This window comes from Streptomyces atratus (genome assembly GCF_014648655.1).
GTDB lineage: Bacteria > Actinomycetota > Actinomycetes > Streptomycetales > Streptomycetaceae > Streptomyces > Streptomyces atratus.
On the sequence record NZ_BMRN01000001.1, the window covers coordinates 343,183 to 426,081 of the forward strand.

At 70.4% G+C, this 82,899-nt stretch carries 74 protein-coding genes and 1 pseudogene (1 of these 75 only partly in view); 29 read left to right on the forward strand and 46 right to left on the reverse strand.

What is annotated here, in order from left to right; translation table 11 throughout:
- Together IEZ15_RS01475 and IEZ15_RS01480 are read left to right on the forward strand one after the other, a co-directional pair.
- A protein-coding gene (locus IEZ15_RS01475) for a zinc-dependent metalloprotease (protein WP_189273527.1) crosses the window boundary here: on the forward strand, positions 1 to 587 show its end. It extends 865 nt beyond the left edge of the window; the window shows 587 of its 1,452 coding nt (coding positions 866-1,452); the start codon falls outside the window, past its left edge; its stop codon occupies positions 585 to 587.
- Positions 584 to 1,132: an NUDIX hydrolase gene (locus tag IEZ15_RS01480; protein ID WP_114246529.1), complete on the forward strand. Its 549-nt coding sequence runs from the start codon at positions 584 to 586 to the stop codon at positions 1,130 to 1,132. Before IEZ15_RS01475 ends, IEZ15_RS01480 begins: the two co-directional genes overlap by 4 nt.
- Positions 1,133 to 1,213: 81 nt before the next feature.
- Here the strand turns inward: IEZ15_RS01480 and IEZ15_RS01485 are convergent, their stop codons facing one another.
- The 4 genes from IEZ15_RS01485 to IEZ15_RS01500 all read right to left on the reverse strand — a co-directional run bounded on the left by IEZ15_RS01485 (position 1,214) and on the right by IEZ15_RS01500 (position 5,041).
- Complete coding sequence (locus tag IEZ15_RS01485) at positions 1,214 to 1,969, reverse strand: AIM24 family protein (protein ID WP_189273530.1); 756 nt, start codon at positions 1,967 to 1,969, stop codon at positions 1,214 to 1,216.
- A 20-nt stretch (positions 1,970 to 1,989) separates the two neighbouring features.
- Entirely contained in the window at positions 1,990 to 2,670 is a 681-nt protein-coding gene (locus IEZ15_RS01490) for an AIM24 family protein (RefSeq protein WP_189273532.1), read from the reverse strand.
- Between the two features lie 11 nt (positions 2,671 to 2,681).
- A complete protein-coding gene (locus IEZ15_RS01495; protein ID WP_114246526.1) occupies positions 2,682 to 4,310 on the reverse strand; it encodes a TerD family protein in 1,629 nt (542 codons plus the stop codon).
- A 107-nt stretch (positions 4,311 to 4,417) separates the two neighbouring features.
- Positions 4,418 to 5,041: a M48 metallopeptidase family protein gene (locus IEZ15_RS01500; RefSeq protein WP_114246525.1), complete on the reverse strand. Its 624-nt coding sequence runs from the start codon at positions 5,039 to 5,041 to the stop codon at positions 4,418 to 4,420.
- A gap of 219 nt (positions 5,042 to 5,260) precedes the next feature.
- Here IEZ15_RS01500 and IEZ15_RS01505 point away from each other — a divergent pair, with 219 nt between their 5' ends.
- Together IEZ15_RS01505 and IEZ15_RS01510 are read left to right on the forward strand one after the other, a co-directional pair.
- Positions 5,261 to 6,406: a ThiF family adenylyltransferase gene (locus tag IEZ15_RS01505; protein WP_189273534.1), complete on the forward strand. Its 1,146-nt coding sequence runs from the start codon at positions 5,261 to 5,263 to the stop codon at positions 6,404 to 6,406.
- Positions 6,407 to 6,447: 41 nt separating this feature from the next.
- Entirely contained in the window at positions 6,448 to 7,833 is a 1,386-nt protein-coding gene (locus tag IEZ15_RS01510) for an ABC1 kinase family protein (RefSeq protein WP_189273537.1), read from the forward strand.
- A 98-nt stretch (positions 7,834 to 7,931) separates the two neighbouring features.
- Here the strand turns inward: IEZ15_RS01510 and IEZ15_RS01515 are convergent, their stop codons facing one another.
- The 5 genes from IEZ15_RS01515 to IEZ15_RS01535 form a co-directional block, all read right to left on the reverse strand.
- A complete protein-coding gene (locus IEZ15_RS01515; protein ID WP_189273538.1) occupies positions 7,932 to 8,147 on the reverse strand; it encodes a hypothetical protein in 216 nt (71 codons plus the stop codon).
- A 179-nt stretch (positions 8,148 to 8,326) separates the two neighbouring features.
- Positions 8,327 to 8,650, reverse strand: coding sequence for a putative WhiB-interacting protein (locus IEZ15_RS01520; protein WP_093897531.1), 324 nt, complete (start codon positions 8,648 to 8,650; stop codon positions 8,327 to 8,329).
- A gap of 32 nt (positions 8,651 to 8,682) precedes the next feature.
- Complete coding sequence (locus tag IEZ15_RS01525) at positions 8,683 to 9,051, reverse strand: WhiB family transcriptional regulator (protein ID WP_114246521.1); 369 nt, start codon at positions 9,049 to 9,051, stop codon at positions 8,683 to 8,685.
- 172 nt (positions 9,052 to 9,223) lie between these two features.
- Entirely contained in the window at positions 9,224 to 9,553 is a 330-nt protein-coding gene (locus tag IEZ15_RS01530; protein ID WP_114246520.1) for a hypothetical protein, read from the reverse strand.
- A gap of 165 nt (positions 9,554 to 9,718) precedes the next feature.
- Positions 9,719 to 11,971: an ATP-dependent DNA helicase UvrD2 gene (locus IEZ15_RS01535; protein ID WP_229845680.1), complete on the reverse strand. Its 2,253-nt coding sequence runs from the start codon at positions 11,969 to 11,971 to the stop codon at positions 9,719 to 9,721.
- 158 nt (positions 11,972 to 12,129) lie between these two features.
- On the opposite strand from IEZ15_RS01535, the gene IEZ15_RS01540 reads away from it, so the two are divergent.
- The gene (locus IEZ15_RS01540) at positions 12,130 to 12,384 is read left to right on the forward strand and encodes a mycoredoxin (protein WP_093897475.1); all 255 of its coding nucleotides are present in this window, start codon (positions 12,130 to 12,132) and stop codon (positions 12,382 to 12,384) included.
- 99 nt (positions 12,385 to 12,483) lie between these two features.
- Here the strand turns inward: IEZ15_RS01540 and nudC are convergent, their stop codons facing one another.
- The 5 genes from nudC to IEZ15_RS01570 all read right to left on the reverse strand — a co-directional run bounded on the left by nudC (position 12,484) and on the right by IEZ15_RS01570 (position 23,158).
- Positions 12,484 to 13,431 carry an NAD(+) diphosphatase gene (gene nudC, locus IEZ15_RS01545; protein ID WP_114246518.1) on the reverse strand — a complete coding sequence of 316 codons (948 nt, stop codon included), beginning with the start codon at positions 13,429 to 13,431 and terminating at the stop codon, positions 12,484 to 12,486.
- 44 nt (positions 13,432 to 13,475) lie between these two features.
- Positions 13,476 to 14,870 (reverse strand): dipeptidase, encoded by a 1,395-nt coding sequence (locus tag IEZ15_RS01550; protein ID WP_189273542.1) that lies wholly within the window; start codon positions 14,868 to 14,870, stop codon positions 13,476 to 13,478.
- A 243-nt stretch (positions 14,871 to 15,113) separates the two neighbouring features.
- Positions 15,114 to 18,626 carry an ATP-dependent helicase gene (locus IEZ15_RS01555; RefSeq protein ID WP_189273545.1) on the reverse strand — a complete coding sequence of 1,171 codons (3,513 nt, stop codon included), beginning with the start codon at positions 18,624 to 18,626 and terminating at the stop codon, positions 15,114 to 15,116.
- 390 nt (positions 18,627 to 19,016) lie between these two features.
- The gene (locus IEZ15_RS01565; protein ID WP_189273548.1) at positions 19,017 to 22,523 is read right to left on the reverse strand and encodes an ATP-dependent helicase; all 3,507 of its coding nucleotides are present in this window, start codon (positions 22,521 to 22,523) and stop codon (positions 19,017 to 19,019) included.
- Positions 22,524 to 22,738: 215 nt separating this feature from the next.
- Positions 22,739 to 23,158 (reverse strand): MGMT family protein, encoded by a 420-nt coding sequence (locus IEZ15_RS01570; RefSeq protein ID WP_189273550.1) that lies wholly within the window; start codon positions 23,156 to 23,158, stop codon positions 22,739 to 22,741.
- 221 nt (positions 23,159 to 23,379) lie between these two features.
- Here IEZ15_RS01570 and IEZ15_RS01575 point away from each other — a divergent pair, with 221 nt between their 5' ends.
- The 3 genes from IEZ15_RS01575 to IEZ15_RS01585 all read left to right on the forward strand — a co-directional run bounded on the left by IEZ15_RS01575 (position 23,380) and on the right by IEZ15_RS01585 (position 29,621).
- The gene (locus IEZ15_RS01575; RefSeq protein ID WP_114246512.1) at positions 23,380 to 26,160 is read left to right on the forward strand and encodes a lysylphosphatidylglycerol synthase domain-containing protein; all 2,781 of its coding nucleotides are present in this window, start codon (positions 23,380 to 23,382) and stop codon (positions 26,158 to 26,160) included.
- Between the two features lie 140 nt (positions 26,161 to 26,300).
- Positions 26,301 to 27,902 (forward strand): alpha/beta hydrolase, encoded by a 1,602-nt coding sequence (locus tag IEZ15_RS01580; protein WP_189273552.1) that lies wholly within the window; start codon positions 26,301 to 26,303, stop codon positions 27,900 to 27,902.
- Positions 27,903 to 28,043: 141 nt separating this feature from the next.
- On the forward strand, positions 28,044 to 29,621 hold the full coding sequence (locus tag IEZ15_RS01585) for an alpha/beta hydrolase (RefSeq protein WP_189273554.1): 1,578 nt from the start codon (positions 28,044 to 28,046) through the stop codon (positions 29,619 to 29,621).
- 68 nt (positions 29,622 to 29,689) lie between these two features.
- On the opposite strand, the gene moeZ is transcribed toward IEZ15_RS01585, so the two are convergent.
- From moeZ to IEZ15_RS01640, 12 genes are all read right to left on the reverse strand, one after another.
- Positions 29,690 to 30,868: an adenylyltransferase/sulfurtransferase MoeZ gene (moeZ, locus tag IEZ15_RS01590; RefSeq protein WP_114246509.1), complete on the reverse strand. Its 1,179-nt coding sequence runs from the start codon at positions 30,866 to 30,868 to the stop codon at positions 29,690 to 29,692.
- A gap of 85 nt (positions 30,869 to 30,953) precedes the next feature.
- Positions 30,954 to 31,778: a spherulation-specific family 4 protein gene (locus IEZ15_RS01595; RefSeq protein WP_189273556.1), complete on the reverse strand. Its 825-nt coding sequence runs from the start codon at positions 31,776 to 31,778 to the stop codon at positions 30,954 to 30,956.
- The gene (locus tag IEZ15_RS01600; protein WP_114246507.1) at positions 31,766 to 32,731 is read right to left on the reverse strand and encodes an NAD-dependent epimerase/dehydratase family protein; all 966 of its coding nucleotides are present in this window, start codon (positions 32,729 to 32,731) and stop codon (positions 31,766 to 31,768) included. The genes IEZ15_RS01595 and IEZ15_RS01600 overlap by 13 nt, the downstream gene beginning before the upstream one ends.
- 181 nt (positions 32,732 to 32,912) lie before the next feature.
- Positions 32,913 to 34,289, reverse strand: a complete 1,377-nt coding sequence (locus IEZ15_RS01605) for a hypothetical protein (protein WP_229845681.1) — start codon at positions 34,287 to 34,289, stop codon at positions 32,913 to 32,915.
- Between the two features lie 85 nt (positions 34,290 to 34,374).
- Positions 34,375 to 36,222, reverse strand: a complete 1,848-nt coding sequence (locus IEZ15_RS01610; RefSeq protein ID WP_189273950.1) for a DUF3492 domain-containing protein — start codon at positions 36,220 to 36,222, stop codon at positions 34,375 to 34,377.
- 190 nt (positions 36,223 to 36,412) lie between these two features.
- Positions 36,413 to 38,032: a dipeptide ABC transporter ATP-binding protein gene (locus tag IEZ15_RS01615; protein ID WP_189273558.1), complete on the reverse strand. Its 1,620-nt coding sequence runs from the start codon at positions 38,030 to 38,032 to the stop codon at positions 36,413 to 36,415.
- The gene (locus tag IEZ15_RS01620) at positions 38,029 to 39,018 is read right to left on the reverse strand and encodes an ABC transporter permease (RefSeq protein ID WP_114246504.1); all 990 of its coding nucleotides are present in this window, start codon (positions 39,016 to 39,018) and stop codon (positions 38,029 to 38,031) included. Before IEZ15_RS01620 ends, IEZ15_RS01615 begins: the two co-directional genes overlap by 4 nt.
- A complete protein-coding gene (locus tag IEZ15_RS01625) occupies positions 39,015 to 39,998 on the reverse strand; it encodes an ABC transporter permease (RefSeq protein ID WP_189273560.1) in 984 nt (327 codons plus the stop codon). The genes IEZ15_RS01620 and IEZ15_RS01625 overlap by 4 nt, the downstream gene beginning before the upstream one ends.
- A 2-nt stretch (positions 39,999 to 40,000) precedes the next feature.
- On the reverse strand, positions 40,001 to 41,725 hold the full coding sequence (locus IEZ15_RS01630; protein ID WP_189273562.1) for an ABC transporter substrate-binding protein: 1,725 nt from the start codon (positions 41,723 to 41,725) through the stop codon (positions 40,001 to 40,003).
- Positions 41,726 to 41,953: 228 nt separating this feature from the next.
- Positions 41,954 to 42,049: an Ms4533A family Cys-rich leader peptide gene (locus IEZ15_RS46965; RefSeq protein ID WP_322110005.1), complete on the reverse strand. Its 96-nt coding sequence runs from the start codon at positions 42,047 to 42,049 to the stop codon at positions 41,954 to 41,956.
- A gap of 166 nt (positions 42,050 to 42,215) precedes the next feature.
- Positions 42,216 to 43,472, reverse strand: coding sequence for a DUF3152 domain-containing protein (locus tag IEZ15_RS01635; protein ID WP_189273564.1), 1,257 nt, complete (start codon positions 43,470 to 43,472; stop codon positions 42,216 to 42,218).
- Positions 43,473 to 43,480: 8 nt separating this feature from the next.
- Positions 43,481 to 44,443, reverse strand: a complete 963-nt coding sequence (locus IEZ15_RS01640; RefSeq protein WP_114246500.1) for an alpha/beta fold hydrolase — start codon at positions 44,441 to 44,443, stop codon at positions 43,481 to 43,483.
- Between the two features lie 109 nt (positions 44,444 to 44,552).
- On the opposite strand from IEZ15_RS01640, the gene IEZ15_RS01645 reads away from it, so the two are divergent.
- The 4 genes from IEZ15_RS01645 (at position 44,553) to IEZ15_RS01660 (ending at position 46,434) form a co-directional block, all read left to right on the forward strand.
- On the forward strand, positions 44,553 to 44,768 hold the full coding sequence (locus tag IEZ15_RS01645) for a hypothetical protein (RefSeq protein WP_189273566.1): 216 nt from the start codon (positions 44,553 to 44,555) through the stop codon (positions 44,766 to 44,768).
- A 168-nt stretch (positions 44,769 to 44,936) separates the two neighbouring features.
- Positions 44,937 to 45,578 (forward strand): TetR/AcrR family transcriptional regulator, encoded by a 642-nt coding sequence (locus IEZ15_RS01650; protein WP_030915445.1) that lies wholly within the window; start codon positions 44,937 to 44,939, stop codon positions 45,576 to 45,578.
- Positions 45,579 to 45,720: 142 nt separating this feature from the next.
- Complete coding sequence (locus tag IEZ15_RS01655) at positions 45,721 to 45,948, forward strand: DUF3107 domain-containing protein (protein WP_189273568.1); 228 nt, start codon at positions 45,721 to 45,723, stop codon at positions 45,946 to 45,948.
- 216 nt (positions 45,949 to 46,164) lie between these two features.
- Positions 46,165 to 46,434 carry a hypothetical protein gene (locus IEZ15_RS01660; protein ID WP_189273570.1) on the forward strand — a complete coding sequence of 90 codons (270 nt, stop codon included), beginning with the start codon at positions 46,165 to 46,167 and terminating at the stop codon, positions 46,432 to 46,434.
- Positions 46,435 to 46,484: 50 nt separating this feature from the next.
- Here the strand turns inward: IEZ15_RS01660 and IEZ15_RS01665 are convergent, their stop codons facing one another.
- Positions 46,485 to 47,219, reverse strand: coding sequence for a ferritin-like fold-containing protein (locus tag IEZ15_RS01665; RefSeq protein ID WP_114249287.1), 735 nt, complete (start codon positions 47,217 to 47,219; stop codon positions 46,485 to 46,487).
- Positions 47,220 to 47,693: 474 nt separating this feature from the next.
- Here IEZ15_RS01665 and IEZ15_RS01670 point away from each other — a divergent pair, with 474 nt between their 5' ends.
- Complete coding sequence (locus IEZ15_RS01670) at positions 47,694 to 49,547, forward strand: DEAD/DEAH box helicase (protein ID WP_189273573.1); 1,854 nt, start codon at positions 47,694 to 47,696, stop codon at positions 49,545 to 49,547.
- A 131-nt stretch (positions 49,548 to 49,678) separates the two neighbouring features.
- Positions 49,679 to 50,527, forward strand: a complete 849-nt coding sequence (locus IEZ15_RS01675; protein ID WP_114246496.1) for an alpha/beta fold hydrolase — start codon at positions 49,679 to 49,681, stop codon at positions 50,525 to 50,527.
- A gap of 17 nt (positions 50,528 to 50,544) precedes the next feature.
- Here IEZ15_RS01675 and IEZ15_RS01680 read toward each other — a convergent pair whose 3' ends face one another.
- The gene (locus tag IEZ15_RS01680) at positions 50,545 to 51,432 is read right to left on the reverse strand and encodes an NYN domain-containing protein (RefSeq protein ID WP_093897496.1); all 888 of its coding nucleotides are present in this window, start codon (positions 51,430 to 51,432) and stop codon (positions 50,545 to 50,547) included.
- Positions 51,433 to 51,653: 221 nt separating this feature from the next.
- On the opposite strand from IEZ15_RS01680, the gene IEZ15_RS01685 reads away from it, so the two are divergent.
- Entirely contained in the window at positions 51,654 to 51,806 is a 153-nt protein-coding gene (locus IEZ15_RS01685; RefSeq protein WP_189273575.1) for a DUF8834 family protein, read from the forward strand.
- Between the two features lie 77 nt (positions 51,807 to 51,883).
- On the opposite strand, the gene IEZ15_RS01690 is transcribed toward IEZ15_RS01685, so the two are convergent.
- The 3 genes from IEZ15_RS01690 to IEZ15_RS01700 all read right to left on the reverse strand — a co-directional run bounded on the left by IEZ15_RS01690 (position 51,884) and on the right by IEZ15_RS01700 (position 54,325).
- Positions 51,884 to 52,489, reverse strand: coding sequence for a MarC family protein (locus IEZ15_RS01690; protein ID WP_093897497.1), 606 nt, complete (start codon positions 52,487 to 52,489; stop codon positions 51,884 to 51,886).
- A 180-nt stretch (positions 52,490 to 52,669) separates the two neighbouring features.
- On the reverse strand, positions 52,670 to 53,536 hold the full coding sequence (locus IEZ15_RS01695; protein WP_189273577.1) for a PHP domain-containing protein: 867 nt from the start codon (positions 53,534 to 53,536) through the stop codon (positions 52,670 to 52,672).
- Positions 53,537 to 53,686: 150 nt separating this feature from the next.
- A complete protein-coding gene (locus IEZ15_RS01700; protein WP_114246494.1) occupies positions 53,687 to 54,325 on the reverse strand; it encodes a DUF6758 family protein in 639 nt (212 codons plus the stop codon).
- A 158-nt stretch (positions 54,326 to 54,483) separates the two neighbouring features.
- Between IEZ15_RS01700 and IEZ15_RS01705 the strand changes: the two genes are divergently transcribed.
- Positions 54,484 to 55,716: an MFS transporter gene (locus IEZ15_RS01705; protein WP_189273578.1), complete on the forward strand. Its 1,233-nt coding sequence runs from the start codon at positions 54,484 to 54,486 to the stop codon at positions 55,714 to 55,716.
- A 103-nt stretch (positions 55,717 to 55,819) separates the two neighbouring features.
- Here the strand turns inward: IEZ15_RS01705 and IEZ15_RS01710 are convergent, their stop codons facing one another.
- Positions 55,820 to 56,455, reverse strand: coding sequence for a suppressor of fused domain protein (locus IEZ15_RS01710; RefSeq protein WP_189273579.1), 636 nt, complete (start codon positions 56,453 to 56,455; stop codon positions 55,820 to 55,822).
- 409 nt (positions 56,456 to 56,864) lie between these two features.
- Between IEZ15_RS01710 and IEZ15_RS01715 the strand changes: the two genes are divergently transcribed.
- Complete coding sequence (locus IEZ15_RS01715) at positions 56,865 to 57,980, forward strand: magnesium and cobalt transport protein CorA (RefSeq protein WP_114246491.1); 1,116 nt, start codon at positions 56,865 to 56,867, stop codon at positions 57,978 to 57,980.
- A gap of 12 nt (positions 57,981 to 57,992) precedes the next feature.
- The gene (locus IEZ15_RS01720; RefSeq protein ID WP_189273580.1) at positions 57,993 to 58,514 is read left to right on the forward strand and encodes a hypothetical protein; all 522 of its coding nucleotides are present in this window, start codon (positions 57,993 to 57,995) and stop codon (positions 58,512 to 58,514) included.
- 94 nt (positions 58,515 to 58,608) lie between these two features.
- Here IEZ15_RS01720 and IEZ15_RS01725 read toward each other — a convergent pair whose 3' ends face one another.
- Positions 58,609 to 59,376 (reverse strand): hypothetical protein, encoded by a 768-nt coding sequence (locus tag IEZ15_RS01725; protein WP_189273581.1) that lies wholly within the window; start codon positions 59,374 to 59,376, stop codon positions 58,609 to 58,611.
- A 203-nt stretch (positions 59,377 to 59,579) separates the two neighbouring features.
- Between IEZ15_RS01725 and IEZ15_RS01730 the strand changes: the two genes are divergently transcribed.
- The 3 genes from IEZ15_RS01730 to IEZ15_RS01740 are packed head-to-tail and all read left to right on the forward strand — an operon-like array spanning position 59,580 to position 62,579.
- On the forward strand, positions 59,580 to 60,854 hold the full coding sequence (locus IEZ15_RS01730; RefSeq protein ID WP_114246488.1) for a magnesium transporter MgtE N-terminal domain-containing protein: 1,275 nt from the start codon (positions 59,580 to 59,582) through the stop codon (positions 60,852 to 60,854).
- A complete protein-coding gene (locus IEZ15_RS01735; protein WP_114246487.1) occupies positions 60,844 to 61,401 on the forward strand; it encodes a DUF1003 domain-containing protein in 558 nt (185 codons plus the stop codon). The genes IEZ15_RS01730 and IEZ15_RS01735 overlap by 11 nt, the downstream gene beginning before the upstream one ends.
- Before the next feature lie 44 nt (positions 61,402 to 61,445).
- On the forward strand, positions 61,446 to 62,579 hold the full coding sequence (locus IEZ15_RS01740; protein WP_114246486.1) for an Mrp/NBP35 family ATP-binding protein: 1,134 nt from the start codon (positions 61,446 to 61,448) through the stop codon (positions 62,577 to 62,579).
- A 152-nt stretch (positions 62,580 to 62,731) separates the two neighbouring features.
- Here IEZ15_RS01740 and IEZ15_RS01745 read toward each other — a convergent pair whose 3' ends face one another.
- The 5 genes from IEZ15_RS01745 to sigE form a co-directional block, all read right to left on the reverse strand.
- Positions 62,732 to 63,391 (reverse strand): hypothetical protein, encoded by a 660-nt coding sequence (locus IEZ15_RS01745; protein WP_114246485.1) that lies wholly within the window; start codon positions 63,389 to 63,391, stop codon positions 62,732 to 62,734.
- Between the two features lie 118 nt (positions 63,392 to 63,509).
- The gene (locus IEZ15_RS01750) at positions 63,510 to 63,995 is read right to left on the reverse strand and encodes a sec-independent translocase (RefSeq protein ID WP_189273582.1); all 486 of its coding nucleotides are present in this window, start codon (positions 63,993 to 63,995) and stop codon (positions 63,510 to 63,512) included.
- Between the two features lie 99 nt (positions 63,996 to 64,094).
- Complete coding sequence (locus tag IEZ15_RS01755; RefSeq protein WP_189273583.1) at positions 64,095 to 65,756, reverse strand: S1C family serine protease; 1,662 nt, start codon at positions 65,754 to 65,756, stop codon at positions 64,095 to 64,097.
- A 110-nt stretch (positions 65,757 to 65,866) separates the two neighbouring features.
- Complete coding sequence (locus IEZ15_RS01760) at positions 65,867 to 66,877, reverse strand: zf-HC2 domain-containing protein (RefSeq protein ID WP_114246483.1); 1,011 nt, start codon at positions 66,875 to 66,877, stop codon at positions 65,867 to 65,869.
- Positions 66,874 to 67,635, reverse strand: coding sequence for an RNA polymerase sigma factor SigE (sigE, locus tag IEZ15_RS01765; protein WP_229845706.1), 762 nt, complete (start codon positions 67,633 to 67,635; stop codon positions 66,874 to 66,876). The genes IEZ15_RS01760 and sigE overlap by 4 nt, the downstream gene beginning before the upstream one ends.
- A 182-nt stretch (positions 67,636 to 67,817) precedes the next feature.
- Here sigE and IEZ15_RS01770 point away from each other — a divergent pair, with 182 nt between their 5' ends.
- A complete protein-coding gene (locus IEZ15_RS01770; RefSeq protein WP_114246482.1) occupies positions 67,818 to 68,483 on the forward strand; it encodes an O-methyltransferase in 666 nt (221 codons plus the stop codon).
- A gap of 175 nt (positions 68,484 to 68,658) precedes the next feature.
- On the opposite strand, the gene IEZ15_RS01775 is transcribed toward IEZ15_RS01770, so the two are convergent.
- Complete coding sequence (locus IEZ15_RS01775) at positions 68,659 to 68,826, reverse strand: DUF3117 domain-containing protein (protein ID WP_003966491.1); 168 nt, start codon at positions 68,824 to 68,826, stop codon at positions 68,659 to 68,661.
- A gap of 313 nt (positions 68,827 to 69,139) precedes the next feature.
- Here IEZ15_RS01775 and chcB point away from each other — a divergent pair, with 313 nt between their 5' ends.
- Positions 69,140 to 69,952, forward strand: coding sequence for a 2-cyclohexenylcarbonyl CoA isomerase (gene chcB, locus IEZ15_RS01780; protein ID WP_189273584.1), 813 nt, complete (start codon positions 69,140 to 69,142; stop codon positions 69,950 to 69,952).
- Positions 69,953 to 69,966: 14 nt separating this feature from the next.
- Here chcB and IEZ15_RS01785 read toward each other — a convergent pair whose 3' ends face one another.
- Entirely contained in the window at positions 69,967 to 70,554 is a 588-nt protein-coding gene (locus IEZ15_RS01785) for a DNA-3-methyladenine glycosylase I (protein WP_189273585.1), read from the reverse strand.
- Positions 70,551 to 71,018 (reverse strand): hypothetical protein, encoded by a 468-nt coding sequence (locus IEZ15_RS01790; protein WP_229845682.1) that lies wholly within the window; start codon positions 71,016 to 71,018, stop codon positions 70,551 to 70,553. The genes IEZ15_RS01785 and IEZ15_RS01790 overlap by 4 nt, the downstream gene beginning before the upstream one ends.
- Positions 71,019 to 71,122: 104 nt before the next feature.
- On the opposite strand from IEZ15_RS01790, the gene folP reads away from it, so the two are divergent.
- Positions 71,123 to 71,995: a dihydropteroate synthase gene (folP, locus tag IEZ15_RS01795; protein ID WP_114246480.1), complete on the forward strand. Its 873-nt coding sequence runs from the start codon at positions 71,123 to 71,125 to the stop codon at positions 71,993 to 71,995.
- A gap of 130 nt (positions 71,996 to 72,125) precedes the next feature.
- On the opposite strand, the gene IEZ15_RS01800 is transcribed toward folP, so the two are convergent.
- Positions 72,126 to 72,875 (reverse strand): LOG family protein, encoded by a 750-nt coding sequence (locus IEZ15_RS01800; RefSeq protein ID WP_114246479.1) that lies wholly within the window; start codon positions 72,873 to 72,875, stop codon positions 72,126 to 72,128.
- Positions 72,876 to 72,962: 87 nt separating this feature from the next.
- Positions 72,963 to 74,042: a succinyl-diaminopimelate desuccinylase gene (dapE, locus tag IEZ15_RS01805; RefSeq protein ID WP_114246478.1), complete on the reverse strand. Its 1,080-nt coding sequence runs from the start codon at positions 74,040 to 74,042 to the stop codon at positions 72,963 to 72,965.
- A gap of 61 nt (positions 74,043 to 74,103) precedes the next feature.
- On the opposite strand from dapE, the gene IEZ15_RS01810 reads away from it, so the two are divergent.
- Positions 74,104 to 75,051: a VldE C-terminal domain-containing protein gene (locus IEZ15_RS01810; RefSeq protein ID WP_189273952.1), complete on the forward strand. Its 948-nt coding sequence runs from the start codon at positions 74,104 to 74,106 to the stop codon at positions 75,049 to 75,051.
- A 288-nt stretch (positions 75,052 to 75,339) separates the two neighbouring features.
- Positions 75,340 to 75,723, forward strand: a complete 384-nt coding sequence (locus tag IEZ15_RS01815; protein WP_189273586.1) for an ATP-binding protein — start codon at positions 75,340 to 75,342, stop codon at positions 75,721 to 75,723.
- Between the two features lie 75 nt (positions 75,724 to 75,798).
- On the opposite strand, the gene IEZ15_RS01820 is transcribed toward IEZ15_RS01815, so the two are convergent.
- Both IEZ15_RS01820 and fdxA read right to left on the reverse strand, forming a co-directional pair.
- On the reverse strand, positions 75,799 to 76,896 hold the full coding sequence (locus IEZ15_RS01820) for a bifunctional succinyldiaminopimelate transaminase/glutamate-prephenate aminotransferase (RefSeq protein ID WP_189273587.1): 1,098 nt from the start codon (positions 76,894 to 76,896) through the stop codon (positions 75,799 to 75,801).
- 124 nt (positions 76,897 to 77,020) lie between these two features.
- A complete protein-coding gene (gene fdxA / locus IEZ15_RS01825) occupies positions 77,021 to 77,341 on the reverse strand; it encodes a ferredoxin (RefSeq protein WP_018956287.1) in 321 nt (106 codons plus the stop codon).
- 117 nt (positions 77,342 to 77,458) lie between these two features.
- On the opposite strand from fdxA, the gene IEZ15_RS01830 reads away from it, so the two are divergent.
- Complete coding sequence (locus IEZ15_RS01830; RefSeq protein WP_189273588.1) at positions 77,459 to 78,460, forward strand: GNAT family N-acetyltransferase; 1,002 nt, start codon at positions 77,459 to 77,461, stop codon at positions 78,458 to 78,460.
- A gap of 18 nt (positions 78,461 to 78,478) precedes the next feature.
- Positions 78,479 to 79,336: a transglutaminase family protein gene (locus tag IEZ15_RS01835; protein WP_189273590.1), complete on the forward strand. Its 858-nt coding sequence runs from the start codon at positions 78,479 to 78,481 to the stop codon at positions 79,334 to 79,336.
- Positions 79,337 to 79,898: 562 nt separating this feature from the next.
- Here the strand turns inward: IEZ15_RS01835 and IEZ15_RS01840 are convergent.
- On the reverse strand, positions 79,899 to 81,914 hold the full coding sequence (locus tag IEZ15_RS01840) for an elongation factor G (RefSeq protein WP_189273592.1): 2,016 nt from the start codon (positions 81,912 to 81,914) through the stop codon (positions 79,899 to 79,901).
- Positions 81,915 to 82,578: 664 nt separating this feature from the next.
- Between IEZ15_RS01840 and IEZ15_RS44320 the strand changes: the two are divergent.
- Positions 82,579 to 82,899: pseudogene (locus IEZ15_RS44320) on the forward strand (hypothetical protein); the annotation flags it as partial.

Here is an 82,899-nt window from a genome sequence, read left to right on the forward strand (position 1 = left end):
ACACCAGCAAGCTGGAGGATGTGGTCGGCCAGTTCGACCCGTCGCAGCCCGAGCAGTTGCAGGACGCCCTTCAGCAGGGCATGTTCCAGCCGGAGGACACGCCGGAGCAGAAGGCCGCTCTGGCCAGGCTGGAGACGGCGCTCGCACTGGTCGAAGGCTGGGTGGACGCGGTGGTGCACGAGGCGGCTGAGTCCCGTCTGACCTCGGCGGACGCACTGCGCGAGACCATGCGCAGGCGCCGCGCCTCCGGCGGGCCTGCCGAACAGACGTTTGCCACGCTCATCGGCCTTCAGCTGCGTCCGCGGCGGCTGCGTGACGCCTCGCGTTTGTGGGCGTCGCTCACGGACGCCCGCGGTCTCGACGGGCGCGACGCCCTGTGGGAGCACCCCGACATGCTGCCGACCGCCCAGGACCTGGACGATCCGGACGGCTTTGTGCACCACGAGCAGCTGGACTTCTCCGAGCTGGACAGGATGCTCGGAGAGGCCGCGAAGGGTCCGCAGAAGCCCGAGGGCGATGCGGGCGGCGCGGGCTCCGAGGGAGCCGACGACCGGAAGAGCGACGGCAAGGGCGAAACCGACCAGTGAGCCTGTACGACGACGCCGTTCTCGTACTGAAGGGGTACGAGAACCGGGTGGACCCGGCCCAGGAGGAACTGCGCCAGGTCTATCTGGACCATCTGGCCCGTCATCCCGACGGCCTGTGGAAGGCCTGTGAAACCGGACATCTGACAGCCAGCGCACTGGTGATCGATCCGGAGCGCGGCCGAGTCCTGCTCACCCTGCACCGCAAGCTGAAGATGTGGCTGCAGATGGGCGGCCACTGCGAGCCGCAGGACACCACGCTGGCCACCGCGGCGCTGCGTGAGGCCACCGAGGAGTCCGGCATCAGCGGCCTGACTCTGCTCGCGGGCGGACCTGTGACGCTGGACCGCCACCGGATCCCCGCACCCTGTCACTGGCATCTGGATGTGCAGTACGCGGCGCTGGCGCCGCCGGACGCGACGGAACAGATCAGCGATGAATCGCTGGACCTGCGCTGGTTCCCGTACGACGAGGTCGCGTCGGTGGCCGACACATCGGTCGTACGGCTGATGACGCGCGTCCGCGCAGCGCTGGAGCAGCGCCGGTAGGGGCGACATGCGGCACGGGTGAGGGGCGGTCTCCAGGGAGACCGCCCCTCACCCGTGTTGTCCGTGCCGGTGCACTGCGGCTCAGTTCCAGGAGTTGTTCTGGTTCTGGCCGTGGGCGCCTTGCTGGCCCATTCCGTACTGGGCCCGGACGCCCTGGCCGATCTCCTGGTTCTGCGGGGGCAGCACCTCGCTCGGCTGGACCAGGGCGAAGCCCTGGCCGAGGAAGCTGAGCTCCCAGCCCTCGCCGGTGGTGCCACGCCGCCGCCAGACGCCCGAGGAGTGCGTCTGGGCCTGCATCTGCACGCGCAGGGAGCTGGACCAGGCGACGATCGCGTCGGCATCGGCATTGACGTACTTGTCCGGCGTGACCTGCATCATCAGCGGCTGGCCCGAGGTCATCAGAGCCACCTTGCCGGTGCCGGAGATGTTGAGCTGGTACTTGCCGGTGCCCGAAATGCCGTACTGGCTGTCCACCGCGATGACCTCGGTGTGCAGCGAGGAGTCGAGCGCCAGAACGTAGGCGCTGTCCACCGTCATGCCGTCATGGTCGACGTCCACGACATGGATGTACTGCGCGAGGTTGGCGAGGTAGACGGTGCCCTGCCCGGAGCAGCGCATCAGGTCGAGTCCCTCGCCGGTGCTCGCGCGGGCGCGGCGCTGCCCGTGCGAGCGGTACTCGCCGTCGAACTCCATCAGTCCCTGGTAGGCGACCATGGCACCCTTGCGGGCGAGGACGTCGTCCTGGCCGGTCAGCGAGACCCGCAGGAGCTGCGGGTTCTGGACGGTGTACCTGTCCTGGGACTGCTGTTCCGTGTAGCTGAAAAGCGGACTCTGCATGGTTGTGTTCTCCCTCCCCCTCAGTTCCGGACCCGCAGGCGGTCGGTACTGTCCTCGCTCGGCTGTACGACGACGATGCCCTGGCCGGAGAATGCCATCTGGTACGCCTCGCCACTGCCCCGCCCGATGAGCGAGGATGCCTTGAAGCTGCGCTTGCCCTTCACCTTGAGGTTCGGGGACCACGCCACGAGGGCGTCCGGGTCGACGTAGGTCTCGTCCTCGCCGCGTCCGCAGTCGACGACGATCGGTGTGCCGCGCGAGGTGATGGCGACCCAGCCGGTGCCCGAGATGCAGACGTTCCACAGGCCCTGGCCGGCGAACTTGGCGAGGCCCTTGACCCGCTCCACTCCCCAGGTGAGATGGCCGTCGAAGGCGAGGACGTTGGTGCCGTTGACCGAGAGGGAGTCGTTGTTGAGGTTGATGACGACCACATCGGCGCCGTAGTCGGCGAGGTAGAGCAGTCCGTCGCCGGAGCACTTCATGATCGGTGCGCCCTCGCCGGTGATCCACTGGGAGGCGATCTGGCGGACGGCGGGCGGGTTGGGTTCGTACTGGATGAAGCCCTCGTACGCGACCATCGAGCCGGTACGTGCGTAGAGGTCCTGGCCGGTGGCCATGGCGACCTTGAGCATCGTACGGCCGTGGTTCTCCATACGGGCCGTGACGGGGGTCGGGGCGTAGCCCGCGAGTTGCTGGTTCATGACGGGCTCCCTCAGACCTCGTAGGGCTGGACGACGATGAAGTTTCCGGGAGCGCCCCGGAACTGAAGGTTCACGGTCTCTCCGCTGTGTCCGGGGTACGCGTTGCGGCGCAGCCGGACCTGGCTGGAGATGATCACCTGGGACGCGGACGACCAGGCCACGACGGCATTGCAGTCGGCGAAGGTGGTCGGGGTGACGGGCAGGACGACGGGGACGCCGTGGGTCTTGACGACGACCGTGCCGGTGCCCTGGAACTGCATGGTGAACAGGGCACCGCCGGGGATGCCGTGGCCCTCGATCCTGCGGACCTCGTACTGCAGCGACTCGTCGAAGGCGAGAACGTTCTCCGCCGAGACGCAGATGCCGTCGCCCTGCAGCTCGATGGCGTGCAGATGGGAACCGTCCTCAGCGAGGAAGACCTGTCCGCGGCCGGTGCAGCGCATCAGCTGCATTTCCTGGCCGGTGGAATTGCCGACGATACGGCCCGCGAAACCGGCACCCTTGTAGCCGAAGTCGACCTTGCCCTGGTACATCACCATGCTGCCCTGGCGGGCGAGCACGGGCGTACCGCCCATGGTGAGGTCGACCCGCATGAGCTGCTGGTTCTGCGGGGTCCAACGCTGCCCGGTGGCCGTCTCCTTGTACGGCTGGAGCGCGGCCTGAAGACCTGCCCCGGCCTGCGGCACGCCTTGCGGTACGCCCTGGGGCATACCCGGCGGCTGCATTCCGGGAGGTTGCTGGCCGTACGGAGCGGGGGCCTGCTGCCCGTACGGGGCGGCGGGCTGCTGGCCGGGGATCTGCCCGAACTGCGGCTGCTGGGGCGGCTGTCCCGGCTGCCCGTACGGAGCCGGAGCGGGGGCGGGTGGCGGCACCGTGCCACCGTGCGCTGCCATCGGGGCTGCCATCGTCGGCGCGGCATGCATCTGCTGCTGCAGCGTGGGGGCCGGGGCCTGAGCGGCCGGGGCGCCGAAGGACGGGGCCGGCTGCGGGGCTTGGGGTGCCTGCGGCGCTGCCGGGGCACCGAAGGACGGGACGGGCGCCGGTGCGGCTGCCTGGGCAGGCGGGGCGAACGACGGGGCGGCTGCCTGCGGCTGAGGTGCGACGGGCTCCTCCTCGGCGACCTCGCCGCCGAAGTTCTTCAGCAGCGCGTCGAGACCACCGTCGAAACCCTGGCCGACGGCGGCGAACCGCCAGACGTCCTTCAGGTAGAAGTCGCCCAGCATCACCGCACGCTCGGTGGTGAACTCCGAACCGTTGAAGGCGTACCTGACGACTTCCTCGCCACCCGCGACGATCCGGATGTACCCGGGGCCGACCTGGGACATCTGCCCGGCACCGTCGACCGTCGCCGTGAACGACAGCTTGTGGATGTTCGCCGGAATGCGGTCCAGAGTGACGCGGAACGACTCGGTGTCACCGGCCTGGGCGCCGAGGAGCTGAATGGACTCCTCGGGCGATTTAGGCTGATTGAAGAAGATGAAATACCGGTCGTCGGAAAGCTGCTCATTGGCATCGAGGCCGAAGCAGCTGATGTCAAAGGTCAGTCCGGGGCCGGCGATCTGCACACCTACGTACAGGTCCGTCCCCGGCGTGAGATCGCTGATCTTGGCCTTGTGGCCGCGCTGGAATTCCCTGGCCATGCGTAACGACCGTCCCCCATCCCGAATGTGAATGCGTCGCGCCAGGCTAACCGCAAACTCCGACATTGAGCTAAGTCGGTACACACCCGGTACAGAATCACCGAACGTCACTCGCCGCGCGCAGCAGGCAGATGCGGCAGCCGGTCGGCCGCCACCACCCCTTCGAGGTAGCCGCGAGCCCGCTCGGTCCGCGGGTACGCCTCCAGCAGCCGCCAGAATCGCGGACCATGACCGGGGACCAGCAGATGCGCGAGCTCATGGACGAGCACGTAGTCGACAACGTACTCAGGCATGCCCTGCAGCCGGTGCGACAGTCGGATGCTGCCCTCCGCCGGGGTGCAGGAACCCCATCGGGTGTTCTGATTGGTCACCCACCGCACCGACGCGGGTCTGGCCCGGTCCTGGAAATACTGGGCGGACAACCGTTCGGCCCGCTCAGCGAGTTCGCTGTCGCCGAGGATGCGTTTGCTCTCCTGGGCCGCGAGTTTGTCGAGCATCACATTCACCCAGCGCTGCTCCTCGGCCTCCGACATCCGCGCGGGGATGAGCACGATGGTGCGGTCTCCCTCCCTGTACGCGGAGACCGTTCTGCTGCGGCGATTGCTCCTGCGGACCTCGACCGCGCTCGTTGCCGAGGCGCGGGGCGGACGGTCCGCAGCGCTGCGCGGATGGGTTCCGGCGCTGCGCGCGGGGGTCTCCCCGGCGAAACCGGGTGACGGGTCGGCGGGCACGCCATGACGTTACCCGGTGCCAGTGGGGGAAGTCCCGCCTCCGGACGGTTCGCGCTCGATCCGCTCCACGGCATGCACCATTTGAACGACTAATACCCCATGCCTGTGGATAACTTTCTGCACACTTCGACGCCGGCCTGCATTCTGACAACGGATCTCGCGGAGATCCGGGCCACAGCCCACGCACAGAGATCATGGAACACAGACCGGGGGAACACCGTGTATCCGATGTTGAAGCCCGCACTGCGCCGCGCATGGCGCGGCCGGGGCACCGTGCAATTCGGGGTGACCCCCGCTCATGCGGTGAAGCTCAGTCCGATGGATATCGCAACGGGCTGTTTTCTGGAACTGCTCGACGGTACGCGCGGCCTGCCACTGCTGCGCGAGGAAGCCCGTGCGTTGGATCTGTCGGACCTTCAAGTGGACACATTGGTTAGCCGATTGACGGATGCGGGCCTGATCGACGATGTGCGGGCCGTCGGCTCGGAGGCCGATGCGTTACGGAACCGACCCGGCGCCCTGGAGCGGCACCGCCCCGACCTGGCGTCGCTCTCCGTCGTCCATCCCGAGCCGGGCGGCGGGATGCGGCGACTGGCGGCCCGCCGGGCGATGCGGGTCCAGGTGCGGGGTGCCGGCCGGGTCGGTGCCGCGGTCGCGGCGGTGCTGTCCGGATCCGGCGTGGGCCGGGTGGAGGTTCTGGACGGCGGGTGCACCGAGCCGTGGGACGTCTCACCCGGCGGGCTTCCACCGGCTGCCGTCGGGGAGCGCAGGGACACCGCCGCCCGGCAGTTGGTGCGCAGGTCCGCCGCAGGTTCGGCTCCCCGGGCATCGGAGACGGCGGGTTCCTCGGCGGGTGGTGAGCCGGGACTGTCACTGATCGTGGTCGCCCCTCGCGACGGCCTAGGTGTGTACGCCCCCGACCCGCGTCCGGCCGAACCGTGGATCGCTTCGGGGACTCCCCATCTCTATGCCGGAGTGATGGAGGCGACGGGAGTCGTCGGTCCCCTGGTCCTGCCCGGGGGTACGGCGTGCGCGGGATGTCTGGCGCTGGAGCGTGCGGACCGGGATGAGCAGTGGCCCAGGATGCTGTCTCAGTGGCAGTCCGGGCGGCGCACCGCCGTGCAGGCCTGTGACCTGGGGCTGGCGACTGCGGTGGCCGGTCTGGCGGCCGCCCACGCACTGTCCTTTCTGGACGGGGAGCTGCCCGCCAGTACGGGGACCCGCTGGGAGGCCGCGCTGCCGCTGTTGGACTGGCGGTCCGAGCGGATCGGAGCGCACCTCGGCTGTTCCTGCGGAGCGGCTGGGCACACTGAGGGGGAGCGCGTCTCCGGGGTCGAAGCGGCGCACGACACAATGGCCGGGTAACCGCCGCACGCGGTACGGCAGTCTGGGATTTGGAGGGGCTCATGTCTGATCTTCCCCGGAAAGCGGTCACCCGTACCGCCAAGTTGGCCGCCCTGCCACTGGGGTTGGCCGGCCGCGCGACGTGGGGTCTGGGCAAGCGGATCGGCGGCAAGTCGGCGGAGTTGGTCGCCCGGGAGGTGCAGCAGCGCACTGCGGATCAGCTCTTCAAGGTCCTGGGCGAGTTGAAGGGCGGGGCGATGAAGCTGGGGCAGGCCCTGTCCGTCTTCGAGTCGGCGCTGCCCGAGGAGGTCGCCGGACCGTACAGGGCGGCGCTCACCAAACTGCAGGAAGCCGCACCTCCCATGCCCAGCGGCACCGTGCACGCGGTGCTGGAGGAGCGGCTCGGCGAGGACTGGCGGGAGCTGTTCCTCGAATTCGAGGACAAGCCATCGGCCGCCGCATCGATCGGTCAGGTGCACCGGGCGGTGTGGCACGACGGGCGGGAAGTCGCGGTGAAGGTGCAGTATCCGGGCGCCGGAGAGGCGCTGCTCTCGGATCTGACCCAACTCAGCAGGTTCGCCCGGTTGCTCGGTCCGTTGATCCCCGGAATGGACATCAAGCCGCTCATCACGGAGCTGCGCAACCGGGTCTCGGAGGAGCTGGACTACGAGCAGGAAGCACGGTCGCAGCGGGGCCACGCCGAGGAGTTCGCGGCCGACCCTGATGTGGTGATCCCCGGTGTGGTCCACCAGTCCGACCAGGTGCTGGTGACGGAGTGGTTGGACGGCGTTCCGATGGCCGACGTGATCGCGGAGGGCACGCAGGAGCAGCGGGACCGGGCAGGCCAGTTGCTGGCGCGCTTTCTCTTCTCGGGCCCCGCGCGCACCGGGCTGCTGCACGCGGACCCCCATCCGGGCAACTTCCGGCTGCTGCCCCCGGAGGGCGAGGCCGGACAATGGCGGCTAGGAGTGCTGGACTTCGGCACGGTTGACCGGCTGCCGGGTGGTTTGCCGCAGCCGATCGGGGACTCCCTGCGGCTGACGCTGTCGGGTGATGCGGATGCGGTGTACGAACTGTTGCGCGAGGAAGGGTTCGTCAAGGATTCGATCGACCTCGACCCGGTTGCGGTGCTCGACTATCTCCTCCCGATCATCGAACCGGCACAGGTGGAGGAGTTCACCTTCACCCGGAGCTGGATGCGCAATCAGGCGGCCCGGATTGCGGATCCCCGCTCCCCCGCTCATCAGCTCGGCAAGCAGCTGAATCTGCCGCCCGCCTATCTGCTGATACACCGGGTGACGCTGAGCACGATCGGGGTGCTGTGCCAGCTGGGTGCGGCAGTACGACTGCGTGACGAACTGGAGTCCTGGGTGCCGGGTTTCCTGACGGAGGATGAGCAGGAGTCCGTGGTACAGGAGTTGGCGGGCGAAGCGCCCGCCGGCGCCTAGGGCAGTCTTCGAGCCTCCGGGACCGGGCCCGAGTTGCACTTACGCCCCGGAGCGTCGCGCCCTCGGGCCATCGTGCCCTGGCGGCACCACCGGGGGCGTCACCACCAGGCAGAGTCGAGACGGCTCTCGATCGCCCTGATATGAGTGCGGGCGCACTCTTCGCAGAAGTACTGGTGTCTGCCGCTCTCCACGGAGCAGATCCAGGTCGGCGGTGCGCTCTCGCCGTCGGCGGAGGTACCGCACAGGGCACAGACGACCACGTCGGCGTCCCTGTGCGCGGGTTGCTGATTCCGGTGATGAGTCTCCTCGTCCACCTCGTGACGATAACTCCGTCGCTGCCGCGCCGCGCGGCACCACACAGCACGACCGCACAGCACGACCGCGGGGCCGGCCCGTTCGGACCGGCCCCGCGGAAGGGGTACTGGCTATGGGTACTGATTGCTGCTGGGCAGAGCGGCTGCCCGGCAGCGGGTGCTGCTGGTGTTCGGCCTGACTAGTGCATGACCGCCATGGCCAGCGCACGGCGGGCGCGCATCGAGGCGCGCTCGGCCCGGCGCTGCATCCGGCGCGCGGCGACCAGGCGCACGGCCTGGCGTTGCGCGTCGGCTTCCCTCAGGCGGTCGTGCATATGAGCACGAGCCAGGGCTTCTGGGATGAGTTGCATCTCGCGGGTCCTGTTCTGACGCGAGTCGTTCGCGCCGATGATCGTGACGTTCGGTGTTGCGGAGCCGACAGGCTCATTCGTGGGGACGGACATTGGTGCCTGATTTCGGGGATCGTGGGTGTGGGGGCGGTCGATGGTTCCGATGCGCTTCATGGGCTTGGGGGCCGTGACCCCCAGTCCGGCGGTCACGCCGCGACCGGGTTCTTGCGCGGACGACCACGCGGCCGCTTGCGAGCAACGACAACGCCCTGGATGAAGAGCTCGCCACCCCAGACGCCCCACGGCTCGCGACGCTCCTTGGCGCCGGCGAGGCAGGCCTCGACGAGCGGGCAGGTGCGGCAGAGGGACTTGGCGTACTCGACGTCGGCCGGCGACTCGGCGAAGAAGACCTCCGGGTCGTAGGAACGGCAGGGGACGGGCACGCCGAGGTTCTCGATGGCGTCGTCGAGCGCGGTGAGCGCAGTGAGGGGGATCAAGGTGGAGTCCTCCGTGAGGCCGGGCGGCAGGATCGTTTCGGAAGGCGGTACGGACGGGGCGTGCGCTTCGAGTTGCACGGTGGGTGGTGTCCTCGTCTGGTCGTTCCGGCCTGTTGGCCGGGGGCGGCTGGTACCGGGTGTTGCTTGTCCCGAGGCTCCTTCGCGCTGTCTCGTCCGTTTGGACAAAACAAAAGGGCCGCGGATCCCGAGTGGGGTTCCGCGGCCCTGAAGGCGCCGGCCTGATTCTGAATCAGGCTGGATCACTCCAGGGTTCAGGCCCACGGAAGGCCCACATCGTGTGGTGCATCGTCTGCTTGGCGCCGGATTCCGCTCCTGCACCGACGGCCGCAAAGGCATAGGCCTGGGCCTGTCCCTTCGCTACTGCTGCTGCCGGTGCCTGGGTCGGTCGCTCATTGCGCTCCCGCACGGGGAGGTTCGACAGGGACAGCGGGCTGACGCCGGAAATGACGGACAGACCGGTGCCACGCAGCGAGAACTCCGAAGAGCGGGCGAGGCCGAGCGAGCAGGCGGAGACGACCGAGAGATCGGTCATTTTGTTGGTCTCAATGATGCTGATCACTTCAATCGCCTCCTCTCGGCGTCTCGGGGGGACCGGCGGGCCGGTCCTGCGTATTCGGATAAGTACAGCACAGGACCAGGGCTTCAGAGAAGCCGCTGTTCCCGTGGTTAAGAACCTATGGTGATGACTGGGGCGGGCGCAAACTATTTTTTCGACGAGTTTTTCTCACACCTCGTCAACGGCGCCCCCGAGCCCTTCTTCCACCGTCTCACCTGCGCAAATGGCAAGGACCGCGGTCCCGAACCGGTCCAGCTTCCGCGCGCCGACCCCGGAGATCCCGGCCAGTTCGCCCGCGCTGCCCGGCACCGCCTCGGCGATCGCCATCAGCGTCTTGTCCGTGAACACGCAGTACGCGGGCTGGCTGATCTCCTTCGCCCGGACCGCCCGCCAGTCGCGCAGCCGCTCGTACAGTGCCTCATCCATGTCTGAGGGGCAGTCGTCGCAGCGCATCAGCTTCATCTCGCCCGCATCGGTGAGGGTCTTGCCGCAGACCCGGCATCGGGCGGGGCCGCGGCGGCCGCGTTTGACGACCGGCCCGGGGCCCCGTTCGATCCCGCCGCCGCCGACCGCGCCGCGCATACCGAGGGCCACTGAGCCGGGGCGCAGTCCGTTCAGGAACCGGCTCGGGCGCCGTCCGGCGCGGCCGCCGGGCGAGCGGGACAGCGACCATGACAACGAGAGATGGAAGCGCGCCCGGGTGACGCCGACGTACAACAGCCGACGCTCCTCCTCGATCTGCTCGTCGGTCTTGGCATAGGTGATCGGCATCATGCCCTCGTTGAGCCCGACCAGGAACACGGCGTCCCACTCCAGGCCCTTCGCCGAGTGCAGCGAGGCGAGTGTGACTCCCTGGACGGTGGGGGCGTGCTGGGCGGCTGCGCGCTCGTCGAGTTCCGCCACCAGATCGGAGAGCGTCGCCCCCGGCTTGGCCTGTTCGAAATCCTCGGCGAGCCGGACCAGTGCGGCCAGGGACTCCCAGCGGTCGCGCACAGCACCCGAGCCTGCGGGCGGCTCAGTGGTCCACCCCTTGGTGGAGAGCACCGCACGCACCTCCGCCGGCAGCCCCTCCGCGTCGTCGAGCAGGGAGTCGTTGCCCCCCGCACGGGCCGCGCCGCGCAGGGCGATGCCCGCCTCCCGTACCTCCGCGCGTTCGAAGAAGCGCTCCGCGCCCCGCAGCTGGTACGGCACGCCCGCGTCGGCCAGGGCCTGCTCGTAGATCTCGGACTGGGAGTTGACCCGGTAGAGCACGGCGATCTCGCCGGCCGGGACGCCCGCGGCGATCAGATCGCGGATGCGGCGAGCGGTGCCTTCGGCCTCCGCGGGCTCGTCCGCGTACTCCGTATGGGCGGGATCGGGGCCGGACTCGCGCTGCGAGACCAGTTCGAGCCGGTGCTCGGCGGCGCGGCCGCGGGCCTGGCCGAGCAGCCCGTTGGCCAGATGGACGACCTGGGGGGTGGAGCGGTAGTCCCGGACCAGCTTGACCACCGTCGCATTGGGATGTCGGGTGCGGAAGTTCAGGAGGTGGTCGGGGGTGGCTCCGGTGAAGGAGTAGATCGTCTGGCTGGCGTCACCGACGACGCACAGGGTGTCCCTGTCCCCGAGCCAGAGGTCGAGCAGCCGCTGCTGGAGCGGGCTGACGTCCTGGTACTCGTCGACGACGAAGTGCTGGTACTGGCGGCGGACGTGGTCGGCGATGTCGTGGCGGTCCTGAAGGATGGCGACGGTGAGAAGCAGCACATCCTCGAAGTCGATCACCGAGCGGTCGCGCTTCAACTGCTCGTACATCGCATAGATCTGGGAGATCTCGGCCGGATCGCGCGGGGCGTCCCGCTGGGTCTTGGCGACCACGGCCGGATAGTCGGCGGGCACGGTCTGGGTGACCTTGGACCACTCGATCTCGCTGGTGACGTCGCGCAGCTCGTTGCGGTCGAGCCGGATGCGGCAGCGGGCCGCAGCCTCGGCGACCAGCTGGACCTTGCGCTCCAGCAGCCGGGGCAGGTCCCCGCCGACCGCTTTCGGCCAGAAGTACTGGAGTTGGCGCAGGGCGGCGGAGTGGAACGTCCGCGCCTGCACCCCGCCCGCGCCGAGCTGGCGCAGCCGTCCCCGCATCTCGCCCGCGGCCCGGTTGGTGAACGTGACGGCAAGCACACTTGTCGGCTGGAGTATCCCCGCGCGCACCCCGTAGGCGATGCGATGCGTGATCGCACGCGTCTTGCCCGTACCGGCTCCGGCCAGCACACACACCGGGCCGTGCAAGGCCATGGCGACCTCGCGCTGCTCGGGGTCCAGGCCGTCGAGCACGGCGTCGGCCGACTCGGGAACCTGTGGGAAAAGGGAGGAATGCGTTGCTGCTGTCACCCCGCCATGCTGCCAGGTCGCAAGAGGCGGGCGCGGAGGTTGTCCACAGGGGGGCCGCATCTGTCGTACTAATGCGGGGGCAGCGGCGGGAATGGTGGTCGGCTCACGTACGTTCCCTTTCCGTGCGGCGACGCACTTTCCAGCTTCTCCGCGTGCCGGATGAGACGGATGAGACAGACGAGTCTGACAAGACTGACGAGACAGAGGAGCGCGAAGACATGTCGGGCACTGTGACGATGTACAGCACCACGTGGTGCGGCTACTGCCGTCGGCTCAAGAGCCAGATGGACCGCGAAGGCATCGCGTACAACGAGATCAACATCGAGCAGGACCCGGACTCCGCGGCCTTCGTCGAGAAGGCCAACGGGGGCAATCAGACCGTTCCCACCGTCCTGGTGGTCGGCTCCACGGGTGTCGAGGCCGTCATGACGAACCCGTCCCTGGCCCAGGTGAAGCAGGCGCTCGCCGCCTGATCCCGCCGCTCCCGCAGCACAGTCGCGCCCCCTCCGGTCGAGCACCGGAGGGGGCGTTCCTGTACACGTCCGGGAGCGCCGCGGCCCGTACGCCGTGCGTCAGCCGATGGTTCCCGGCCTCGGGAGCGGCTTGCCGTACCAGAGTTCGATCAGACGGGCCGCGATCGAGATGCCGAACGGGGGCATGATCTCGCCCGACTCGAAGGCCGCCGTCAGATCCTCGCGGGAGAACCAGCGGGCCTCCTCGATCTCCTCGCCGTCCACGTCGATCTCCGACGAGGTCGCCCGTGCCATGAAGCCCAGCATCAGGCTGGACGGGAACGGCCAGGGCTGGCTGGCGATGTACTCGACCTCGCCGACCGTGACGCCCACCTCCTCGAACACCTCGCGGGCCACGGACTGCTCGATCGACTCCCCCGGCTCGACGAAACCCGCGAGCGTCGAGAAGCGGCCCTCGGGCCAGTGCACCTGGCGGCCCAGCAGGGCGCGGTCCCGGTCGTCCGTCACCAGCATGATGACCGCGGGGTCGGTGCGCGGGTAGTGCTCGGCGCCGCAGGCCGGGCAGCGGCGGATGTGGCCGGCTGCCGCGATGACCGTGCGCTCGCCGCAACGCGAGCAGAAGCGGTGCAGGCGCTGCCAGTTCTCCAGAGCCACCGCGTGCACCATCAGGCCCGCGTCGCGGGGGCCGAGCAGCAGTCCGGCCTCGCGCAGGCCGGCCGGGCGGGCCGGCTGGTCCATGCGGCCGGGCAGGGAGTCCTTCTGGAGCGCGAAGTAGCTGACGCCGTCCTCGTCGGTGCCGAGAAAGTAGCGGTGGGTCTCGGTGACCGGGGCCTCGAAGGCCGGGGTCATGACGATCTCCGTACCGCCGTCGGCCGTGTCGTCGATCAGCACCTGCCCGCCGGAGACGACGAACACACGGGTGGTCGGGTGGCTCCACGCGGCGGACAGCCAGGCCTCGTCGAGGCGGTGGTGCGCCGCGCGGTCGATGCCACTGGGCGCCGTGAGACCGATGGGCCGGTCTGCGGTGGCGTTGTCGAAGGTGCTCACAGGTGCTTCCTACTCCCCCGGGATGGATCGGGTGTTCAGAGGATTCAGCGGAGTGCGGCGGCCAGCTCGCCCCAGAGGTGGGCGGCTGTCTCCACGCCCTTGAGCAGGAGGTCGAGTTCGACCTTCTCGTTGGGGGCGTGCCAGCCGTCGGACGGTACGGAGATGCCCAGGAAGAGGACGGGTGCGCCGAGCACGTCCTGCAGGTCGGCGGCGGGTCCCGAGCCTCCTTCGCGGGTGAAGAGGATCTTCTGGCCGAAGGCCCGTCCCATGGCGCGGGCCACGGCCTGCAGAGCGGGGTGGTCCAGCGGGGTCAGACAGGGGCGGGTGGCGGGGGCGAAGGTGATCCGGTGACGGACACCGGCCGGGACCTGTGCCTCGGCCCAGTCCCTGACCACCTGCTGGATGTGGTCGGGGTCCTGGCCCGCGACCAGCCGGAAGCTGATCTTCACCAGGGCGGAGGACGGAATGATCGTCTTGCTTCCGGCGCCCTGGTAGCCGCCGCCGATGCCGTTGACCTCGGCGGTGGGGCGGGCCCAGATGCGTTCCAGCGTGGAGTGGCCGGCCTCGCCCGACGCCGCTCGTGACTTGGCCGTACGCAGCCAGGTGGCCTCGTCGAAGGGCAGCTCGGCGAAGAGCGCGCGCTCGATGTCGGTGAGTTCCGTCACCCCGTCGTAGAAACCGGGGATCGCAACCCGTCCGTCCGCGTCGTGCAGTGCGGCGACGAGCCGGGCCACGGCGGTCGCCGGGTTGGGGACCGCGCCGCCGAACGAGCCGGAGTGGATGTCCTGCTCGGGGCCGTACAGCTCGATCTCGCACTCGGCGAGGCCTCGCATACCGGTGCAGACCGTGGGGGTCGTCTCGTCCCACATGCCGGTGTCGGAGACGATCACGGCGTCTGCGGTGAGCCGGGCGGCCTGCTCCTCGACCAGGGTGCGGAAGTTCGGTGAACCGGACTCCTCCTCGCCCTCGATCAGCAACTTGAGGTTGACGGCCGGGGTGGTGCGGCCGGTGGTGGCGAGGTGGGCCCGGACGCCGAGGGTGTGGAAGAACACCTGCCCCTTGTCGTCGGCGGCGCCCCGCCCGTACATACGGCCGTCGCGGATCACCGGCTCGAACGGGTCGGTGTCCCAGCCGTCCTCGCGGGCGGCGGGCTGCACGTCGTGGTGCCCGTAGACGAGGACGGTCGGGGCGTCCGGGTCGTCGGACGGCCACTCGGCGAAGACTGCGGGAGCGCCGGGCGTCTCCCAGATCTCGGCGACCGGGAAGCCGGTCTCCTTGAGCTTGGCGGACAGCCACTCGGCGCTGCGTCGTACGTCCCCGTCGTGGACCGGCTGGGCGGACACGGACGGGATGCGCAGCCAGTCGGCGAGGTCGTCGAGGAAGGCTGTGCGGTGCTGTTCGATGTACGTACGGACGGCGCTGTCCGGGGTGTCGCTCATGGCCTTGAGCCTAGTGCCTCGCCCAGTGGGGTTTGCCCGCTGAGGAGCGTCGTCCGGTGCGTGCGATCGCAAGGCGCCAAAGTGCCCTCGGATGGGGTCTCCCCTGCTCGAACGAAGCTGAGAGCTTAACGAAGCTGAGAGCTTAACGAAGGTGAGAGCTTGGGGAAGGAGCTGCTTGGGCCCTGCGGCAACGCGGCGAGCGTGCCGGGTGGCGCGACGGGGCAAACCCCACGGGGCGAGGCACTAGCCCGTGGGAGGTGGCTCGTCCAGCAGGAGCCGCTCAAGCTCCGCCCGGCCAGGGAGGCGGGTGGGGCGGACGGTCTCTCCGCTGCGTACGTACAGGAACGTGGCGGTGACATCGGTGAGCGGCAGATCGTGCAGCTCGGCCCAGGCCAGACGGTAGACCGCGAGCTGGAGGGGGTCGGCGGTGTTGGTGCGGGTGGTCTTCCAGTCGACGATCTCGTACGTGTCCCCGGTGCGGTACACCGCGTCGATACGGCCCCGGATCACCCGGCCGGCCAGAGTGATCTGGAACGGCGTCTCCACGCGGTACGGAGTACGGCGGGCGTACGGGGTGCGCTCGAAGGCCTCCTTGAGTGCGGCGAGGTCGCGCTCGTCGGCGATCTCGGCGTCGCTCTCGTCGCCTCCCGGCAGCTCGTCCGGCCCGAGCATGGGCAGCGGCAGCTCCTCGAAGCGGGACTCCACCCAGGCGTGGAAACGGGTCCCCCGGCGGGCCGCGGGCTGCGGAGGCCGCGGCATGGGGCGGGCCAGCTCCTGGGCGAAGCCGTCGGGGTCGTCGGCGAGACGCAGCAGCTGGGTGGCGGAGAGCGAGGCGGGTACGAGGACGTCGCGCACGGTGGCGCGGGCGCGGCGCAGTTCGCCGGTGAGGGCGTCGAGGTCGCGGTCCCAGGAGGCCAGTGTGCGGGATTCCTCGGGGGTGAGGCGCTGTTCCCCGGCGGGCTGAGGCGTGCGGGCCGCCGGGACGTGTGGTGTGGGAGCGGGGGCGTGCGGCGTGGGAGCCGGGGCCGGCGGGGGCTCCGTCGACAGGGCGTCCCAGTCGTCGGCCTCGTCGGGGTACGCCTCGCTGTCGGGGAACGGGTCGTCGTCGTAAGGGGCGTCGTACGGATCGTCGTACGGACCCGGGGCGTCGGACGGCGCCTCGTACACATCCGGAACACCCCCCGCCGCGGCCAGGGCCTCCAGATGTGCCATCACCGTGTCCGCGGCGGCCCTGCGGCGGGTCAGGGCGGTGTCGTCCAGGGGGAGCGGCCACGCCCGGTCGGCCTCCTCCTCGGCGAGGGCCGGGTTCTCCTCGTCCTCGGCCGGTTCGTCCGCCCAGGCCTCGATCTCGCCGTGTCCGGCCGCGCAGTGCTCGTACAGCGCATGCAGGAAGCCGGACGGGCCGCGCGGCTTCTTCTGGGTCGGGCCCCACCAGTGACCGGAGCCGAGCAGCAGCGTGCGGGGCCTGGTGAAGGTGACGTATCCCAGGCGGAGCTCCTCGGTGTGCTGGTGCTCCTTCATCTCCTCCTTGAAGCCCTTGAGCCCCTTGGCGTCCCAGGAGTGGATGACGGGGAGGGTGGCCGTGTCCCCGCGCAGGGCGTGCGGGAGGACCTTGGGCTGGGAGGTCCAGGCGTCGCGGGACTGGCTGCTGGGGAACTGTCCGGTGACCAGGCCGGGCACCGCGACGACGTCCCACTCCAGGCCCTTGGACTTGTGGGCGGTGAGGACCTTGACGGTGTTCTCGCCGCCGGGCAGGGCGTTGTCCAGGCCCTTCTCGTACTGGACTGCCGTGCGCAGGAAGCCCAGGAAAGCAAGGAGAGTGGCCTCGCCGTCGACGGCGGCGAAGCGGGCCGCGACGTCGAGGAAGTTGGCGAGGGTCTCGCGGCGGCGGGCGGCCAGGGCGTGCGGCGATGCGGAGAGCTCGACCTCCAGGCCGGTGGTGGCGAGGACGCGGTGCAGCACGTCCATCAGGGGGTCGGCCAGCGAGCGGCGCAGGTCGCGCAGTTCGGCGGCCAGGCGGGCGAAGCGGATGCGGGCGTCGGTGGAGAACGGAAGTCCGTCGTCCTCTCCTCCGCCCGATTCGAGGAAGGTGTCCAGGGCGTCGGCGAGCGAGATCACTTCGGCCGGGTCGATGCCTTCGACGGCCTCGGCGAGGCGGCGGTCGGGGTCGAAGTCGTCCTCGTCGCCATGGGCGGCGCGGTGGACGAGGAGGCGGGCGCGGCGGCCGAGGAGTGCCAGGTCGCGGGGGCCGATCCGCCAGCGGGGGCCAATGAGCAGCCGGACCAGGGAGGCGTTGGCGCCGGGATCCTGGAGGACCTCGCACACTGCGGCGAGGTCGGCGACCTCGGGCAGGTGCAGCAGCCCGGACAGTCCGACGACCTCGACCGGGATGTCGCGGGCCACCAGCGCGGCCTGGATCTCCGGGAAATCGCCCGCGGTGCGGCACAGGACGGCGATCTCGCCGGGCGCCTTCCCGGTCCTCACGAGGTGGGCGATCGAGTCGGCGAGCCAGTCGATCTCTTCGGTGTGGGTACGGAGCAGGGCGCAGCGGACGATGCCGTCGCGCTCGGCGCCCGGGGCGGGGCGCAGTGCCTCGACGCCTTCGTGCATGGCGCGCAGGGGCGCGGCGAGGCCGTTGGCGAGGTGGAGGAGACGGCCGCCGCTGCGGCGGTTCTCGCTGAGGGAGTAGCGGGTGGCGGGGGTGCCGTCGGCGTGCGGGAAGTGGAGCGGGAAGTCGTCGAGGTTGGCCACGGAGGCACCGCGCCAGCCGTAGATCGCCTGGCAGGGGTCGCCGACGGCGGTGACGGCATGACCGGTGGCCACCGCCCCGGTGGCCGCGCCGGACTGCGCCCCGGTCCCCGCCTCCGTGACCCCGGCCTCGGGGCCCCTGCCGAAGAGGGCGGAGAGCAGCAGGCGCTGGGCGACGGAGGTGTCCTGGTACTCGTCGAGCAGTACGACGCGGAATTCGTCGCGCAGGATCGCGCCGACCTCGGGGCGGGTGAGGGCCAGCTCGGCGGAGAGGGCGATCTGGTCGCCGAAGTCGAGGACGTCGCGGCTCTTCTTGGCCTCGCGGTAGCGGCGGGTCAGCTGCAGCAGCTCACGACGGGCCCGGGCGGCCTCGGGAATCCTGCGCAGCTCGGCATTGGTCAGCCGGGCCGTCTCCAGCGTACGGAGCAGGTCGGTGTCGTACCCCGCGAGCTGTTCGGGGCGTACGAGATGCTCGGCCAGCTCGGCGTCGAGGGCCAGCAGATCGCTGACCAGCGTGGGGAACGACCTCGTCAGGGCCGGATAGGGGCCGGGTGCCTCGCGCAGTACGCGTGCGGCCAGCTGGTAGCGGGTGGCGTCGGCGAGGAGGCGGGTGGTGGGTTCGAGGCCGATGCGCAGCCCGTGCTCGGTGAGGAGTCGGCCGGCGAACGCGTGGTACGTGGAGATGCTGGGCTCGCCCGGAGGGTTGTCCGGATCGATGGCGTCCGGATCGGTGACCCCGGCCGCGATCAGGGCCTTGCGGACGCGCTCGGCGAGCTCGCCCGCCGCCTTGTTGGTGAAGGTGAGTCCGAGGACCTGCTCCGGGGCGACCTGGCCGGTCCCCACCAGCCACACCACACGCGCCGCCATCACCGTGGTCTTCCCCGACCCGGCTCCGGCCACGATCACCTGCGGGGCGGGCGGCGCTGTGATGCAGGCCGTCTGCTCCGGGGTGAACGGGATCCCGAGGAGCTCCTTCAGCTGCTCGGGATCGGTGATGCGTGAGGACACCCGACAGAGGCTAACCGCGCGCACTGACAACGTGCCGGGGCCGCCGGACGGTCCGGGCGGCCGGTGGCCGGCAACAGACCCGATCCGGCAGCCCGCAACAGGACCGACCGGTGGTCCGGGTCCGGACCACCTTGAGCGCCGATCACCTCAACTCCTTTGCGAGGGCGGCCTCATGAGCACTCGCCGCAGCCGGTCCTGACGTCTGCGGCCCACACCGGCGCACCGATACGGCCAAGGCGCATCCGGCCCGGGTGTATGACGTATTTCTCGGTGTCGACGTATTTCTCGGTGTCAGGGACGACTGCCCCGCCGACCGTGAGGCGGCGGCCGCCGCGAATGCCGTCCGCGTCCTGGTGGCGCCCAGGCCCTGGCCGAGCGGCCGGAGGGCTCTCATTCCAGGGTGTGACGGCCCTCCGGCTGTGCGCTGCACGAGGCACGGAAGGTGCAGTGTGTGCAGTGCTGGCCGGTCGTGGGGGTGAACCGTTCGTCCAGGACCCGGCCGGCGGCCGTGGCCAGCAGGTCGGAGACCCACTCACCGGAGAGCGGTTCCTGGGCCTGCACCTTGGGAAGGGCGTCGCCGCCCTCCTTCTTCGGGGCGGGCTGTCGCAGCTGTACGAGTTCGGCGCCCCCGGGCACGGGACGGCTGCCGTCGAAGATCTCGTCGACCGCCCCTTCCCGGACGGCCAGCTGGTACACGGCGAGCTGGGGGTGGCGGGCGACCTCGTCCTTGGTCGGGGACTGCTTGCCGGTCTTGAAGTCGACGACGTACGCCCGGCCCTCGGCGTCCTGTTCGACGCGGTCCATGGAGCCGCGGATGCGTACCTCGTACTGCCCGGCCTCCAGCGTCACGTCGAAGTCGTGCTCGCTCGCGGCGGGGGTGCGGCCGGTGCGGTCCATGACGTGCCAGCGCAGGAAGCGTTCGAGGGCGGCCCTGGCCTGGTCCTTCTCCTGCCGGGACTTCCAGGGGGCGTCGAAGACGAGGCCGTCCCAGACCGAGTCCAGCCGCTCCATCAGGACAGCCAGATCGGCGGGGGTACGCCCGGAGGCCACCTCGTCGGCGAGTACGTGGACGACGTTGCCGAAGCCCTGTGCGGCCGTCGCCGGGGCGTCCGCCTTCACCTCGCGGCCGAGGAACCACTGGAGCGCGCAGGTGTTGGCGAGCTGGTCGAGCGCGCTGCCGGAGAGGGACACGGGCTGGTCCCGGTCGCGGAGCGGGACGGCGGAGCGGGTCGGCTCGTACAGGCCCCACCAGCGGTAGGGATGGGCCGCGGGTACGAGCGGCTGGCCGTCGTCGTCGGTGAGCGCGGCGAGGCGGGCGAGGCGGTGGGCGGCCTCCTCGCGCAGGGCGTCCGAGGCGTCGGGGTCGACGGTGGTGGCGCGGAGTTCGGCGACGAGCGCGGCGACGGCGAGCGGTCGGCGCGGCCGGCCGGTGACGTCGCGCGCTTCGACGCCGAGCTCGGTGAGGAAGCGGGACGGCTGGTCGCCGTCGTCGGCGGGCGCCTTGACCGCGGTGACGACGAGCCGTTCGCATGCGCGGGTCGCAGCGACGTAGAAGAGGCGGCGTTCCTCGGCGAGGAGGGCGCCGGGGGTGAGCGGTTCGGCCAGGCCGTCGCGGCCGATCCGGTCCGCTTCGAGGAGCGAACCGCGGCGGCGCAGGTCCGGCCAGAGTCCCTCCTGCACCCCCGCGACGACGACGAGGCGCCACTCCAGGCCCTTGGACCTGTGTGCGGTCATCAGCCGTACGGCGTCGGGCCGCACCGCGCGCCTGGAGAGGGTGTCGGCGGCGATGTCCTGGGCGTCGACCTCCTCCAGGAAGTTGAGCGCGCCGCGCCCGCCGGTGCGTTCCTCGGCGCGGGCCGCGGTGTCGAAGAGCGCGCAGACGGCGTCGAGGTCGCGGTCGGCGTTGCGGCCGCCCGCACCGCCGCGCAGCGCGGCACGCTCCAGCCGCCCCGGCCACGGGGTGCCGGCCCACAGCTCCCACAGGGCCTCTTCCGCGGTACCGCCGCCTTCGAGAAGCTCGCGCGCCTTGCGCAGGAGCGCGCCGAGTCGCTGGGCGCCGCGGGCGTACGCCGGATCGTGCGCGACGAGCCGCTCGGGCTCGGCGAGCGCGCGGGCCAGCAGGTCGCCGGAGGGCGGCGGTACACGATTCCCGGCGGCCCGCTCCTCGTCGCGCAGGGCCCGGCCGAGCCGGCGCAGGTCGGCCGCGTCCATGGAGCCGAGGGGGGAGGTGAGGAGGGTCAGGGCCGTCTCGGTGTCCAGCCAGGAGGGCGCTTCAGGGGTGGATTCCCGGCCGGGAGCCTTTTCGGGGTCCTGGCCGGGAGCCTGATCGGGCTCCCGGCCAGGAGGAGCCGGGGCATCCGCACCCTCTCGGACCTCCGAGTCGGGAGTCTCCGCATCCTCCGAGGCCGGGGCCTTTGCCTCCGCGCCCGGCGCGCCCCGGCGCAGCGCCGCTGCGGCGACCGCGCGGAGGGCCGTCAGGAGCGGGGCCACCGCCGGTTCATGGCGCAGGGGGAGGTCGTCGCCGTCGACCTCCACGGGGACGCCCGCCGAGGTCAGGGCCCGGCGCACCGAGGGGATCGTGCGGCCTCCGGCCCGTACGAGCACCGCCATCTCGTTCCATGGGACGCCGTCCTCCAGATGCGCCCGGCGCAGCAGATCGGCGATGTTGTCGAGTTCGGTGGAGGCGGTCGGGTAGGTGTACGTCTCCACGCTGCCGCCCTCGCGGACCGCGGCGAGCTCCCGGTGGGCGCGGACCTTCGCCGAGGGCAGCCGGGTCAGCGGCATCCGCCGGGTGAGCAGCCGGGTGGCGGCCAGCAGCTGTCCGCCGGAGCGGCGCGAGGTCGTGAGGACGCCGACCGGTGCCGGGGCGCCGTCCGCCCGCCGGAACATCTCCGGGAAGTCGAGGATGCCGTTCACATCGGCACCCCGGAACGCATAGATCGACTGGTCCGGGTCACCGAAGGCGATCAGGTCCCGGCCGCCCCCGGCCCCCGGGGCGCTCCCCCGGTTGCCGGCCAGCGCGTGCAGCAGCCGCACCTGTGCCGGGTCCGTGTCCTGGTACTCGTCCACGAATACCGCGTCGTACTGCCCGGCCAGCAGCGCCGACACCTCGGGGCGCTCCGCGAGCAGCACGGCCCGGTGCACCAGCTCCGCGTAATCCAGCACCCCTTGTGCGTCCAGCACATCCAGGTACTCGGCGAGGAACTCGGCGGCGGCGCCCCAGTCCGGGCGGCCGGTGCGGCGGGCGAAGTCGGTCAGCGCGTCCGGGCCCAGGCCCAGCTCACGGCTGCGGGCGAGCACCGCCCGTACCTCGTCGGCGAAACCGCGCGTGGTCAGACAGGCCCGCAGTTCGTCCGGCCAGCGGATGTGCGTGAAGCCGTCCTGTTCCAGTTCGAGCTGGCCCGCGAGCAGCTCGCGGACGGTGACGTCCTGCTCCGGTCCGGAGAGCAGCCGCATCGGTTCGGCGAAGAGGTCGGCGTCCTGGTGGGCGCGGACCAGTGCGTAACAGAAGGAGTGGAACGTGGTGGCCTGCGGACCGCGGGCGGCACCGAGCCGGGCGGCCATCCGGTCGCGCAGCTCCACGGCGGCCTTGCGGCTGAAGGTGAGGACCAGGATGCGGGCCGGGTCGCCGCCCCGTGCGACACGTGCGGCGACCGCCTCGACGAGCGTGGTCGTCTTGCCGGTGCCCGGTCCGGCGAGCACCAGGAGCGGGCCTCCGGGGTGATCAACCACCGCACGTTGCGCCGCGTCCAGGAGAGGGGGATCCACGGAGCCCGGCGGGGTGCGCACCAGTCGGTACGCGCCCGTGGTGCTCCCCCTACGCCCCTGCGGGCGTGGGGGGACCCCCTGCCGTGCCTGACCGTGCGGGCTGTGCCGGGTGGTGGAGGAGGAGCTCACGTGGATCGCCGGTCCTGGTGGGTGTGCTGGTGCTGAGGGTGCGGTGCGTGCCGCGAACTGTCGACGCTACGCCAGCGGGGGTGCGGTCCGGGGCGAGTCCGCTGCGTGCCTCGTCACGTTCCGCGTCACGGGTGCCGTCGCGGCGTATCACTTCGTGTTCCGCATCACGCGCCGGGCCAGGCGCCGCCCGTTGCGCCCCCGAATGGCCGAAGCTGTCAGATGTGAGCACCTCCGCCCTTGTCCCCGTCCGCGTCCGCACCGCCGGTGACGCCGTCCCACCGCGCCCGCTTCATGTCGAGTCGCGGCAGATGACCCTCCGCGCTGCGCGACGCCTCGCGCAGCGGGGTGCTCTCCTCGCGGTAGTGGTCCAGCGCCCGCAGTTCGTGGCCGGGCAGCAGCGCCCCGTCTGCGCGCACCACGCGCCACCACGGCACCGCGGCCCCGTACAGCGCCATGACCCGGCCGACCTGGCGCGGGCCGCCGTCGCCCAGCCACTCGGCGACATCTCCGTACGTCATGACACGGCCGGGCGGAATCAGCTCGGCGACATCGAGCACCCGCTCCGCGTACTCCGGCAACTCGTCGATCGTCCGGTCGCCGCTCGTCCCGTCGCCGCTGGTCCGGTATTGGCTCATCCGGCCCATCCTGCCGTACGCCACCGACAGCCCGGCCCGGTCCGTGTGCGCTCTTTCACTGGGCGTGCGTGCGGGAGCAAAGGAGCGTATCTTGCGCTTCGCGTGTTTGCGCAGTGCACCCTGATGCCCTCCTCAGTCGCCGGGCCGTGCCACCATCGTGCGGGCGGTGACCGGTGATACGAGAACACGAAGACCAGCCAGAGGCGACGAAGGAGCAGGGCGTGCAGCCACCGAAGGCGGCAAACGCCCCTGACGCCGCGCGGTATCCGGACGCTTCGGACGGACCCGCCGAGAAGCCCGCTGCGGAGCAGGAAAAGTCCGGTGCGGAGCAGGGGGAAGTCCCCGAGCACCCGGTCGGCTCGGCGCTCTCGTCCGCTGCGGCGGAACAGGCCGACCGCGTCTCCGGGGACGAGCCGCTGCTCGCCGCCCGGGTGCACCGCCCCTCCGATCTCATGCGGCTCCTCATCGGGGTCCTGTCGATCGTCGTCCTGCTCTCGGTCGCCGCGTTCGCCCACGGCACGACCGCCGGTCTCGAACAGGACATCAGCAAGGGAACCGGCCAGGCGCCCGACATCCTGATCAAGACCGGCGGTCTGGTCTCCAGCATCGCCGTGCTGCTCGTTCCGGTCGCGTTCGCCATCGAGCGGCTGATCAAACGCGACGGACTACGGATCGCGGACGGCGTGCTCGCCGCCGTACTGGCGCACGGCGTCACGCTCGCCACCGATCTCTGGGTGGCCAAGTCCGCCCCCGGCACCATTCAGGACGCCCTGACCCAGCCGCAGCCCGGTGACGCGCTCACCGATCCCGTACACGGCTATCTCGCCCCCGTGATCGCCTATATGACGGCGGTCGGGATGGCGAGACGGCCGCGCTGGCGGGTCGTGCTGTGGGTGGTGTTGCTGCTCGACGCGTTCGCCATGCTGGTCGGCGGTTACACGACCCCGTTCTCGATCATCCTCACCGTGCTGATCGGCTGGACCGTGGCGTACGGCACGCTGTACGCGGTCGGCTCGCCGAACGTACGGCCGACCGGTCAGCATCTGATGGCCGGTCTGCGCCGTGTCGGCTTCCGCCCGGTCACCGCGATGCGCGCCGAGGACGCACCCGACTCCGGCGATCAGAGCGACCGCGGGCGCCGCTATCTGGTCACCCTGGAGGACGGACCACCACTCGATGTAACGGTCGTCGACCGCGAGCAACAGGCGCAGGGCTTCTTCTACCGGGTGTGGCGCAGGCTCACCCTGCGCGGCATCACCCAGCGCCGCTCCATCCAGTCGCTGCGTCAGGCCTTGGAGCAGGAGGCGCTGCTCGCGTACGCGGCGATCGCCGCCGGGGCCAACGCACCCAAGCTGATCGCCACCTCCGAGCTCGGGCCCGACGCCGTGATGCTGGTGTACGAGCACATCGGCGGCCATTCCCTGGACGCGCTGGAGGACTCGGAGATCACCGACGAGCTGGTGCGCGGCGCCTGGCGTCAGGTGAAGGCGCTCCAGTCGCGGCGGATCGCGCACCGCAGGCTGACCGGCGACGCCATCCTGGTCGATCGTTCCGGCAAGGTGTTCGTCACCGATCTGCGCGGCGGCGAGATCGCGGCCGGTGATCTGGTCCTGCGGATGGATGTCGCTCAGCTGCTGACCACCACGGGCCTGCGGGTGGGCGCCGAGCGGGCCGTCGCCGGTGCTCTGGAGGTGCTCGGCCCCGATGCCGTAGCGGACTGTCTGCCGCTGCTCCAGCCGATCGCGCTGAGCCGCTCCACCCGGGCGACCCTGCGCCGGCTCGCCCGGGAACGCTCGCAGCGCGAGCGCCAGGCGGTGCTCGATGCGTCGGACGCGGCCAAGCGTGCCAGGGCGCTCGAACACGGGGCGGCTCAGGAGACCTCCACCGCCGGTCCGGTGCCGGACCACAAGGCTGCCCGCAAGTCGCTGCGCAACGAGAAGCAGGCCGAGAAACGGGCTATGGACGACGCGCTGGAAGAGGCTCGCGAGGAGGATCTGCTCTCCCAGATGCGGCAGCAGGTGCTGCTGATCCGGCCGCAGGCACCGGTCGAACCGGTACGGCTGGAGCGCATCAAGGCGCGCACCCTGGTCAGCTGTATCGCCGGCGCCATCGCCGCCTACTTCCTCATCTCGCAGGTCACCCAGGCCGACTTCGGTGCGGTCGTCGAGCAGGCGGAGTGGGGCTGGGTGGCGGCCGCGGTCGGCTTCTCGGCCCTCAGCTATGTCGCGGCGGCGATGAGTCTGCTGGGCTTCGTGCCGGAGCGGGTGCCGTTCGGCAAGACCGTGCTGGCACAGGTCGCCGGGTCCTTCGTGAAGATCGTCGCCCCGGCCGCGGTCGGTGGTGTGGCGCTGAACACCCGCTTCCTGCAGCGTGCCGGGGTGCGTCCGGGCCTCGCCGTGGCGAGTGTCGGCGCCTCGCAGCTGTTCGGTCTCGGCTGCCACATTCTGCTGTTGGCGGCGTTCGGCTATCTGACCGGTACCGAGAAGACCCCGTCCTCGCTCACTCCTTCCAGGACCGTGATCGCCGGGCTGCTGACGGTCGCGGTGCTGGTGCTGGTGGTGACGGCGGTTCCGTTCCTGCGGAAGTTCGTGGTGACGCGGGTGCGGTCGCTGTTCGCCGGCGTCGTGCCGCGCATGCTCGACGTGGTGCAGCGGCCTCAGAAGCTGCTGACGGGCATCGGCGGAATGCTGCTGCTGACCGGCCTGTTCGTGATGTGCCTGGACGCGTCGGTCCGGGCGTTCAGCGGCCCGGATGTGCCGCATCTCAGCTACGCGAGCATCGCGGTGGTCTTCCTGGCCGGTAACGCGCTGGGGTCGGCGGCGCCCACACCGGGCGGAATGGGCGCGGTCGAGGGCGCGCTGACGCTGGGGCTGATCGCGGTCGGCCTGCCGAAGGAGGTCGCGGCACCGGCCGTTCTGCTGTACCGACTGCTGACGCTGTGGCTGCCGGTGCTTCCCGGCTGGCTCTGTTTCAACCATCTGACCCGCAAGGGCGAGCTCTGATCCGCAAGGACGAGCTGACGGTTCCTCAGCCGTAGCACGCGCCTTTCCATAGGGCCGGTCGGGCGACCGGGGAGAGCCCCGGCCACCCGCTTGGACCAGTGCCTCGTGCACGGGTCCGGTTCCCGCCGCACGATGGGGCCATGAGGACCTCCGCCCTGCGCGCCGCCACTCTCGCCGCCGCCGTCACCGTGCTCCTTCCCCTCACCGCCTGCTCGGAGAGCGGCACCACGGACGACCCGGACGGGCCGCCGCGCTCTCCGGTTGCGGCGAATGCCGCCGAGGCGAGCAGCTCCGGCGAGCTCGCCTCCCAGAAGCTGACATGGAAGCCCTGCCCGGCCCCGTCCCCGGCACAGGGCGGCGGAAAGACCCCGTCGCCCCTGCCCGGCGGCACCCCCTGGGAGTGTTCCTTCATGAAGGTCCCGCTCGACTACGCGAATCCGGGCGGCGAGACGATCGAACTGGCACTCATCCGGGCCAGGGCCAAGAATCCGGACAAGCGGATCGGCTCCCTCATCTTCAACTTCGGCGGCCCCGGCGCTTCCGGCGTCGCCACCCTGCCCGCCTTCGGCAACGACTACGACAAGCTCCGCGCCGGCTACGACCTGGTCAGCTTCGACCCGCGCGGGGTCGGCCGCAGTGCGGGCGTGGAGTGCGAGACCGACCAGCAGCTCGACGCCCGCTACGAGACCGACGTCACGCCGGACGACAGCGCCGAGGTGAATGCCTTCGTCAAGGACATCAAGACGTTCGCGTTGGCCTGCAAGAAGAACTCCGGCAGGGAGCTCCCCTACGTCGGCACCATCAACGCCGCCCGCGACATGGATCTGATGCGTCAGGTGCTCGGAGACAAGAAGCTGTACTACTTCGGCATCTCGTACGGCACCGAACTGGGCGGCGTCTACGCCAACTTGTTCCCGAAGAACGTCGGCAGGTCGGTGCTGGACGGGGTGGTCGACCCGACCCTGGACTCCGTGCAGTCCTCGCTCGGCCAGGCCAAGGGGTTCCAGCTCGCCCTGGACAACTTCGCCGAGGACTGCGTGAACCGCGGCGCTGCCTGCAAGCTTCCCGGTTCCACCGGCAAGGAGGTCGAGCAGGGGATCTCCGGCCTTCTCACACGGCTGGAGAAGAACCCGATCCCGGGGCTCGGGACCCGGCAGCTGACGCAGTCCCTGGCCATCACCGGCATCGCGGCCTCCCTCTACTCCAAGGAGACCTGGCCGTTGCTGGAGCAGGGAGTGGACGAGGCCGACGGCGGGAACGGCGCGCTGCTCCTCGCTCTCGCGGACTCGCTGAACGGCCGTGAGGCCGACGGGCACTATGACAATTCGATGGCTGCCAACACCGCCATCAACTGCGCCGACTCCAAGCAGCGGTTCACCGCGGACCAGACCATGGCGAAGCTCCCGGAGTTCCAGTCCGCCTCGCCGGTCTTCGGTGACTATCTGGGCTGGGGTCTGATGGCCTGCACCGGCTGGCCGGTGGCGGGCGTCTGGGAGACCCCGGACGTCAGCGCCCCGGGAGCGGCCCCCATCCTCGTCATCGGCAACACGGGCGACCCGGCGACCCCGTACAAGGGAGCGAAGTCGATGGCCGATGCGCTGGGCAAGGGCGTCGGTGTGGAGTTGACGTACGAGGGTCAGGGGCACGGCGCGTACAACAGCGGCAATGCCTGTGTGCAGAAGGTCGTGGGCGACTATCTGCTGAACGGCAAGGTTCCGGCGGCCGGGACGGTCTGCAAGTAATTCACCGCCTCGAACGGCCCGGGTCCTGTCGTCGAAATACCGTCGTCGCCCCCACCGCAGACGGCAGTTCGACGACAGGACCTAGCATGGGCGCACTTTCTGTACGTCGTATGTACAGGCACATCGGGGAGGGACGTACACGTGGTCGGACACGCACGCGCCGGGGCTCTGGCGGGCGCCGCACTTCTGCTGACGGGGCTGCTCGCGGGCTGTGGCGGGGGTACGGACGACAAGCCGGCCGAGAGGACGGAACACGGTGCGGCGTCCTCGCCCGGCCGGTCGTCCACGCCGAGCGGGCAGCCCGGCAGGCCCGAGCTGCCCGCCGCCCTCACCTCCCAGCGGCCGGACTGGAACAGCTGCAAGGCCCCCGCGGGCGGCAGCGCACCCGGTGGGGACTGGCTGTGCGCGACGGTCAAGGTGCCGCTGGACTACGCGAAGCCGGACGGCGACACCATCGGGATCGCCTTGATCCGCAAGAAGGCCCGGGACGAAAGCCGGCGCCTCGGCGCGATGCTGTTCAACTTCGGCGGCCCGGGCGGCTCGGGCGTGGCGATACTGCCGCGCGCCGCCGGCTCGTACAAGAAGCTCAACGCCCGCTACGACCTGGTGAGCTTCGACCCGCGCGGGGTCGCGGACAGCGCAGGGGTGAACTGCCGTACCGACAAGGAGACGGAGGACGCCAACCGGAAGGTCGACATGACTCCGGACACGGCGGCGGAGGAGGCGGCGTTCATGAAGGACGGCGCGGACTTCGGCGCCGGCTGCGAACGCCGCTCCGGCAAGGTCCTGCCGTACGTCGGCACGACGAACGCCGCCCGGGACATGGATCTGATCCGTGAGGTGCTCGGCGACAAGAAGCTCACCTACTTCGGCATGTCGTACGGCACGGAGCTCGGCGGCACCTACGCACACCTCTTCCCCAAGAACGTCGGCCGGACCGTCCTGGACGCCGTCGTCGACCCGACCGCGGACACGATCGGGCACGCCCGCAACCAGGCGACCGGCTTCCAGCGGGCGCTGGAGAACTACCTCAAGGACCGCGGCCAGGACCCGAAGGCCGGGACGCAGCGCATCGCCCGGCTGCTGAAGCGGATCGACAACAAGCCGCTGCCGACCACCTCGGGCCGCGAGCTCAACGAGTCGCTGGCCATCACCGGCATCGTCATGCCGCTCTACTCCAAGAGCAACTGGCCGTATCTGACCCAGGCGCTGGACGAGGCCGAGAAGGGCGGCACCGGCAACATGCTGCTCCAGCTGGCCGACGCGTACAACGGCCGTGACGAGAAGGGGCACTACGACACCCAGAACCACTCGCAGCGCGCCATCTCCTGCGCGGACAGCAAGCTCCGGCCGACGGCGGCCGAGGCCAGGACCATGCTCCCCGAGTTCCGGAAGCTGTCCCCGGTGTTCGGCCCGTTCCTGGCGTGGGACACGGCCGGCTGGTGTGCCGAGTGGCCGGTGAAGGGTGAGCACGACAACCCGGAGGCAAGCGCTCCGGGCGCCGCTCCGATCCTGGTGGTCGGTACGACCGGTGACCCGGCGACGCCCTACGAGGGTGCGCAGAAGATGGCGGACGAGCTGGGCAAGGGCGTCGGCATCATGCTCACCAACAAGGGTGAGGGGCACGGCGCGTACGGCGAGAGCACGTGTGTGACGTCGACCGTGAACGCGTACTTCCTCGACGGGAAGGTCCCCGCGGACGGCAGGACCTGCTCGTGACGCGGGACGTGTGCATGCCGAAGGGGCCGGTCCGCAGCGCGCGGACCGGCCCCTTCGGCATGTCGGTCTCAGTACACCGGCTTCTCGGGCTCGATCTGGTTGACCCAGCCGATCACGCCGCCGCCCACGTGCACCGCGTCGGCGAAGCCCGCCGACTTGAGGACCGCGAGAACCTCGGCGCTGCGGACACCGGTCTTGCAGTGCAGGACGATGCGCTTGTCCTGCGGGAGGTCCTGGAGGGCGTTGCCCATCAGGAACTCGTTCTTCGGGATCAGCCTGGCGCCGGGGATCGAGACGATCTCGAACTCGTTCGGCTCACGGACGTCGATGATCTCGATCTTCTCGTCCGCGTCGATCCACTCCTTGAGCTGCTTGGGAGTGATCGTGGAGCCGAGCGCCGCCTCCTGGGCCTCCTCGGACACGACGCCGCAGAAGGCCTCGTAGTCGATGAGCTCGGTGACGGTCGGGTTCTCGCCGCAGACCGCGCAGTCGGGGTCCTTGCGGACCTTGACCTGGCGGTACTGCATCTCCAGGGCGTCGTAGATCATCAGCCGGCCGACCAGCGGGTCGCCGATACCGGCGAGCAGCTTGATGGCCTCCGTGACCTGGATGGAGCCGACCGAGGCGCAGAGCACCCCGAGCACGCCGCCCTCGGCGCAGGAGGGGACCATGCCCGGCGGGGGCGGCTCCGGGTAGAGGCAGCGGTAGCAGGGGCCGTGCTCGGACCAGAAGACGGACGCCTGGCCGTCGAACCGGTAGATCGAGCCCCAGATGTACGGCTTGTTCAGCAGTACGGCTGCGTCGTTGACCAGATAGCGGGTGGCGAAGTTGTCCGTGCCGTCCACGATCAGGTCGTACTGGGCGAAGATGTCCATCACGTTGTCGGCTTCGAGCCGCTCCTCGTGAAGGACCACATTCACGTACGGGTTGATGCCCAGCACCGAGTCCTTGGCGGATTCGGCCTTGGAGCGGCCGATGTCGGCCTGGCTGTGGATGATCTGGCGCTGCAGGTTCGACTCGTCGACCTCGTCGAACTCCACGATGCCGAGCGTGCCGACACCGGCGGCGGCCAGGTACATCAGGGCCGGCGAACCGAGACCGCCGGCGCCGACACAGAGCACCTTCGCGTTCTTCAGCCGCTTCTGTCCGTCCATCCCGACATCCGGGATGATCAGGTGGCGGGAGTACCTGCGGACCTCGTCGACGGTGAGCTCAGCAGCTGGCTCGACCAGGGGTGGCAGCGACACAGGAACCTCAACAATGCAGGTGGTCGGTTTCTACGTACTTCATCTGCGTACGGTTGTTCTTGCCGTAACACTGCCACGCCCCTTCTCATTCCGAGATATCAGGTCCGATCCGCGAGACGATTTCGTCCCAGTACCTGGGCAGCGCCGCGAATGGGTCCGTTTGTCCGTGTTGGTTGTCCCGGTCCGTGAAGAAGATCGTGCCCGCGCCCTGCCAGCGGGCGATGCGCATGGCCTCTTCGAGGTGGGTGCGCGGAACGCCGTGGACGAAGTGCGCGAACCGCTCCGGCGGATAGGCGGCGGTCCACTGGGCCACCTGCGACCAGCGGTAGTCGGTCCACGGTCCGGAGAAGGTGACCAGTTGGTCGGCGGCCTCGGCATAGCCCGGATGCGGATGGGTGCCCAGTCCCAGCACCAACAGCCCGCGCTCCTCCACGTGGTCGCCGTGTTCGAGGAGCGTGGCGAGTGTGCTGGTGAGACGGCGGACCGCCGCGAGGTCGCCGCGCCCGGCCGGGCACCGACCGAGATAGAAACCGTCGACGCGGTACCAGTCGAGGAAGGACTGCGCGTCGGCGATCAGCTCACCGAAGGAGCGGCTGCCCAAGGCCAGATCGAGGTGGCCGAGCAGCCGGCCGCCCGCCGCCCGGACGGCGTCCTGCGGGGCTTCGCCGTGCACGGCCCGCTCCCGCGCGTTGCGGAGCCGGCCCGCGGCCTCCAGACAGTGCGGATCGGGGCGGGCGCCGGGGCCGTTGTCGATGTTGAGGACCGCCCAGTGCAGCGGGGTGCCGGGGCGGGTGAGCTCGGCCCATTCGGTGGGGGCGAGCAGCGGATGCGCGTAACCGGGGACGCCGAAGCCGAGCTGTTCGGCACCGCTGGTCCGGCGGGCGGTCTCGGTGGGGGTCAGATACGGCACGCCGCCTCCATCCAGATGTCGGCGAGGGACTCCTCCAGATTGATCCGGGGGCGCCAGCCGAGCCGGTCCCTGGCGGTGCGGACGTCGGCCTGCTGCCAGGCCCCGCAGCCGTCCGGGTAGGGGGAGGGGGTCGCCGAGAGGTGCTCGATGACCGACTCGGTGGAGGTGCGCGGGGCGCCGATGGGCAGCCGGGGCGGGGGCGCGTCGAGCTCGTGGAGTGCGCCCGCGTATCCGGCGACCCGGGCGAGGACCGAGGCTGCGTCCCGGAGCCGCACGGCGCGGCCGGTGCCGATGTTGACGACGCCCTGCGCGGCGGAGAGCGAGGCGGCGTGCACGGCGCGCGCGACATCGCGTACGTCGACGAAGTCGCGCTGCACCCCGAGGCCGCTGAGCTTCAGCTCACCGTCGCTGGACTGCATGGCCCGGCGCATCGCCTCGGCGAGCCTGCCGAGCGGGGAACCGGCCGGGGTGCCGGGGCCGACCGGGGAGAAGACCCGCAGCACGACCGCGTCGAGGCCGGAGCCGAGGACGAGTTCGGTGGCTGCGAGCTTGCTGACGCCGTACGGGCCGCCGGGGCGCGGAATTGCGTCCTCCGCGGTCGATGAGCCGGGCTGCGAGGGCCCGTACTCCGACGAACAGCCCACCTGGACGAGACGGGCCGTACAGCCGCTGCGCCGCATCGCCTCGCAGACGGTGGCGACGGCGACGGTGTTGTGGCGGGTCAGCTCGCGGGCCCCGCCGCGGGTGGCGCCCGCGCAGTTGACGACGACCCCGGGGTGGACGGCGTCCAGGAAGCGGGTCAGCGCGCCGGGGCTGCCGCCGGAGAGGTCGAACCGTACGTCGGCGTCGTCGCCGCGGCCGAGCGCCGTGAGGTGCACGGCGGGGTCGGCGAGGAGGCGGTCGGCCACGAACCGGCCGAGGAATCCGTTGGCGCCGAGCAGCAGCACCCTCATCGCGTGCCCCCTCGGTGCCGACGGCGGGCTGCCGGTGCGGGGGATTGGGGGGTCATGTCCGGTATCTCCTTGAGGAAGTGTGGTGCGGTACGGGGAAGGACCCGCGGCGTCGGCTCCGCGGGGGCCGTGCCGGTGGTTCGTACATGGGGGCGGAACGGTGGTGCGGCTTCGGTCGCGCGGGTTACGCGGTGGTGCGGGTTTCGTCGCCGGGTGTGGCGTGGGCGGATGCCCGGGAGAGGGCGACGGTGGCGGTGATCAGCAGCCCGAGTGCGGCTGCGCCACAGGCGACGGCGGGTACGGCTCCGGTGCCGGCCGCCACGACAAGGGCGTCGACGGGACGGGCGAGGAAGTGCAGGCCGGGCAGCCGCCCGGCCAGGACCAGGGCGGGTGCCAGCGCTTCGAGGGCGCAGGCGGAGGCGAGCCCGACGGCGGCGGGTTCGGGGAAGCCGTGCACGGTCAGCAACTGGGCCAGCAGGAGCAGCACACCGAGCGCGGCCGCCCCCACGAAGGCACCGCCGCCCCCGTACCCCAGATGCGCGACGTAGAGCAGCACGGCGAGAACGCACAGGTGGAGTGCGACAGCCCCGAACAGCAGGGGGCGCACACCTGCGGCGAACTCCTCCAGTGCGCGGCTGCCGATGAGTTTGCGGTGTGCGTGTACGGAGAAGAGGTGCGCGCACCAAGCGGCCGGGGCGACGGAGAGGGCCAGCCCCAGCAGCGGTGCGGGAGTGAGCGTCCAGGGGCCTTCGGGGCCGCCGCTGAGCACCTGGTCGAGCAGCGCTTCGCCGTACAGGACATAGCCGAGGAGCCAGCAGCCGTACACATGGGCGGTGCCCGAGGACCGGCCTTCGGCGTGCAGGGGGCCGCTGCGCAGGCTGAGGGCGAGTCCGACGATGCCGACGAGCGCTCCGGTGAGGGCGATCGCAAGCCGCCCCTGGCCTCCGAGCACTCCCTCGGTGAGCCTCAGTGAACCGACGGTCGCGATGCAGGCCGCGCCCGGCACCAGTGCGCGGAGCGACCAGGCGGCGCGCGTCTCGGTGTCGCGCTCCGGCGCGCGGACCGCTGTTGCGGGCGCCGCCGCCACGGCGGGCACCCGGGCGAAGAGCTCCTCGGCGAGCGAGAAGACATCGCGGTGCCGGTAGCGGGCGGCGGCGCGGTCGGTGACGCCGTGGGCTTCGAGCCCGGCGGCGATCTCCAGCGGATCGACGGCCCGCTCGCACAGCTCGCGATGGCGGTGCATCAGCGATTTCACGGGGTCGGCGGGACCGCGGCGCGAGGCGTTGAGCTTGCGCGCCGGAGCAGCGCGCGCGATCTCGGGGGCGCGTGGAGTCGCGGCCCCCTCTGCGGAGGTCTGCTCTGCGGGAACCTGCTCTGCGGCGGTCTTCTCCGTGGCCGCCTTCTCCGTGGCTTTCGATGCGGAGGCGGGCTCGGCGTCCGGAGCCGTAAGGGGACCGGCCTCGATGACCCCCTCGGAGACGAGCTCCCGCGAGCGGAGGTCCCAGCTGCCGCCGGTGGTCGGTGTGGCGGGTGCGTCGGACACCTCGGTCGGACCGCCCATGGTGATTCCTCCGTGATCGTCGCCGACTGCGTCGGACCGTCCCGGCCCACCGCTGCGGCCCGGCCCGGCCGTCCCCTGTTGCTTTTCACACATCGTCGCCACCCGCTCCCCGCGCTCCCGCGCAGACGGTCCTGGGCTCGGCGGCCCAGCGGGCTGTGCGGTCGGCCGCGCCTGCCGGGGCGGGGCCCGAGGCCGTCCACGGACCCTGGACGTGCGCCTCGGGCGGAGTGGCGAACGGGCGTGGTTCGCCGTCGGCGTTCACCGTGTCGGCCTCCCTGCGCACCGGGGCGTGCGAGATCAGCTCCAGGTAGATGCCGCGAAATGCCGCGACGTTCTGTTCGACGGTGAAGAGTTCGAGCGCGCGGGCGCGCGCCGCCGCTCCGAGTCGCGCGCGGCGCTCGGGGTCGCGCAGCAGTGCGAGGCAGGCGTCGGCGAGCGCCCTGGGATTGCGCGGGGGCACCACGAGCCCGGTACCGCCGATGACTTCGACCACCGCGCCGACGTCCGTCGACACCGTGGCCCGTCCGCAGAACATCGCCTCGACGAGGCTGATGGGGAAGCCTTCGACAACGCTGGAGAGGACGACGACCCCGCCCGCCGCATAGGCCTCCGACAGATCCGGCACCTCGGCTCCGCCGATGTCCTCGAAGGAGACCGGGTTGTCGCCGACGGCGTGTGCGTCCGTGGCCTCGTCGGGGAACAGCTGGGCGGCGAGCACCCGGCAGTGCGCGAGATAGGTGGCGCCTTCCGGGCCCTGCGCCGGAGCGCCGATGATCCGCAGCCGGGCATCCGGTTCGGACTTCCGCACCTCCGCGAAGGCGTGCAGCAGCGCGATCAGGTCCTTGGCGGGCTCGATCCGGCCGACCCAGACCAGCGTGTCGTCGGGACCGCTGTCGCCGCTCTCCCCCAGGGCCGTGAACCGGCCGGACTCCATGCCGGGGTGAACTGTGCGCAGCTTCTCGCGCTCGGCACCGCACCGTTCCTGCCAGCGGCGGGCGTGGGTGTTGCCGGGAGTGACGATCGCGGCCTGCCGGTACACCTCGGTGGCGAGCCGTCCGTAAAAGTTGGCGAGCAGGGCGCGTACCGGCGCGCTCAGGGAGGTGTCGATCGCTGCGAGGTAGTGCGCCCGCAGTTGCACGCCGTGCTCGGTGACCAGCAGCGGTACCCCGAAGAAGCGTTTGGCCAGCAGCCCCGGCAGCGCCGCGGCACCACCGGATGTGGCGTGGCAGAGGTCGACCGCGCCGAGGCTCTCCTCGTCGTACCAGTCGAGGGAGAGCGGCCGCAGTACCCGGTCGAGCTCCCGGGCGAGGGCGAGGAAGTCGGGGACGGTGGCGGTCTGGACGGTGCGCCCGGTGCCCGGGGCCCGGCAGGCGGCTTCGAGCACGCGTACCGCGGTTTCGGAGCGGAGCGCCGCTGGGAGCCCCCCGTGTTCGCGGGCCAGTTCGGCCAGTCCGTACAGGCCGTCCGTGAACTGCGCGTCCGCGGCGCCGGCGGCCCTACGTCCTGTACGCCCGTCCTCGCTCCGTTCGCCGGAACCCGCGCCCCCGCTCGCGCCTGCGGCATCGTCCTCGCCGCCCGTCGCACCCGTCGTGCAGACAGAGGTCGCGAGAGCCGTGAAGTACGCCGTGAAGCGCCGTCGTTCGCGCCGTCCGTACGAGCGTCCGCCCCCGCCCGTCACCATCCGGGCGAGCAGCCCCTTGGAGGCGTGGGTGCCCAGGATGTCCTCGTCGGCCGTCCACAGCGACGCCGTCCGTACCCGGCTGACCTGTGCCGGAAGCTGGACCCAGCCCTGCGCTTCCTGTTCGGCGGAGCGGCTGAGCGCGAAGAGATCGAACTCGTGCTGCGAGAGCCCGCGCACCAGACGGTCGCACCAGAGTCTGGACTCACCGGTCGCATACGGATAACCACCGTCGGTGAGGAGTCCGATCCGCACGAGCACACCCCCGATCTCCCTTGTGGTCGGCCGCCGTCGGAACGGCGACTCACAGCGGGACGACCGTAAGCGGATACGCCGGTGGCGCGACGGACGGTTGTCCGTCGCGCCACCGAAAGGGGTGAACCGTCGTAACTTTCCCGCCCCGGTAGCGTTCTGTCGCGCTATGGGAGCCATCGGTCACGCAGGGTCAGGCAGCGGCCAGCTCCTTGCGGGCTGCGCGGCGCACTGCCGCGAGCACCGGATCGAGCGCGGGAACGGCCGCCAGGAGCTGCTTGGTGTACGGGTCCCGGGGATCTCCGTACACCTGGTCCACCTCACCCTCCTCGACGATCCGGCCCCGTCGCATGACGGCGACCCGGTCGCTGACCTGCCGTACGACGGCGAGGTCGTGCGCGATGAAGACCAGGGCGAGCCCCAGCTCCCGCTGCAACTGCGCCAGCAGGGCGGTCACCTGGGCCTGGGTCGTCACATCGAGTGCGGAGACGGCCTCGTCGCAGACGATCAGTTCCGGCTCGGCGGCCAGCGCCCGTGCGATCCCGACGCGCTGGCGCTGTCCGCCGCTGAACTCGTGCGGGTAGCGGTCGTACTGCTCGGGGTCGAGCCCGACCCGCTTCAGCAGATCCCGTACCCGGGCCCGGATCACGGCCTCGTCGCGCTCCCCGGAAGCCCGCAGCGGGTCGGCGACCGATTCGCCGATCGAGCGGCGTGGGTTGAGGGAGGAGACGGGGTCCTGGAAGACCATCTGCACCCGGGCCCGACGGGTGAGCCGCCCGGAGGTGGGCTCCAGCAGTCCGACGAGCATCCGCCCGAGGGTGGTCTTTCCGCTGCCGCTCTCGCCGACGATGCCGAGGGTTTCGCCGCGCCGGACCGTGAGGGAGACACCGTCGACGGCGGCGAGGGTGGACTTGCCCCTGCCGAACACCTGCCGGACGTCGACGGCTTCGACGAGCGGCTCGGTCCCGACGAGTTCCTCACCATTGACGGATACCTCGCCCCTGTCCGCGGCCGGCTTCTCGTCCGAGGCCGCCGGGCGGGCCGGAATGCGCGGCACCGCCGCCAGCAGAGTCTGCGTGTACGGCTCGCGCGGCGCCACGAGCACCTCGCCCACCGGCCCCCGTTCCACCGCCCGCCCCGACTGCATGACCAGTACCTCGTCGACCGATTCGGCCGCCACGCCCACGTCATGCGTGACCAGCAGCAACCCCATGCCCGTCTCCCGCCGCAGATTGTGCAGCAGGTCCAGGATCTGGGCCTGGACGGTGACGTCCAGGGCGGTCGTCGGCTCGTCGGCGATCAGCAGCTGGGGTTCGCAGGCCAGGGCCATCGCGATCAGTGCCCGTTGCCGCATCCCGCCGGAGAACTCGTGCGGCCGGGACCGGGAGCGTCGTACCGCGTCGGGAATCCCGACCCGGTCCAGCACCTCGACGGCCCGGGCCCGCGCCAGCCGCCGGGAGGCGCGGTTGTGGACCCGGTACACCTGGGCGATCTGGTCGCCCACCGCGTAGTACGGGTCCAGCGAGGACAGCGGGTCCTGGAAGACCATCGCCGCCTTCGCGCCCCGCAGAGCACGCAGTTCCGCGTCGTCCGCCGCGGTCACGTCCACCCCGGCGACCCGGATCGAGCCGTCGACCCTGGCCCCGGTCCCCCGGTGCAGTCCGAGCAGGGCGTACGCCGACGCGCTCTTGCCGGAGCCGGACTCGCCGACGACGCCGAGTGCGCCGCCGGCCTCCAGCGAGAACGACAGCTTCTCCACCGCGCGTACGTCGCCGAACGAGATCGAGAGATCGGAGACTTCGACCAGGCTCATGCCAGCACCACCCGTCGGTCGGCCATCGCCTGCAGAATGTCCGCGACGGCATTGGCAAGGACGACGAAGAATCCGGTGACGAGCACCAGACCGACGACCACCGGAAGATCCACGTGCTTCACGGCGTCGACGAGTTCGCGGCCGACCCCCGGAATCCCGAAGAGGGATTCGGTGAGTACGGCGCCGCCGAACATCGAGCCGATGTCCAGTGCGCCGAGCGCGATCACCGGCGCCAGCGCACCGCGCAGCGCGTGCCGCCCCACGAGCGCCCGCTCGCTGACGCCGTACGCCCTGAAGGTGCGTACATGGTCCTCGGCCAGGGTCTCCAGCATCGAGGCCCGGGTCATCCGGGCGTACGGGGCCGCGGACACCAGCGCCAGCGAGATCCAGGGCAGCAGCAGGTTCCAGGCCCACTGCTCGGGGTTCTCGGTGAGGGGCACATAGTCCGGGAACGGCAGGATCTGGAGCGCCGTGACCAGGATGATGATCAACAGCAGGCCGATGACGAAGACCGGTGTGGCCATGCCGGCCAGAGTGATCCCGGTGAGGATGCGCTCGGTCAGCCGGCCGCGCCGCCACACCGACAGCAGCCCGGTGCCGACACCGAGCAGCATCCACAGCACGAAGGCGCCGACGGCGAGCGAGGCGGTCGCCGGGAGCTTGGCCAGAATCAGCTCGGTGACCTGCTGGTCGCTCTGGTACGAGAGCCCCAGGCAGGGCGCCTGGCAGTGCAGCACCCCGGTTCCGGTCGAGTAGTCGCGGCCGACGAAGAGACCCTGGAGGAAGTGCGCGTACTGCATGTACAACGGGTCGCCCAGGTGCAGTTGTCCGCTGACCTGTGCCACCTGCGCGGGCGAGCAGCGCGGACCGCAGGCGATCTGTGCGACGTTGCCGGGGGCGACGTAGAAGGCCGCGTAGACGACGATGCTGAGCGCGAGCAGCACGAAGAGCGCCCCGCCGAGGCGTCTGAGCAGGAACCACTTCACGCGTCGGCCTCCTTCTTCCGGCCGGTGCCGATCCGCAGCCGGGACTCGGCGCGTGGGTCGAGTGCGGTGCGTACGCCCTCGCCGAGGACGGTCAGCGCCAGCACGGTGACGAAGAGCAGCAGGGCGGGGATCAGCAGATAGGTGGGCGCCGCCTGGTACCAGGTGTCGGCGTCGCTGAGCATCTGTCCCCAGGACGGCGTGGGCGGTTTGATGCCCACGCCGAGGAAGGAGAGGGCCGCTTCGACGACGATGTCGGCCGGGAAGAGCAGCACGGCGTACGTGATGACGGGCGCGGCCAGTGCGGGCAGCAGTTCGCGCTTGGCGATCTGCCAGGAGCCCCAGCCGCTGAGCCGGGCGGCGGAGACATGGTCGAGCGATTTCAGCGCGAGCGTCTGGGCGCGCACGATCTTCGAGATGCCGGACCAGCCGACCAGGCCGATGATCACGGCGATCAGGACCGGGCGCGGGAAGCCCGTGGGGACGACGGCGAGCGCGCCGAGCGCGATCACCATGACGGGCAGCGCGACCACGACGTCGGTGACCCGGCTGAGCGCCTGGTCGACGAAGCGGTTGCCGAGCCCGGCCACGAGGCCGACGCCGACCCCGATGATCACCTGGAGCAGGGTGGCGGCGAGCGCGACACCGAGCGAGACCCGTGCCCCGTGGACGACGCGTGCGAACAGATCGCGTCCGGTGAGCGGTTCGACGCCGAGCCAGTGCTCGGCGCTGATCCCGCCGAAGGAGCCGAGCGGCACCCCGCCGGTGGCGGAGTCGACGAGATCCGGGTGGTACGTGGTGGGGTCCTGGCCCTCGATGCCCGCGAGCAGCGGTGCGGCGAGCGCGATCAGGACCAGCAGGGCGACGACGACGGCCGCCACGAGGGCTGCGCGCCGGGCGCGCAGCCGCCGCCAGAACGGATGGGCCCCGGAGGCGGGGGCCTTGACGGCCCCCGCCTCCTCGGCCAGTAGAGCTTCGGCCATGGTTACTTGACCGCGACCTGCGAGATGTCGAGCACACCGGTCCAGTCGCTGATCACGACGTTCTTGACGGCCTCGCCGTACAGGCGCTTGTAGACCGGGTGGAACAGCGGCACGGTCAGTGCCTGCTCACCGACCTTCTCGTCGAGCGCGCCCCAGCGCTTCGCGGCGGCGCTCAGGTCGGTCAGCTGGTTGATCTCGTCGATCTCCTTGTTGACCGCGGGGTCGTTCAGCTGGGCGGAGTTGAAGTTGTACCCGGCCTTGACGATCTGACGTCCATCGAAGATCGGTGCGAAGAACGGACCGCCGGACGGCCAGTCGGCGCCCCAGCCGCCGAGGAAGAAGCCGGGCTCGCTCTTCACGTTGTAGACCGTGTCGGAGTAGTCGTTGCTCTCCAGGCCCTGGAGCTTGACGGTGATGCCGGCCCTCTTCAGCGCCTCCTGGAGAGCGGTGGCGATCTCCGGGCTGGTGGCGAAGTCCTTGTCGTTGGAGTGCGTGAGGGTGACGGTCAGCCCCTTGGGGTAGCCGGCCTCCTTCAGCAGTTCCTCGGCCTTGGCGGCGTTGCCGGACTTCCCGGCCGGGAAGTGGTCGTACGGGGTGTACCCGAAGGCCTTCTGGTCGGGGAGGAAGGTGGTGGCGGGTTCGGCGAGCGAGGAACCGCCGGCTGCGTTGACCACGGAGGAGCGGTCGACGGCGTACGAGATCGCCTGGCGCACCTTCGGGTTGTCGAACGGCTTCACCTTCGGGTTGAAGGCGATGTAGTTGGTGTAGCCGAAGTGGCCGGTGCCGACGCGGGCGGCGAGCTTCTTGTCACCGGTGACCTTGGCGAGTTCGGCCGGGCCCAGGTTGGTGTCGGTGGTGACGGCGGCCGCGTCGGCGCCCTGCGATGCGGAGAGGCGCTGGTTGATGACGGCGGAGTCGAGCCCGGAGCGCACGTCGATCCGGTCGGGGTAGGCCTTGCGCTCCTCGTCGGTCGCGGCCGACCAGTGCGGGTTGCGCTCCAGGACGAGGCGCTCGCCGTCGCCCTCGTTCCTGACGACCTTGTACGGCCCCGAGGAGATCGGGTGCTCCTCGTACTTGGTGCCCTTGTCCTTGGCCTTCGGCACCGGGGTCGTCTGGGTCTGCGTGGCCAGGAAGGGGAATTCACCCTCCGGCTTGTTGAGGTGGAAGACGATCGTCTTCGCGTCGGGCGTCTCGATCGAGTCGAGGCCCTTCTTGTCCTTGTACGGGCCCTGGTAGTCGGCCCCGCCGATCAGCCAGTCGCGCAGGTAGGGCGCACCGCCGGAGAGCTCGGCGGCGAAGGAGCGCTCGATGCCGTACTTGATGTCGGCACTCGTGATCGCGGTGCCGTCCTCGTACTTCAGGCCGTCCTTGAGGGTGTATGTCCACACGGTGGCGTTCTTGCTGGGCGTGCCCAGGTCGGTCGCCAGGTCGGGGACGACCTTCGCGCCGGCCGCGCCGTCCTCCCGGTTGCGGGTGGTGAGCGTACGGAAGACGAGGGACGGGACGTTGCCGCCGCCGGAGGTGTAGAGCCGGGCGGGGTCGAAGTCCTCCTGCGGCTTGCTGTTGAGGACGGTGAGCGTGCCGCCCTTCCTGGGCGTGCCCGCTGCGCCGGAATTGCCGTCGCTGTCCTTGCTGTCCTGGGGCCCGCAGGCCGCGGCACCCGCGGCCACGACGAGTACTGCGGCGGCCGCTGCCACGCGGCGCGATATGACGGACGGTTGACGCATCGGAAGGTGACCTCTCGGAGTACTGCCTGAAGAAAAGAACGGAGGGAATTTCCGTGCAGGCAGCAACGAGAGCGAGTGCACACAACCGGTCGGCACAGGGAAAAAGATGACCGGAACACTGAGACTGTCGCGCCTGCGGACGGAGTGCGCCCAGACGCGGCAGTCGTGCATGGTCGTCCGGGCCGGTTCAGGGCTCGGACAGAGGGCCGACGCGCGCTCGGGCAGGCGTCAGCAACAGTGGATGTCGGCGACGCTGTGCCCGGTCACGCCGATGAGCGCCAGCTCTATGGCGGCGCGTTCGGGGGTGACGGGGCTGCGTGACATGCCGAGAAATATGGATCACCGCCCAGGAGATGTCAACGCAGAATGAGACAACCATCTCGACATGCAGACAGAATGGGGCGTGGACGCGCCGACCGGCAGATGACGGCGGAGCCCGGCTCGATCGACGAGACGGCCCGGCACACCTCCCGGCCCGGCCCTTTTCGATTCAACTGCCCGGATACACCCAGGCGTTGGGCCGGCACTTGATGTCGTCGATGTCCAGGGACTTGGTCTGCTGCTGCATCACCGGAGCGAGGGCTCCCGGCGTGCCACAGCTCACATGGCCGTGCCCCAGCCGGTGACCGACCTCATGGTTGATCAGCATCTGGCGGTAGGCGAGGAGTTTGTCCGGGCCGAACGTCGACGACCCCTGCGCCCAGCGGTAGGCGTTGATCATCACGCGTTCGGTTGCCGCGGAGTCGCACGAGACGTTGTCCTCGGTCGTGTCCAGGCCCGACTTCCGGCACCAGTCCCCGGTGGTGCCGGGACTGGCCAGGGTGATCACGAAATCGGGGTCACCGGAGGAGATCCGCTCGAACGTCATGGCACCGTCGTGCGCCCAGCTGCGGTCGTCGTTGAGCGTCTCCTGGACGGCCCGGGCGAAGAGCGAGGCGTCGAGTCCGAGGCCCTGCTCGACATCGATCCGGTAGCGGTACTTGTGGCCCCCGCCCGGGGCCTTCGCCGTACCCGGAACCGCCTCGAACTTCCCGGACCCATGGAGTTTCGGGGAGAGCGGATACGCCTTGGCCATCTTCTCCGCATACGAAAGGGACTTGACCTGCGCCACCTTCGGGGTCGGCCGGTCGTCCGAGCGGGAAGCGCCGTCGGTGCCGTCCCGGTCGACGCCCGCGGGCTGCGCGGCACTGGTCCCGCCGTTGTCGTGGGCGACCTGCCCGGCCACGACCACCGCGAGCACGGTGGTCACCGCGGCGGCCGCGATGCCGGTGAAGGTGCGGCCCCTGGCGCCCTTGCCGTCCTTGGCGGGCGTCGGCGCGTCGGCGGCGCTGTGCGGTGGCTGCTCGTCCCACTCGCCGACCGAGCTGTACGGACCGGCCGGTGGGACGGAAGGCCCACGGGGCGCGGGGGGTGCGGGCGGCGCATCGAACGCCTCGACGAACTCGCGCCGCGGTCCCGGTACCTGTGGCCGGGTACCGGCCTGCTGCTGACGCCGGGGCACCGCCTGCTGCGGCCCGGTCCCCCAGCCGCCGCCGGGTTCACGCTGTTCGGGGTGACCGCCGCGGACGTGGCCGGTCTGCCGGAACGGGGCGTGTCCGTCCGCACCGGCCGGTGTGTCGGCCGACCTCCGGCGTCGCCCACTGCCCGGCCCCGGACGCACGCCCTCGCGATCACCGGCCGTATTCGCGACGGCGGCCTCGATATCGGGCCCCGTGGGTTCGGGGCCCTTTCGACTATGTCGTCCCATGCCCCGGATCAGCTCCCGCCGCGTTCGTCGAGCAGTTCCCGAAACGCCTGGGCGACCGCCTCCGGGTACTCCATCATCGCCACGTGCCCCGCGTCGGGCAGTGTCAGCAGCCGCGAATCGCGGAAGGCCGCGGACGCCCTGCGTGCCATCCGGTACGAGACCAGCTGGTCCCGTCCGCCGTACACGAGCTGGGTCGGTGCGAGCACCCGCTCGGCCTGGCGCCACAGTCCGTGCTGCCCGCCCAGCGTGTACGCATCGACGATGCCACGTGCCGAGCGCGCCATCGCGTCCCAGAAGTACGGCAGCTCCAGCCGGCGCTCCATTTCGGCCACCGCTTCACGGAAGCCCGATTCGGAGACGCGCGCCGGATCGCCGTAACAGAGTGCCATGACGCCGCGCGTGCGCTCTTCCGCGGTCCAGTCCCTGGTCATCCTGGCGAACAGGGTTGCGACGCCCGGAACGGCGAGCAGTCCGGTCGGTACGGCGGGCCACTGCACCCGGATCTCGGGGAGCGCGGGCGAGATGAGGGTGAGGGTGCGCACCAGGTCGGGGCGGACCGCGGCAACCCGGGTGGCCACGGCGCCGCCGAGCGAATTGCCGAACAGATGGACGGGCCCGCGCTCCCCCGCGTCGAGGAACCGGATCACGGCACGGGCATGCCCGGTGACCGAGTAGTTGCCGTCGTCCGGCGGCGGCGAGTCACCGAAACCGGGCAGGTCGACCGCCTCGCCGTCCACCAGGTCCTGGAGCAGCGGCATCAGCGCCGACCAGTTCTGCGAGGAGCCGCCGAGCCCGTGCACGTAGAGCGCGGGCGGCAGCCCGGTCCGCTGCGGCGGCCGGGATCGGACGGTCAGCGTCAGTCCGGGCAGCGCGACGGAGCGCAACCCCTCCCCCTCCGCGACCCTGACGGCGCTCACCGTGGGGGCCACCGCGGTGGCGGCGCGGTGGCCCGGCAGCTCGGTCGAAGACATGCGGCAATGTTACGAGACGATCACACCGCGGTTCATGTGTTCGCGGTCACACACCGCATAGCGGCTTGCAGGGGTAGCTCCTAGGCTCGAAGCAAGGAAGGGAGTCACCATGACGGTCGACCCCAGCGACCCGGAGACCTTCGAGGACATCCAGCCGGACGAACCGGACCAGGAGACACCCCGGGCGGACGCCGCCGAGCAGCAGGCCGATCTCCAGCAGCGGCGGGACGAACCGCTCACGGACATCGACCGGGACAGTGCCAATGAGGCCGATGCGGCGGAGCAGGCTCGTGTTGTCACACAGGATGAAGATGATTATCGCTGATACGCCCCGCTTTGCCCCATCGGTCGACGAATCTGTGGCTACCGCAGCCGTCCGGTCCGTGAAATTCTGCGTCCGCGCCGCGCACACCCGGGTTACCCAAAAGTACGATGGCTGTATGGCGCAGCGTGCACGGAAAAGCTGTGTCCGATCACAAATTTGGGAGGCGGCGTGACAGCCATCGAGCAGACCGAGGCGGCGCGCCCGCGGGGCACTCGACTGCCTCGCCGCGCCCGACGCAACCAGCTGCTGGGCGCCGCGCAGGAAGTATTTGTGGCGCAGGGTTACCACTCCGCCGCGATGGACGACATCGCGGAACGGGCGGGGGTCAGCAAGCCGGTGCTCTATCAGCACTTCCCGGGCAAACTGGAGCTCTATCTGGCCCTGCTCGACCAGCACTGCGAGTCGCTGCTCCAGGCCGTCCGCACGGCACTGGCGTCGACGACCGACAACAAGCTGCGCGTCGCCGCGACGATGGACGCGTACTTCGCATACGTCGAGGACGAGGGCGGCGCCTTCCGGCTGGTCTTCGAGTCGGACCTGACCAATGAGCCCGCGGTGCGCGAGCGCGTCGACCGGGTATCGCTGCAGTGCGCGGAGGCCATCTCCGACGTCATCGCCGGTGACACGGGACTGTCCAAGGACGAGTCCATGCTGCTCGCGGTGGGTCTGGGCGGTGTCTCCCAGGTGGTCGCCCGCTACTGGCTCTCCAGCCAGTCCGCCATTCCGCGGGACACGGCGGTGCAACTGCTCACTTCGCTGGCCTGGCGGGGCATCGCGGGCTTCCCGCTGCACGGCATCGATCAGCACTGACGGAAGCCGCCGGGTGCGGTCGGCGCCCGTGTTCGCTGCGGGCGTTGCCCACCGACCGCTGGCGGATCCCCTCAGCGGGCTAATGTGTGCTGCGTACGGCGCGGTTCACCGCGCAGGGACTGACCGTCGGAGGGACATAGCCGTGGAGGTCAAGATCGGGGTGCAGCACACGCCCCGGGAGATCGTTCTGGAGAGCGGGCTTTCCGCCGAAGAGGTCGAGAGCACGGTCGCCGAGGCTCTCACCGGTAAGGCGCAGCTGCTCAGCCTCACGGACGAGAAGGGCCGCAAGGTCCTGGTGCCGGCCGACCGGATCGCGTACGTGGAGATCGGCGAGCCGAGCACGCGCCGCGTGGGGTTCGGCACGCTGTAGGCAGCACGCTCGAAGCGGTGACCGTGGCAGCGGCCCGGTGGGAATTCCCCACCGGGCCGCTTTCCGTTCCGGCCCGCTTTTCGGCCCGCGTCCGCGTTTCCGTCAGCCGGGCGATTCCTGCGTGAACCCTGCTCAAGGAGGGTTGCGGTCCGCAGCCCTCGGGTAGTACGGCTAACGACCGATTTACCCGCCCCGCAACTCGCGAGGTGATCATCTGTGATCTTGGAATTCCTCGGCTCCGTCGTGCTCGGACTCGCCCTCGCCTGGGTGGCGCTCCGCTCGCTGCCGCACCGGCTCCCGTCCCGCCGCGCCGTCTTCGCCACCGGCGCTCTGGGAGCGCTGTTCGGTGTGTTTCTCATGCACTCGGTGCTGGGCCCGGACCACGCCGTGGCCACGCTGATCGGCGCGGTGCTGATCGGGGCCGTGACGCTCTCGCTGCTGGTCCGCCCCGGCAACCACCGCCTGAGCCGATCAGCGGCGGCCTGAAGCCGTCCGGCACCTGCGGAAACGGTCGCCGGACGGCCCCGGTGAACCGACTACGCGGCGAGCCCGAGCGCGGCCATCCGCTTGGTGTGTGCCTCGGTGATCCGCGAGAACATCCGCCCGACCTCCGCCAGGTCGAACCCGTCGGCCACACCCCCGACGAGCATCGTCGACAGTGCGTCGCGGTCGGCCACCACTCGCTGTGCCTGCGAGAGCGCCTCGCCCATCAGCCGACGCGCCCACAGCGCGAGCCGCCCGCCGACCCGCGGGTCGGCCTCGATCGCGGCACGCACCTTCTCGACGGCGAAGTTGCCGTGCCCCGTGTCATCGAGCACGGCGAGGACGAGGGAGCGGGTGTCCGAGTCGAGCCGGGCGGCGACCTCACGGTAGAAGTCACTGGCGATCGAGTCGCCGACATAGGCCTTGACCAGGCCCTCCAGCCAGTCCGACGGCGCGGTCTGGCGGTGGAAGTCGTCGAGCGCCTTGGCGAACGGCTCCATCGCACCCGTCGGCTCCACCTCGATCGCGGTCAGCCGGTCCGTCAGCCGCTCGAAGTGATGGAATTCGGCGGAGGCCATTTTTGCCAGCTCCGCCTTGTCGGCCAGCGTCGGCGCGAGTTTGGCGTCCTCGGCGAGCCGCTCGAAGGCCGCCAGCTCCCCGTACGCAAGTGCTCCCAGCAGGTCCACGACCGCTGCTCGGTACTGCGGCTCCGCGGATGCCGTGGCCCAGTCCTGGGCGGCGATTCCGGTGAGCGCGGGGGTTTCATTGGCGTTGTCAGGCGTCTCCATGAAGCGCAGAATAGCCCGCGCGACGGGGGACGGAAGGGCCTGGTCAGCCAGTGACATCGCACTGTTCCAATGAATTCGCCCAACACACATGCGCGAATCCGGGGTACAGTGGTATTGCGCTACTGAGTATTTTGGATGTACCTGCGGCGTGAACGAAATTGAGGATGCCCGGTCGGTGGCCCGATCGGCTCCGACCCGACAGCCCTCCACGCGGGGCGTACGCCACGTACGACCGCAGATGAGGGGCCCCCTCAGCGGCACGAGCGCTCGAGCGACGGCAGTGGTCCCGCGCCACCCGGCCCATCCACGGCCGGATGACCAACCCCGGCACGGTACGACCCCCAGCGTTCGCCTCGGACCGCGTCTCACAGAAGAGGCAGCACCCTGACTACGTTCCGAGAACTCGGGATTCTTCCCGAGACGGCCGAGGCCCTTGAGGCCGTCGGCATTGTGTCCCCGTTCCCCATCCAGGAGATGACGCTCCCTGTCGCGCTCTCCGGTTCCGATGTCATCGGCCAGGCCAAGACCGGCACCGGCAAGACCCTCGGTTTCGGCCTGCCGCTGCTGGAGCGCGTCACCGTCCCCGCGGACGTCGAGGCGGGCCGGGCCGAGCCTGAGCAGCTGACCGAGGCGCCGCAGGCGCTGGTCGTCGTGCCCACCCGCGAGCTCTGTCAGCAGGTCACCAACGACCTGCTGACCGCCGGCAAGGTGCGTAACGTCCGCGTTCTCGCGATCTACGGCGGCCGCGCGTACGAACCGCAGGTCGAGGCCCTGAAGAAGGGCGTCGATGTGATCGTCGGCACCCCGGGCCGACTGCTCGACCTCGCCGGGCAGCGCAAGCTCGACCTCTCGCACGTCCGCGCACTCGTCCTCGACGAGGCCGACGAGATGCTCGACCTGGGCTTTCTGCCCGACGTCGAGAAGATCATCACCATGCTTCCGCCGAAGCGGCAGACCATGCTGTTCTCGGCGACCATGCCGGGCGCCGTCATCGGCCTCGCGCGGCGCTACATGTCTCAGCCGACGCACATCCGCGCCACCTCGCCCGACGGTGAGGGCGCGACCGTCGCGAACATCTCGCAGCATGTCTTCCGGGCCCACTCGATGGACAAGCCGGAGATGGTCTCCCGCATCCTGCAGGCCAACGGCCGCGGACTCGCGATGATCTTCTGCCGTACGAAGCGCACGGCCGCCGACATCGCCGAGCAGCTGGAGAAGCGCGGTTTCGCGTCCGGCGCAGTCCACGGCGACCTGGGCCAGGGTGCGCGCGAGCAGGCACTGCGCGCGTTCCGCAACGGCAAGGTGGACGTGCTCGTCTGCACCGATGTCGCGGCCCGCGGTATCGATGTCGAGGGTGTGACCCACGTCATCAACTACCAGTCGCCGGAGGACGAGAAGACGTACCTCCACCGCATCGGCCGGACCGGCCGTGCGGGCGCCAAGGGCATCGCGATCACGCTGGTGGACTGGGACGACATCCCGCGCTGGCAGCTGATCAACAAGGCGCTGGACCTGAAGTTCAGCGACCCGGTCGAGACGTACTCCACCTCGCCGCACCTCTTCGAGGAGCTCGACATCCCGGCCGGCACCAAGGGTGTCCTGCCGCGTGCCGAGCGGACCCGTGCGGGTCTGCGGGCCGAGGAGATCGAGGACCTGGGCGAGACGGGCGGCCGCGGCCGCAAGTCCTCCGCCGCGTCCTCGGCACCCGCCGTCCGTGAGGAGCGTGCGCCGCGTACGCCGCGTCAGCGTCGTCGTACGCGGGGCGGCTCCGCGGTCGAGGAGGCCGCCGCCGCCACCGCCGCGGTGCCGGCCCCGTCCACCGAGGTGGACGACGCCCCGTCGGAGCCGCGTACGCCGCGTCGCCGTCGCCGTACCCGCGTCGGTGCCCCGGACGTCGCAGCCGAGGCCGCTGTGACCACGGTGGAGGCTCCGGCCGCCGCCGTCGCCACGAAGACCGAGGTCGAGGTCGAGGCCGAGCCCGCGACCGAGACCAAGCCGCGCCGCCGCCGCACCCGGGCCGCCGTCGTGAAGCCGGTCGCGGACGAGGTCGACTTCCAGATCGCGCCGATCTCCGAGCCGGTGCCCGAGGCGAGGACGGTGACCAAGCCGCGTCGCCGCACCCGCGTCGTCAAGCCTGCCGAGGACGAGGTCGACTTCCAGATCGCGCCGATCTCCGAGCCCAACCCGGAGACCAAGCCGCGTCGCCGCACCCGTGCGGCGGCCAAGCCGAAGACGGAGGCTGTGGCCCAGGCCCCGGCCGCCGAGGGCGAGGCGAAGCCGCGGAGGCGGCGGGCGCCGCGTGCGACTGCCGCCAGGACCGAGAGCTGAGCACGGAGCTCTGATCGATCCGGGCTCCGCCCCGGACCCCGCTCCTCGAACGCCTGAGGGGCTTGATTTCGCCGGACGGGCTTGAGGGCATCCTCGAGCCCGTCCGGCGTTCGAGGACATAACCTCGTCCCATGAGTCGGCCGCCCACCTTCGTCCCGCCCCCCTGCGCCCACGCCCGCCAGCTCCGCACCGCGCGCGGGGACTTCGCCGTGCTGGACGCCTCGCCGCGCACCGCACCGCGCGGTACCGCCCTCCTGCTGCCCGGTTACACAGGCAGCAAGGAGGACTTCATCGCACTCCTCGAACCGCTCTGTGCCGCCGGGTACCGGACCGTCGCCGTGGACGGTCGCGGGCAGTACGAGACCGAGGGGACGACCCGTCAAGAGGACTACGCACAGGGCGAGTTGGCCCGTGATGTGCTCGCGCAGGCCATCGCTCCCGGCGTCGGTGGCGAGGGCCCCGTGCATCTGGTCGGGCACTCGCTCGGCGGGCAGATCGCCCGCGCCGCCGTACTGCTGGACGCCTCACCATTCCGTTCGCTGACCCTCATGTCGTCCGGACCGGCACAGGTCACCGAGGCCCAGCAGCTCAAGGTGAAGATGCTCGGCGACGCACTCGCGACGCTGAGCATGGCCGAGGTGTGGGAGGCGATGCGCGCCCTCGACCCGCCCGAGGACGCGGCGACGGACGGCGAGGCTCTGCGCCGGCGCTGGCTGCGCCACCAGCCCGCCCAGCTGCTCGCCACCGGCCGCCAGCTGGCGACCGAGCCTGACCGGGTGACCGAACTCGCCGCCGCGCCTCTGCCCCTCCATGTGCTCTCCGGCGAGCGTGACGACACCTGGCCGGTGCCACTGCTCGACGAGATGGCCCAGCGGCTGGGTGCGCTCCGCACCCGCATCGCGGGCGCGGAGCACTCCCCCAATACGGACCGTCCGGAGCAGACAGCGGCCGCGCTCGTCTCTTTCTGGGACAGCCTGTAGGCGGCGGGCGTCAGAACTCAGTACTGCGCCTGCAGGTGCTGCCAGAAACCGTCACGCAGCGCCCGCCGCAGATGCGCGTGGCCACGCAGCGAGTGCTGCAGCAACCGTTCGGCCTCGACCAGCAGATCCTGGTCGACGGAGCCCGGCAGGTAGGGATGCCCGGGCAGCAGATCCGCGAGGGACTCGCGGCCCCGGGCGGCCAGCCAGGCAGCGGCGATCTGCGCACCGACGAAGCGGACGTCCTCGCGCGAGGGTGCGGGGGTGTCGTCCTCGTAGGTGGTGACGGGGCGTCTGGTGACGTACGGGCGGCAGAAGTCCAAGTCGAAGGTGCGCTGGCTGTCGACCTCCCAGAGCAGCGGTTCGGCCTGATTGCGCCCCTCCCCCGCCTCGATGCCCCACAGGTGCACCCGGGCCCCGTACCCCTGCGCCGCCTCGACCGCTGACACCAGGTCCTCGTCGCCGCCGACCAGTGCCGCGTCGCTGATGGCGCGGTGCCGGGCGAGCGATTCGAGGTCGGTGCGGATGAGTGAGTCGACGCCCTTCTGCTGGTTGTTGGCGTTGAGGTTGCCGAGTCTGACCTTGACGTCGGGAAGTTCGGCGATGGACTGCTGCTCGACGGTATGGATGCGTCGCCTGGCTCCGTCGTACCAGTACACGCGCAGCAGCCTGCTGTCCGCGAAGATCGTGCGGGCCTTGTCGATGAAGGCCTCGATCAGCCCTTCCGCGTCGAGGTCGAAGGAGCGGCGGTCCTCGGTGCCGGTGACGAGCAGCCCGGCCGCGGCGTACACATAGCCCGCGTCCACGAAGATCGCGTGGGTCGAGGGGGTCTTCGACACCTCGGCGAGCACACGCTGGAGCAACTCGTTGGTGCGGTCCAGGCGCTCGCGGATCTCTGCCTCGTTCATTCGGGCCTCGTCGCGGGCCTCGTCGCCGGATCGCGCTCGGTGACCTGCTGGTACTTAGACATCCAAAAAATTTCCTTAGCGTAGGGAATGTTTGCAGGAGGCAAGCCGTTGTACACCTCGTGGAGCGCAGGACACAGGTGTCGGGCGCTCTCATCCTTGCGGACGGGTCACCCGTCCTCCCAGTAGTTCTCCAGCAGGAGGATCAGACGAAGGGAAGCCTTATGCGCTTCGAGATCATGCGACTCGACGATGTCGACGGTACCGCCGTGGACAGCACCGTCGTGGACGCCGCCTCCGTCAACCGGATCGTGCAGCAGGCCGCAGCCATAGGCCAGCGCATCTATATCCGCCCGGCCCAAAGCTCGGCTTCGTAACGCATCACGACGCTCAAAGACGAAGCGCCCCCGTACGGAAGGTCCGTACGGGGGCGCTGTGGTGTCCGCCGGCCCCGTCAGGAGTTCTGGATGACCTGGGTGACCCCGTTGATGATCTGCTGTACGGCGATGGCGGAGAGCATCATTCCGGCGAGCCTGGTCACCAGCACGACACCGCCGTCCTTGATGACGCGGATGATGAGCAGCGAGTAGCGCATGGTCAGCCAGAGCACGATGTGCATGGCGATGATCGCCGACCAGACCGATATCTGACTTCCCACGCTGTCGGCGTGCTGCACCGCGAGGATCACCGACACGATCGCACCGGGCCCGGCGAGCAGTGGCATGCCCAGCGGCACGAGCGCCACATTGACGTCCTTGGTCTGCGTCGGCTCGTCGGTCTTGCCGGTCAGCAGATCGAGCGCGATCAGCAGCAGGAGCAGTCCGCCCGCGATCATCAGGGCGGGTACGGAGACATGCAGATAGTCGAGGATCTGCTGGCCGAGCACACCGAAGACGGCAATCACACCGAAGGCGACGGCCACCGCCTGCAGCGCCATCCTGCGCTGCATCTTTGCGGGGCGGCCGGCGGTGAGGGCAAGAAAGATCGGGGTGATCCCGGGGGGATCCATAATCACAAAAAGCGTGAGAAAAAGGGATCCGAAGACAGCGACGTCGAACACAGTGAGCCTTGCGAGGAGAGAGCGAGAAACGACCTGAAGGAGCGCACCCCGAAGCCATGGCGGCGGCCTGGCGGCCGGGTGCGCAGAAATGGAACGCAGTAGTGGGACGAGTGGCGGTACGCGTCCGGCCGCCTGCAGGGCGGCGAGGGGCTTCACGCCCCGGCGACGACGCGTGCGTCGTTACGCGGGGCGGGGTCCGCCGGCGCCCGGCACCGGGAAGGCTCCCGTGGCGCGCCGGGTGATCTCGCCGTAGATCTCGGGGTCGGTGGTGTACTCGCCGAGTCCGACGGTCTTGCGACTGCCGTGGTAGTCGCTGGACCCGGTCGTCAGCAGCCCCAGGTCCCGGGCGAGCCCGCGCAGCCTGGCCCTGGTCGGCTCGTCGTGGTCCATGTGATCGACCTCGATGCCGTCGAGGCCCACGGCGGCAAGCTTCGCAATCGACGACTCGGGCACCACCTCACCGCGCTTGACGGCGAGCGGGTGGGCGAAGACGGTGACGCCACCGGCGGCCTTGACCAGCCGGATCGCGTCGAAGGGGTCGAGTTCGTGCTTCTCGGCGTACGCGCGTCCGCCGTTCGCGAGCCATTCGGGCGTGAAGGCGTCGGAGACTGTCTCGACGACGCCCAGCTCGACGAGTGCGGTGGCGATGTGCGGCCTGCCGACCGATCCGTCCCTGGCGATCCTCGCGACCTGCTCCCACTCGATCGGAACGCCGAGCGCCCGGAGCTTGCCCACCATGGTCCGGGCGCGCGGCACCCGGTCGTCCCGTACCAGCTCGCGTTCGCGTGCCAGCTCGGGCTCATCGGGGTCGAAGAGGTACGCCAGCATGTGCAGACTCACGCCGTCGATCCGGCAGGAGAGCTCGGCGCCGGTGACCAGGGTGAGCCCCTCCGGGAGGGTGGCGATCGCCTCGGCGTGGCCGCGCACGGTGTCGTGGTCGGTGAGGGCGATGACGTCGAGGCCTGCGGCGGCTGCACCCAGCACCAGCTCGGCGGGGGTGTCCGTGCCGTCCGACGCGCTGGAATGGGTGTGCAGGTCGATGCGCACGACGCGTACTCCAGTGCTCGGGCCGGACAAGGGGACATCCAAGGATAACCGGCATTCGAGGGATAACCGGCATTCGAGCGGTGCCCGGCCGGGCCCGAAGGCCCTGCGGGCACCCGAGGCGCCAGGGCCGGTCCGCCAGGCAGGCCCCTCCTAGTTGAGCAGGCGCGGTGTGAGCGCCCCGCACGGTACGAGGTCCATCTCACCCCCGGCCTCGCGCAGATCGGCGAGCACCAGCTCGTCGTACATCAGGAGCCCGGACTGCTCGGGCCAGACGATCGCCCAGAGCCAGAGCCCGCGCGCCTCGCCCGCGAAGACCGCCCGGTCCTCGGGCGCTCCCTTGACGTTCCAGAGCGGGGTGGGGCGGCCGGCGGCGAGCATCTTCACGTCCGGCGGGCCGTCGACGTGCAGATAGGGGCCGGGGTCGAGGCCGTCGATCCCGGCGTAGCGCGCCCCGAGTCCGACACCGAGTTCTTCGGTGACGAGCAGCAGTTCGCCGATACCGCCGACGGGACCGGGGCCGGAACAGGCGACGACGGTGGCGCGACCGCCACTGCGGTCGTCACCCGCGCTCGCCACACCGGTGAACAGCCAGCCCACCGGCAGCGGCCAGGGCATCCACACCGGGACCTGGGCCCGCTGCACCACCACACTCAGCGCCTCGACGCTGGGCGGGACGACCGGCTGCAGCGGCTGCACACTGCCGTGCACCGCGCACTGCCAGGTGTCGGAAAAGAGACCGGGCGCCCTGACCCGGCCTCCGCACTTCGGGCAACTGGGTTCGCCCCTCATAGCGTCCAACGGTCCTCCAGGACCGCCGCCGCGTCAAGGATGATCACCCGTCCGCAGCGTGGTTCCCACCAGCAAAAATTAGATGTAACTTGCATTCATTAGTTCCTCTAACTTATTCTGTGTATACCGCAACGATCTAGTGGAGAGCGAGAAGACCCATGCAGGGAGAGGATCCGTTCGATCAGGGAGCGGGCAGCATCCTGCGCCAGCCGAAGGCCGTCTGGGCCACGGCGGGCGCGTCTGTTGTCGCATTCATGGGAATCGGCCTGGTGGACCCGATTCTCCCGTCCATCGCCAAGGGCCTGGAGGCGACGCCGAGCCAGGTGTCGCTGCTCTTCACCTCGTACTTCCTGATCACCGCCGTGGCAATGCTCGTCACCGGCTTCGTGTCCAGCCGGATCGGCGGCCGTAAGACGCTGCTGACCGGCCTCGCGCTCGTCGTCGTCTTCGCCGCGCTCTCCGGCACCTCGTCGTCCGTCGCCGAACTCGTCGGCTTCCGGGCCGGCTGGGGGCTGGGCAACGCGCTCTTCGTGTCGACCGCGCTCGCCGTGATCGTCGGTGCGGCGGCCGGCGGCAGCTCGGCGGCGATCCTGCTCTACGAGTCGGCGCTCGGTCTCGGCATGGCCTGCGGACCGCTGCTCGGCGCCCTGCTCGGTGACGCCAGCTGGCGCTACCCGTTCTTCGGCACGGCCGCGCTGATGGCGATCGGCTTCATCTGCATCACGGCGTTCCTGAAGGAGCAGCCCAAGCCCGCCAGGAAGACCTCGCTGCTCGACCCGATCAAGGCGCTCGGCCACGGCGGCCTGGCCTCCGTCGCGACCTCGGCGTTCTTCTACAACTACGCGTTCTTCACGATCCTGGCGTTCACACCGTTCGTGCTGAACATGACGCCGTACAAGTCGGGCGCGGTCTTCTTCGCCTGGGGTCTGCTGCTCGCGGTCTTCTCGGTGCTCGTCGCCCCGCGGCTGCAGAAGCGCTTCGGGTCGCTGAAGGTGCTCGGCGCCTCGCTGGTGCTGCTCGCCGTCGACCTCGTGATCCTGGGATACGGCAACCACGCCGCCGCCATCGTCTGCACGATCGTCTCCGGCGCCTTCATCGGCATGAACAACACCGTCTACACGGAGCTGGCGCTCGGTGTGTCGGACGCGCCGCGCCCGGTGGCGAGCGCGGGTTACAACTTCGTCCGCTGGTTCGCCGCGGCCGCCGCCCCGTACCTCGCACCGAAGATCGAGGAGTGGAGCAACATTCACATCCCGTTCGTGGTCGCCGCGATCGCGGCCGTCGTCGGTGCGGTCGTCGTCCGGATCCGGCGTACGGCGCTGACCCACGAGGCAAAGGAGCTGGAGCCCGGGCACGCCACCGAGGACGGCGTCACGGTCTTCGCCGACTGACCACGACGCAAACCCGGTTCTGCCCCGCCCGCGGCTCCCCCTCCTGGCTGCGCGGCGGGGCTTCCCGTATGCCCGGCATGACTGAGCCGGTCGGTCCTGCGTCTCAGTCCAGCGCCACGGAGCCACGCAGCGGATCACGCAGATCCGTACCGTGCGAGAGCCACCGCTCCTGGAGCTCCTGCGCACCGCGGACCCGCTTCCACGCGGCCTCGTTGTGCGTCATCGGCAGCAGGGGCAGGAACCGTACCGGCTCCATCGGCCCACTCGCCTCCCGGCCACCGCCCCTCACGGAGCCGCTGCGCGGCAGAGGCTCATTCAGTTCGAGGTCCTCCACCAGGCCGCCCGACTCGGCGACCAGCACGGAGCTGAACGGCGCCCCGGGCCACAGCGGTTCGCCGAGGTCCAGCGAGGCGCCGGGCGCCACGATCAGCCCCTCGACCTGCGGGGTGGCAGCCAGCACGGCCAGCGGACGCAGCACCTTGTCGGTGTCGGCGAGTCCGGCGCGCACGGAGAGGACCAGCTCGGCGCGCGGGCCCTTCACCGGGTCCGCGAGGGCCGCGGTCGGGTCGGCCATCGGCTGTGCGGACATGCCGAGCGTGGCGTAGCGCACCACGTCACGGTCGGTGAAGCGGAGCACCTCGATGCGGTCCGTCCCGAGAAACGTCACTGCGGCGCGCGCGTCCGGTTCACCGAAGGCCGTCAGCAGCCGGGCCTCGACCAGCGCAAGAATTTCTCCCATCCTGCGAGCATAGGACGCGTATGGAACGGGCAAAGTAAAGGATTGGCCCTCAGTCGGCTGATAGTCTTGGCCGCTGGTCGGGGCAGCACGCAGAAGCGTCGCTCTCAGTCCCGACGACACGTCATCCCCCACGGGGGACCGGCTGGAGGAGGTGGGGCTGCAATGGATCGAAGTCGACCGTGCAGTACCAACCGCTCTTCCGCTCCTCACCTCTCTTCGGTGATCTGAAGCCTTCTCGGTCAAGGCCCATGGCATTGCGCACGACGGAAGAGCACCCCTTTTTTGCCTGTCTGTAGCGAACGCCGTCATCGCGCCGCTGCGGTGCCGCCCGCTTTGCGGACGTGAGCGCACGTCCCCATTCCGGGCTGTTCCACGTGCCCGACGACGGCCCTCCGTGAAGGAGCCAGCCATGTCGATGATCCGCGACCTGCGCGCCGCCGTGCGCCCGTCCCTGCGCAAGAGCAACACCCTGCACAACAGTTACGACACCACCCGTGACCCGTCCGCCTCCAGCGCGGTCGTAGACTGCGCGGTCTACCGCGACGGACGGCGCGTGGAGACCGGCACCTGCCGCACGCCGCACGAGGCGATGCTCCAGGTGCGCGAGGAGGGCGGCTTCGCCTGGATCGGCCTGCACGAGCCGACCGAGGAGGAATTCGCCGGTATCGCCCGCGAGTTCGGCCTCCACCCGCTCGCTGTGGAGGACGCCGTCCACGCCCACCAGCGGCCGAAGCTGGAGCGGTACGACGACACCCTCTTCACCGTCTTCAAGACCATCCACTACGTCGAGCACACCGAGCTCACCGCGACCAGCGAGGTCGTCGAGACCGGCGAGGTGATGTGCTTCACCGGCCGGGACTTCGTCATCACCGTCCGGCACGGCGGCCACGGCTCGCTGCGCGCACTGAGGCACCGGCTGCAGGACGACCCCGAGCTGCTCGCCAAGGGGCCCTCCGCGGTCCTGCACTCCATCGCCGACCATGTCGTCGACGGCTACATCGCGGTCGCGGGCGCCGTCCAGGACGACATCGACGAGGTGGAGATCGAGGTCTTCTCCACCCCCGCGAAGGGCAGCCCTCGCGGCTCGGAGGCCGGCCGGATCTACCAGCTCAAGCGTGAGGTCCTGGAGTTCAAGCGGGCAGTGTCGCCGCTGCTGCGGCCGATGCAGCTGCTGAGCGAGCGCCCGATGCGGCTGATCGACCCCGACATTCAGAAGTACTTCCGCGACGTCGCCGACCACCTGGCGCGGGTGCACGAAGAAGTCATCGGCTTCGACGAACTGCTGAACTCGATCCTCCAGGCCAACCTGGCGCAGGCGACCGTCGCGCAGAACGAGGACATGCGCAAGATCACGTCCTGGGCGGCCATCGTCGCCGTACCGACGATGATCTGCGGCGTCTACGGCATGAACTTCAAGCACATGCCCGAGCTGGGCTGGAGGTACGGCTACCCGATGGTGCTGGGCGTCATCGGAGTGGTCTGCTTCTCCATCCACCGCACACTCAAGCGCAACGGCTGGCTCTAATAGAGTTCGGGTATGACTGCTGCTGCCGCTGACGTGCCGCTGGGCCGGGCTCTCGTCGAGGAGGCCACCAAGAAGTCGGGCCTCATCTGGGTACGGGGCACCGGGCCCGCGCGGGCGCTGTGGCACGTGTGGCACGAGGGCGCGGTGCATCTGGTCGGCGACGGCCCCGGCGAACAGCCGCTCCCGGCCGGCCTCGGTGACGGGGCAGCCGCCGAGGTGACCGTGCGCAGCAAGGACAAGGGCGGCCGGCTGGTCGCCTGGACGGCCGCCGTGACTGAGCTCGCGCCGCACTCCGAGGAGTGGGAGGCCGCCGTCGCCGAACTCAAGGGCAAGCGGCTGAACACACCGGACGCCGAACAGATGACGGAGCGATGGGCGCGCGAATGCCGGGTGCTGCGGCTGACACCCGGCGAATTCCGTACGGAACTGCCGGACGGCTCGCTGGCCGCTGCGCCCCTGCCGACGTCCGCGACCACGCGGCGGCCGGTGCCGGCCGGGCTGCCGCGGCTGCTGAAGCGGGCGCGCAAGGGCTGACCGGGGCAGGGCCTGTCCGACGCTGATCCACCGGGCGGAGCCTCTGATCCGCGGACAGGGCCACCTCCTGGACCGCGTGCCGTGCGGCCCGCTCTCAGGAGGACGTCTTGGGCAGCTGCTGCCCGTAGTCGACCGTGTCGCCCTTCGCCGGGGCCTCCAGCGTGAAGTCCTTGCCCCAGTCCGACAGCTTCACGATCCCCCCGCCGCCGCCGCGCGCGAAACGCAGCGGATACGGCGTGCCCTCCAGCGAGACGTCGAGCGTTCCGCCCTCGCCCTTGCCGCCCGTGATCTGAACGGTCCGGGTCGGTCCGACCTTCTCCCGGTCGCCCTTGTTGAGGGTGCCGTGCAAGGTGAGCAGCCCGTCGAGCAGGGTCTCCTTGTCCGTGAAACCGCGCAGCTGCTTGTACGTGGGGTCGTCCTCGGGCACCTTCACGTACTTGTCCTGGAGCTTGTCCGCGGCCGCCCCGCCCGCATCGTTGTCGGCACCGGACTTCTCGTCGTGGCTCCAGAACCCCGAGTCCGCCTTCAGATAGAGCTCGTCACCGATCCGCAGCAGCTCGAACGTGCTGTTCTTCGAGACGACGGAGCCGATGCCGCCCTTCTCCTTGAGCTGCATATTGAGTTTGTACGTGCCGCCCTTGCTGACCAGCGTCCCGGCGAGGCGCACCGCATCGGCGGAGTCCGCTGCGGTCTGCGCCTTCTTCTCGATCTCCGTGGCGGCGAGCTTGCCGACGCCGTTGGTCCCCTTGTCCGGATCCTCGCCCCCGCACGCCGTGAGAGCGGCGGTCAGCCCCGCGCAGAGCACAACGGCGAGCGCGGTCCGGCGGCGTCGGGCCCGGACGGGCGGAACGGAAGAGGTCACGGGCGCACTGCCTCTCATCTGCATGGCGGGGGTGGCAGACGGCAGCGTACCTGTGCCGTTCACGCCTTCCGGCAGAGAGCCGTACGGACGGATCCACCGGGGCAGCCCGGAGCGGTACGGGCTAGCCTGATCCCGTCATAACGGTTAATTAGCCGTCAAACGGACCGGACAGAGAAGTCGTACACGGAAGAAGGAGGCGCACCATGGCGGCAGGCGCCCCCCGGGTCTTCGTCTCGCACCTCGCCGGCGTCCCGGTCTTCGACCCCAACGGCGATCAGGTGGGCCGCGTCCGCGACCTGGTCGCGATGTTGCGGGTCGGCGGTCGGCCGCCCCGGCTGCTCGGTCTGGTCGTCGAGGTGCTCAGCCGTCGCCGGATCTTCCTCCCGATGACCCGGGTGACGGGGATCGAGTCCGGTCAGGTCATCACCACCGGTGTCGTCAACATGCGGCGCTTCGAACAGCGGCCCACCGAACGCCTGGTGCTCGGCGAGTTCCTCGACCGGCGGGTCCGCCTCGTGGAGACCGGCGAGGAGGTCACCGTCCTCGATGTCTCCGTGTCGCAGCTTCCGGCCCGTCGCGACTGGGAGATCGACAAGTACTTCGTACGCAAGGGCAAGGGTGGGGCGCTGCGGCGCAAGGGCGAGACCCTGACGGTCGAATGGTCGGCGGTCAGTGGTTTCTCGCTGGAGGAGGACGGGCAGGGCGCCGAGTCCCTGGTCGCCACGTTCGAGCAGCTGCGCCCGACCGACGTGGCCAACGCGCTGCACCATCTGTCGCCGAAGCGACGGGCCGAGGTAGCGGCCGCGCTCGACGACGACCGGCTCGCCGACGTACTGGAGGAGCTGCCCGAGGACGACCAGGTGGAGATCATCGGCAAGCTCCAGGAGGAGCGTGCCGCCGATGTCCTGGAGGCCATGGACCCGGACGACGCGGCCGACCTGCTGTCCGAACTGCCGGAGGAGGACAAGGAGCGGCTGCTGGCCCTGATGCGTCCGGACGACGCGGCGGATGTGCGGCGCCTGATGGCATACGCGGAACGGACCGCCGGCGGTCTGATGACCACCGAGCCGATCATTCTGCGGCCGGACGCGACGGTCGCCGACGCGCTCGCACGGGTCCGGCAGGCGGATCTGTCCCCCGCACTCGCCGCCCAGGTGTACGTGTGCCGCTCGCCGGACGAGACACCGACCGGCAAGTACCTGGGCACCGTGCACTTCCAGCGGCTGCTGCGGGATCCGCCGTACGCCCTGGTCAGCTCGATCGTCGACAGCGATCTCGTCCCCCTCACCCCGGACACCCCTTTGTCGGCCGTGACGAGCTATCTGGCCGCGTACAACCTGGTCTCGGTGCCGGTCGTGGACGAGAGCGGATCCCTGCTCGGCGCTGTGACCGTCGACGACGTACTCGACCACCTGCTGCCCGAGGACTGGCGGGAGACCGACTTCCACGGTGAGGAGGAGGTCGCCCGTGGCAGGTGAGGACCGCACGAAGGGGGCGCCGACGGGCGCCTCGGGCATCGCGCGCCCGCCCCGTTCCCGGCTGGACCAGCCGAGGGCCCCGCGGCGGCGGCTGCTGCCCGCGTACGACCCCGAGACGTTCGGCCGGTTCTCCGAGCGGATCGCCCGCTTCCTGGGGACTTGGCGCTTCATCTCCTGGATGACGCTGGTCATCATCGTCTGGTTGCTGTGGAACGTCTTCGCGCCGACGGCATGGCGGTACGACCAGTACCCGTTCATCTTCCTGACGCTGATGCTCTCGCTCCAGGCCTCGTACGCGGCCCCGCTGATCCTGCTCGCGCAGAACCGGCAGGCCGACCGCGACCGGGTCACCTACGAGCAGGACCGCAAGCAGAACGAGCGCTCCATCGCGGACACCGAGTACCTCACCCGCGAGATCGCGGCACTGCGGATGGGGCTCGGCGAGGTCGCCACCCGCGACTGGATCCGCTCCGAACTGGAAGACCTCATGAGGGACCTGGACGACCGGCGTGCCCTATTCCCGGCCGAGAGTGACGAAGACCGCTGACGGGGCTACTCACGCGTAGCAGCAGGCGCCGTAACATCGTCCGTATGGCTACGGAAGACGCGGTGCTTGAGGCACTGGCGACAGTGAACGACCCGGAGATCCACCGTCCGATCACCGAACTCGGCATGGTGAAATCGGTCGAGATCGATGCTGACGGTGCGGTCGCTGTCACGGTGTATCTCACGGTGTCCGGCTGCCCGATGCGCGAGACCATCACCAAGAGCGTGACCGACGCGGTGGCGAAGGTCGAAGGCGTCACGCGCGTCGATGTCACGCTCGACGTGATGAGCGACGAACAGCGCAAGGAACTCGCGTCCTCGCTGCGCGGCGGCACGGCCGAGCGCGAAGTGCCGTTCGCCAAGCCCGGCTCGCTGACCCGGGTCTACGCGGTGGCATCCGGCAAGGGCGGCGTCGGCAAGTCGTCGGTCACGGTGAACCTGGCGGCCGCGATGGCGGCCGACGGCCTCAAGGTCGGTGTCGTGGACGCGGACATCTACGGGCACAGCGTGCCGCGGATGCTCGGCGCGGATGGCAAGCCGACCCAGGTCGAGAACATGATCATGCCGCCGTCGGCGCACGGCGTGAAGGTCATCTCCATCGGCATGTTCACCCCGGGCAACGCCCCGGTGGTGTGGCGCGGACCGATGCTGCACCGCGCACTGCAGCAGTTCCTCGCGGATGTGTACTGGGGCGACCTGGACGTCCTGCTGCTCGACCTGCCGCCGGGCACCGGTGACATCGCGATCTCGGTGGCACAGCTCGTGCCGAACGCCGAGATCCTGGTCGTCACGACTCCGCAGCAGGCGGCGGCCGAGGTGGCCGAGCGGGCCGGTTCGATCGCCGTGCAGACCCACCAGAAGATCGTCGGTGTCGTCGAGAACATGTCGGGGCTTCCGTGCCCGCACTGCGACGAGATGGTCGACGTGTTCGGTACCGGCGGCGGCCGGAAGGTCGCCGAGGGCCTGACGAGGACGGTCGGCGCGGAGGTGCCGGTGCTCGGCTCCATCCCGATCGACGTACGGCTGCGCGAGGGCGGCGACGAGGGCAAGCCGGTCGTCCTGTCCGACCCCGACTCCCCGGCCGGCAAGGCGCTCCGCACCATCGCGGACAAGCTGGGAGGCCGTCAGCGCGGCCTGGCGGGCATGTCGCTGGGAATCACCCCGCGCAACAAGTTCTGAGCGGGGACGAAGGCATCGCCGGGCGGGCCTGATTTCCGGGCCCGTCCGGCAAAACCGAGCCTGGTCGGCGTTTGAGGACGTCTTCGAGCCCGGCCGACGATCGAGGGCGAAGCGGCAACCGGCCATGACCGGTCACCGCCCACCGCCCCGGCCTATGCGTACGTCGCGATGTCGGCGACCACCGAGAACCCCAGCCCGTACGCGCTCATGCCCCGCCCATACGCCCCGATGTGCACCCCGCCGTGCGCCGACCCCGCCAGCACCCAGCCGAACTCGGACTCGCGGTAGTGGAACGGCACCGGGACACCGTCCACCGGCAGCGACAGCGCCGACCATGCGGGACCGTCCATGTCGTCGGCGAGTTCGAACGCGGTCTCCGTCTGCTGGTCCAGCCAGTCATCACGCAGTGTGTGATCCATCTGCGGGGGCCACGTACAGGCGAGCAGGCCGGACCCGGCCAGCCAGGCCGCGGAGGAGACCGTGGTCGCGTCCAGAACCCCCGTACCGTCACCGCTGCGCCGCACCGGGCTGCTGGCCACCGTCACGACGACGGCGAATCGCTGCTTCTCGACACCCGCGTCGGCCCGTACCGACGGCTCGTCACCGTGCCCGATGGAACCGTGCTGCACAGTGCCGTCCGCCGCGGTGCCCACCTGCATCCGCCAACGCGGCCCGGTGAAGGCCTCGTCCAGTCCGTACCAGGGAAACGGGGCTGCCAGATAACCGTCGACAGTACGCCGGGCCGCCGCTACCCCCTCTGCGGTGACTGTGCTCGGCGCACCTTCCGCGCCCACCCGACTGGTCGTCTCCATCTGCCCGGCCGCCTCCTCGATCCCTAGCGTCCGGAGCGGCCCGCCCCCCACGGGCGTCCTCACAACCGGACAGATGGAGAATAGCCATACCGTCCGGGCGAGCCGGGATTGACTGCTGTCAGGTGGCGTCTGCGTCGAACGGCGGGCGGTCGTCCTTCGCAGGCTGTTCACGCTTCTTGAGCAGGTCGGGAGTACCGGCGGAGCCGTTGGCCGCGGCGATCGCCGCGCCGCTCGACACGCCGCTTTGGGAGTCCGCGGACTCCACGGCCGCGTTCTCCCGGCCGTTCACCGCGTCGGTGACCTCGGCCAGATCCTTGCGCAGGTCGAAGCTCTCGCGGATCTCCTTCAGCCCCAGATCGTCATTGCCGTCCACGAGCTGCTTGCGGAGATACGTCTTGGGGTTGAGGTCCTCGAACTCGAAGTCCTTGAACTCCGGGCCGAGCTCGGTACGGATGTCCTCCTTGGCACTCTCCGAGAACTCACGGATCTTACGGATGAAGCGCGAGGCGTCCTGGATGACCTTGGGCAGCTTGTCCGGGCCGAAGATCAGCACGCCCAGGATCGCGAGCGTCACCAGCTCCAGTGGGCCTATGTCATTGAACACCCTGTTGCTCCTCGTGTTCTCCGCGACCAGGTCGGTTGTGGTCCGGACCCGGCCCACGGTACCGGTCGAAACTGTCCGCGCGGTAGCGTCCCGCGACTGTCACGTGCCGGTTGCCGAACCAAGAGTCAAAGAGATGGACAGGTCTTTACCACCACGGGTCAGACCGAGGTCCAGACGGTCGCCGGGACGGTGTGCGCGGATCTTCACGATCAGCTCCTCGCCGCTGTGCACCCGCCTGCCGTCGACCTCGGTGATGACGTCCCCCGGCTTGATCCCGGCCTTGGCACCGGGCCCGCCGGGCGTCACCGCGGGCTTGTCCGCCGCACCCTTCGTACCGACCTTGGCGCCGTCCCCCGTGTACTTCATGTCCAGGGTTACGCCGATCACCGGGTGAGTGGCCTTCCCCGTGTTGATCAGTTCCTCGGCGACCCGCTTGCCCTGGTTGATCGGGATGGCGAAGCCGAGACCGATGGACCCTGCCTGCCCGCCCTCGGTGCTCGAACCGCTGTCGGCAGCACGGATGGCGCTGTTGATGCCTATGACATGGGCGTCGGTGTCGACGAGCGGACCGCCGGAGTTGCCCGGGTTGATCGGGGCATCGGTCTGCAGCGCGTCGACGTAACTGATGTCGCTGCCGTCGCCCTTCTCGCCGCCCGCGGTGATCGGCCGGTCCTTGGCGCTGATGATGCCGGAGGTCACGGTGTTGGACAGGTCGAAGGGTGCGCCGATGGCCACCACGGGGTCGCCGACCTGCACATTGTCGGAGTTGCCCAGCGGCAGCGGCTTGAGACCGGAGACGCCGGTGACCTTGACCACGGCCAGGTCGTAGCCGCTGTCCTTGCCGACGACTTCGGCGCGCGCGGTCTCGCCGCCGCTGAACGTCACAGTGATCTCGCCGGAGGACCCGGCCGGGGCGACGACATGGTTGTTGGTGAGGATATGGCCTGATTTGTCGAGAACGAAGCCGGTGCCTGTGCCGGATTCGGTGGTGCCGCTGACATGGAGAGTGACCACGCTGGGCAGGGCGCTGGAGGCGATCCCCGCGACGCTGTCGGGGGCGCGGCCGCCGCTGTTGTGGCCGGTCTGCGGAAGCTCGACCTGGGTGAGGCCGCCGTTGCGCTCGATGTAGGCGCCGATGCCGCCGCCGATGCCGCCCGCCACCAGTGCGAGCAGCACCGCACCGACGAGGAGGGAGCCACGGCGGTTCTTCTTGCGGCCGCCGTCGGCCCCGAGCGGCGGGCCCGGGTTGGTCAGCGGCTGCCGGGGCGCACCCCAGGGGTCGTACTGGAGCCAATGCGTCGGCTGCGACTGCGGCTGCTGAGGCGGGGGCGTGAGGCCGGGGGCGGGTGAGGTGGGGATGCCGGCGCCGTTCGTACCCGCGTACTGCGGGGGTACGGGGGTGCCGTGTGCCGGGGTCGGGACCGGCCGCTGTACGGGTGGTGCGGGCGCCCAGGGGCCGGGTCCGCCGTACGGCGGGGTGCTGTACTGATCGGGCTCGTGAAGAGGCGCCACGGGCTGCGTGGCCACTACGGACGCCACGGGCTCGGGTGCGGGCGGGTATGACACCGTCTCGGGTGCCGACGGCTGAGGGGGCACCTCGGCTGCGTGTGCTTCCGTCACGCCCGTCGCGCCAGTCACATCGACCGTGGGCGCCGTGTCCTGGACGGGGGTCGGCTCGTCCGGCGCGGTGCGGGTGGTACCTCCCGCCGTGGGCCGACTCCACCACTTCGCCTTCGGCCCGGTGGACTTCCCGTCTTCCATGCTCTCCCCGCAACTGCCGCGTCTGGCCTCTGCACGCCCCGGCAGGGGCGTCCGTCCCGGAATTCCTCCCGGAATTCAACCAGGTTTGCGAATGTCTGCGCAGACCCCGGTCAGCGCCGGGAGGAAAGCGGCAGATCGCGATCGGCGGGGGTGGGGAGGGCCGAGGCCGACGGCGGCGTCCAGGACGGCGGCGCGGAGGGCTCCGGGGGCTGTGAGGCCGGTCGTCCGAACACCTGGGCGAAGAGCGGGGTGGTGCCGGTCGGGCGTATCAGCGGTGGCGCGGACACATTGGTCAGAACCTGAACGGCGAAGGTGTTCTCCACGAGACTTCCCGTGGAGAGCAGCGCGGGAGCGGTGGAAGGCACCGCTGGTGTGGCCTCCGGCAGGGGCGGTGGGGCAGCGGCCGTGGTCGAGCGGTCGCCCGCCTCCGTAGCGGCAAGGGTGCCCTGGCTGCCACCGCCGCGGCGGCTCACCGAACTGCCGCTCTCACTGCGGGACGCGGTGTCGAGCGGGTTCACCGTGTTTCCGGCGCCCGCGGCCCGGGCCGGGGAGCTGGGGCCCGCCCCCGTAGGCAGGGCACCGCCCAGGGCGATGGCCGCCAGCGATACGGCGCTGGCCGCTGCGAAGGCGAACCTCCGGCCGCGCCACGGCGAGCGGTCTCCCTCACGGCCGACCTCATGGATCCGGAACCCCGAGCGGGAGGAGCCACCCGGAAGTACGGCGGTCGAGCCGTGCGGGGCCGGGAGGAAGCCAAAACTCCCCAGTGGCGAATTCCCCGGCGAATCCGTGCGGCTGCCGGACGGCTGAATCACGGGAAAGTGCCCGTCGGCGAAACGCCCGGAGCCGCCGAATGGTTTCCCCCGGTCGTCGTCGTCACCCCCCGGTCCCCCGGGAAGCCCCTGCAGCCGGGCGAGGAACCCCTCGGACGGCGAAGGCGGGGCCGACTGCGCGAAGACACTCTTCAGGCGCCGCTGGGCGGCAGCCTCGGCCTTGCACTTGGCGCAGGTCGCGAGGTGGGCGAGCACCCGCTCTCGGGCGTCGTGTTTCAGCTCACCGTCGACAAGCGCGGCGAGCCGGTCCCCCAGGTGTTGTTCCGCGGGGGTCGGAACTGTGCCACTCACGCCGTTCCGCCCTCCCCTGCCAGGATCGCGCCCGCCAGCGAGCGCTGCTCGGCACGGGCCTCGGGCGAACGGTGCTGCAGCGCCTTGCGCAGATGCGAGCGACCGCGGTGGATACGGCTGCGCACCGTACCGAGCTTCACGCCCAGCGTCGCGGCGATCTCCTCATACGAGAGGCCCTCGATGTCACAGAGCACGACAGCGGCACGGAATTCGGGCGCAAGGGTGTCCAGCGCCTGCTGCACATCCGCGTCGAAGTGGGTGTCGTTGAAGACCTGCTGCGGGGACGGTTCACGGCTCGGCAGCCGCTCGGCGGCGTCGTCGCCGAGGGAGTCGAAGCGGATCCGCTGCTTACGACGGACCATGTCCAGGAACAGGTTGGTCGTAATGCGGTGCAGCCAGCCCTCGAAGGTGCCCGGCGTATAGGTCGACAGCGACCGGAACACGCGCACGAAGACCTCCTGTGTGAGGTCCTCCGCATCGTGCTGGTTGCCCGTCAGCCGGTAGGCAAGGCGATAGACACGGCCGCTGTGCGTGCTGACGATCTCTTCCCATGAGGGCGGCGTCCACGCCTGGGAGTCCGCATCTGAGGCGAAGGTCGCGGTCGGTGCGGATTCGTTGGAAGAACGGTCAGCGATGTTGGTCACGGATTTCGGCTCACCCGCCGACCTGAGGAAGCGCCGCAGCACTCCTCTCCGATCCACAGGCGCAGCCGCACCTCCCCTATCGGCTCTGGTGGTGTCCAGTGGAGCCCCTACCATAGCGACCTCGCCCGTTAGCTCCGGATAAGCCTTTTTCCTGCTGGGGCCGGGGATCACCCCGGGAAACGCCGGCCCGTGTCTCCCGGACCCGATCTGCGGGCCGGTTCCACGGGCTTTCCCCTGCCCTCGCATAACGCCCGGTCCCATCTGCGGGTTCCCGGGTGCAGCGGATACAGTCACCGTTGCGCCAACTACGGGGACAGGAGAGGGTCATTACCGCCAACCGGCAGACGAGCTGGGCGTTCGCCGACGCCTTTGTCGCCGAGGACGAAGCATTGCGCTGGGCCCGGGACCGGGCTCGGGAGGCAGGGCTCCGCTCGGTGTCGCCAGGTACCGGCGCCGCGCTGCGCTTGCTCGCTGCCACGACGGACGCCAAAGCGGTGGCCGAGATCGGCACCGGGACCGGCGTGTCCGGACTCTATCTGCTGCACGGCATGCGGCCCGACGGGGTGCTGACCACGGTCGACCCGGAGCCCGAGCGCCAGCAGTTCGCCCGTGCGGCGTTCCGGGCAGCGGGGTTCGCCGCCAATCGGGCCCGCTTCATTCCCGGCCGCGCCCTGGACGTACTGCCGCGGCTCGCGGACGGCGGATACGACCTGGTGTTCTGCGACGGCGACCGGCTGGAGAGCCTGGACTGTCTCGCTGAATCGTTGCGCCTGCTGCGACCTGGTGGCCTGGTCTGCTTCGAGGGTGTCTTCGCGGACGGCCGTACGGTCGACTCGGCGGCGCAGCCCGCGGAGGTGCTGCGACTGCGGGAGCTGCTGCGTGCGGTGCGGGAGAGCCAGGAGCTGATGGCGACGTTGCTGCCGGTGGGCGACGGGTTGCTGTGCGCGGTGCGACGGGGCTGAGGGGCGCGGTGCGGCGGGGCTGAGGGGCCGGCGGGGTTCTTGCCCCGTGTCCCCGTACCTGGAGCAGCCGGGTTTACTCAATCGCCGGACGGGCTTGATTCCGTTGAGTGTGAACGCATCACTGCCCCGGCACGGACACCGTGCCGGGGCAGTGATGAAGTGTGGGCGCCTCTGCTCAGCCGACGACCTTCTTGAGGGCATCGCCGAGTGCATCGGCCTCATCCGGAGTCAGCTCCACAACAAGCCGACCGCCGCCTTCGAGCGGAACGCGCATGACGATGCCCCGCCCCTCCTTTGTCACCTCGAGCGGGCCGTCGCCCGTCCGCGGCTTCATGGCCGCCATGCTCGTTCCCCTTCCTGAAACCAGCTCATCACAACCGGCGGCCCCATGACAGGCGCTGTGTCACCGGCATCGAACACATTGCTTCCAGGCCATTATCCCGCATCACAGACCCCAATGACCAACATCGGTCGGCATCGCTTGCGCAACGCGCTCTCTCAAAACCACCCAATTCGGCGATCCAGCTGCGATACTCCGTCCCCTTCACCGCTCCATCGGGGCGCAATTGTTAGACGCAGGTCACATGTTCGCTCCCGCCCGAGTCGGCCATGCTTGCCTGGACAGGCATTGCCCGAGGTGCAGAAGGGACAGCGAAATGGCCGACCAGATGGCGGACAGCGTGCTCTACGAAGTGAGCGACGGACTCGCGACGATCACGATCAACCGTCCCGGCGCGATGAACGCCATGAACACCGCGGCCAAGGTGGCGCTCCGTGACGCGCTGAAGTCCGCGGCGGCCGACACGGCCGTACGGGCCGTTCTGCTCACCGCGACCGGGCGCGCCTTCTGCGTCGGCCAGGATCTGAAGGAACACGTCGGCAAGCTCGACGAGGCCCGTGAGTCCGGCAGCGGCAACGCGCTGAGCACCGTGCGGGAACACTACAACCCGATCGTGCGGGCCATCACCGAGATGCCCAAGCCGGTCGTCGCCGGGGTCAACGGTGTCGCCGCCGGTGCCGGTTTCGGGTTCGCGCTCGCCTGCGACTACCGGGTGGTCGCCGACACCGCCTCGTTCAACACCTCGTTCGCCGGGGTCGCCCTCACCGCCGACTCGGGCGTCTCCTGGACGCTGCCCCGCCTGATCGGGCAGAGCCGCGCCGCCGACCTGCTGCTCTTCCCGCGTTCGATCTCCGCGCAGGACGCCCATGAGCTGGGCATCGTGAACAAGCTGGTGCCCGCCGCCGACGTGGCTGCGGAGGCCGCCGCCGTGGCCCGCACCCTGGCGTCCGGTCCCACGGTGGCGTACGCGGCGCTGAAGGAGTCCCTGGCCTACGGTGCCGGTCACACGCTGAGCGAGGCGCTGGAGAAGGAGGACGAGCTCCAGACAAAGGCGGGCGCGTCCGAGGACCACTCGATCGCGGTGCAGGCGTTCCTCAACAAGGAGAAGCCGAAGTACCTCGGCCGGTAGCCGCCGGGGCGGGTCTACGCCCCGGTGCCGCGCGCCACGCAGTCGGCCAGGTGGTCGTCGACCAGGCCGCAGGCCTGCATCAGGGCGTAGGCCGTCGTGGGTCCGACAAAGCGCAGACCGCGCTTCTTGAGGTCCTTGGCCAGCGCCGTGGACTCCGGGGTGACCGCGGGAACGTCGCCGACGGTGCGCGGGGCCGGGCGGCCGGCCGGGTCGGGGGCGTAGGACCAGATCAGCTCGTCCAGCTCGCCGGCGCGCCAGTCGGCCAGCACCTTGGCGTTGGCGAGGGTCGCGTCGATCTTCGCCCGGTTGCGGATGATGCCGGCGTCGGCGAGGAGGCGCTCCTTGTCGGCGTCGGTGAAATCCGCCACCGCGGGGATCTTGAACCCGGCGAAGGCGGAACGGAAGCCCTCCCGTCGGCGCAGGATCGTCAGCCAGGAAAGGCCGGACTGGAAGGCCTCCAGGCAGAGCCGTTCGAAGAGGGCGTCGTCGCCGTGGACGGGGCGGCCCCATTCGGTGTCGTGGTACGTGAGGTAGTCCTCGGTGGAGAGCCCCCACGGGCAGCGCAGACCGCCGTCCGGGGCCGCTTCTGCGCCGCCGCTCATCGCTGGGGGTCCTCTCCGGGGCGCTCTGTCCGCTGCGGGTCCTGCTGGTCTTCCTGTCGGGGCGCCTCCCACGGCGCTCTCGGACGGTCCTGCGGCCGCTCCCGCGTCAGCTGCGGCCGGTCCTGCGGCCGCTTGAGGAGATCGGGGCCACCGACCGCGGTCGCCTGCGCGCCGGCCAGCGCCGACTGCAGTTCCGCGATCCGCGCGTCCCGCTCGGCGAGCTCGGCGCCGAGCCGGCCGAGTGCCTCGTCGACATCCGTCATGCGGTAGCCGCGTACGGCCACCGGCAGCCGCAGCGCCTCGACATCCGCTCGGCCGACCGGACGCGTCGTGGGCAGCGGGTCGGTCAGCTGCTCGGGCGCCACGTCCTGCAGGACGGCGCTCCTCCCTCCGCCGACCACCGCGAGGGTGACCGCGGCCACGACCACCACCATCGCCAGCAGCAAGAACCAGAACACGCGCATCTCCCCGGGAGCGGAAACCTGTCCGGGTCCGATCGTGCCATGCGGCGGTGACAGTTAGGGTCGCAGGCGACCCACCGGGCGATCTACCAGAGGAGAGACACGGGATGCGAAGCGGTGCGCTCAGGCTGGGGCGGCGTGAATTCGGTGCGCACGAGCCGGTGATCATGGCGATCGTGAACCGCACCCCGGACTCCTTCTACGACCAGGGCGCGACATTCCGGGACGAGCCGGCGCTGGCCCGGGTCGAGCAGGCGATCGCGGACGGCGCGGCGATCGTCGACATCGGGGGTGTGAAGGCGGGCCCCGGTGAAGAGGTGAGCGCCGAGGAAGAGGCCCGTCGCACGGTGGGGTTCGTCGCCGAGGTGCGGCGCCGCCACCCGGATGTGGTGATCAGCGTCGACACCTGGCGCCACGATGTCGGCGAGGCGGTCTGCGAGGCCGGTGCGGATGTACTGAACGACGCGTGGGGCGGCGTCGACCCGAAGCTCGCAGAGGTCGCCGCGCGGTACGGCGCCGGTCTGGTGTGTACGCACGCGGGCGGCGCCGAGCCGCGGACCCGGCCGCACCGGATCGCGTACGACGACGTGATGGCGGACATCCTGCGGGTGACGCTGGGGCTGGCCGAGCGGGCGGTCGGACTCGGGGTGCGGCCGGACGGGATCATGATCGACCCCGGTCATGACTTCGGGAAGAACACCCGGCATTCGCTGGAGGCGACGCGTCGGCTCGGCGAGATGGCGGAGACCGGCTGGCCGGTCCTCGTATCGCTGTCCAACAAGGACTTCGTCGGGGAGACGCTCGACCGGCCGGTGAAGGAACGGGTGATCGGGACGCTGGCGACGACGGCCGTGTCCGCGTGGCTGGGGGCGCAGGTGTACCGGGTGCACGAGGTGGCGGAGACGCGGCAGGTGCTGGACATGGTGGCGTCCATCGCGGGGCACCGGGAGCCTGCCGTGGCGCGGAGGGGGCTGGCGTAGCCGGAGCGCGAGGTGGCGGGGAGGGCGGGGCGCCCAGGGGCGGGCCCTGTCCCCTGCCCCCCTGCCCGCCCCTTCCCGGAACCGGGGCTCTGTCCCGGTCCCCGCCCCTCGATCGCCGAAGGGGACCGATCTACCGGCCGACCTCCTTCGTCACGAGGTCGACCGCCTCGTCCACGTCGTCCGTGACGTGGAACAGCAGCAGGTCGTGCTCGGACGCCTTGCCCTGCGCCACCACCGTGTCCCGCAGCCAGTCCACGAGCCCGCTCCAGTACGCGGTGCCGAACAGCACGATCGGGAAGCGGGTGACCTTGCCCGTCTGGACGAGGGTGAGGGCCTCGAAGAGCTCGTCCAGGGTGCCGAGTCCGCCGGGCAGAACGACGAATCCCTGGGCATACTTCACGAACATCGTTTTTCGGACGAAGAAGTAGCGGAAGTTCACGCCGATATCGACGTGCGGGTTGAGGCCGGACTCGAAGGGCAGCTCGATGCCGAGGCCGACCGAGACGCCCTTCGCCTCCCGCGCCCCCTTGTTCGCCGCTTCCATGGCTCCGGGGCCGCCTCCGGTGATCACCGCGAAGCCGGCCTCGACCAGGGCCTTGCCGATCCTTACGCCCGCCTCGTAGTCCGGCCCGCCGGCCGGGGTGCGGGCCGAGCCGAAGACGCTGATGGCGCTCGGCAGCTCGGCGAGGGCTCCGAATCCTTCGACGAACTCCGACTGGATGCGCATCACCCGCCATGGGTCGGTGTGCACCCACTCGGAGTCGCCCTCGGTGTCCAGCAGCCGCTGATCGGTGGTGCCGGGCTGTACCTGGTCCCTGCGGCGCAGTACCGGGCCCTGCCGCTGTTCCTCGGGGACGTGCGCTCCCTCGGGGTTGCCCATGACCTGCTCCCTCCGACGACGATCGATGACCATCTGTGTCAGGTCAGGGTAATTCGACGGAGGTTACGGACAGGGGAATGCCGTGGGTCAGCTGGTGAGCCAGGAGCGGAGCCGCTCCTCGCAGTGGGTGATCCGGTCGACCGCCACGTGCTCGTTGCGCTTGTGCGCGAGGAGCGGATCACCGGGTCCGTAGTTCACCGCGGGGACGCCGAGGGAGCTGAAGCGGGAGACGTCGGTCCAGCCGAACTTGGGGTGGGCGGTGCCGCCGACCGCCGCCATGAACGCCTTGGCAGCCGGGTGGGAGAGGCCGGGCATGGCCGCCCCCGAGTGGTCGTCGACGGTGAATTCGACGACGCCGCAGTCCGCGAAGACCTCGTGGACGTGGGCCAGGGCCTCCTCGGCGGTGCGGTCGGGGGCGTACCGGTAATTGACGACGACGGTGCACGCGTCCGGGATGACGTTGTTGGCGACGCCCCCCTCGATCCGTACGGCGTTGAGGCCCTCGTGGTATTCGAGACCGTCGATGACCGGGCGGCGCGGTTCGTACGCGGCGAGGCGGGCCAGGACCGGGGCAGCTGCGTGGATGGCGTTGGACCCCATCCAGCTGCGGGCGGAGTGGGCCCGCTCCCCCTCGGTGCGGAGGAAGACCCGCAGCGTGCCCTGGCAGCCGCCCTCGACCTGGCCGTCGGTGCCCTCCAGGAGGACCGCGAAGTCCCCGGCGAGCCACTCGGGGTGGGCGTCGGCCACGTGGCCGAGCCCGTTGAGGTGCGCGGCAACCTCTTCGTTGTCGTAGAACACGAACGTGAGGTCGCGGTTGGGCTCGGGCACGGTCGCGGCGATCCTCAGCTGGACGGCGACGCCAGACTTCATGTCGGAGGTGCCGCAGCCCCACAGCACACCGTCCTCGTCGAGCCGGGACGGCACATTGTCGGCGATCGGCACGGTGTCGATGTGTCCGGCGAGCACGACCCGCTCGGCACGGCCCAGGTTCGTCCGGGCCACGACGTTGTTGCCGTGCCGGTCGACGGTCAGATGCGGGAGGGTGCGCAGCGCCGACTCGATCACGTCGGCGAGCTCCTCCTCCTGACCGCTGACCGACGGGAAGTCGACGAGCCGGGCAGTGAGCGCCGGGCCGTCCAGGGTGAGGTCAAGCGTGCTTTCGGACATGGAACCGACCCTAAAGGACTGGGCCCTCGGCCTCGGCCGGGCACTCCAGTACGGTGGCTCCGTGCCCCGGACCGCCTCCTCTGCCCGCCGACACACCGGCCGCAGCCGCCTCTCCCGCATCGCGGCTGCATTTGTCGTGCTCGCCGCACTGGGCGGCTATCTGACCGTGCAGTACATATCCGGCAGCAAGGTCACCGAAGGGTGCACCGTGGAGTCCGCCGACGGTTCGGCCGGCCAGGGCCGTACGTACCGGATGAGCCCGGAGCAGGCTTCGAACGCCGCGACGATCTCCGCAGTCGGCACCTCGCGCGGGATGCCGGAACGAGCGGTGACGATCGCGCTGGCGACCGCGTTGCAGGAGTCCGGGCTGCGCAACATCGAGCACGGGGACCGGGACTCGCTGGGGCTGTTCCAGCAGCGCCCTTCGCAGGGCTGGGGCACCGAGAAGCAGATCCTGGACCCGGTCTACTCCGCGGGGGAGTTCTACCGGCATCTGGCCGAGGTCCCCGGTTATTCACGGCTGCCGCTGACGGTTGCCGCGCAGCGGGTCCAGCGCAGCGGTTTCCCGCAGGCGTACGCGAAGCACGAGCCGGATGCGGCGTTGCTGGCGGCCGCGCTGACCGGCCGTACGCCCGCCACGCTGAACTGCACGCCGCCGCGGACGACGGCCGCGACGGCCGATGCGGCGAAGGTGCGGGCGGAACTGGTCCGCGCCTTCGGCAAGGATGTGCTGCCCGCGAGGAAGCCGTCGCCGGAGGACGGGAAGGCCGCAGCCGGCGCGTCGGCGACGAGCACGGTCTCGGTGCCGGTGCGGGCGGCCCGCGCCTCCGGGGACGACGACTCGGCACGGCGCGGCTGGGAGCTCGCGCACTGGGCGGTCGCGCAGTCCGAAGCGCTCCGCCTGGACGAAATCACGTACGCGGGCCGGGTATGGAAGGCCGGGTCGGGCTGGCGGACGGAGCGTACGGAATCGGGCACCACCGAAGTCCGTATGCGACTCGCGCACTAGTACGGATGGCCACCCGAAGGTGTTATCCGGCCACTACAAAACGACCCCCGGCGCGACATGCCTCCGCAGCCTCTCCTCGATTCCTCACTTCCCGTGCGAACAAAGGGAAGTGACGGTTCATCGAGCCATCCGGGAATGCGGCCTCTGCCCGGGTTCCTCCGCTGTGGATCATGTGACGCATTACCGACTCTTTGCCTCGGCCCACCGCAACCTCCCCCGCCCTTACGACGGTTGTCATTGCGTCCGGTCAACGGACAGACAGATTCCTCATCCCGTCGAAGGAGCATCATGTCCCTCCCCCTGACCCGCCGGATCGCCCGCGCCGCGCTGCTGATCGCCGCAGGTGCAGCCCCCGTGGTCGGTGCGGCCGGTGCCGCAGGTGCCGCGGAGCTCCCGCAGGCCCCGGAGCTCGGCGGTCTGACCACCGTCGACGGCGCCGGCCTCGGCAAGACGGTCGACGGCGCGTCCCAGCAGGGCACCAAGGCGGCGGGCGAGACCGGCGGCAAGATCGTCGGGACGACCCTCCCGGCCGCGAGCAAGACCGTCGGCAAGGCCGCCCCCACTGTGCAGAACGCCGCCGGCGGTGCCGCGGGCAGCGCGGGCGAGGTCCTCGGCGGCGCCGGTGCCGCGCCCCACGGCGGCCTGCCCGTCCAGGGCCTGCCGATCGGCTGACCCGATCCGTCGGCACATCACACGCGAGGGGCCTCGGGAGTGCGCACTCCCGAGGCCCCTCGCGTGTACCTCCCGCTATCGGGCCAGCCGCTTGACCGCGGCGGCCACCCGCTCGTCCGTCGCCGTGAACGCGACGCGTACGAAGCGGTCACCGGCCGTCCCGTAGAAGTCGCCCGGTGCCACCAGAATGCCGAGCTCCGCCAGGTACGCCACGGTCTCCCAGCACGGCTCGTCGCGCGTCGCCCACAGGTAGAGGCTCGCCTCGCTGTGCTCGATCCGGAAGCCATGGGCCTCCAGCGCCCTGCGCAGGGCCGCGCGCCGGTCTGCGTACCGGGTCCGCTGCTCGGCGACGTGCGCGTCGTCGCCGAGCGCCGCGACGGTCGCCGCCTGGACGGGGGCCGGCGTCATCATTCCGCTGTGCTTGCGGATCAGCAGCAGCTCGCCGAGCACGGCCGCGTCGCCCGCGATGAAGGCCGCGCGGTATCCGGCCAGGTTGGAGCGCTTGGAGAGCGAGTGGACGGCGACGATGCCCTCGTACGTACCGCCGCAGACGTCCGGATGCAATACGGAGACGGGCTCGGCCTCCCAGCCCAGCTCCAGGTAGCACTCGTCGCTGAAGACCAGCACGTCGTGCTCGCGCGCCCAGGCGACGATCCTGATCAGTTCGTCCTTGGACAGGACGCGACCGGTCGGGTTGGACGGCGAGTTGAGCCAGAGCAGCTTCAGGCCGGCCGGGTCCAGCTCCGTCGGATCGTCGTAGACGACGGGCTCGGCGCCGCAGAGGCGGGCGCCCACCTCGTACGTCGGGTAGGCGAGGCGCGGGTACGCCACCTTGTCGCCCGCGCCGAGACCGAGCTGCGTCGGCAGCCAGGCCACCAGCTCCTTGGACCCGACGACCGGCAGGACGTTCTCGTGCGCCACCCCGGCCGCGCCGAGCCGCCGCTCCACCCAGCCGGTGATCGCGTCACGCAGCTCGGCGGTCCCCCACACCGTCGGATAGCCGGGGCTGTCCGCGGCGGCGACGAGCGCCCGCTGGATCAGCTCGGGCACCGGGTCGACGGGCGTGCCGACGGACAGGTCCACGATGCCGTCCGGGTGGACGGCGGCCGTCGACTTGTAGGGCGCGAGCTTGTCCCAGGGGAAGACCGGGAGGCGGGAGGAGACTGCGGACACGGATCTCTGCTTTCTCGTACGGGGGTTCCGAGGGTTGCTCGGGGCGCTCGGGCGTGGAAACGCCTCGGTCCCGCACGGTGACGAGCCGTACGGGACCGGGGCGACACACGTGCCGGCCGCTGTACTACTGGTTCTGCGGCGGCAGCGCAGCGATGAACGCGTGGTCGCGTTCGATCAGGCCCAGCTTGGAGGCGCCACCGGGCGACCCGAGGTCGTCGAAGAACTCGACGTTCGCCTTGTAGTAGTCCTTCCACTCCTCCGGGGTGTCGTCCTCGTAGAAGATCGCCTCGACCGGGCACACCGGTTCACAGGCTCCACAGTCGACGCATTCGTCCGGGTGGATGTACAAGGACCGCTGGCCCTCGTAGATGCAGTCGACGGGGCACTCTTCGATGCAGGCCTTGTCCTTTACGTCGACACAAGGCTGCGCGATGACGTAGGTCACGCTGTCGTTCCTCCTCGGTAGGGCGTTGGCTCTCGCGCGGGAGCGCGGCGTCGTCGATGCCCGCCCCTAGTATCTCCGTTCCCGGGCACGAACCGAACAGGAGGGGCGGACAGAGCTGTGGAATTCACCATCGGCGGACAACTCGAAGTCCGAATTACACCGGCTGACGTGGGCAAACGGGTATCAGTCCGGCGTACGACCGAGCGCGGCTCGCAGGGGCCGAAGTTCACCGACACGGTCGGTGTTCTCACATCCTGGGACAGCGGTGTGCTGTCGGTCACAACGAAGAGCGGAGACGTTGTCCGTATCGCCGAATCGACGCTGGTTGCGGGCAAGGTCGTGCCCGCCGCCCCGGCCCGGCGGCGTGGCCCGGCGGCCTCCTTCGACGAGCTCGCGCCCGTCTGCGCCCGCGCCTGGCAGCCGGTGGAGAGCGAGCCGCTGGGCGACTGGCGGCTGCGCGCCGCGCAGGGGTTCACCCGGCGCGCCAACTCCGTGCTGCCGCTCGGCGACCCGGGTGTACCGCTCGACGAGGCGCTCGGGCGCGTACGGCAGTGGTACGGAGAGCGGGACCTGCCCGCGTACATCCAGACCGCGACCGGCGCCGAGGGCACCCAGGAACAGCTCTGCGCGGAGCTGGAGCAGCGCGGATGGCGGCGCGAGGTGACAGCGGAGGTACGGATCGCCGCGCTGGCGCCGATCGGTGATCTGGACGCGGATGTGTCGCAGGTGCGGCTGAGCCGGGACCTCGACGAGGGGTGGCTCTCTCGCTATCAGCGCTTCGACACCCCGGGGCCGCACGTCCTGAAGGTGCTGCGCGGTGGTCCCTCGGTGTGGTTCGCCTCGGTGCCCGGTGACACCGAGGGCGCACCGCCCGCGGCTATCGGGCGGTGCGTGGTGGACGGGCGGTGGGCCGGCTTCATGGCTGTCGAGGTCGGTCCCGAGTACCGGCGCCGCGGGCTCGCCACCGCCGTGATGACCGCGCTCGCCCGCAAGGCCCTGGACGAGGGCGCGTCGGCGGCGTGGCTCCAGGTGGAGACGGACAACGAGGGGGCGCGGGCGCTGTACGAGCGCATGGGGTTCGCGGTCCACCACCGGTATCACCACTTCCGGTCGGCGTGACGGAGGCGGACGAGCCCGATGAATCCTCACCACCCCGAGCAGCCCGAGCGCCCCGGCCCGGACGAGCTGCGCCGGCAGTTCGCCGAGGAGGCGCGCGCCGAGCGGCCGGACCTCGCGCTGCTCTGCCTGCTGCTGGGCGCGGTGGCCGACCCGGCGCTGGACGCGAACGGGATCGACGCGGCGCAGATCGAACTGGACGAGCTGGCGGGCCGGCTTCCGTACGGGGTGCGGGGCGGCCGGGCCTGGGCCTCGGCCGTTGCCGAATTCCTCGGCGAACGGTGCGGCTTCGCGGGCTCGTCGGCGGACTACCAGCGGCTGGAGTCGTCGCTGCTGCACGAGGTGCTGCGCCGGCGTCGCGGGCTGCCGATCCTGCTGTCCGTGGTGTGGATCGAGGTCGCACGGCGGGCGGGCGCTCCGGTGTACGGGGTGACGCTGCCCGGTCACTTCGTCGTCGGGTTCGGAGATCCTTCGGAGCGGGTGCTGGCCGACCCGTTCGACGGCGGCCGGCCGATGACCGGGCAGGACGCGGAGCTGCTGGTGGCGGGGGCGACCGGGGAGCCGCTCGAGGAGTCGATGCTGGTGCCCGCACGGCCGCTGGAGATCGTGCTGCGAATCCTGAACAACATCAGGGCGTGGGCGGCGGCCCGTCCGGAGCGGACGGATGTGGCGCTGTGGGCGGTGGACCTGTCGCTGCTGCTGCCCTCGCATCCGGCCAGGCTGCGCTACGAGCGGGCGCAGCTGCTCGTACAGAGCGGGCAGTTTCTGCGCGGGGCGGCGGAGATGGAGGAGTACGCGGATGTGGTCGACGGGGTCGAACCCGAGGCGGCGGAGGCGATCCGGCGCCGAGCGCGGGCGGCGCGGGCGTTGCTGAACTAGCGGGGCGGGGGCACGGGGTGCGGACCGGCCGCCGCTCCGTGTCCCCGTCTCAGCTCCGTTCCGTCACAGTCGCCGCCAGTACCTCGGGCGCCGGTCCCTCGTGCACGATGCCCAGCCGTTGCTTCGCCGGTGTCAGTGCCACGTCAAGGTCGTTCAGGCCGCGCGCCGGACGCCCGAGGACGGCCGCGGGATCGGCCGGCAGCACCGCGTCGATCTCCAGGCCCAGGCCCCTTGGCCTGCCGCACGCCGAGGACCACGACCCGGCTCTCCAGGTCGGGCTCGTCGGGTGCCGCCGGTCTCCCGCAGCACACCGGTCAGCTGCTGCCCGGCGTGCTCGCGGAGGGCCTCCACGCAGGCGTGAAGCGTGCCGAGATGGTTCTGTTCGTGGCGATCTCAACTCTGGACAACGGTGCGCGGACTCCCTGCGGGCGGTGGTGGGGGCAGCCAAGGGTGCCCTACGACGAGGTGGAACGGGAGCCGTGCGGGTCCGGGTGCGTGTGTACGGGCCGGGAACGTGCCGGGGCGGCGCGTGGTGGCTGAGCCCCGGCCGGGCCGGACCCGGTCAGCGGGCATCCTCCCGTCCGGCGATCCTGCGCACCGTGTGCAGCAGGTACTCCTTGCGGTTGAGCGGATCGCGGTCGGTGCGTGGCCGGCCCGGGGGCGTACCGACGACCGCCCGGTAGCGGTCGAAGCCGGATTCCAGGACCCCTTCGCCGCGCGTCAGGGCCGGGAGCTGTTGCTGCAGTTCATGGACCCGCGCCGCCGGGATCTCTCCCTCCAGCACACAGGTCGCACCTTGCACGGTCGGTGTGCCGGGGACGGCCCGCAGATGTGCGAGTACCGGCAGGAGCGGACCCAGCAGGTCCGCGGGGAGTTCCAGACGGAAGCGGTGCATCGGCTCGTACACCGTGGTGCCGGCCTCCTTCAGTGCACTCATCAGGACCAGAGGAGTCAGATTGCGGAAGTCCCCGGCGGTGCTCGACATGCTCTTGTCGAAAACGGCATGGGAATGGCTCTGCCGGGGCCAGTAGCCGGAGTGCGTCATGGTGACGACGCAATCGGTGACCTGCCAGCCGTGGATTCCCTGCTGCAGCGTCTCCCCGACGGTCTGCTCCACCGCTCTCATCAGGGAGAACGGCATCGATCCGAGCTCCACCTCCAGCCGGTACTCGATACCGCTGCCGATCGGAGCGGGATCGATCCGAAGACCGATGGTCGCCAGGAAAGGATTCGGATCCTGGTCGCCGACCTCGTACGCCGCACCGCTGCCGTTCGGCCGTTCCAGGCAAATGGTCGTGGTCTCGCGGAAGGTGACATCGATTCCGAATTCATCGGCGAGCGTAGCCTGGATGACTTCTTTCTGCACCTCGCCGTAGAGCGAGACGGACACTTCTTTCCGGATGTCGTCCTGCCGCAGATTGATCAATGGATCCTGCTCGGCCAGTTGCGCGAGCGCGAAATGCAGCTCGCCTCTGCTCGCCGGAGCGCAGGGCACCACGACCGATTCCAGTGTCGGCGGAGCGAACCAATGGCCCGGCGCGGTCGTGTCCGATACGCCGACCGCATCTCCGACCCGAATGCCGCCGAGGCCCCGGAGCTTCGCGATCCGGCCTGCGCCGACCGCTGCTTCGCGCACGTCCGAGCCTCGGTCGAAGACACTGATCGCGGTCACTTTTCCCTCGTCGCGTCCCTCGCCCCGGCCGAACGGCAGCCGGTCACGTGTCCGTACCGTGCCCGAGAAGATCCGGACGTAGGCGATCTTCTCGCCGGCCGGCCCCCGCTCCACCTTGAAGACGGTGCCCGATACCGGCCCGTCGCCATCCCCTTCGCCCACGGGCAGCAGCTCCCTGACCCCGCTGATCAGGGCGTCCACACCCGCCCCGGTGATCGCCGAGCCGAAGAACACCGGATGCACCAGCGCCTGCCCGGTCTGCGTGGACAGCGCTTCGCGCAGCCTGCTGTACGGGAGCGGCGCCGCGTTCTCCACGTACGCGGCCAGCAGCGCGTCGTCGTGGTCGGCGAGAAGCTCGGTCAGCCGGTCCGTGAAGCGCGCATCGGCAGCGGTGTACGGCGTGCAGCGGGCGTCCCGGCCGCCCGGCCCGTCGACCGACCCCATGGCGAGCACAGCCGGGGTCAGTTTCTCGGAAATGCTCCGCAGAAGGGACTCGTCCTGTGCACCGCCGCGATCGACCTTGTTCACGAAAATGAGCGTCGGAATACGCAGGCGTTGCAGTGTCCGCATCAGAACACGGGTCTGCGCCTGTACGCCCTCCACGGCGGAGATGACCAGTACAGCACCGTCGAGCACGTTCAGCACCCGTTCCACCTCGGCGATGAAATCCGGGTGACCGGGTGTGTCGATCAGATTGACCGTGATGTCGTCGATGGCGAACGAGACGACTGCGGACTTGATCGTGATGCCGCGTTGTCGTTCCAGAGCCAGGGAATCGGTCCGGGTGCTCCCGTCGTCGACGCTGCCGATCTCGTCGATGACACCGGCGGTGTGGAGCAGCCGCTCGGTCAGGCTTGTCTTACCGGCGTCGACATGCGCCAGAATTCCCAGATTCAACGTGTGCACGAAACTCCATGTCTTCAAGATCGGTGGCAATTTCCGTCTGAATGAACATGGGAGTTCCGCGCATGATCTTCTCCTCGGTCGATCGAGTGCTGGAGGGGGAGTCCAGCAGGCGGCCGCCCCGCGTGGCAACCGATTTACCAGCCTGGCATTCACTGAGCCGGGGACAGCTGCCGGAACCCGCGTGCCCGCCTCCTGCGCTTTCATGCCCGGCAGCCGAGGACAATCAGATCGGCGCCTGCGCATCGGCGGGTCGCGTACGCCGTTATGCAAATTCAAAGTATGGCTCCGGGCGGAGTCCCGCCGGGCGCCGCACGCGCACGTCTCGTCGGACAGGGGGAGCACTTCTTCTCAACTCCAGTTCCCCAGTGGGCCGTTCAAGCCCATCGGGAGATCAATGCCGAGCCGGGCGACGGTCGGGCCGCAGCGCCGAAGCGTCGGCAAACGAGTGGACCGTCGTCGCCCAAACCTCACGTGGCGCTGCGTGCAGTCCAACGGGTGATTATTGGCTTTTCGCCACCCGAAGGGCCCACGACACGGACTCAATGCGGCATTTTGCGTTGGCGCAAAGTGACATTCGGACTGACCGTAGATCATGTCGCCACTGCGCCACCCTGAGTCGACATCCCGTCACTCTTCGCAGTCGCGACGGAAGGAATGTGTTCAGATGCGCTCTGCCCGCACACTGTTCGCTTCGGCCGCTGTCACAGCGGTCCTTGCCATTACCGGTCCCTCCGCCTACGCCATGGCCACGGCCGCGGATTCGGGACACAACAAGGGATCCTCGTCCTCGCGCAGCGAGGAGAACGGAAAGTCCGACTCTGACGAAGGTGGCCGCGGCAGCGACGAGGGTGGCCGCGGCAGCGACGAAGGCGGCCGTGGCAGCGACGACGAGGGTGGCCGCGGCAGCGACGAGGGTGGCCGCGGCAGCGACGACGAGGGTGGCCGCGGCAGCGACGAGGGCCAGTCCAGCGGTAGCGACGAGGGT

Coding starts and splice junctions, on each gene's coding strand:
- IEZ15_RS01485 (WP_189273530.1), bottom strand. CDS start 1,969: ATGCAGAGTCCGCTTTTCAGCTACACGGAACAGCAGTCCCAGGACAGG.
- IEZ15_RS01490 (WP_189273532.1), bottom strand. CDS start 2,670: ATGAACCAGCAACTCGCGGGCTACGCCCCGACCCCCGTCACGGCCCGT.
- IEZ15_RS01495 (WP_114246526.1), bottom strand. CDS start 4,310: ATGGCCAGGGAATTCCAGCGCGGCCACAAGGCCAAGATCAGCGATCTC.
- IEZ15_RS01510 (WP_189273537.1), top strand. CDS start 6,448: ATGTCTGATCTTCCCCGGAAAGCGGTCACCCGTACCGCCAAGTTGGCC.
- IEZ15_RS01520 (WP_093897531.1), bottom strand. CDS start 8,650: ATGAAGCGCATCGGAACCATCGACCGCCCCCACACCCACGATCCCCGA.
- IEZ15_RS01535 (WP_229845680.1), bottom strand. CDS start 11,971: ATGCGGCCCCCCTGTGGACAACCTCCGCGCCCGCCTCTTGCGACCTGG.
- IEZ15_RS01540 (WP_093897475.1), top strand. CDS start 12,130: ATGTCGGGCACTGTGACGATGTACAGCACCACGTGGTGCGGCTACTGC.
- IEZ15_RS01550 (WP_189273542.1), bottom strand. CDS start 14,870: ATGAGCGACACCCCGGACAGCGCCGTCCGTACGTACATCGAACAGCAC.
- IEZ15_RS01570 (WP_189273550.1), bottom strand. CDS start 23,158: ATGAGCCAATACCGGACCAGCGGCGACGGGACGAGCGGCGACCGGACG.
- IEZ15_RS01580 (WP_189273552.1), top strand. CDS start 26,301: ATGAGGACCTCCGCCCTGCGCGCCGCCACTCTCGCCGCCGCCGTCACC.
- IEZ15_RS01600 (WP_114246507.1), bottom strand. CDS start 32,731: ATGAGGGTGCTGCTGCTCGGCGCCAACGGATTCCTCGGCCGGTTCGTG.
- IEZ15_RS01605 (WP_229845681.1), bottom strand. CDS start 34,289: ATGGGCGGTCCGACCGAGGTGTCCGACGCACCCGCCACACCGACCACC.
- IEZ15_RS01615 (WP_189273558.1), bottom strand. CDS start 38,032: ATGAGCCTGGTCGAAGTCTCCGATCTCTCGATCTCGTTCGGCGACGTA.
- IEZ15_RS01625 (WP_189273560.1), bottom strand. CDS start 39,998: ATGGCCGAAGCTCTACTGGCCGAGGAGGCGGGGGCCGTCAAGGCCCCC.
- IEZ15_RS01630 (WP_189273562.1), bottom strand. CDS start 41,725: ATGCGTCAACCGTCCGTCATATCGCGCCGCGTGGCAGCGGCCGCCGCA.
- IEZ15_RS46965 (WP_322110005.1), bottom strand. CDS start 42,049: ATGTCACGCAGCCCCGTCACCCCCGAACGCGCCGCCATAGAGCTGGCG.
- IEZ15_RS01635 (WP_189273564.1), bottom strand. CDS start 43,472: ATGGGACGACATAGTCGAAAGGGCCCCGAACCCACGGGGCCCGATATC.
- IEZ15_RS01640 (WP_114246500.1), bottom strand. CDS start 44,443: ATGTCTTCGACCGAGCTGCCGGGCCACCGCGCCGCCACCGCGGTGGCC.
- IEZ15_RS01645 (WP_189273566.1), top strand. CDS start 44,553: ATGACGGTCGACCCCAGCGACCCGGAGACCTTCGAGGACATCCAGCCG.
- IEZ15_RS01665 (WP_114249287.1), bottom strand. CDS start 47,219: ATGGAGACGCCTGACAACGCCAATGAAACCCCCGCGCTCACCGGAATC.
- IEZ15_RS01670 (WP_189273573.1), top strand. CDS start 47,694: ATGACGCTCCCTGTCGCGCTCTCCGGTTCCGATGTCATCGGCCAGGCC.
- IEZ15_RS01675 (WP_114246496.1), top strand. CDS start 49,679: ATGAGTCGGCCGCCCACCTTCGTCCCGCCCCCCTGCGCCCACGCCCGC.
- IEZ15_RS01680 (WP_093897496.1), bottom strand. CDS start 51,432: ATGAACGAGGCAGAGATCCGCGAGCGCCTGGACCGCACCAACGAGTTG.
- IEZ15_RS01685 (WP_189273575.1), top strand. CDS start 51,654: ATGCGCTTCGAGATCATGCGACTCGACGATGTCGACGGTACCGCCGTG.
- IEZ15_RS01700 (WP_114246494.1), bottom strand. CDS start 54,325: ATGAGGGGCGAACCCAGTTGCCCGAAGTGCGGAGGCCGGGTCAGGGCG.
- IEZ15_RS01705 (WP_189273578.1), top strand. CDS start 54,484: ATGCAGGGAGAGGATCCGTTCGATCAGGGAGCGGGCAGCATCCTGCGC.
- IEZ15_RS01710 (WP_189273579.1), bottom strand. CDS start 56,455: ATGGGAGAAATTCTTGCGCTGGTCGAGGCCCGGCTGCTGACGGCCTTC.
- IEZ15_RS01715 (WP_114246491.1), top strand. CDS start 56,865: ATGTCGATGATCCGCGACCTGCGCGCCGCCGTGCGCCCGTCCCTGCGC.
- IEZ15_RS01720 (WP_189273580.1), top strand. CDS start 57,993: ATGACTGCTGCTGCCGCTGACGTGCCGCTGGGCCGGGCTCTCGTCGAG.
- IEZ15_RS01730 (WP_114246488.1), top strand. CDS start 59,580: ATGGCGGCAGGCGCCCCCCGGGTCTTCGTCTCGCACCTCGCCGGCGTC.
- IEZ15_RS01740 (WP_114246486.1), top strand. CDS start 61,446: ATGGCTACGGAAGACGCGGTGCTTGAGGCACTGGCGACAGTGAACGAC.
- IEZ15_RS01745 (WP_114246485.1), bottom strand. CDS start 63,391: ATGGAGACGACCAGTCGGGTGGGCGCGGAAGGTGCGCCGAGCACAGTC.
- IEZ15_RS01755 (WP_189273583.1), bottom strand. CDS start 65,756: ATGGAAGACGGGAAGTCCACCGGGCCGAAGGCGAAGTGGTGGAGTCGG.
- sigE (WP_229845706.1), bottom strand. CDS start 67,635: ATGGTAGGGGCTCCACTGGACACCACCAGAGCCGATAGGGGAGGTGCG.
- IEZ15_RS01775 (WP_003966491.1), bottom strand. CDS start 68,826: ATGGCGGCCATGAAGCCGCGGACGGGCGACGGCCCGCTCGAGGTGACA.
- chcB (WP_189273584.1), top strand. CDS start 69,140: ATGGCCGACCAGATGGCGGACAGCGTGCTCTACGAAGTGAGCGACGGA.
- IEZ15_RS01785 (WP_189273585.1), bottom strand. CDS start 70,554: ATGAGCGGCGGCGCAGAAGCGGCCCCGGACGGCGGTCTGCGCTGCCCG.
- IEZ15_RS01790 (WP_229845682.1), bottom strand. CDS start 71,018: ATGCGCGTGTTCTGGTTCTTGCTGCTGGCGATGGTGGTGGTCGTGGCC.
- folP (WP_114246480.1), top strand. CDS start 71,123: ATGCGAAGCGGTGCGCTCAGGCTGGGGCGGCGTGAATTCGGTGCGCAC.
- IEZ15_RS01800 (WP_114246479.1), bottom strand. CDS start 72,875: ATGGGCAACCCCGAGGGAGCGCACGTCCCCGAGGAACAGCGGCAGGGC.
- dapE (WP_114246478.1), bottom strand. CDS start 74,042: ATGTCCGAAAGCACGCTTGACCTCACCCTGGACGGCCCGGCGCTCACT.
- IEZ15_RS01815 (WP_189273586.1), top strand. CDS start 75,340: ATGTCCCTCCCCCTGACCCGCCGGATCGCCCGCGCCGCGCTGCTGATC.
- IEZ15_RS01835 (WP_189273590.1), top strand. CDS start 78,479: ATGAATCCTCACCACCCCGAGCAGCCCGAGCGCCCCGGCCCGGACGAG.